79 protein-coding genes and 2 pseudogenes (1 of these 81 running past the window's edge) are annotated in these 88,828 nt (G+C 74.2%); 56 read left to right on the top strand and 25 right to left on the bottom strand.

Translation table 11 applies throughout. The features are described 5' to 3' along the window. A partial coding sequence (locus D5H75_RS05245) for a glycoside hydrolase family 18 protein (RefSeq protein WP_147425067.1) occupies positions 1-1,395 on the top strand: 1,395 nt, incomplete at its 5' end. A gap of 138 nt (positions 1,396-1,533) precedes the next feature. Here D5H75_RS05245 and D5H75_RS05240 read toward each other — a convergent pair. Further along, on the bottom strand, positions 1,534-2,175 hold the full coding sequence (locus D5H75_RS05240) for an MBL fold metallo-hydrolase (protein WP_119925124.1): 642 nt from the start codon (positions 2,173-2,175) through the stop codon (positions 1,534-1,536). Continuing rightward, the gene (locus D5H75_RS05235) at positions 2,172-2,999 is read right to left on the bottom strand and encodes a maleylpyruvate isomerase N-terminal domain-containing protein (RefSeq protein ID WP_202637813.1); all 828 of its coding nucleotides are present in this window, start codon (positions 2,997-2,999) and stop codon (positions 2,172-2,174) included. The genes D5H75_RS05240 and D5H75_RS05235 overlap by 4 nt, the downstream gene beginning before the upstream one ends. Positions 3,000-3,171: 172 nt before the next feature. Here D5H75_RS05235 and D5H75_RS05230 point away from each other — a divergent pair, with 172 nt between their 5' ends. From D5H75_RS05230 to whiA, 9 genes and pseudogenes are all read left to right on the top strand, one after another. Then, on the top strand, positions 3,172-4,455 hold the full coding sequence (locus D5H75_RS05230) for an alpha/beta hydrolase (RefSeq protein WP_202637812.1): 1,284 nt from the start codon (positions 3,172-3,174) through the stop codon (positions 4,453-4,455). Between the two features lie 200 nt (positions 4,456-4,655). Continuing rightward, positions 4,656-7,499, top strand: a complete 2,844-nt coding sequence (gene uvrA / locus D5H75_RS05225) for an excinuclease ABC subunit UvrA (RefSeq protein ID WP_119925122.1) — start codon at positions 4,656-4,658, stop codon at positions 7,497-7,499. A 277-nt stretch (positions 7,500-7,776) separates the two neighbouring features. Further along, positions 7,777-8,202: a Rieske (2Fe-2S) protein gene (locus D5H75_RS05220; RefSeq protein ID WP_119925121.1), complete on the top strand. Its 426-nt coding sequence runs from the start codon at positions 7,777-7,779 to the stop codon at positions 8,200-8,202. Between the two features lie 105 nt (positions 8,203-8,307). Next, positions 8,308-8,802, top strand: a complete 495-nt coding sequence (locus tag D5H75_RS05215) for a Rieske (2Fe-2S) protein (RefSeq protein ID WP_119925120.1) — start codon at positions 8,308-8,310, stop codon at positions 8,800-8,802. A 60-nt stretch (positions 8,803-8,862) separates the two neighbouring features. Beyond that, on the top strand, positions 8,863-10,425 hold the full coding sequence (locus D5H75_RS05210; RefSeq protein ID WP_119925119.1) for a hypothetical protein: 1,563 nt from the start codon (positions 8,863-8,865) through the stop codon (positions 10,423-10,425). A 4-nt stretch (positions 10,426-10,429) separates the two neighbouring features. Then, positions 10,430-12,337 (top strand): annotated as a pseudogene (gene uvrC / locus D5H75_RS05205) (excinuclease ABC subunit UvrC); the annotation flags it as partial. A 287-nt stretch (positions 12,338-12,624) separates the two neighbouring features. Beyond that, positions 12,625-13,503: an RNase adapter RapZ gene (rapZ, locus tag D5H75_RS05200; RefSeq protein WP_119925118.1), complete on the top strand. Its 879-nt coding sequence runs from the start codon at positions 12,625-12,627 to the stop codon at positions 13,501-13,503. Beyond that, a complete protein-coding gene (locus D5H75_RS05195) occupies positions 13,500-14,462 on the top strand; it encodes a gluconeogenesis factor YvcK family protein (protein ID WP_119925117.1) in 963 nt (320 codons plus the stop codon). The genes rapZ and D5H75_RS05195 overlap by 4 nt, the downstream gene beginning before the upstream one ends. Next, positions 14,463-15,443 carry a DNA-binding protein WhiA gene (whiA, locus tag D5H75_RS05190; protein WP_119925116.1) on the top strand — a complete coding sequence of 327 codons (981 nt, stop codon included), beginning with the start codon at positions 14,463-14,465 and terminating at the stop codon, positions 15,441-15,443. A gap of 147 nt (positions 15,444-15,590) precedes the next feature. Here whiA and D5H75_RS05185 read toward each other — a convergent pair whose 3' ends face one another. Then, positions 15,591-17,186 carry an alpha/beta hydrolase gene (locus D5H75_RS05185; RefSeq protein ID WP_202637811.1) on the bottom strand — a complete coding sequence of 532 codons (1,596 nt, stop codon included), beginning with the start codon at positions 17,184-17,186 and terminating at the stop codon, positions 15,591-15,593. 420 nt (positions 17,187-17,606) lie between these two features. Between D5H75_RS05185 and D5H75_RS05180 the strand changes: the two genes are divergently transcribed. The 7 genes from D5H75_RS05180 to D5H75_RS05150 all read left to right on the top strand — a co-directional run bounded on the left by D5H75_RS05180 (position 17,607) and on the right by D5H75_RS05150 (position 23,762). Then, positions 17,607-19,055, top strand: coding sequence for an MFS transporter (locus D5H75_RS05180; RefSeq protein ID WP_242453981.1), 1,449 nt, complete (start codon positions 17,607-17,609; stop codon positions 19,053-19,055). 192 nt (positions 19,056-19,247) lie between these two features. Then, positions 19,248-19,883 (top strand): LysE family translocator, encoded by a 636-nt coding sequence (locus tag D5H75_RS05175; RefSeq protein ID WP_202637810.1) that lies wholly within the window; start codon positions 19,248-19,250, stop codon positions 19,881-19,883. 152 nt (positions 19,884-20,035) lie between these two features. Next, a complete protein-coding gene (gene gap / locus D5H75_RS05170; protein ID WP_119925113.1) occupies positions 20,036-21,040 on the top strand; it encodes a type I glyceraldehyde-3-phosphate dehydrogenase in 1,005 nt (334 codons plus the stop codon). Beyond that, the gene (locus tag D5H75_RS05165) at positions 21,040-22,227 is read left to right on the top strand and encodes a phosphoglycerate kinase (RefSeq protein WP_119925112.1); all 1,188 of its coding nucleotides are present in this window, start codon (positions 21,040-21,042) and stop codon (positions 22,225-22,227) included. The genes gap and D5H75_RS05165 overlap by 1 nt, the downstream gene beginning before the upstream one ends. After that, the gene (tpiA, locus tag D5H75_RS05160) at positions 22,224-22,991 is read left to right on the top strand and encodes a triose-phosphate isomerase (protein ID WP_119925111.1); all 768 of its coding nucleotides are present in this window, start codon (positions 22,224-22,226) and stop codon (positions 22,989-22,991) included. Before D5H75_RS05165 ends, tpiA begins: the two co-directional genes overlap by 4 nt. Positions 22,992-23,095: 104 nt before the next feature. Next, on the top strand, positions 23,096-23,326 hold the full coding sequence (gene secG, locus D5H75_RS05155) for a preprotein translocase subunit SecG (RefSeq protein WP_119925110.1): 231 nt from the start codon (positions 23,096-23,098) through the stop codon (positions 23,324-23,326). Positions 23,327-23,417: 91 nt separating this feature from the next. Further along, positions 23,418-23,762 carry an RNA polymerase-binding protein RbpA gene (locus D5H75_RS05150; protein WP_119925109.1) on the top strand — a complete coding sequence of 115 codons (345 nt, stop codon included), beginning with the start codon at positions 23,418-23,420 and terminating at the stop codon, positions 23,760-23,762. A gap of 154 nt (positions 23,763-23,916) precedes the next feature. Here D5H75_RS05150 and D5H75_RS05145 read toward each other — a convergent pair whose 3' ends face one another. Next, a complete protein-coding gene (locus D5H75_RS05145; RefSeq protein WP_242453980.1) occupies positions 23,917-25,242 on the bottom strand; it encodes an aminotransferase-like domain-containing protein in 1,326 nt (441 codons plus the stop codon). Positions 25,243-25,351: 109 nt separating this feature from the next. On the opposite strand from D5H75_RS05145, the gene D5H75_RS05140 reads away from it, so the two are divergent. The 4 genes from D5H75_RS05140 to D5H75_RS05125 all read left to right on the top strand — a co-directional run bounded on the left by D5H75_RS05140 (position 25,352) and on the right by D5H75_RS05125 (position 29,809). Then, a complete protein-coding gene (locus tag D5H75_RS05140) occupies positions 25,352-26,251 on the top strand; it encodes a branched-chain amino acid transaminase (RefSeq protein ID WP_119925107.1) in 900 nt (299 codons plus the stop codon). Between the two features lie 290 nt (positions 26,252-26,541). Further along, positions 26,542-27,576 (top strand): L-threonine 3-dehydrogenase, encoded by a 1,035-nt coding sequence (gene tdh, locus D5H75_RS05135; RefSeq protein ID WP_119925106.1) that lies wholly within the window; start codon positions 26,542-26,544, stop codon positions 27,574-27,576. A gap of 125 nt (positions 27,577-27,701) precedes the next feature. Further along, positions 27,702-28,856 carry a glycine C-acetyltransferase gene (locus tag D5H75_RS05130; protein WP_119925105.1) on the top strand — a complete coding sequence of 385 codons (1,155 nt, stop codon included), beginning with the start codon at positions 27,702-27,704 and terminating at the stop codon, positions 28,854-28,856. Between the two features lie 47 nt (positions 28,857-28,903). Continuing rightward, positions 28,904-29,809, top strand: coding sequence for a LysR family transcriptional regulator (locus tag D5H75_RS05125; RefSeq protein ID WP_119925104.1), 906 nt, complete (start codon positions 28,904-28,906; stop codon positions 29,807-29,809). A gap of 157 nt (positions 29,810-29,966) precedes the next feature. Here the strand turns inward: D5H75_RS05125 and D5H75_RS44560 are convergent. From D5H75_RS44560 to D5H75_RS05110, 3 genes and pseudogenes are all read right to left on the bottom strand, one after another. Next, positions 29,967-30,398: pseudogene (locus D5H75_RS44560) on the bottom strand (CocE/NonD family hydrolase C-terminal non-catalytic domain-containing protein); the annotation flags it as partial. 104 nt (positions 30,399-30,502) lie between these two features. Then, entirely contained in the window at positions 30,503-32,167 is a 1,665-nt protein-coding gene (locus D5H75_RS05115; protein ID WP_422673227.1) for an amidohydrolase, read from the bottom strand. 74 nt (positions 32,168-32,241) lie between these two features. Continuing rightward, positions 32,242-33,657 (bottom strand): NAD(P)/FAD-dependent oxidoreductase, encoded by a 1,416-nt coding sequence (locus D5H75_RS05110; protein ID WP_119925238.1) that lies wholly within the window; start codon positions 33,655-33,657, stop codon positions 32,242-32,244. A 252-nt stretch (positions 33,658-33,909) separates the two neighbouring features. Between D5H75_RS05110 and D5H75_RS05105 the strand changes: the two genes are divergently transcribed. Continuing rightward, positions 33,910-34,947 carry a GNAT family N-acetyltransferase gene (locus tag D5H75_RS05105; protein WP_119925102.1) on the top strand — a complete coding sequence of 346 codons (1,038 nt, stop codon included), beginning with the start codon at positions 33,910-33,912 and terminating at the stop codon, positions 34,945-34,947. 261 nt (positions 34,948-35,208) lie between these two features. Here D5H75_RS05105 and D5H75_RS05100 read toward each other — a convergent pair whose 3' ends face one another. Further along, complete coding sequence (locus tag D5H75_RS05100; RefSeq protein WP_119925101.1) at positions 35,209-35,961, bottom strand: Clp protease N-terminal domain-containing protein; 753 nt, start codon at positions 35,959-35,961, stop codon at positions 35,209-35,211. Positions 35,962-36,046: 85 nt separating this feature from the next. Continuing rightward, the gene (locus D5H75_RS05095; RefSeq protein WP_119925100.1) at positions 36,047-36,607 is read right to left on the bottom strand and encodes a GNAT family N-acetyltransferase; all 561 of its coding nucleotides are present in this window, start codon (positions 36,605-36,607) and stop codon (positions 36,047-36,049) included. Between the two features lie 62 nt (positions 36,608-36,669). Between D5H75_RS05095 and D5H75_RS05090 the strand changes: the two genes are divergently transcribed. From D5H75_RS05090 to D5H75_RS05080, 3 genes are all read left to right on the top strand, one after another. Then, positions 36,670-36,933, top strand: coding sequence for a helix-turn-helix domain-containing protein (locus D5H75_RS05090; protein WP_202637809.1), 264 nt, complete (start codon positions 36,670-36,672; stop codon positions 36,931-36,933). Between the two features lie 136 nt (positions 36,934-37,069). Next, positions 37,070-37,798, top strand: coding sequence for an ATP-dependent Clp protease proteolytic subunit (locus D5H75_RS05085; protein ID WP_119925099.1), 729 nt, complete (start codon positions 37,070-37,072; stop codon positions 37,796-37,798). 1,038 nt (positions 37,799-38,836) lie between these two features. Beyond that, the gene (locus tag D5H75_RS05080) at positions 38,837-39,796 is read left to right on the top strand and encodes a hypothetical protein (RefSeq protein WP_119925098.1); all 960 of its coding nucleotides are present in this window, start codon (positions 38,837-38,839) and stop codon (positions 39,794-39,796) included. 106 nt (positions 39,797-39,902) lie between these two features. Here the strand turns inward: D5H75_RS05080 and D5H75_RS05075 are convergent, their stop codons facing one another. The 7 genes from D5H75_RS05075 to tkt all read right to left on the bottom strand — a co-directional run bounded on the left by D5H75_RS05075 (position 39,903) and on the right by tkt (position 49,248). Then, positions 39,903-40,664, bottom strand: a complete 762-nt coding sequence (locus tag D5H75_RS05075) for an aminoglycoside adenylyltransferase domain-containing protein (RefSeq protein WP_119925097.1) — start codon at positions 40,662-40,664, stop codon at positions 39,903-39,905. A gap of 144 nt (positions 40,665-40,808) precedes the next feature. Then, entirely contained in the window at positions 40,809-41,555 is a 747-nt protein-coding gene (gene pgl / locus D5H75_RS05070) for a 6-phosphogluconolactonase (RefSeq protein ID WP_119925096.1), read from the bottom strand. 325 nt (positions 41,556-41,880) lie between these two features. After that, a complete protein-coding gene (locus D5H75_RS05065; RefSeq protein ID WP_119925095.1) occupies positions 41,881-42,828 on the bottom strand; it encodes a glucose-6-phosphate dehydrogenase assembly protein OpcA in 948 nt (315 codons plus the stop codon). Continuing rightward, a complete protein-coding gene (gene zwf, locus D5H75_RS05060) occupies positions 42,825-44,363 on the bottom strand; it encodes a glucose-6-phosphate dehydrogenase (RefSeq protein ID WP_202637855.1) in 1,539 nt (512 codons plus the stop codon). The genes D5H75_RS05065 and zwf overlap by 4 nt, the downstream gene beginning before the upstream one ends. Before the next feature lie 109 nt (positions 44,364-44,472). Beyond that, positions 44,473-46,056, bottom strand: coding sequence for a glucose-6-phosphate isomerase (locus D5H75_RS05055; protein ID WP_119925094.1), 1,584 nt, complete (start codon positions 46,054-46,056; stop codon positions 44,473-44,475). A gap of 31 nt (positions 46,057-46,087) precedes the next feature. After that, the gene (gene tal, locus D5H75_RS05050; RefSeq protein WP_119925093.1) at positions 46,088-47,191 is read right to left on the bottom strand and encodes a transaldolase; all 1,104 of its coding nucleotides are present in this window, start codon (positions 47,189-47,191) and stop codon (positions 46,088-46,090) included. 17 nt (positions 47,192-47,208) lie between these two features. Beyond that, positions 47,209-49,248 carry a transketolase gene (tkt, locus tag D5H75_RS05045; RefSeq protein ID WP_242453997.1) on the bottom strand — a complete coding sequence of 680 codons (2,040 nt, stop codon included), beginning with the start codon at positions 49,246-49,248 and terminating at the stop codon, positions 47,209-47,211. A 451-nt stretch (positions 49,249-49,699) separates the two neighbouring features. Between tkt and D5H75_RS05040 the strand changes: the two genes are divergently transcribed. Both D5H75_RS05040 and D5H75_RS05035 read left to right on the top strand, forming a co-directional pair. Beyond that, the gene (locus D5H75_RS05040; RefSeq protein WP_202637808.1) at positions 49,700-50,653 is read left to right on the top strand and encodes a heme o synthase; all 954 of its coding nucleotides are present in this window, start codon (positions 49,700-49,702) and stop codon (positions 50,651-50,653) included. A 44-nt stretch (positions 50,654-50,697) separates the two neighbouring features. After that, on the top strand, positions 50,698-51,852 hold the full coding sequence (locus tag D5H75_RS05035; RefSeq protein ID WP_119925090.1) for a PrsW family intramembrane metalloprotease: 1,155 nt from the start codon (positions 50,698-50,700) through the stop codon (positions 51,850-51,852). Between the two features lie 162 nt (positions 51,853-52,014). Here D5H75_RS05035 and D5H75_RS05030 read toward each other — a convergent pair whose 3' ends face one another. Continuing rightward, a complete protein-coding gene (locus D5H75_RS05030) occupies positions 52,015-52,704 on the bottom strand; it encodes a SanA/YdcF family protein (RefSeq protein WP_242453978.1) in 690 nt (229 codons plus the stop codon). 147 nt (positions 52,705-52,851) lie between these two features. Then, entirely contained in the window at positions 52,852-53,943 is a 1,092-nt protein-coding gene (locus D5H75_RS05025) for a COX15/CtaA family protein (protein WP_422673220.1), read from the bottom strand. Positions 53,944-54,181: 238 nt separating this feature from the next. On the opposite strand from D5H75_RS05025, the gene D5H75_RS05020 reads away from it, so the two are divergent. The 12 genes from D5H75_RS05020 to D5H75_RS04965 all read left to right on the top strand — a co-directional run bounded on the left by D5H75_RS05020 (position 54,182) and on the right by D5H75_RS04965 (position 65,764). Further along, positions 54,182-55,321, top strand: a complete 1,140-nt coding sequence (locus D5H75_RS05020; RefSeq protein ID WP_242453977.1) for an NAD(P)/FAD-dependent oxidoreductase — start codon at positions 54,182-54,184, stop codon at positions 55,319-55,321. After that, a complete protein-coding gene (locus D5H75_RS05015) occupies positions 55,318-55,593 on the top strand; it encodes a (2Fe-2S)-binding protein (RefSeq protein ID WP_119925087.1) in 276 nt (91 codons plus the stop codon). The genes D5H75_RS05020 and D5H75_RS05015 overlap by 4 nt, the downstream gene beginning before the upstream one ends. Further along, positions 55,583-57,007, top strand: a complete 1,425-nt coding sequence (locus D5H75_RS05010) for an NAD(P)/FAD-dependent oxidoreductase (RefSeq protein WP_119925086.1) — start codon at positions 55,583-55,585, stop codon at positions 57,005-57,007. The genes D5H75_RS05015 and D5H75_RS05010 overlap by 11 nt, the downstream gene beginning before the upstream one ends. Positions 57,008-57,084: 77 nt before the next feature. Continuing rightward, positions 57,085-57,978, top strand: a complete 894-nt coding sequence (locus D5H75_RS05005) for a dihydrodipicolinate synthase family protein (protein WP_242453976.1) — start codon at positions 57,085-57,087, stop codon at positions 57,976-57,978. A 105-nt stretch (positions 57,979-58,083) separates the two neighbouring features. Continuing rightward, positions 58,084-59,085 carry a proline racemase family protein gene (locus tag D5H75_RS05000; protein WP_119925084.1) on the top strand — a complete coding sequence of 334 codons (1,002 nt, stop codon included), beginning with the start codon at positions 58,084-58,086 and terminating at the stop codon, positions 59,083-59,085. A gap of 42 nt (positions 59,086-59,127) precedes the next feature. Then, entirely contained in the window at positions 59,128-60,369 is a 1,242-nt protein-coding gene (locus tag D5H75_RS04995; protein WP_119925083.1) for a branched-chain amino acid ABC transporter substrate-binding protein, read from the top strand. Positions 60,370-60,376: 7 nt separating this feature from the next. Next, positions 60,377-61,270 carry a branched-chain amino acid ABC transporter permease gene (locus tag D5H75_RS04990; RefSeq protein ID WP_119925082.1) on the top strand — a complete coding sequence of 298 codons (894 nt, stop codon included), beginning with the start codon at positions 60,377-60,379 and terminating at the stop codon, positions 61,268-61,270. Next, positions 61,267-62,277, top strand: a complete 1,011-nt coding sequence (locus tag D5H75_RS04985) for a branched-chain amino acid ABC transporter permease (protein ID WP_119925081.1) — start codon at positions 61,267-61,269, stop codon at positions 62,275-62,277. Before D5H75_RS04990 ends, D5H75_RS04985 begins: the two co-directional genes overlap by 4 nt. Next, positions 62,274-63,074 (top strand): ABC transporter ATP-binding protein, encoded by an 801-nt coding sequence (locus tag D5H75_RS04980; RefSeq protein ID WP_119925080.1) that lies wholly within the window; start codon positions 62,274-62,276, stop codon positions 63,072-63,074. The genes D5H75_RS04985 and D5H75_RS04980 overlap by 4 nt, the downstream gene beginning before the upstream one ends. Before the next feature lie 38 nt (positions 63,075-63,112). After that, the gene (locus D5H75_RS04975; RefSeq protein WP_242453975.1) at positions 63,113-63,814 is read left to right on the top strand and encodes an ABC transporter ATP-binding protein; all 702 of its coding nucleotides are present in this window, start codon (positions 63,113-63,115) and stop codon (positions 63,812-63,814) included. Beyond that, entirely contained in the window at positions 63,811-64,797 is a 987-nt protein-coding gene (locus D5H75_RS04970; RefSeq protein WP_119925079.1) for a proline racemase family protein, read from the top strand. Before D5H75_RS04975 ends, D5H75_RS04970 begins: the two co-directional genes overlap by 4 nt. A gap of 307 nt (positions 64,798-65,104) precedes the next feature. Next, a complete protein-coding gene (locus D5H75_RS04965; RefSeq protein ID WP_119925078.1) occupies positions 65,105-65,764 on the top strand; it encodes a GntR family transcriptional regulator in 660 nt (219 codons plus the stop codon). Between the two features lie 201 nt (positions 65,765-65,965). Here the strand turns inward: D5H75_RS04965 and D5H75_RS04960 are convergent, their stop codons facing one another. From D5H75_RS04960 to D5H75_RS04945, 4 genes are read right to left on the bottom strand one after another with little or no spacing between them, the layout of a single operon-like run. Continuing rightward, a complete protein-coding gene (locus tag D5H75_RS04960; RefSeq protein WP_422673213.1) occupies positions 65,966-66,904 on the bottom strand; it encodes an EamA family transporter in 939 nt (312 codons plus the stop codon). Beyond that, positions 66,895-67,611, bottom strand: coding sequence for an ABC transporter permease (locus tag D5H75_RS04955; protein ID WP_119925232.1), 717 nt, complete (start codon positions 67,609-67,611; stop codon positions 66,895-66,897). The genes D5H75_RS04960 and D5H75_RS04955 overlap by 10 nt, the downstream gene beginning before the upstream one ends. 47 nt (positions 67,612-67,658) lie before the next feature. Further along, on the bottom strand, positions 67,659-68,573 hold the full coding sequence (locus D5H75_RS04950) for an ABC transporter ATP-binding protein (RefSeq protein ID WP_119925077.1): 915 nt from the start codon (positions 68,571-68,573) through the stop codon (positions 67,659-67,661). Positions 68,574-68,604: 31 nt separating this feature from the next. Then, on the bottom strand, positions 68,605-69,648 hold the full coding sequence (locus tag D5H75_RS04945) for a YeiH family protein (protein ID WP_119925076.1): 1,044 nt from the start codon (positions 69,646-69,648) through the stop codon (positions 68,605-68,607). 202 nt (positions 69,649-69,850) lie between these two features. Here D5H75_RS04945 and D5H75_RS04940 point away from each other — a divergent pair, with 202 nt between their 5' ends. The 15 genes from D5H75_RS04940 (at position 69,851) to D5H75_RS04870 (ending at position 84,274) form a co-directional block, all read left to right on the top strand. Beyond that, the gene (locus D5H75_RS04940; RefSeq protein WP_119925075.1) at positions 69,851-70,744 is read left to right on the top strand and encodes a LysR family transcriptional regulator; all 894 of its coding nucleotides are present in this window, start codon (positions 69,851-69,853) and stop codon (positions 70,742-70,744) included. A gap of 619 nt (positions 70,745-71,363) precedes the next feature. After that, on the top strand, positions 71,364-72,248 hold the full coding sequence (gene mca, locus D5H75_RS04935) for a mycothiol conjugate amidase Mca (protein WP_119925074.1): 885 nt from the start codon (positions 71,364-71,366) through the stop codon (positions 72,246-72,248). An 82-nt stretch (positions 72,249-72,330) separates the two neighbouring features. After that, complete coding sequence (locus D5H75_RS04930) at positions 72,331-73,119, top strand: helix-turn-helix transcriptional regulator (RefSeq protein WP_422673209.1); 789 nt, start codon at positions 72,331-72,333, stop codon at positions 73,117-73,119. Further along, entirely contained in the window at positions 73,116-74,528 is a 1,413-nt protein-coding gene (gene sufB, locus D5H75_RS04925; RefSeq protein ID WP_119925072.1) for a Fe-S cluster assembly protein SufB, read from the top strand. The genes D5H75_RS04930 and sufB overlap by 4 nt, the downstream gene beginning before the upstream one ends. Before the next feature lie 2 nt (positions 74,529-74,530). Continuing rightward, entirely contained in the window at positions 74,531-75,664 is a 1,134-nt protein-coding gene (sufD, locus tag D5H75_RS04920; protein WP_119925071.1) for a Fe-S cluster assembly protein SufD, read from the top strand. Next, positions 75,661-75,978 carry a non-heme iron oxygenase ferredoxin subunit gene (locus D5H75_RS04915; protein ID WP_119925070.1) on the top strand — a complete coding sequence of 106 codons (318 nt, stop codon included), beginning with the start codon at positions 75,661-75,663 and terminating at the stop codon, positions 75,976-75,978. The genes sufD and D5H75_RS04915 overlap by 4 nt, the downstream gene beginning before the upstream one ends. Positions 75,979-75,983: 5 nt before the next feature. After that, the gene (gene sufC / locus D5H75_RS04910; RefSeq protein WP_119925069.1) at positions 75,984-76,748 is read left to right on the top strand and encodes a Fe-S cluster assembly ATPase SufC; all 765 of its coding nucleotides are present in this window, start codon (positions 75,984-75,986) and stop codon (positions 76,746-76,748) included. After that, the gene (locus tag D5H75_RS04905) at positions 76,745-78,007 is read left to right on the top strand and encodes a cysteine desulfurase (RefSeq protein WP_119925068.1); all 1,263 of its coding nucleotides are present in this window, start codon (positions 76,745-76,747) and stop codon (positions 78,005-78,007) included. Before sufC ends, D5H75_RS04905 begins: the two co-directional genes overlap by 4 nt. Further along, the gene (sufU, locus tag D5H75_RS04900) at positions 78,004-78,438 is read left to right on the top strand and encodes a Fe-S cluster assembly sulfur transfer protein SufU (RefSeq protein ID WP_119925067.1); all 435 of its coding nucleotides are present in this window, start codon (positions 78,004-78,006) and stop codon (positions 78,436-78,438) included. Before D5H75_RS04905 ends, sufU begins: the two co-directional genes overlap by 4 nt. Beyond that, positions 78,435-78,806 (top strand): metal-sulfur cluster assembly factor, encoded by a 372-nt coding sequence (locus tag D5H75_RS04895; RefSeq protein WP_119925066.1) that lies wholly within the window; start codon positions 78,435-78,437, stop codon positions 78,804-78,806. Before sufU ends, D5H75_RS04895 begins: the two co-directional genes overlap by 4 nt. Before the next feature lie 581 nt (positions 78,807-79,387). After that, positions 79,388-81,196 (top strand): DEAD/DEAH box helicase, encoded by a 1,809-nt coding sequence (locus D5H75_RS04890; protein ID WP_119925231.1) that lies wholly within the window; start codon positions 79,388-79,390, stop codon positions 81,194-81,196. Positions 81,197-81,505: 309 nt separating this feature from the next. Next, a complete protein-coding gene (locus D5H75_RS04885; protein WP_119925065.1) occupies positions 81,506-81,769 on the top strand; it encodes a phosphoribosyl-ATP diphosphatase in 264 nt (87 codons plus the stop codon). A 13-nt stretch (positions 81,770-81,782) separates the two neighbouring features. After that, positions 81,783-82,628, top strand: coding sequence for an ATP phosphoribosyltransferase (hisG, locus tag D5H75_RS04880; protein ID WP_119925064.1), 846 nt, complete (start codon positions 81,783-81,785; stop codon positions 82,626-82,628). 174 nt (positions 82,629-82,802) lie between these two features. Next, positions 82,803-83,612, top strand: a complete 810-nt coding sequence (locus D5H75_RS04875) for an SDR family oxidoreductase (protein WP_119925230.1) — start codon at positions 82,803-82,805, stop codon at positions 83,610-83,612. Further along, positions 83,600-84,274, top strand: a complete 675-nt coding sequence (locus tag D5H75_RS04870) for a GNAT family N-acetyltransferase (RefSeq protein WP_242453974.1) — start codon at positions 83,600-83,602, stop codon at positions 84,272-84,274. The genes D5H75_RS04875 and D5H75_RS04870 overlap by 13 nt, the downstream gene beginning before the upstream one ends. Positions 84,275-84,311: 37 nt before the next feature. Here D5H75_RS04870 and D5H75_RS04865 read toward each other — a convergent pair whose 3' ends face one another. Continuing rightward, positions 84,312-85,595 carry an aminotransferase class V-fold PLP-dependent enzyme gene (locus tag D5H75_RS04865; protein ID WP_119925062.1) on the bottom strand — a complete coding sequence of 428 codons (1,284 nt, stop codon included), beginning with the start codon at positions 85,593-85,595 and terminating at the stop codon, positions 84,312-84,314. Positions 85,596-85,815: 220 nt separating this feature from the next. Beyond that, the gene (locus D5H75_RS04860) at positions 85,816-86,424 is read right to left on the bottom strand and encodes an NADPH-dependent FMN reductase (RefSeq protein ID WP_119925061.1); all 609 of its coding nucleotides are present in this window, start codon (positions 86,422-86,424) and stop codon (positions 85,816-85,818) included. Positions 86,425-86,610: 186 nt separating this feature from the next. On the opposite strand from D5H75_RS04860, the gene D5H75_RS04855 reads away from it, so the two are divergent. Continuing rightward, a complete protein-coding gene (locus tag D5H75_RS04855) occupies positions 86,611-87,456 on the top strand; it encodes a helix-turn-helix domain-containing protein (protein WP_119925060.1) in 846 nt (281 codons plus the stop codon). A 151-nt stretch (positions 87,457-87,607) separates the two neighbouring features. Here D5H75_RS04855 and D5H75_RS04850 read toward each other — a convergent pair whose 3' ends face one another. After that, positions 87,608-87,973: a hypothetical protein gene (locus D5H75_RS04850; RefSeq protein WP_119925059.1), complete on the bottom strand. Its 366-nt coding sequence runs from the start codon at positions 87,971-87,973 to the stop codon at positions 87,608-87,610. Positions 87,974-88,543: 570 nt separating this feature from the next. Here D5H75_RS04850 and D5H75_RS04845 point away from each other — a divergent pair. Then, positions 88,544-88,828: the 5' portion of an acVLRF1 family peptidyl-tRNA hydrolase gene (locus tag D5H75_RS04845; protein WP_119925058.1), read on the top strand. It continues 354 nt past the right edge of the window; only the first 285 of its 639 coding nucleotides appear in the window; it begins with the start codon at positions 88,544-88,546; the stop codon falls past the right edge of the window.

The following is an 88,828-nucleotide window of genomic DNA, read 5'->3' as shown; positions in this document are numbered from 1 at the left end:
AGCACGTCGCACACCTACACCGTGACCGCGCGCGACGCCCGCGACAACGAGTCCGCCCGCAGCGCCCCCGTCACCGCCACCACCCAGCCAGGCGGAGGCGACCCCGGCGGGTACGCCAAGGTGGGGTACTTCGTGCAGTGGGGCATCTACGGGCGCGGGTACCTGGTCAAGCACCTGGACACCAGCGGGGCGGCCGCGAAGCTGACCCACATCAACTACGCGTTCTCCAACATCCACCCGACCCAGCACACCTGCATGAACGGGGTCAACAAGGCCACCACCCCCAACCCGCAGGACCCGAACCAGGGTGACGGCGCGGGCGACGCCTGGGCCGACTACGAGAAGGGCTTCTCGGCCGCCGAGTCGGTGGACGGCGTCGCCGACACCTGGGACCAGAAGCTCGCCGGCAACTACAACCAGCTCAAGAAGCTCAAGGCCAAGCACCCGCACCTGAAGACGCTGATCTCGCTCGGCGGCTGGACGTACTCCAAGTACTTCTCCGACGCCGCCTCGACGCCCGCCAAGCGGCAGGCGTTCGTCAAGTCCTGCATCGACATGTACATCAAGGGCGACCTGCCCGCGACCGGCGGACGGGGCGGTCCCGGCGCGGCGGCGGGCGTGTTCGACGGCATCGACATCGACTGGGAGTGGCCGGGCGCCGAGGGGCACCCGGGCAACCACGTCAGCCCGCAGGACAAGAACAACCTGACCCTGCTGCTCCAGGAGTTCCGCACCCAGCTCGACGCGCTGTCGGCCACCACCGGCAAGAAGTACCTGCTCACCGCGTTCACCCCGGCCGACCCCGTCAAGATCGACGCCGGGTGGGACCTGTCGAAGATCTTCAACTACCTCGACTTCGCCAACGTGCAGGGCTACGACTTCCACGGCGCCGGCAGCGACAACAGCTGGGAGCCCAACCGCACCGGCCACCAGGGCAACCTGCACCTGGACGCCGACAGCCCGTACAACCCGGACTTCAGCGTGGACAAGGCCGTGCGGCACTACCTGGACCGGGGCGTGGACCCGCGCAAGCTGACCATCGGCCTGGCCTACTACGGCCGGGGCTGGCAGCAGGTCACCGACGGCGGCAAGCGCGGCGAGTGGCAGGACGCCAAGGGGGCCGCCCCCGGCGACTTCCCCGAGGAGGCGGGCACCCGCGGCTACAAGAACATCGCGAGCCGCGTGCCCGGCTGCACGGTGCACCACGACGAGCAGTCCGTGGCCACCTACTGCTACACCGGGAACAACGGCCAGTGGTGGAGCTTCGACGACCCCTGGTCCATCGGAAAGAAGACCGACTACATCAAGGCCAACCGCCTGCTGGGCGCGATGGTCTGGGAGATGTCCGGAGACGACGGCAGCCTCACCACGGCCATGCACAACGGCCTGCGGTGACCCCCACGTGAGGGGCGGGGCGGGGCCGCCGCCCATCCTCGCCCGCTGGATCCGGGCCCGCCCGCCCCTCACGCCGCCCCGGACCCCGTACGGCACGGCCGAGCGCTCCCGGCCGTGCCGTACGGCATGAGCGGGGGCTCACCAGCCGCGTTCCCACCAGGAGGGCAGGGCGGGACGCTCGGCGCCCAGCGTGGTGTCCTTGCCGTGGCCGGGGTAGACCCAGGTCTCGTCGGGAAGGGGCTCGAAGACCCGCTCGACCACGTCGGTCATCAGGCTCTTGAAGAGCTCGGCGTCGCCCCAGGTGTTGCCGACGCCGCCGGGGAAGAGGCTGTCGCCGGTGAACAGGTGCGCGCCGTGCCGCAGCGCGATCGAGCCGGGGGTGTGGCCGCGCAGGTGGATGACCTCCAGCTCCACGTCGCCCACGGTGACCGTGTCGCCGTGCTCCAGCGGCTCGGCGACCGGGACGGGCAGCTCGGGCGCGTCGAGCGGGTGGGCCGCGACGGGCGCGCCGGTGGCCCGGACCACCTCGGCCAGGGCCTGCCAGTGGTCGCCGTGCCTGTGGGTCGTCACGATCCGCGCGAGCGGGGCGTCGCCGAGCAGGTCCAGCAGCCGGGCCGCCTCGTTGGCGGCGTCGATCAGCAGCACCTGCCCGGTGCGGGCGCAGCGCAGGAAGTAGGCGTTGTTGTCGTACGGCCCGACGGCCACCTTCGTGATCGTCAGGCCGGGCAGCTCGCGCACGTCGGCGGGGCCGCCCACGGTCACGTCGCCGGTGTAGGTCATCGGTCCTCTCCTCGGTCGGGCGCGGGGCCGTCCAGCCCCGCGACGCTGATCGGCCAGCTCGCCGGGGGCGCCGCGGGCATCGCGGACGGGGCGGGCAGGGGCGGCCACGGGGGAGGGGTGGGCAGCGGGCCGCGCGGCCGCGAGCGCAGCCCCTCGCCCCCGCCCCGGCCGGTGAGCCAGCCCAGCAGGTCGCGTTCGGTCCCGCTGATCACCGGCCCGTCGCCCAGGCCCCGCCAGGAGCGGCCGGTGTCGTCGGCGTCGATGCCGCCCAGCGGCGAGTCCCCCAGGTCGGCCAGGATCAGCGCGGTGTCGGTGAGCTCGCGGTGCACGAAGGTGTCCGCCCAGTCGGCGCAGTCGTAGCCGGCGTCCAGGTCCACGTGGTGCACCTCCAGCTCGCGCAGCCGCCGGACCAGGCAGTACCACGCCGGGTGGCGCGGGGGGCGGCGGCCGCTCACGGTGGCCGACCAGGCCTCGCGCGGCATGACCCGCACCGCCTCGGCGAGGCGGGCGGCGGAGTCCTCCAGGTCGGCGATCTGGAGGGCCAGCGGGCGGCCCGCCCCCGCCTCGATCCCCGCGGCGCGGGCCTCGGCGCTGGGGTACTGCGGCGTCTCGACGCCGGTGCGCGCCCAGGTGAGCAGGTTGATCTGGCCGTCGGCGTTGCGCGCGAGGTGGGTGAGGACGTGGCCGCGTGTCCAGCCGGGCAGGCGCGACGGCTTGGCCACGTCGGCGTCGCTGAGTCCCGCCGCCGTGGCCAGCAGCCGGTTGGTGGAGGCCGCGATCTCCGCGCTGACGGTGTCGATGACCGTGGTGGAGGACTTGCCCACGAGTGCGCTCCTTGCCCGTTGGTGCCGTGGCGTGGTGTGGCCACTGGTGCCGTGGCCACATCCTCTCGCAAAGCCCCCGGAGCGGGGCAGTGACGGGGGTCACCTTGCCTCGTTCGCCCTCTTGGTCCACCCTGAAGGGCAAAGTGATTGCTTACGCAAGGGCTGGAGCGCCATGGCCTCGATCACGCTGCTCGTGCTCGGTGTCCTCTCCCTGCTCGCGGTGGCCAACGCCCTCCACGCCCGCCGGCAGTGGACCGTCCTCATGGCGAGCTGGGCGGCCTCCATGCTCGCGCTGGAGTTCGCGCCGCTGTTCCTGGTCCTCGCCGCGGCCCTGACCGCCTGGTGCGTGGCGGCGGGCGCGCTCGCCGGCGCCGCCGGCTGGGCCGGTCTGGTGATCATGGCGGTGAGCTGGATCGGCTGGATCGAGCTGATCCGGCGCTCGCTGCGCTGCCGGGGCGTGCTGGAGGCCGCGGGGGCGGACGTGCGCCTCGACCCCGAGCAGGCGCCCGGCGAGCAGCTCGACCCGCGGCCCGCTCCCGCGCCGTTCCCGCTCTCGCACGTGCTGCTGCCGTTCCTGATGTTCCGGCGGCGCGGCGTGACCCGCACGGGCGGGATCGTCTACCACGAGCCCCCGGGGCGGTGGCGGCTCAAGCTGGACGTCTACCGGCCCGCCGGGCCCGCGCCCGCCCCGCGCCCGGGCATCCTGCAGATCCACGGCGGCGCCTGGGTCATGGGCAGCCGCCGGGAGCAGGGCATCCCCCTGTGCAACCACCTGGCCGCCAACGGCTGGGTCGTGCTCAACGCCGACTACGGCCTGTCGCCCAAGGTCACCTGGCCCGAGCACCTCATCGACCTCAAGCGCGCCGTCGCGTGGTACCGCGAGCACGCCGCGGAGTACGGCGCCGACCCCGGCTTCCTGTGCGTGACCGGCGGGTCCGCCGGGGGCCACCTGGCCTCGATGCTCGCGCTCACCCCCAACCGGCCCGAGTACCAGCCCGGCTTCGAGGACGTGGACACCACGATCCACGCCGCCGTCCCCTTCTACGGCGTGTACGACTGGCTCGGCGACATGACCCGGATGCCCGCCTCGCGCCGGCTGCTGGAGCGCCTGGTCGTCAAGCGCCGCCTCGCCGACGACCGCGAGGCGTACGAGAAGGGCTCGCCGGTGCACTGGATCGGCCCGGACGCGCCGCCGTTCTTCGTGATCAACGGGGACGTGGACACGCTCACCCCGGTCGAGGAGGCCGACCGGTTCGTCGAACGGCTGCGCGCGGTCTCGCCCCGCCCGGTCGTGCTCGCCCGGCTCCCCGGCGCGCAGCACGCGTTCGACCTGCTCCCGTCCTACCGGGTGGCACGGACCTTGGAAGCGGTGGAGCGTTTCCTCTCCGCGGTGCACCGCCACCACCTCGCCGGGCGCGACCGCGGACCCGGGCGGGACGCCGTACGGCAGTATTGAGGGGGACGAGGGGTTCGTACGGCGGGAGCCGCCGCGGACCTCGCGATCCCCGGCGGGCACGGGCTTTCCGGGCGCCGCCCGCCCGCCGGCCAGGGCGAGGGTGACCCGGGCGAAAATCGAACACGGAAGAAACTGTCGGTGGCCGTCGTTACCATCGCGACGACATATCTCTGCCCACCCGACTGACGAGAGACCCGACTGTGGCCGACCGCCTCATCGTTCGCGGAGCGCGCGAACATAACCTCAAGGACGTCTCGCTCGACCTGCCGCGAGACGCTCTAGTCGTCTTCACCGGACTGTCCGGCTCCGGCAAGTCCAGCCTGGCGTTCGACACGATCTTCGCCGAGGGGCAGCGGCGCTACGTCGAGTCCCTGTCGGCGTACGCCCGCCAGTTCCTCGGGCAGATGGACAAGCCCGACGTGGACTTCATCGAGGGCCTTTCCCCGGCGGTCTCGATCGACCAGAAGTCCACCTCGCGCAACCCGCGCTCCACGGTGGGCACGATCACCGAGGTCTACGACTACCTGCGCCTGCTGTGGGCGCGCGTCGGCAAGCCGCACTGTCCCGAGTGCGGGCGGCCCATCGCGCGCCAGCAGCCCCAGCAGATCGTGGACCGGGTGATGGAGCTGGAGGAGGGCACCCGCTTCCAGGTGCTCGCGCCCGTCGTCCGCGGCCGCAAGGGCGAATACGTCGAGCTGTTCCGCGAGCTGCAGACCAAGGGCTTCAGCCGCGCCCGCGTCGACGGCCGGATGATCCGCCTGGACGAGCCGCCGACGCTGAAGAAGTACGAGAAGCACGACATCGAGGTCATCGTCGACCGCCTCGCGGTCAAGGAGAGCGCCCGGCGGCGGCTCACCGACTCGGTCGAGACCGCCCTGCAGCTCTCCGGCGGCACGATCACGCTCGACTTCGTGGACCTGCCCGAGGACGACCCGCACCGCGAGCGGTTCTACTCCGAGCACCTCTACTGCCCCTACGACGACCTGTCGTTCGAGGAGCTGGAGCCGCGCTCGTTCTCGTTCAACAGCCCCTACGGCGCCTGCCCCGACTGCACCGGCCTGGGCACCCGGATGGAGGTCGACCCCGACCTCGTCGTGCCGGACCCGGAGAAGACCCTCGGCGAGGGGGCGCTGTCGCCGTGGTCCAACGGGCACGTCAGCGACTACTTCCTGCGGCTGATCGAGGCGCTCGGCGACGCGATGGGCTTCGACCTGGACACGCCGTGGGAGCGGCTGCCCAAGAAGGTCCAGAAGGCCCTGCTGCACGGCGCCGACGAGCAGGTCCACGTCCGCTACAAGAACCGCTACGGCAGGCAGCGGTCCTACTACACCAACTTCGAGGGCGTGATCTCCTACGTCCAGCGGCGGCACGCCGAGTCCGAGAGCGACGCCAGCCGGGAGAAGTTCGAGGGCTTCATGCGGGAGATCCCGTGCCCGTCGTGCAAGGGGGCGCGGCTCAAGCCGGTCATCCTCGCGGTGACGGTCGCGGACAAGTCGATCGCCGAGGTGGCCTCGCTGTCCATCGGCGAGTGCGCCAAGTTCCTGGCCGGGCTGTCGCTGTCCGACCGCGACATGCAGATCGCCGAGCGCGTGGTCAAGGAGATCAACGCCCGGCTCGGGTTCCTGCTCGACGTCGGCCTGGACTACCTCACGCTCGACCGCGCGGCCGGCACCCTGGCCGGCGGCGAGGCGCAGCGCATCCGGCTGGCCACCCAGATCGGCTCCGGCCTGGTCGGCGTGCTGTACGTCCTGGACGAGCCCAGCATCGGGCTGCACCAGCGCGACAACCAGCGGCTGCTGGAGACCCTGATCCGGCTGCGCGACCTGGGCAACACGCTGATCGTCGTCGAGCACGACGAGGACACCATCGCCGCGGCCGACTGGGTCGTGGACATCGGCCCGGGCGCGGGCGAGCACGGCGGCCAGGTCGTCGTGTCCGGCACGGTCGAGGAGCTCCTGGCGTCCGAGACGTCGCTGACCGGCGCCTACCTGTCCGGCCGCAAGAAGATCGCGGTCCCGGCCGAGCGGCGCAAGCCCGTCAAGGGCCGCTCGCTCGTGGTCAAGGGCGCGCGCGAGCACAACCTCAAGGGCACCGACGTCGAGTTCCCGCTCGGCGTGTTCACGGCGGTCACCGGCGTATCGGGGTCGGGCAAGTCCACGCTGGTCAACGACATCCTCTACGCCTCGCTCGCCAAGCAGCTCCACGGCGCGCGCACGGTCCCCGGCCGCCACTCGCGGGTCAACGGCGTCGACAACGTCGACAAGGTCGTCCACGTGGACCAGTCGCCGATCGGCCGCACCCCGCGGTCCAACCCGGCGACCTACACCGGCGTCTTCGACCACGTGCGCAAGCTGTTCGCGGCCACCACCGAGGCCAAGATCCGCGGCTACCAGCCGGGGCGGTTCAGCTTCAACGTCAAGGGCGGCCGCTGCGAGGCGTGCGCCGGCGACGGCACGATCAAGATCGAGATGAACTTCCTGCCGGACGTCTACGTCCCGTGCGAGGTGTGCCACGGCGCCCGCTACAACCGCGAGACGCTGGAGGTCCACTACAAGGGCAAGACGATCGCCGAGGTCCTCGACATGCCGATCGAGGAGGCGCTGGAGTTCTTCGAGGCGATCCCCGCGATCCGCCGCCACCTCCAGACCCTCAACGACGTCGGCCTGGGCTACGTCCGCCTCGGCCAGCCCGCCCCGACGCTGTCCGGCGGCGAGGCGCAGCGCGTCAAGCTGGCCGCCGAGCTGCAGAAGCGTTCCACCGGGCGCACGGTCTACGTCCTGGACGAGCCGACGACCGGCCTGCACTTCGAGGACATCCGCAAGCTGCTGGGCGTGCTCGGCCGGCTCGTGGACGCCGGGAACTCGGTCATCGTCATCGAGCACAACCTCGACGTGATCAAGACCGCCGACTGGATCATCGACATGGGCCCCGAGGGCGGCTCCGGCGGCGGCACCGTCGTCGCCACCGGCACCCCGGAGCAGGTCGCCGAGGTCGAGGCCAGCCACACCGGCCGCTTCCTCCGCCCCCTCCTGGCCCGGGGCTGACCCTCATCGCGTGGCGGGCGCACGCGCCCGCCACGCGCCGCCGTGCTCCGGGGGCGTTCCGGGGCGCGTTCCGCCGTACGGCGTCCGCGGGGCGCGGCGCCGTACGGACCGGCGCGGGAGCCGGGGGAGGGGACCCGGATTCGGGACCGGGCGATATCGTTCCTAGGCTTGTGCCAAGGGTCCGCCAAGGGGCCGTGAACAGGGCCCCGGCCGTCACCGCCGGCGCGGGCCTTCGTCAGGGGAGACCCGAGGGGTCTCGGTCGAGGGGGAGATCGTCATGTCGGGTCGTTCCGAGCTGCCCGCGCCCAGCCGCCGGACCGTCCTGGGCGTCGCGGGCGTGGCCTGCGGGGCCGTGCTCACCGGCTGCTCGCAGGGTGAGCCGGGCGGCGGCGGGGAGGTGCCCGCGGCCATCAAGGGCAAGGTCATCGCGCAGAAGGGCGACATCCCCGTCGGCGGCGGCAAGGTGATCACCAAGTACAAGGTCGTCATCACCCAGCCCACCCAGGGCGTCTTCAAGGCCTTCTCGGCGCGCTGCCCGCACAAGGGCTGCAACGTGGGCCGCGTCACCGACGGCGTGATCATCTGCCCGTGCCACGGCAGCGAGTTCGCGGTGGACTCCGGCGCGGCCAAGAAGGGTCCCGCCGAGGGACCGCTGCGGGAGTACAAGGTCGAGCTGCAGGGCGACGGGATCGCGGTCGTCTGACGACCCGCGTCTGACGATCCGCGAAACGGCGGCTCCCGGTGAACCGGGCGCCGCCGTTTCGCGTGTACCCGGCAGGGAGAGGTTCCCGAGCCGAGGGGAGACACCATGCGGGCGGATGACGCGGATCGGACGGAGGAGGTCCCGGCGGCGGGCCGCAGGGCGATCGTCCTCGGGATCGGGGCGGCGGGCGCGACGGCCCTGACCGCCTGCGCCGGGTACGGCACGCCGCCGGGCGACCAGGCCGGGCGCAGCCCCGCGCCGCCCCAGGCGTCCCCGCCCGCGACCGGCGGCGGGGACGGCGCGGGCGCCGGCGGCGATGCGCTGGCCAGGGCCGAGGAGATCCCGGTCGGCGGCGGCAAGGTCTTCCAGGCCGAGAAGGTCGTGGTGACCCAGCCCGCGGCCGGGGACTTCAAGGCGTTCAGCGCCGTCTGCACCCACCGGGGCTGCACGGTCGGCTCCGTCGAGGGCGGCACCATCAACTGCCCCTGCCACGGCAGCAAATACAAGATCGCCGACGGGTCGGTCGCCGGCGGACCGGCCCCCGACCCCCTTCCCGAGAAGCGGATCACCGTCCAGGACGGCCGGATCACCCTCGCCTGACCACCCCCCGCCGGCCGCCGGCGCGCCCCGCGGGGGCGGGCGTGCGGTGAGAATGGAGGCGTGGTCGGGACGGAGGAGGGGACGCGCGGCCGGGAGGGCCTGGGCGTCCGGCGGGGGGCGCCGCCGCCGCGCGGGTTCCCGTTCGGGGGCGGGTTCGGGGAACTGGCGTACTGGGCGCTCGGGGCGGGGGTCCTCGCGTGGGGCGCCCTCGTCGTGTCGCGCCACGAGTGGGTGGGCGACTGGGCGCTGCACCTGGCGACGGTGCGCGCGATGGCCGCCGACCCGTGGGACCCGGCCGACCCGATGGTGGGCGGGCGCGTCGCCTCGCCGTACCTCTCGCCGTGGGCGCTGGCGCTCGGGCTGCTCACCCGGCTCACCGGGCTCGCGCCGGAGACCGTGCTGGAGGCCGGCGCGCTGCTGAACCTGCTGCTGCTCGTGGCGGGCCTGCGGGTGTTCTGCCGCCGGCTGAGCCCGCGGCCCGCGGTCGCGGCGCTCGCCCTGGTCTTCACGCTCGTGCTGTGGGGCCTGCCGGAGACGCCGTGGAGCGGCTTTCCCGGGCTGGGGTCGCTGTCGTACGTGATGCCCTATCCCGGGACCTTCGCGCTCGCGCTGACGCTGTTCCTGTGGGCCGCGCTGGCGCGGTTCCTCGCGACCGGGTCGGGCCGGGCGCTGGCGGCCGTGCCGCCGCTCGCGGCCGTGGTGCTGCTCGTCCACCCGTTCACCGCGCTGGCCGCCGCGGCCGGCGCGGCCGCCTTCGCCGCCGCCCGCCCGCCCTCGCGGCGGCGGCTCGCGGCGCTGGTCCCGGCCTCCGCCGCCGCGCTCGGGGCCGCCGCGCTGTGGCCGCACTCCTCCCTGGCCACCCTGGCCGCCGCCGGGGACGACTTCTCCGAGATCCACCGCCCGCTGGCCGTCCACGCCCTCGGGTACGGCGGGCTCGCCCTGGCCGGCCTGCCCGCGCTCGTGTACGGCGTGCGGCGGCCGTTCGGCCGTGAGACGGCCGTCCTCGCCGGGCTCGTGGCGGCGGCACTGGGGGCCGCGGCGGTCCTCGGCGCCTACGAGTACTTCCGGCTGCTGCCGGTGCTCGTGCTCGCCCTCCACCTCGCGCTGGCGCGGCACCTGGGCGACGGCCTGCCGTGGCGGGCGCCGTACGCCGTCGTGACCGCGCTGGCCTGCCTGGCCGGGCTGTACGGCGCCTGGCCCGGGCTCGTCCGCGCGCTCCCGGCCGACGCCCAGCGGGGGCCGGGCGTGCTGCGGACCGACCACCGGTACGACTTCGCGCGGCCGCACCTGCGGGAGGGGGACGTGGTGATCGCCGACCGGGCGGCCGCGGGGCGGTCCCTCGTGCGGTGGGGGGCGCGGGTCGTGGCGCCGCCGTACCCCTATCCGTTCCTGCGCGACGAGCGGCGGCGGCACGAGGACGCGGCCCGGTTCTTCGCGGCCGGCACGCCGGCGGGGGAGCGGGCGGCGATCGCGCGGCGGTACGGCGTGCGCTGCCTGCTGGACACGCGGGGCAGGGCGCCGGAGGCGCCGGGGTTCACGCGCGCGGCGGACGGGCCGGGCGGCGCGGAGCTGTGGTGCGCGGCCGGAGCCGTCCGCGTTGTCGGTGGCAGCCACTACCCTTGATGTCGTGGCGGATCCGGCGAATTACAGACCAGCTCCCGGATCGATCCCCGAGTCCCCGGGTGTCTATCGTTTCTCCGATGAGCATGGCCGCGTGGTCTACGTGGGCAAGGCCAAGAGCCTGCGCCAGCGGCTGAACTCCTATTTCGCCGACTTCGCGAGCCTTCACCAGCGCACGCAGACGATGCTGACGACCGCGTGCAAGGTCGAGTGGACCGTGGTCGGCACCGAGGTGGAGGCGCTCCAGCTCGAATACTCCTGGATCAAGGAGTTCGACCCGCGCTTCAACGTCAAGTACCGCGACGACAAGTCCTACCCCTACCTCGCGGTGACGCTCGACGAGGACTTCCCGCGCGTGATGGTCATGCGGGGGGCCAAGCGCAAGGGCACCCGCTACTTCGGCCCCTACTCCCACGCGTGGGCCATCCGCGAGACCGTGGACCTGCTGCTGCGGGTGTTCCCGATCCGCACCTGCTCGGCCGGGGTGTTCAAGCGCGCGAGCCAGACCGGCCGCCCGTGCCTGCTCGGTTACATCGACAAGTGCTCGGCCCCCTGTGTGGGCAACGTCAGTCCCGAGGGCCACCGGGAGCTCGTCGAGGACTTCTGCGACTTCATGGCGGGCAACACCGGCCGCTTCATCAAGCGCCTGCAGCAGGAGATGCGCGAGGCGTCGGCCGAGATGGAGTACGAACGCGCCGCCCGCCTGCGCGACGACATCAAGGCCCTCGAACGCGCCCTGGAGAAGCAGTCGGTCGTGCTCGGCGACAACACCGACGCCGACGTGATCGCCCTGGCCGAGGACGCCCTGGAGGCGGCCGTCCAGGTCTTCTACGTGCGCGGCGGGCGCATCAGGGGCCAGCGCGGCTGGGTCGTGGACAAGGTCGAGGACGTCACGCCCGGGCAGCTCGTCGAGCAGTTCCTGCTGCAGATGTACGGCGAGGCGCCCCCCGAGGCCGTGCCGCGCGAGGTGCTGGTGGCCGCCGAGCCGCCGGACCGCGAGGCGATCACCGACCTGCTCGCCGAGCACCGGGGCGGCCGCGTGGACGTCCGCGTGCCCCAGCGCGGCGACAAGCGGACGCTGCTGGAGACCGTCGAGCGCAACGCCAAGGAGGCGCTGGCCCAGCACAAGCTGCGCCGCGCGAGTGACCTGACCACCCGCAGCCGGGCCCTGCAGGAGATCGCCGACGCGCTCGACCTGGAGCAGGCGCCGCTGCGCATCGAGTGCTACGACGTGTCCAACCTGCAGGGCACCAACGTGGTCGCCTCGATGGTGGTGTTCGAGGACGGCCTGGCCCGCAAGAGCGAATACCGCCGCTTCTCGGTGCGCGGCCACGAGGGGCTGGACGACGTCTCCGCGATCCGCGAGGTGATCACCCGCCGGTTCAAGCGCTACCTGGAGGAGCGCACGGCCACGGGCGAGCTCGACGCCGAGCCCGACACCGCGGCCGGGCAGCCGATCGACCCCGACACGGGCCGGCCGCGCAAGTTCGCCTACCCGCCCAACCTGCTCATCGTGGACGGCGGGCAGCCGCAGGTCGCGGCGGCGCAGCGGGCGCTGGACGAGCTGGGCGTGGACGACGTGGCCGTCTGCGGCATCGCCAAGCGCATGGAAGAGGTCTGGCTGCCCGGCGAGGACGACCCGGTCATCCTCCCGCGCGCCAGCGAGGGGCTCTACCTCGTGCAGCGGGTCCGCGACGAGGCCCACCGCTTCGCGATCACCTACCACCGGCAGAAGCGCTCCACCAGCATGCGCGCCAGCGAGCTGGACGACGTGCCGGGTCTCGGCCCGGCGCGGCGCCGCGCGCTGCTCAAGCACTTCGGCTCGGTCAAGCGGCTGCGCGCGGCGACGGCCGAGGAGATCCAGGAGATCCCCGGCATCGGCCGCGCGACCGCCGAGGCGATCCTGGCCGCCCTGAACGGCCCCGCGGACGCGGGCGGCGCTGGGGGCACGGCCGGGGACGCGGTGGCGGGCACGGCCGGGGAGGCGGCGGGCACGGCCGGGGAGAGCGCCGGCGCCGCCGCGGCCGAGCCCGCCGGGAACCCGGGCACGGGCCCGGGAACAGGCACGACGCCGGCGGCGGTTTCACCTACGACGGGTCAGGAAACAGCGACATCGCGATCGGCGCCCGGATCGGCGGCCCGATCGGCGGCCACAGGCACGGCGACAACGGAGACGGCGTCTCCGGAGACAGGGGGGCGGAGATGACCGGGGGCGAGGTGACCACGCCGGAGTTCGTCATCGTGACGGGGATGTCCGGCGCGGGCCGCAGCACGGCGGCCAAGTCGCTGGAGGACCTCGACTGGTTCGTGGTGGACAACCTGCCGCCGGGGCTGCTGGCCACCATGGCCGACCTCGCCGGCCGCACGCGGGGCGCCGCCGCCAAGATCGCGGCCGTGGTCGACGTGCGCAGCCTGGCGTTCACCACCGACCTGCGCACGGCCGTCAAGGAGCTGCAGTCGCGCGGCATCGGCGTGCGCGTGGTCTACCTGGAGGCCAGCGACGAGGAGCTGGTGCGCCGCTTCGAGAGCGTGCGCCGCCCCCACCCGCTGCAGAACGACGGCCGCCTGGTGGACGGCATCGCCCGCGAGCGCGAGGTGCTCCGCGAGGTCCGCGCCCACGCCGACCTGGTGATCGACACGACCGGGCTCAACGTCCACGCGCTCCGCGCCAAGATCATCGCGTTCTTCGGCGGCGAGGGCCGCGCCGGGCTGCGCGTCGCCGTCGTCTCCTTCGGCTACAAGTACGGCCTGCCGGTGGACGCCGACCTGGTCGTGGACTGCCGCTTCCTGCCCAACCCGCACTGGGTGCCGGACCTGCGCCCGATGACGGGGATGGACGCCCCCGTGCGCGAATACGTCCTCGGCCAGGCCGGGGCCAAGGAGTTCCTCGACTCCTACGAGGAGGTGCTGCGCGTGGTCACCGCGGGATACGGCCGCGAGGGCAAGTCCTACGTCACGCTGGCCGTCGGCTGCACGGGCGGCAAGCACCGCAGCGTCACCATGGCGGAGCAGCTCGGGACGCGCCTGCGCGACCGCGGCGTCGAGGTCCAGGTGTCCCACCGCGATCTGGGACGCGAGTGAGCAGCGGCGAACCGCCCGCCGTCGTCGCCCTGGGCGGCGGGCACGGGCTGCACGCGTCCCTGTCGGCGTTACGGCGGGTCACCGACCGGTTGACGGCCGTGGTGACCGTGGCCGACGACGGCGGCTCCAGCGGCCGGTTACGGCGTGAGCTGGGCGTGCTGCCGCCGGGCGACCTGCGCATGGCGCTGGCGGCGCTGTGCGGCGACGACGAGTGGGGGCAGACCTGGAGCCGGGTCGTGCAGCACCGGTTCCAGAGCGAGGGCGAGCTCCACGGGCACGCCGTCGGCAACCTGCTGATCGTCGCGCTGTGGGAGCTGCTGGGCGACCCCATCGCCGGGCTCGACTGGGTGGGCCGGCTGCTGGGCGCCCAGGGCCGCGTGCTGCCCATGGCCTCGGTGCCGCTGGACATCGCCGCCGAGGTGGAGGGGGCCGACCCGGCGCGGCCGTACGACGTCTCGGTGGTGCGCGGCCAGGTGGCGTGCGCGCTCACCCCGGGGCGCGTGCGCGCGATCTCGCTGCTGCCGCCCGACCCGCCGGCCTCGCCCGAGGCGGTGCGCGCCGTCTGGGAGGCCGACTGGATCGTGTTCGGGCCCGGATCGTGGTTCACGAGCGTTCTGCCGCACCTGAAAGTCCCCGAACTGGCAGACGCGCTGCTGAATACGTCGGCCAACCGGCTCGTTGCCCTTAACCTGGCACCTCAGCCTGGGGAGACCGACGGGTTCTCGCCGCAGGCCCACCTGGACGTGCTCCAGGCGCACGCCCCGTCCCTGACGGTGGACGTGGTGCTGGCCGACCGGGGGGTCGTGGCCGATCCCGCCGATCTGGAGAAGGCTGTGGAGGCGATGGGGGGCAGGCTGGTGCTCGCCGACGTGGCCGCCGCGGACGGTTCACCGCGGCACGACCCCGAGCGGCTGGCCGCCGTGCTGGGCGAGATATTCCTTAGGGGGAGGACTTCTTAGATGGCGATGACCGGAGTGGTCAAGGACGAGCTGAGCCGCTTGTCCATCCTGAAGCCGTGCTGCCGCAAGGCGGAGGTGTCGACCTTGCTGCGCTTCGCGGGCGGGCTGCACCTCGTCGGCGGGCGCATCGTGATCGAGGCCGAGCTCGACACGAGCGCGGCGATGAGAAGACTGCGCAAGGACATCGCGGAGGTGTTCGGGCACCAGTCCGAGATGCTCGTGCTGGCCCCGTCCGGGCTGCGCAAGGGCAACCGGTACGTCGTGCGCGTCTACCGCGACGGGGAGACCCTGGCCCGGCAGACCGGGCTGATCGACAACAACGGGCGGCCCGTGCGCGGGCTGCCCCGGCAGGTCGTCGCGGGCGCCACCTGCGACGCCGAGGCTGCCTGGCGCGGGGCGTTCCTGGCCCACGGCTCGCTGACCGAGCCGGGCCGGTCGATGTCGCTGGAGGTCACCTGCCCGGGGCCGGAGGCGGCGCTGGCGCTGGTCGGCTCCGCCCGGCGGCTGAAGATCCACGCCAAGGCGCGCGAGGTGCGCGGCGTGGACCGGGTCGTCGTCCGCGACGGCGACTCCATCGGCGCGCTGCTCACCCGCCTGGGCGCGCACGACAGCGTGCTCGCCTGGGAGGAGCGCCGCATGCGCCGCGAGGTGCGCGCGACCGCCAACCGCCTGGCCAACTTCGACGACGCCAACCTGCGCCGCTCGGCCCGCGCGGCGGTGGCCGCCGGCGCCCGGGTGGCCCGCGCCCTGGAGATCCTGGGCGACGAGGCCCCCGAGCATCTGGTCGTCGCCGGCCGGCTGCGCCTGGAGCACCGCCAGGCGTCCCTGGAGGAGCTGGGCCAGCTCGCCGACCCGCCGCTCACCAAGGACGCCATCGCCGGGCGCATCCGCCGCCTGCTGGCCATGGCCGACAAGCGCGCCGCCGAGCTGGGCGTGGACGGCACCGAGGCCAACCTCACCCCGGAGATGCTCGCCCCCTGACCCGCCCCCGCCTCCCGCCGTACGGCCTGAGCCGTACGGCGGGCGCGGGCGGGACGGCGGCCGGCGGCGTGCCGCGCGGGGCGCGCGCCACGCCGCCGGGTCAGGCGGTCAGACGGTCAGGCGTCTGGCGCTCTGGTGGTCCGGCGGTCAGGACCAGCCGGGCACACCGGGCAGGCCGGGCACCGGGCTCACCGGGAGCGGCGGCCGGACGCCGGTCGCGCGCCGGGTCTCCGGCGGCACGGCGGGGCAGCGCGCGCCGGGGCGGGGGACCGCGCCGGAGAGCAGGTAGGCGTCGAAGACGGCGCGGCACTCGCCCTGCCAGTAGACGCCGTGGCCCCAGCCCTCGTAGGTGAGCAGGCGGGCCTCACGGCCGATCTGGCGGGCCGAGCTCACCGCCCACGGGTAGGCGGTCGCGGGGTCGTGCAGGGAGTTGGCCAGCAGCAGCGGCGGCGTGCCGTCGACCCGGAGCCGGTGCTGCGGGTTGGGGATGGGCGCGGGGCGGCCCAGGCACATGGCCGTCAGCGAGAGAGCCAGCGGGCTGAACCGCATGTCAGGGGCGATCCGCTCGCTCAGCCGCACGTGGGCGGCGTACTCCCGGTAGTTCCGCAGCGGGAGCCGGAAGTCCTGGCAGAACACCTCGACGGGGAAGGGAGTCACCTCCTGGCTCCGCTGGGCGCTCCCGGCCGGCGACGCGGCCGCCGGCGCGCCCGTGGGGGTGCCCGCGTCGGCGGCGGCCAGCCACCGGGCGAGAACGGACCAGTCCGGGCCGTAGAAGTCGCGGAAGGCGCGCGCGATGACGTCCAGCTTGGTCAGGACCACGTCCGGGTGCTCCGGGTCGCGCAGTTCGCCGCGCTCGGCCCGCGCGAGCAGACCGGCGAACACGGCGCGGACGTCGCGGCCGTGCAGCGCGCAGGACGCGTCGCGGCGGCACCAGGCCGCGAACTCGTCGAAGGAGTCCTGGACCGTGGCGGACTCGGTCGCGATGAAGCCCGTCGTGCCCAGGCTGTGGTCCATGTTGCTGTCCAGGGCCAGCGCGCGGAACCGGTGCGGGAACGTCTCGGCGTACATCTGGCCGATCAGCGTGCCGTACGAGATGCCGTAGTAGGTGAGCTTCTCGTCGCCGACGGCGGCGCGGATGTCGTCCATGTCCCTGGCCACGCTGACGGAGTCCACGTGGTCGAAGACCGGGCCGGTGCGCGCCCGGCAGTCCTCGCGGAGCCGCCGGTTGTAGTCGAGCCACCGGTCGAAGTCGGCCTGGCTCCTCATCAGGGGGTCGGGCATCCGCGCGAGCAGCTCGGTGGAGCAGACGACCGGGTCGCTGGCGCCGACGCCGCGCGGGTCGAACCCGATCACGTCGAAGCGCCGCAGGATCTCGGGGCTGAAGAACCGGCGGGCCTCGGCCAGGGCGAACAGCACGCCGGACCCGCCGGGGCCGCCGGGGTTGATCAGCAGGGAGCCGATCCTGGCGTTCTGGTCGGTGGCCTTGATCCGGGCCAGCGCCAGGTCGGTCGTCGGCCCGCCGGGCCTGCTCCGGTCCACGGGCACGGTGAGCGTGCCGCAGTCGGCGCTCGGGTCCTGCGGGCAGGGGGCCCAGGCGATGGCGGGCGCCTTGCCGGGGGTGGTGGCCTGGGCGGCCTGGGCCCGCCCGGGGGCGGGGTCGCGCGCGGCGGCCGCGGCGGGCGGCGTCAGCAGGGCCGCGGCGACGGCGGGGACGAGGAGGGCGATCATGAGGGGTCTTCGCACGCGCGAACTCCAATCTCCGGGACTTGCCGCGGGGGAGGGGCCGGGCCGCGTCCCGCGCGGCGGCGCCCCGGTCCCCGGCCGGTCGTGGGGCGGGCGGTCTGCGATCACGTGCGTCTCGATTGTCGGTTCGATCAGGGAAACCGCCCATCCGCCGGGAGGATGAACTCCGCCTCCTCCCCGGCTCGGAGACGGCCGCCTCACATGCGCCCGTGGTCGCAGGCCGGCCGCCGTCGCCGTACGGCCGCCGCGAGGCCGCGCCGACGGGCACGCGGACGGGCACGCCGACGGCACGCGGACGGCACGCGGGCGGGCAAGGGGGCGGTGCACGCGGCGGGAACCCGGGGGGCCGGAGCGGGCCGCGCGGGGCTACGCTCGGATTACGGATGGGGCGGGAGTGCCGGGCGTGGCGGGAGGCCGGGTGTGACGGGCGGGGGCGAACGCGCGGTGGAGCGCGGAGACGGGCGCGACGCGGGGCTGAGCGCCGCCCGGGGACGGTGGCTGCTGGTCGCGACCATCCTCGGATCCGGCATGGCCTTCCTGGACTCCTCGGCCGTCAACGTGGCGCTGCCCAGGCTCGGCGAGGAGATGGACGCCTCGGTGTCGGGGCTCCAGTGGACGGTCAACGCCTACATGCTCACGCTGTCGGCGCTGGTGCTGCTGGGCGGGGCGCTGGGGGACAGGTTCGGGCGGCGGCGGGTGTTCGTGCTCGGCGTGGTCTGGTTCGCCGCCGCGTCCCTGGCCTGCGGCCTGGCCCCGAACATCGGCGTGCTGGCGGTCGCCCGCGCCGTCCAGGGCGTCGGGGCCGCGCTGCTGACCCCCGGCTCGCTCGCGCTGCTCCAGGCGCTGTTCCCGGCCGACCGGCGGGCCTGGGCGATCGGCGTGTGGTCGGGCCTGTCGGGGCTCGCGGGCGTCGCCGGGCCGCTGCTGGGCGGGTGGCTGGTGCAGACGCTGGGCTGGCGCTGGGTGTTCTTCATCAACCTGCCGCTGGCGGTGGCCGTGGTGCTGATCACCCTGTGGCAGGTGCCCGAGAGCAGCAGCCCCGGGCACGGCCGCTTCGACGTGCCCGGCGCCGTGCTGGGCGCGCTCACGCTGGCCGGGCTCACCGTGTGCCTGATCGAGGCCCCCTCCACCGGGTGGGGCTCCCCGCTGGGGGCGGGCTCGCTGGCGGTCGGCCTGGCCTCGGCCGTGGCCTTCGTGCTCGTCGAGCGGCGCGTCTCCGCGCCGATGCTGCCGCCGGGGATCTTCCGGTCCCGCCGGTTCACCGGGGCCAACCTCGCCACCCTGGCGATCTACGCCGCGCTGAGCGGGGTCGGGTTCTTCCTGGTCATCGAGTTGCAGATCACCTCCGGGTACGGCGCGCTCGCCGCCGGGTCGGCGATGCTGCCGGTGACGCTGCTGCTGATGCTGCTCTCGGGCCGGGCGGGCTCGCTGTCCCAGCGGATCGGGCCGCGCGTCCCGATGACCCTGGGCCCCCTGCTGGCAGCGGCCGGGACGCTGCTCATGCTCCGCGTCGGCCCGCGCGCGTCGTACGTCTGGGACGTGCTCCCCGGCCAGGTCGTCTTCGGCCTGGGCCTCGCGCTGACGGTCGCCCCGCTGACCGCCACCGTCCTGGCCGCCGCCGAGGACCGCTACGCCGGGCTCGCCAGCGGGGTCAACAACGCCGCCGCGCGCATCGCCGGCCTGCTCGCCGTCGCGGGGCTGCCCACCGTGGTCGGCCTCACGGGCGAGGCGTACAAGAACCCGCCGCTGCTCGACGCCACCTACCACCGCGCCCTGTGGATCTGCGCCGGGCTGCTCGCCCTCGGCGGCCTGATCTCCTGGCTCACCATCGGCCCGAGGCCGGAGAACGTCCAGGACCCCCGGTCCTGACGCCGGGAGCCCCGCCGTTCGGCGCGCGGGGCCGTACGGAGGTCCGGGCTCCGCCGTACGGAGGTCCGGGGCTCCGCCGTGCGCCGGGCCGGGGAGCACCGCCGTACGGCGTGGGCCGGGCGGGAAGTGGTCCGGGAACGCGGGGCCGGATCGGTCCGGACCGGGGCGCGGGGCCGGGGCTAGGGTCGCCGTGTGATCGAGACGCAGACGTATGTCGTGTTCGTGGTGGCCGCGGCGGCGCTGGTGATGGTGCCGGGGCCGAACCACCTGTACATCATGGCCCGCAGCGCCGCGGAGGGGTCGCGGTCGGGGGTGGCGTCCTCGCTGGGGGTGGAGACCGGGACGCTCGTGCACATCGCCGCGGCGGCGGCCGGGCTGTCGTACGTGATCGCCCGGTCCGCGGTCGCGTTCGACGTGATCCGGTACTGCGGCGCCGCCTACCTGGTGTACCTCGGCGTGCGGGCCCTCCTCGACCGGGGCGGGGAGACCGGGCCGCGGGAGCTCCCGCCGCGGCGGATGCGGCGGGTGTACGCCGAGGGCGTCGTGGTCAACGTGTTCAACCCCAAGGTCATCCTGTTCTTCCTGGCGTTCCTCCCGCAGTTCGTGGACCGCTCGGCGGGCTCGGTCCCGGCCCAGGTCGTCGTGCTCGGCCTGACCCTGAGCGTCCTTGGCCTGCTCTCCAACCTGGGGTACGCCTTCGCCGCCGGCCTCCTGGTCACCCGCCTGCGCGCCCGGCCCCGCGCCCTCCTCTACCAGCGCCGGGGCAGCGGCGTCGTCTACCTCGCCCTGGGCGCGTGGGCGGCGGTGTCGGGGGCCCGGCCGGCCTGACCGCGGGCCCGGTCCCGGGACCGCCGTGACACCCGCGTCGCCGGAGCGGCCGCGAAAGGTCTAAACCAATCGGCGTCCGATAGGGTTGATCGGACCAGGAAACCCTCCGCCGCGCCGGCGCGCGGTGGCAGACGCACGAGGAGATCGTTGTCGTGACCATCCGGGTAGGGGTCAACGGCTTCGGCCGTATCGGCCGTAACTTCTGGCGGGCCGTGCAGGCCAGCGGATCCGACGTCGAGATCGTGGCGGTCAACGACCTGACCGACAACGCCACGCTCGCCCACCTGCTGAAGTACGACAGCGTGCTCGGCACCCTCGACGGCGACGTGGAGACCACCGGCGACTCCATCCGGGTCGGCGGCACCACGATCAAGGCCATCGAGGAGCGCGACCCGGCCGCCCTGCCGTGGGGCGACCTCGGGGTGGACGTGGTCATCGAGTCCACCGGCCGCTTCACCAAGGCCGAGGACGCCAAGAAGCACCTCGACGCGGGCGCCAAGAAGGTCATCATCTCCGCCCCGGCCAAGGGCGAGGACATCACGATCGTGATGGGCGTCAACGACGACAAGTACGACGCCGCCAGTCACCACATCATCTCCAACGCCTCCTGCACGACCAACTGCGTCGCGCCGATGGCCAAGGTGCTGCTGGAGAACTTCGGGATCGTCAAGGGCCTGATGACGACGATCCACGCCTACACCAACGACCAGGTCATCCTGGACTTCCCGCACAAGGACCTGCGCCGGGCCCGCGCCGCCGCGCAGAACATCATCCCGACCACCACCGGCGCCGCCAAGGCGACGAGCCTGGTCATCCCCGAGCTCAAGGGCAAGCTGGACGGCCTGGCCATGCGCGTCCCGGTGCCGGACGGCTCCATCACCGACCTGGTGGTCGAGGTCGAGCGCGAGGTCACCAAGGACGAGGTCAACGCCGCGTTCAAGGCCGCCGCCGAGGGCCCGCTCAAGGGCATCCTCCACTACACCGAGGACCAGATCGTCTCCTCCGACATCGTGGGCTCCCCGGCGTCCTGCACGTTCGACTCCAGCATCACGATGACCTTCGGCAACCAGGTCAAGGTCCTCGGCTGGTACGACAACGAGTGGGGCTACTCCAGCCGCCTGGTCGACCTCGTCCGCCTGGTGGGTTCCCAGCTCTGATGCGCACGATCGACGATCTCGACGTGAAGGGCCGGCGCGTGCTCGTGCGCGCCGACCTCAACGTGCCGCTCGACGGCGGCGCGATCACCGACGACGGCCGCATCCGCGCCTCCGTCCCCACGATCCGGGCCCTCGCCGAGCGGGGCGCCCGGGTCGTGGTGTGCGCTCACCTGGGCCGCCCCAAGGGTGAGGTGAAGCCGGAGTTCTCGCTGGCCCCGGTGGCCGTGCGCCTGGCCGAGCTGCTCGGCCGCGAGGTGCGCTTCGCCACCGACGTGGCCGGCGAGGGGGCGCGCGAGACGGTGGACTCCCTGGGCGACGGCGACGTCGCGCTGCTGGAGAACCTCCGCTTCGAGCCGGGTGAGACCGCCAAGGACGACGCCGAGCGCGGCGCCTTCGCCGACCGGCTCGCCGCCCTGGCCGAGCTGTACGTCGGGGACGGCTTCGGCGCGGTCCACCGCAAGCACGCCAGCGTCTACGACGTGCCGCGGCGCCTGCCGCACGCGGCCGGCGGCCTGGTCGTGGCCGAGGTGGACGTGCTCCGCAAGCTCACGGAGGACCCGGCGCGGCCGTACGCCGTCGTGCTGGGCGGGGCCAAGGTCTCCGACAAGCTCGGCGTGATCGCCAACCTGCTCACCAAGGTGGACCGGCTGCTCATCGGCGGCGGCATGGCCTACACCTTCCTCGCGGCCCAGGGCCACGAGGTGGGCGGCTCGCTGCTCCAGGCCGACCAGCTCGACCAGGTGCGCGGCTTCATCGCCGAGGCGCGGGAGCGCGGCGTGGACCTGGTGCTCCCGGTGGACGTGGTGGCGGCGACCGAGTTCGCGCCCGACGCCGAGCACGAGGTGGTCGCCGCGGACGCGATCCCGGCCGACCGGCAGGGCCTGGACATCGGGCCCCGCACGCGCGAGCTGTTCGCGGCCAGGCTGGCCGACGCCCGGACGGTGTTCTGGAACGGCCCGATGGGCGTGTTCGAGTTCGAGGCGTTCTCCGGCGGCACCCGCGCGGTGGCCGAGGCGCTGATCGCGTCCCCGGCGTTCACCGTGGTCGGCGGGGGCGACTCGGCGGCCGCCGTACGCTCGCTCGGCCTGCGTGAGGACGGTTTCTCGCACATCTCGACCGGCGGCGGGGCCAGCCTCGAATATCTTGAGGGCAAGACCCTTCCCGGCTTGGAGGCCCTGGCCGAATGACCACCCGCAAACCCCTCATCGCGGGCAACTGGAAGATGAACCTCAACCACCTCGAGGCCATCGCTCTGGTCCAGAAGCTCGCGTTCACGCTCAACGACAAGGACCTGGCCCGGGTCGACGTCGCCGTGCTGCCGCCGTTCACCGACATCCGCAGCGTGCAGACGCTGGTGGACGGGGACAAGCTGCAGTTCCTGTACGGCGCGCAGGACGTCTCCCGGCACCCCAAGGGCGCCTACACCGGCGAGGTCTCGGCGGCCATGCTGGCCCGCCTCGGCTGCTCGTTCGTGGTCGTCGGCCACTCCGAGCGGCGGCAGTACCACAACGAGGACGACGCGCTCGTCAACGCCAAGGTGAAGGCGGTGTTCGGCGCGGACATGGCGCCGATCCTGTGCGTGGGCGAGGGGCTTGAGGTGCGCAAGGCCGGCGCCCACGTCGAGCACTGCCTCAAGCAGCTCGACGCGGGCCTGGCCGGCGTGCCGGCGGAACAGGCGGCGCGCGCGGTGATCGCCTACGAGCCGGTCTGGGCGATCGGCACCGGGGAGGTGGCCACCCCGGAGGACGCCCAGGAGGTCTGCGGCGCGATCCGGGCGCGCCTCGCCGAGCTCTACACGGACGAGGTGGCGGCGAAGAGCCGTATCCTTTACGGAGGATCGGTGAAGGGCGACAACATCGCCGGCATCATGGCGCAGGCCGACGTGGACGGCGCACTGGTGGGCGGGGCGAGCATCGATCCGGCGGAGTTTGTCAAGATATGCCGGTATTGAGGATTCGCCGACCTAACTGAGGCGTTCCATGGGTGTGGCTTGACAGGAAGCCGTACCCTCGTAAGCAAGTTCCTCTTGGTCACACGAGAAAGCACTGGTCAACCGTGATTGTCGGAATCTCCATCGCCCTCATCGTGTCGAGCGCGCTCATGATCCTCTTCGTGCTCCTGCACAAGGGCAAGGGCGGTGGCCTCTCCGACCTGTTCGGCGGCGGGTTCTCCTCGTCGTTCGGCGGGTCCTCGGTGGTGGAGCGCAACCTCGACCGCCTCACCATCATCACGGGCGTGGTGTGGTTCGTCTGCATCATCGCGCTCGGCCTGCTGCTGCGGCCCTGAGGTGCCCCGGGCCTCCCGAGGGCCCGGAAAGTCGGATCGGATCAGGACACTCGTCGATCCGTCATGCGTTAAGAAAGCGAGGAGTAGATCCGTGGGTAGTGGAAACGCGATCCGTGGGAGCCGTGTCGGAGCCGGCCCGATGGGGGAGGCCGAGCGCGGCGAGGCCGCTCCGCGGGTGCGGGTCTCGTTCTGGTGCGCCAACATGCACGAGACACGCCCCAGCTTCGCCAGTGACGCGGCCGTTCCCGAGCACTGGGACTGCCCCCGCTGCGGGTTCCCCGCCGGCCAGGACCAGGAGAACCCTCCCTCGCCGCCGCGCAACGAGCCGTACAAGACCCACCTGGCGTACGTCAAGGAGCGCCGCAGCGACGCGGACGGGCAGGCGATCCTCGCCGAGGCCCTGGAGCGGCTCCGCTCCAACCGCCCGCTCTACTGACGGCCCCGCCGGTCCCGACGGCGTGACCGGCGCGGTCCTCGCGCGAACTTCGAAAGGCGTCCTCCGCTCCGGAGGACGCCTTTCGCCGTCTCCCGGCACGGCCGCCGCCCGCCTCTGATCGCCGTACGGCTAGCGCGGGCGTACGCGGGTGGGGTCAGGGGCGGGTGCGCCAGGCCTCGGCGAGGGCGGCGACGGCCTGGTCGAGCAGGGCGGGCGGCGGGGCGAAGCTGAGGCGCAGCCGGTCGCGGTGCCGCCCGTCGGGGGAGAAGAGCGAGCCGGGGGCGACCCCGACGCCGTGTCGGCGGGCGTGCGCGGCGAACCGGTCGGTGTCCGCGCCGGGCAGGCGGACCCACAGCGACAGGCCGCCGCGCGGGACGTCGAAGGACCACTCGGGCAGGGCGGCGGCCAGGGCCCCGGCCAGGTGGTCGCGGCGGCGGGCCAGCTCGGCCCGCCAGGGGCCGGGGGAGTTGCGTTCGAGCAGTTCGGCGGCCATGCGCTGGGAGACCGCCCCGGTGGCCAGGTCCGCGTCCAGCTTGGCCTCGGCCAGCCGGGCGAGCAGCGGCTCGGAGGCGGCCAGCCAGCCCACGCGCAGCCCGCCCCACAGCACCTTGGACAGGGAGCCCACGGTGACCGTGCCGTGCGGGTGCGTCCGCGCGAGCGGGGCGGGCGGCTCGCCGTCGTACACCAGCTCGGCCAGGACCCGGTCCTCCAGGATCGGCAGGTCGGCGTCGCGGGCGATCTCGGCGACGTGCCGCAGGTCGGGCGCGGCCCCTGTGGGATTGCCGACGGCGAGCGTGTAGACCAGCGCGGGCCGGTGGAGCTCGACCGCGGCCCGCACCGCGCCGGGGTCGGTCAGATCCGCGGCGACCGCGTGCGCCCCCGCGCGCCGGAAGGCGGCCAGGGCCCCGCCGTACGTCGGGTCGCCGGTGAGCACCCGGTCGCCGGGCCGGAGCAGGACGCGGGCGGCCAGGTCGATGCCCTGCTGCCCGCCGCCGGTCACCAGGACGTCGCCGCCGAGCAGCGCGCGCAGCCGGGGCTCGCCCAGCGCGTCGTAGCCGTGGCCGCTGGGGGTGCGCAGCAGCGCGGCGGCGTCGATCCGGGGGAGGACCAGGTGAGAGGGGTCGGGCACGACGGAGGCCGACAGGTCGGCGAGCACGGCCCCGGCGCGCAGCAGCCCGGGCAGTGAGGCGGGGGGCGGGGCGGCGTCCTCACGCAGGTAGGTGCCGCTGCCCTGACGGCGTTCGCACAGGCCCTCGGCGCACAGGAGGTTGAGCGCGGAGGCGGCGGTGCCGCGGCTGAGCCCGGCGATCCGCGCGAGGTCGCGCTCGGACGGCAGCCGCGCCCCGGGGGCCAGCGCGCCCACCTCGGCCAGGTCGCGCAGCGCCCCGGCCAGGCGCCGGCCGGGCGTCTCCCCGTCGTCGCGCAGCCGCAGCCGTTCCCGGACGAGCACGGCGAACCCGCTCAGCTCCTCACTTCCCACGCGCCTATTCTGCCCCTCTCGGGTGGCTTGATAGGCATCGGCGGCTATGCCACTTCATTCGATATTGGCCCATAATGGTGCGATCTGCTGTGCCAGTCGAGGAGGGGTCATGGACGAGACGGGGAGCATCTGGATGGACGGCCAGCTCGTCCCGTGGGCCGAGGCGCGGGTGCACGTGCTGTCGCACGCCCTGCACTACGGGACCGCCGTGCTGGAGGGCACCAACGTGTACGAGACCGCGTCGGGCCCGGCCGTCTTCCGGCTGGACGATCACCTGGCGCGGCTGCGCGACAGCGCCCGGATCATCGGCCTGCCGCTGCCGTACACGGACGAGGAGCTGCGGCGGGCCACCCTGGAGACGGTCGCCGCGAACGGCCGCGCGTCCTGCTACATCCGCCACCTCGCGCACCGCGGATACGGGGAGATGGGCATCTCGGCGCGGAACTCCCCGGTCTCCGTCTCCATCGCCACCTGGACCTGGCCGGGGGCCTACCTGGCCGAGGGGGTGCGCCTGATGACCAGCTCGTGGCGGCGCAACGACCCGGCCGTCGTCCCCACGGTGGCCAAGGCCGCGGGGCCGTACCTCAACTCGGTGATCGCCAAGGCCGAGGCGCTGGACGCCGGGTTCGACGAGGCCGTGCTGCTCAACGCCGCCGGGCACGTCAGCGAGGCCACCGCCGCCAACCTCTTCGTCGTCACCGGCGGAGCCCTCGCGACCCCGCCCCCCGCGGCCGGCGCGCTCGGCGGCATCACCCAGGACACCGTCGAACGGCTCGCGGCCGGCCTGGGCATCCCCGTCAGCCGCCGCGACGTCCTCCGCGCCGAGCTCTACACCGCCGACGAGGTCTTCCTGTGCGGCACCGCCGCGGGGATCGTCCCGGTGGCCTCCGTGGACCGCCGCCCGCTGCCGGTCGTCAGCCCCGTCACCAAGCGCCTGCGCGACGCCTACGACGCCGCCGTCCACGGTCGGGACCCCCGCTACGCCTCCTGGCTCACCCCCGTCTCCTGACCTCCGGCACGGCTCGCGCCGCCGCTCACCCCAGGGCCGCCGCCTGCCCGTCGCCGTGACCTCGCGATCGTGCGCCGTCGCCCTGCGCCCGGGGACGGTACGCCGGGGGCGCGGGGAGGTCGCGGGCCGGGGGACCGGAGGCGGACCTCGCGGCCGGGAAGGGCGGGTGGGACGCGGGTGACGTGGATCGTGAACTGTTGCTGGAAAGGCTGTGCGCGAAGTCTTGATGGACACGGGACGGGGGGCGCTTCCACGATGGGCTGCGGAAAGACCCGTCGGGAGGAGGGCGCGTGCGCGCACTGGTCAAGGCCAAGGACGAACCTGGCGTGTGGCTCACGGAGGTGCCGGAGCCGGAGGTCGGGCCCGGTGACGTGCTGATCAGGGTGCTGCGGACGGGGATCTGCGGGACCGACCTGCACATCGCGGCGTGGGACGACTGGGCCAGGGCCAACGTGCCGGTGCCGCTGGTGATCGGGCACGAGTTCGTGGGCGAGGTGGCCGCGACGGGCTCGCAGGTGACCGGCATCCCCGAGGGCGCCCTGGTCAGCGGCGAGGGGCATCTGATCTGCGGGACCTGCCGGAACTGCCGCGCGGGCAAGCGGCACCTGTGCGCGCGGACCCAGGGGCTGGGCGTGAACCGCTCCGGGGCGTTCGCCGAATACGTCGCGCTGCCGGCCGAGAACGTGTGGGTGCACTCCGGGCCGATGGACCTGGACGTGGCCGCCGTGTTCGACCCCTTCGGGAACGCGGTGCACACGGCGACGGCGTTCCCGCTGGTCGGCGAGGACGTGCTGATCACCGGGGCGGGCCCGATCGGCGTCATGGCGACCGCCGTCGCCAGGCACTCCGGGGCGCGGACGATCGTGGTGAGCGACGTGTCGGAGTACCGCCTGGGGCTGGCCCGCCAGGCCGGGGCGACCGAGACCGTGGACGTGTCCGCGCGGCGGCTCGCCGACGTCCGGGCCGACCTGGGGCTGGACGAGGGCTTCGGAGTCGCGCTGGAGATGTCCGGGCAGGCCTCGGCCCTGCGGGAGCTGATCGCCAACATGCGGCACGGCGGGCGCGTGGCCATGCTCGGGCTGCCGGACCGGGAGATCGCCGTGGACTGGTCGGTGATCGTGCAGCGCATGCTCACCGTGCGCGGGATCTACGGGCGCGAGATGTTCGAGACCTGGTACGCCATGGCGGCGCTGCTGGAGCGCGGCCTCGACCTGAGCCCGGTGATCACGCACCGGTTCGGGTTCGAGGACTACGAGGAGGCCTTCGAGACGGCCCGCGCCGGCCGCTGTGGGAAGGTCGTGCTCGACTGGTCGGCCGCCGCGTGAGCGAGCGGCCCACGCCGTCAGCGCGGAGCACGCCGTCAGCGCGGAGCACGCCGTCAGCGCGGACCACGCTGCCCGGGCGGGGCGCGCCGTCCGCGACGTACGAGAGTGAGAAGAGGGAGCCGTCGGTGACGTACCAGGACGAGATCCGGGAGATCCGCGAGGCCGGTCTCTACAAGAACGAGCGGGTGATCACCACCCCGCAGCGCGCCCGGGTCGGGGTGGCCTCGGGCGAGGCGGTGCTGAACTTCTGCGCCAACAACTACCTCGGCCTGGCCGACCACCCCCAGGTGATCGCGGCGGCCAAGGAGGCGCTGGACGAGTGGGGCTTCGGCCTGGCGTCGGTGCGGTTCATCTGCGGCACGCAGGAGATCCACAAGCGGCTCGAACGGCGGCTCTCGGAGTTCCTGGGCACCGACGACACGATCCTGTACAGCTCGTGCTTCGACGCCAACGGCGGGCTGTTCGAGACGATCACCACGGCCGAGGACGCCATCATCTCGGACGAGCTCAACCACGCGAGCATCATCGACGGGATCCGGCTGTCCAAGGCGCGGCGGCTGCGCTACCGCAACCGCGACATGGAGGACCTGGAGCGCTGCCTGAAGGAGAGCGCCGACGCCCGCCGGCGGATCATCGCCACCGACGGCGTGTTCTCCATGGACGGCTACCTGGCGCCGCTCGACGAGATCCGCGCGCTGGCCGACCGCTACGACGCGCTGCTCATGGTGGACGACTCGCACGCCGTCGGGTTCGTCGGCGAGGGCGGGCGCGGCACGCCGGAGCTGTACGGCGTGCGGGCCGACATCCTCACCGGGACGCTCGGCAAGGCCCTCGGCGGCGCCAGCGGCGGCTACGTCTCCGGGCGCGGCGACATCGTGGAGCTGCTGCGGCAGCGCTCCCGGCCGTACCTGTTCTCCAACTCGCTGGCCCCGGCGGTCGTGGCGGCGTCGCTGACGGCGCTGGACCTGGTGTCGGGCTCGGCCGAGCTGCGGGCGCGGCTGCGGGAGAACACCGCGCTGTTCCGCGAGCGCATGGCCGAGGCCGGGTTCGACATCCTGCCCGGCGAGCACCCGATCGTGGCCGTCATGATCGGCGACGCGGCGGAGGCGGCCCGGCTCGCGGACGCGCTGCTGGAGCAGGGCGTGTACGTGGTCGGCTTCTCCTACCCGGTGGTTCCGCGCGGCAAGGCCCGCATCCGCGTCCAGCTCTCGGCCGCCCACTCCCGAGAGGACGTGCTGTACGCCGTGGACGCGTTCGCCAAGGCGCGGGCGGCCCTGTAGGCGCGGCCGGTCATCGGGCTCCGCGCGAGCCGTAGACTGATCCGACCATGCTGGATCCGCGCAGGCTGCGGGTGCTGCTCGCCCTCGCCGACCACGGCACCGTGACGGCGGCGGCTCGCGCCCTGCATTTCAGCCCCTCCGCGATCTCCCAGCACCTGGCCGCCCTGGAGGCGGAGGTCGGGCAGGCCCTGCTGGAACGCCGCGGGCGCCGCGTCACCCTCACCCCCACCGGCCGCATGCTGCTGGGGGTGAGCCATTCCATCCTCGCCGAGATCGAGCGGGCCGAGGCCCTGCTCGCCGAGCACCGCGCCGGGCTGGCCGGGGAGCTGGTGGTCGCCGGGTTCGCCACGGCCATCACCCACGTCATCGCCCCCGCCCTGGCCCGCCTGCGCGAGGAGCACCCCGCCGTACGGCTGCGCGTCGTGGACGCCGAGGGCCACCGCAGCCTGGCCATGCTGCTGGACGGCGAGGTGGACCTGGCCATCGCGGTGGAGCTGGGCGGCGCGTCCAGCGACGACCGCCGCGTGGTGCGGGTGCCGCTGTTCGCCGAGCCGTTCGAGGCCGTGCTCCCGGAGGGCCACGAGCTGGCCAAGGGCGACTGGGTGGCGCTGGACGGGCTGGCCGAGGAGGACTGGATCGCCCCCGAGGAGGGCAACCCGGTCACGGACGTCATCGGCTTCGCGTGCGAGCAGGCGGGCTTCCGGCCCCGCTACCGGCACGCCGTGGACGACTTCCGCACCACGGCGGCGCTCGTCGCGGCCGGCGCCGGGGTCGCGCTCGTCCCCAGCCTGGCCGTGCGCGACCTGGGCATGACCGGCGTGGCCGTCCGCCCGCTGGTGCCGCCGGTCCCGGTCCGCCGGGTCTTCGCCGCCTACCGCCGGGGCCGGGAGCAGCACGGCCTGACCGCGCTCGTCCTGGCCACCCTCGGCGCGGTCGCGGGCCCCATCCACTGACCCCGCGCCGCCGTACGGCCGGGCGGGGCCGTACGGCCGGGCAGGGCCGTACGGCAGGGCAGGGCGGCCGGGCGGGGCCGTGCGGTCCGGGCTGCGCGGACCCGCGGTCAGGGAGGCGGCCGGAGACGACCGGGAGCCGGACCGAGGTGCGCGCCGGATCGACGGTGACGACGGTGCCGGCAAGGTAGCGCAGGGTGTAGGCGTGGTCGGTGGACGAGATGACCAGGCCCAGCCGGTGGCCCTTCCGGACCAGGTGGTCCTGCGGCTCCAGGTCCCAGGAGACGGTGTACTCCCGGCCGGGCTCGATCGGCTCCGAGCGGTCCGCGCGGTGGCGGTTGATGATCTTGTCGTTGAACCGTTCGGCGGGACCGAGGTCCATGAGCGGCGCGGTCAGGTACGGCGGCGCGCCCCCGGCGAGGGAGGCCCGGACCGACACCGAGGCGGTCCCCGACAGCCGCACGTCCTCGCGCAGCGGCGGGGTCAGGTAGGCGAGCCGGTCCGGGTCCCGGGCCGGCAGGGTCTGCACGAGCTGCTCGGCCGTGCCGCGGCCGGCACGGCGATGAGGGAGGCGGCGATGACTCTCGCCCATACGCGCATGAAACCCCCAGATTCGTGGTCCCTACGCGCAATCTCCCTTATCGCCCCAGCACCCGCAAGATCTGGCGTCCCGGGCGGATCGTGTGTTCCCCCGGGTCAGTCCTTCCGCTCGTGGACGGGCTCGCCGGAGACGAACGTCGCCCGGACCCGGGTGGTCCAGATGTCGGCCGGGTCCAGCGTGAACGGGTCGCGGTCGAGGACGGCCAGGTCGGCGCGCTTGCCCGGGGTGATCGAGCCGCCGTCGGCGTCGCGGTTGATCCAGGCCGAGCCCGCGGTGTACGCCGTGAGGGCCGTCTCCAGCGAGATCCGCTGCTCGGGGAGCAGGGGCGTGGCCGCCGTGGGGTAGGACGCGTGCACCGAGCCGCCCGGCTCCGTGCGGTTGACGGCGACGTGGATCGCCTGGATCGGGTCGGCGCTGGACACCGGCCAGTCGCTGCCCGCGCACAGCCGCGTCCCGGCGGCGACCAGGTCGGCGAAGGGGTACTGCCAGGCCGCCCGCTCGTCGCCGAGGAACGGGATGCACAGCTCGTCCATCTGGGCGTGGTGGGTGGCCCACAGCATCTGGAGGTTGGCGGCGACGCCGAGGGCGGCGAAGCGCGGGACGTCGTCGGGGTGCACCACCTGGACGTGCGCGATGTGGTGCCGCAGGTCGCCGCTGGAGGGGCCCATGGCCTCGAAGGCGTCCAGCGCCTCGCGCACCGCGCGGTCGCCGATCGCGTGGAAGTGCACCTGGAACCCGGCCCGGTCCAGGGCCGCGACGTACCCGCGCAGGTCCGCGGGATCCACGTAGGAGAGCCCGCGGCGGTCGGTGAGGCAGCCGCAGCCGTCCAGGTAGGGGTCGATCATGGCGGCGGTGAAGTTCTCCGGGATGCCGTCCTGCATGATCTTGACCGAGGTCGGGTGGAAGCGGCCGCCGGGCACCGCCCGCGAGCGCTTGTCCGCCAGCTCCTCGATCTGCTCCCGCCCTCGGGCCCGGTCCCACCACAGCGCGCCCACGACCCGCGCCCGCAGCAGCCCGGCCGCGTCGGCCTCCAGGTAGACCGGGAGCTGGTCGTCGGAGCCGGCGTACGCGCCCACGATCGCGTCCTGCCAGCCCGTGACGCCCTGCGAGAAGAGGTACGCCTGGGCGTCGAGCAGCGCCGCGCGCAGGTCCTCCCCGGTGGGCCGGGGGGCGAGCGGGCCGACCAGCTCCATCGCGCCCTCGTGCAGCACCCCCGACGGCGTCCCGTCCTCGTCGCGCTCGATGCGGCCGTCCACGGGGTCGGGCGTGTCCCGGCCGATCCCCGCCAGCTCCAGCGCCCGGGTGTTCACCCACGCCGCGTGGTGGTCGCGCTGGATCAGGTACGCGGGCCGGTCCGGCACCACCGAGTCCAGCGCGCGCCGGTGCGGCAGCCCGCCGGGGAACGCCGACATGTCCCAGCCGCCGCCGTCCACCCACTCCTTGCCGGGGTTGGCCGCGGCGTACTCGGCGATCCGCCGCAGGTAGGCGTCCTCGCCGTACAGCTCGGCCAGGTCGCAGCGCGCGCGTTCGAGCCCGGCCTGCACCGGGTGCGCGTGCGCGTCCACGAACCCGGGCGTGAGCAGCCCGCCGGCCAGGTCCACCGGCTCGGCCCCGGGCCCGGCCAGGCGCTCCACCTCGCGCGCGGCCCCCACCGCCGCGATCACGCCGTCCCTGACGAGCACGGCCTCGGCCCAGGGCATCGCCGAGTCGGCGGTGAAGACGCGTCCTCCCCGGAAGAGAAACTCGCTCAAGTCGCCCACATCCATTCATCGGACCGGCGCGGGTGCCGGTGTGCAGCAGAAATCGTGACAGACCGAAGGGCTCCAGGGGAGTCTCAGTGACCCGTGATCAGATCGGCCAGGCGCGCCAGGGGCGAGGTGCGGCCGGAGCCCGCCGCCTCCTGGGCGTCGGCGCGGCGGTACAGCGTGTACATCGAGTGGACGCCGAGCCAGCGCAGCGGCTCCGGCTCCCAGCGGCGGACGCGCCGGCCGGTCCACGGCAGCGCGGTCAGCTCGGTGTCGCGGCCGAGGACGAGGTCGCGCAGGGTGCGGGCGGCCAGGTTCGTGGTGCTGACGCCGTTGCCGGTGTAGCCGCCCGCCCAGCCCAGGCCGGTCGCGCGGTCGAGGCCGACGGTCGCGCACCAGTCCCGGGGCACGCCGAGCACCCCCGACCAGGCGTGGTCGGCCCGGTACGCGGCGACCGCCGGGAACATGCCGGTCAGCAGCGACCACAGCGCGTCGACCGTCCAGGCGGCCGTGCGGCCGCGGTCGTCCACGCGCGAGCCGTACAGGTACGGCCTGCCGCGCCCGCCGAACGCGATCCGGTCGTCGGCGGTGCGCTGGGCGTACATGTAGTAGTGCGCGGCGTCGCCCAGCAGCTCGCGCCCCGCCCAGCCGATCTCGTCCCAGACCTCGGCCGGCAGCGGCTCGGTGACGATCATCGAGCTGTTCATCGGCAGCCACTCGCGGCGCAGCCCCGGCAGCCGCGCGGTGAACCCCTCGGTCGTACGCAGCACCGCGTCTCCCCAGGCCGTGCCGTACGGCGTGAGCGCGGCGGCGGCCGTGCGGCCCCGGGAGGGGCGGATCGCGGTGACCGGGGTGCGCTCGTAGACCTCGACGCCGAGGCGGCGCACGGCCCCGGCCAGGCCCCGGGCGAGCTTGGCGGGCTGCACGCGGGCGCAGTGGGGCGTCCAGGCGGCGGCGACGGCCCCGGCCACGCGCAGGCGGCCCTCGCGCTCGGCCGGGTCGAGCAGCCGCAGGTCGGACTCGCCCCAGCCCCAGGCGCGGCTCTCCTCGACGAAGCGGGCCAGCCGTGCGGCCTGGGCGGGGTTACGGGCTACGCCGAGCTGCCCGCCCTTGACCGCGTCGGCGTCGATCCCCTCGGCGTCCAGCGTGGCCAGCACCTCGTCCACCGTGGCGAACATCGCCCGCTGGAACGCGACGGCGGCCTCGCGCCCGTGGGTGCGGGCGTAGCGCTCCGGGGAGCCGGGCAGCTCGCCGGAGAGCCAGCCGCCGTTGCGCCCGGACGCGCCGAAGCCCGCGAACTCGCTCTCCAGCACGACCACGCGCAGCGCCGGGTCGGCGCGCTTGAGGTGGTAGGCGGTCCACAGGCCGGTGTAGCCCGCGCCGACGATCACCACGTCGGCGCGCACGTCGCCGTCCAGCCGGGGCCCGGGCTCGGGCAGGCCGGGCTCGCGGTACCAGAACGAGACGCCGCCGTTGACGAAACCGGGGGTGCGGGGAGCGGGCATCAGGCGCACCGCCGTCCGGAGTGCAGTCCGGCGCGCGGTCGTCCGGCACGCGGCCGTCCTGAGGGGTGCCGTCCGGCGCGTTCCGAACGGGCCTCGCCGGTGAACCTGTGGGACATCTCGGGCATTCGTCGGCCTTCCTCGCTGCCTCATCGCGCGTCCCGCGTCGGCCCGGCGGAAACCCGGGCCTCATTCCGCCGAAACGGTCCCGACACACGCCTCGGGCAGGGTGGTCGGCGATGAGAGGAGTGTTACATGGGGTTCCTGCGTATTCGTACCACCGTTGACGAGCGTCCCGGGAGGCTCGCCGCCCTGGCCTCGGCGCTCGCCGGGAACGGCGGCAACATCCTGGCGCTCAGCGTGCAGCCGGACGCGGACGGGACCGTGGACGAGTTCATCGCGGACATCCCCGCCGAGCCCGGGCGCGTGCGCGCCGCGCTGGAGGCCGCGGGGGGCCGCCGCGTCCGCGTCGTGCCCGCCACGCCGCACGAGCTGACCGACGAGCCCACCCGGGTCCTGCTGATCGCCGCGCGGCTTGCCGCGGCCCCCTGGCGGCTGCCCGAGGCCCTGGCCGACCTGCTGCGCGCCGACGACGCCCGGTGGGTCTACGGTGCCGATATGAGCGAGTTGCCCGACCCCACCCTGCTGACCGTCCCCGCGGGCGACCGCCGCGCCGTCCGGCTCCGCCGCGCCGGGCTGCCCTTCACCCTGACCGAGGCCGCCCGCGCCGCCGCGCTCGTACGGCTGGCGCGGCCCGCCGCCGAGCCCTCGGCCGGCCTCTCCGGGGGCCGGGACCTGCGGCTGCCCGACGGCGCCGAGGTGCGGGTGGCGACGTTGACCCCGCTCTACCGCGAGGCCGTCCGTGACCTGCACCAGCGCTGCTCCCTGGCGACCCAGCGCCTGCGGTACTTCAGCGCCATGCCCGCCCTGCCCCCGCGCGTCTTCGACCGGCTGTGCGACCGGGGCAACGGCCTCTCGGTCGTCGCCTGCCACGACGGGCAGGTGATCGCCATGGCCAATCTCATGTTCACCCCCGAGCCCGGCGTCGGAGAGCTGGCCTTCCTGGTGGAGGACCGCTGGCAGGGCCGCGGCCTGGGCACCGCCCTCGCCCGGCTCCTGGTGACCGCCGCGCGCGACCACGGGCTCGCCGAGGTGCGCGCCACCCTCCTGCCCGAGAACACCCGCATGCGCCGCATCCTCCAGCGGCTCGGCGCGACCCTGGCCCGCACCTCCGACCCCGCCCTCCGGGAGGCCCGCCTCCCGCTCGGCGTCGCCGTACCCCGGCCGTCCTGACCCGCCGCCCGCCGGCGGGCCGTACGGCGGGCGCGGGATCGACTCGCTGACCGGGCAGGGCGGGGAGACGGGGGTGCGGCGCGCTCGGGGCGCCGCACCCCCCGGGACGGCGTGTCGCTCGGGAGAGGCGTCGCTCGGGGACGCCGGCACGGGCGGCGCGTGCGCTGCGGGGCGCGTGTGCTCCCGGAGAGTGGACGCCCCGGGGCGTGGGCGTGAGCGGGACGACGGCGTCCGGAGCGCGCCGTCCCGGGCGTGCCAGGGTCAGCGCGAGGTCGCGGACTCCGGCGGATCCTCCGGGCGGCGGCGCTCCCCGGGCCCGAGGCCGCTTTCCCCGGGCCCGAGGCCGCTTTCCCCGGGCTGGGCTCCGGGTTCCGCGCGGGCGGGGCCCTGGCCGGTCGGCGCGGGGGAGTCCGCGGGCCGGGCTTCGAGGGCGTCGAGGCGGGCCTCGATGCGGGCGAGCCGGGCCTCGATGCGGACCAGGAGGTCGCGGACGGCGTTGAGGGGCTCCGTACGGCGTGAGCGGCGCTCGCGGGCGGCCTCGTAGGCGAGGCCGGGAGAGTGCAGGCTCTCGGTGGTCTCCGGGTCGGCGGTGCGCAGGGCCTCCAGGACCTGGGCGCGCACCTCGGCGAGGCCGGGGGAGAGGCGTTCGAGCAGCCGGGCGCCGTGGCTGTCCTCGGCCCTGATCACGCCGAGGAGGATGTGCTCGGTGCCGATGTGGTTGTGCCCGAGATGCAGGGCCTCGCGCAGCCCCAGCTCCAGCGTCTTCTTGGCCTCGGGCGCGAACGGGGTGTGGACGTCCTCGCGCGCGGGGCCGCCGCCGGGCTCCATCTCCGCCCGCGCGCCGTCCAGGGTCACGCCGGATCTCTCCAGGGCCTGCGCGGCCGCCCCCTGATCCTCCCGCAGCAGCCCGAGCAGCAGGTGCCGGGTGTCGATGCGCTCGTGGCCGAACCGCCGGGCCTCCTCCTGCGCGTGCACGACCACGCGCCGCGCCCGGTCCGTGAAGCGTTCGAACATACGGGGGCCTCCCGCCTCAAGAGGGCGTTCCCTCCATCATCCTCCCATCATCGCGGCCCGCGCGCCCGGGCGCGCGCGTCCCGCCTCACGCTCCCGGCGCTTCCAGGACGAAGCGCAGGTACGGCCCGGGGGCGTCCGGCACGGGAGCCATGCCGAGCCGGACGGCCAGCGCCGCCGAAGGGGCGTTCCCCGGGTCGACCTCCGCCACGACGCGCTTCAGGCCCGCCGACCCGAAGGCGTGGCCGAGGACCGCCCGCGTCGCCTCGGCGGCCAGCCCGCGCCCCCGGGACCGGGGAGCCAGGCTGTAGACCAGTTCGGCCTCGCCCCCGTCGTCCGCCCGCAGCCCGCACACGCCCACCAGGCCGCCGTCCTCGCCGGCAGGCCCGGCCTCGCCGGCAGGCCCGTCCCAGCCCGGAGGCCCGCCGCTTCCGGGCTCGGGCGCGCCGAACACCGCCCACAGGCCGTACCCCGCCTCGCGGAAGTCCCGCTCGCTCGCCGCGACCAGCTCCGCCGCCAGCGCCTCCGTGACCGGCTCGCCGTCGAACAGGTGCTCGCGCACCGCCGGATCGCCCCAGTGCTCCCGCAGTGCGCCCGCGTCCCCCGGGGTGACCGGGCGCAGCGAGAGCCGTTCCGTCCGCAGCCTCATCCCGCGATTGTCCGCCGGGGGAGCCGTGGACGATATCTCACAAACGAGATACCGTATGAGGTATGGAGCGATCACGGCTGCCCGGATTCGACGAGATGGCCGAGCGCCGCCGCCGTGAGATGGAGGCCGAGCGCCGCGAGCTGATCGTCGAACTCGCCCGCCGCCGCACCGCAGCCGGCCTGTCCCAGACCGACGTCGCCGCGCGCATGGGCACGTCCCAGTCGGCGGTCGCCCGCCTGGAGTCCGGCGAGTCCGACGTGCGCGCCACCACCCTCGAACGCTACGCCGCCGCCATCGGCGCCCAGATCACCTGGCGCGCCCTCTGACGACACCCCTCGGCCCCGGTACGGCGTCGCGCCCGCCGCGCGAGCCCCGCGCGACGGTGGCGTCCCGGGGCGGGAGCCGTACGGCACGGGCGGCGCGGGGGCGCGCGGACGGATCGATTCGGCAACGAAGGAGATCATGAACGTGAACAGGAACGTGAACGGCGCCCTGAACGGGATCTCGGGAACGGGCCCCAGGGCCGGGTTCGGATCGAGGCTGCCGGAGTGGGGGCCGTTCCCGCCCGAGCTGCCCGGGCCGGGGCGGACCGAGCCCCAGCGCCCGGAGGAGAGGCGGCCCGACCGGCTGCCGTCGTACTTCGTGCCGCTGGGACCGGATCCGATCACGGACCGGCTCTTCGAGCGGCGCATCGTCATGGTGCACGGCCGGCTCGACGACGAGCGCGTCACCGCCGTGTCCGCGCAGCTCCTCACGCTGGACGCCCTGGGCGAGGACCCGATCCGCCTGCACCTCAACACCCCGGACGCCGACCTCGGCGCGGCCGTGACCCTGATCGACACCCTCGACGCGCTCAACGTGCCGCTGCACGCCCAGGTCATCGGCGAGGTCGGCGGCCCGGCCGTGGGCGTGCTCGCCGCCGCCCACCGCCGCCAGGCGAGCCCCAACGCCGTGATCCGCCTGTCCGAGCCCCGCCTCCGCCTGGAGGGCAACGCCGCGGAACTCGCCGCGGCCACCGCCCAGATGCGGCACATGCTCGACACCGTCTACTTCCGCATCGCCGACATCACCGGCCGCGAGGTGGACGAGATCCGCGACGACGCCCTCCAGGGCCGTCGCCTGACCTCCTCCGAGGCCCTCGACTACGGCCTGATCCACGAGATCACCACCCGCCCTCCGGCCGCCCCCTGACCCCCGGCGACAGGGAACCGCAAGATCACGACGGAGACCGCGTGTCCCGGCCCCGTTCCGCCCGCCCACCGGCCTAGACCCCGCGACACGTCCCCATAGCGCCGCCGCGTGCGCGGACCACCCCGTCGTGATCCTGCGATCCTGCTCCGCGGGCGGTTCCCAATCGCGGCGCGGGGTGGACGTTCGCGGTCCCGGGCAGCGGTGAACGCCTGCCCCTGTCGCCGGCGAGCCCTCCGTCGTGCGGGGCGCGCCGTCGCGTGAGTGCGGTGGTTTCCGAGCATCCACGCCGGGGCGGACGGTGAACGCCTGCCCCTGCGGCCGACCGCTCTCTCTGACCTGTGGTCCGTCATCGCAAGGATGCGGCGGGTGCGGGTCGGCGTCGTCGTGATTTTGCGATCCTGCTCCGCGGGCGGTTCACGATCGCGTGATCACGGCGCGGGGTGGACGTTCGCGGTCCCGGGCAGCGGTGAACGCCTGCCCCTTTCGCCGGCGAGCCCTCCGTCGTGGAGGGCGTCGCCGTCGCGTGAACGCGGCGGGTTCCGATCACCCACGCCGGGGCGGACGGTGAACGCTTGCCCCCCTGCGGCCGACCGCTCTCTCTGACCTGTGGTCCGTCATCGCAAGGATGCGGCGGGCCCGGATCGCCCCCGCCGTGATCTTGCGGTCCTGCTTCAGCGGCGGCTCATGGTCGCGAGATCACGGCAAGGGGTCGCGCTCGCGATGCCGGGGCGGATGGTGGGCCGCTCCTCATATCGCGAGCGCTCTCTCATAGGTGGGGGTCGCCGTCGCGTGGGTGCGACGGGTGCGGGTCGCCGTCGTCGTGATCTTGCGATCCTGCTTCGGCGGCGTTTCACGATTGCGTGATCACGGCAAGAGACGGTGGCCATGATCCCGGGGTGGATGGCGCACGGCTCATCCTTCGGGTGTGGGGTCGCGGGTCATGGTGGGAGATGGGGGTTTGGGTGGGTTGCGGGGGTGGGGTGGGCGGGTAACTGTGGTGGGGTGGGTCTGGGTGAAGTAGCGGATCGGCTCTATCGGGTGACGCCGGAGGAGTTCACGGGGGAGCGGGAGCGGGCCGTGCGGGAGGCGCGGGACGCGGGGGACGCGCGGCTGGCCAAGGAGGTCGCGAAGCTGCGGCGGCCCCGGCTCTCCGCGTGGGCGGTGAACCTGCTGGCCCATGAGGCGCCGGATCGCCTGGGCGGCCTGGTGGAGCTGGGTGCCGAGCTGCAGCGGGCCTGGGCGGAGCAGGACCGCGACGCCCTGGCCGAGGTCACGCAGCGGCGGGGGCCGCTGATCCAGGAGCTCGTACGGCTGGCGCGGGAGCTGGCCGAGCGCGGCGGGCATCCACTCGCGCCCTCGGCCGTGCTGGAGGTCGAACGGACGCTCGACGCGGCGACGGTGGACGCCGACGCGGCGGAGCGGGTCGCCGCCGGGCACCTCGTGCAGCCGCTCGCCTACACCGGGTTCGCCCCGACGCCCGTCCCGAAGGCCCCGGCCAGGAAGCCCGGGCCGTCCGAGAAGACGCCCGACAAGGCCGCCGCACCGGGGAAGACGGAGAAGACGGGGAAGACGGGGAAGACGGAGGAGACCGCCGCGCGGGCGGGGCGGGGGAAGAAGGCGGCGCCGGTACGCGATCTGGAGGGCGCGCGGCGCAGGCGGGAGGAGGAGCGGCGGGAGCGCGAGCGGGAGCGCCGCCGCGCCGAGGAGGAACGCCGCGAGCGGGCCCGCGCCGAGGCCGCGGCGGCCGCCGTGCGCGCCGCCGAGGAGGCCGAGCGCCACCACGCCGAGTGGGCCGCGGAACTGGCCCAGGCCGTCCGCGACCACGAGGAGCTGACCGGCCGCATCGCCGACCTCACCGCGCGGCTGGAGGAGGCCCGTACGGCGCTGGCCGCCGCCGACCGCCGCCGCCAGGTCGCCGAACGCGAGGAGTCCCGGGCCCGCCGCCTGGCCTCCACCGCCCGCTCCCGCGCCCGCACCGCCACCCGCGACACCCCCTGAGCCCCCGCGACACCCCCTGAGCCCCCGCGGCACCTCCGGCCGGAGGGCCGCACAGCCGGGACGCGGGACGCCGGGGTCTGGCCCGCGCGAGCCGTACGGCGAGGCGCTAGAGCCGGTCCGCGTCGGTGATGACCATGGTCACGAAGGCGGCGGCGTCGGGGCGGCGGTGGAAGGGGGTGGGGTAGAGGGAGCGGGAGCCGGCCCGGGTGTGGAGGCGCAGGGCCTCGCGGACCACGCGGTGCCAGCGCTCGGGGAAGGTGGCCAGGGCGTACTCCCCGGCGGCGGCCTTGGACACGAAGCCGCCGGTGGCGAGGGTGGCGTGGAGGCGGGGCACACCGAGGACGGCCCACACGGTGGACCAGGGGTGGAGGGAGAGGAGGCCCGCGGGCGTGCACACGGGACGGGAGAACCTGGCCGCCCACCGGCGCCAGTACGTCCGCAGGTTGCCGCGCGTCCACTCGGCGAGTTCGGCGGGGTCGGCGTGCACCCGCGGGATCACCCCGCGCACGGGCACGCCGTGCCGGGCGAGGACGTGCCAGGTGACGGGCGTGTGCGGCTCCCGCATCGCGGCCGAGAAGCGCCCGTCGAGGACGTACGGCCCGCGCGGGGCCAGGCTCGCCGGGCCGGCCAGGTCCCGCGCGGTCACGTAGAAGCCGTCGAGCCGGGGCAGGCCCCGCCGGCGGAGCCCCGCGTGGACGCGGCGCAGGGCGGCGACCTCGGCGGGGCCGGGAGGGGCCGGCACGACCGCGACGAAGTCCACGTCGCTCGACCCCTCCCGGAACGCGCCCAGGGCCACCGATCCGACCAGGTGGAACCCCTCGACCAGCCCCGGCGCCTCCCGGTCCGCCGCCGCCAGGTACCGCCCCACGGCTCGTCCACGGTCCCTGGAAGATCCATGGGCCCGACTCTATCGACGGGAAACCGGGAGAACCGGGATGACCGGGATGACCGGGATGACCGGAAACCAGGGAGCGGCGAAGCCGGAGAACCCCCGGTTAGTCCGGGATATCGGTCAGCGCGTCGGCAGCCGCCCCGCCGCCGCCTCGTCGAGCAGGAACACCGTGCGCTCCCGGCCCCGCGCGCCCGCGCCCGGGTGCCGCGCCGGGTCGTCCCCGGTGAACGCGTCCCTGACCGCCGCCGACTTCGACTCGCCGGAGGCGACGATCCACACCTCGCGCGCCGCCCGGATGGTCGGGAACGTCAGCGAGATCCGCGTCGGCGGGGGCTTGGGCGAGTCGTGCACCGCGATCACCGACAGCGCCTCCTCGCGCGGCCCCGGCAGCCCCGGGAACAGCGACGCGACGTGGCAGTCCGGCCCGAGCCCGAGCAGCAGCACGTCGAAGTCGGGCCCCGGCCCGCCCTCGGCGGCCTCGCGCAGCAGCAGGGCGTACTCCGCCGCCGCCTGCTCGGCCGTCTTCCCCGCGTCCGAGGGCGCCATCACGCGCACCCGCTCGGGGACCACCGGCACGTGGTCGAGCAGCGCGGTCCGCGCCCCCGTCTCGTTGCGCTCGGGGTCGCCCGCGGGCAGGAACCGCTCGTCACCCCACCACACGTCCACCAGCGACCAGTCCACCATGTCGCGGTTGTCCGCCTTCGCCACCTCGGCGAGCGTCTGGATGCCGATCGTGCCGCCGGTGAGCACCACCGACGCCGACCCGCGCTCCGCCTGCGCCGCCGCGAGCCGCGCGACCAGCCGCATGGCCGTCACCTTCGCCAGCTCGTCGCCGTCCCGATAGACGATCACATCAGGATCGCTCACACCGTCACCTTCCTCACGTACGCGGCCCGCCCGACCCGGGCGCGCCGCCGGCCTGTCTCACGTCTCGGCCTTCGCGGCCATCTCCGCCTGCCCGCCGCCGCCCCGCCGTACCGCCCCTTCCCGGACGCGATCGCGGAGCCCGCGTCCGCGCACGAGCGGCGCCACCCCGCCGCCCCGGCCCCGCCCGGCGTCCCGTTCGCCCCGGGCCGACCGCTGGCGTCCCGTACGGCCTGAGCCCGCCGCCCCGCCGTACCCCGGAACAGGAAGGAAGGGCGGACGCGCCGCGAGCCGTCCGCCCTTCCCCGTGAGCCGGTGTCCCGGGCGCCTACAGGAAGGCGTCCCGGGTGCGGGCCTCGGCCGCCACGTGCCGGAGGGTCTCCTCGTAGACCTCGTCCGGGTCCAGGTGGCGCAGTTCCTCCTTGAGCAGCTCCGAGGTGGCCCGCCGCGCCAGCGCCACGCGCCGGTCCGGCTGGCCGGTGCGGGAGAGCTGGGCCATGCGGGAGTCCACCCGCGTGATCGCGACCTCCTCGCCCGCCGCCTCCAGCCGCACCCCGGTGATCCCCGGGCCCTGCGACGGCAGCACCCGCACGTCCGCGCCGAGCCGCTGCGACAGCCACGCCGCCAGCAGTTCCGCGCTCGGGTTGCCGGGCTTGGCCTCGACCACGCCGCGCTGCACCGGGGGCACCGGCGTGTCGAACGCCGAACCGATCATCGTGCGCCAGTTGGTGAGGCGGGTCCAGGCCAGGTCGCCGTCGCCGGGGCGGTACCCGTTCGCCCGCGACGCCAGCATGCGCAGCGTCTCGGTCGGGCCGGGCCGGAAGTGCCCGGCGACGATGTCGGTGATCCGGCGCTGGGCCAGCCGGCCCACCGGGTCCTCGGCGGGGACGGGCGGCGCCTCGCTCGCCCACCACACCACCACGGGCGTGTCGGGCAGCACCAGCGGGCTCACCACCGAGTCCTGGTGCTCGATGAGCTCGCCGTACAGCCGCAGCAGCACGACCTCGCCGGGCGTGGACTCGCTGACCCGCACCTCGGCGTCGAGGCGGGTCTCCTCCTCCTCGGCGCCGCGGGGGATCACCACCACGATGCGGCTGGGGTGCTCGCGCCCGGCCTCCACGGCCGCGCGCATGGCGTCGTAGTGGTCGCGCTCCTCGGTCACCACGACCAGCGTCAGCACCATGCCGAGCGCCGGCGCGCCCATGCGGTGGCGCAGCTCGGTCAGGGTGCCGACGATGGCCGAGGAGGTCGTGTCGGTCAGCGTGAACTGGGTCATAGCCGTCTCCAGGCGCGCCCGTCACGGGCCATCAGCTCGTCGGCGGAGGGCGGGCCCCACGAGCCCGCCGGGTAGTCCTCGGGCGCGCCGTGCTCGGCCCAGTGGCGCTCGATCGGGTCCAGGATCTCCCAGGACAGCTCGACCTCCCGCTGGTGCGGGAACAGCGGCGGGTCGCCGATGAGCACGTCCAGCAGCAGCCGTTCGTACGCCTCGGGGGAGGACTCGATGAAGGACTCGCCGTAGGCGAAGTCCATCAGCACGTCCCTGACCTCCATCGCCGTGCCCGGGACCTTCGAGCCGAAGCGCACGGTCACGCCCTCGTCCGGCTGGACGCGGATGACCAGGGCGTTCTGCCCGAGGATCTCGGTCTGGGTCTCGGAGAACGGCAGGTGCGGCGCCCGCTGGAAGATCAGCGCCACCTCGGTGACGCGGCGGCCCAGGCGCTTGCCGGCGCGCAGGTAGAACGGCACGCCCGCCCAGCGCCGGTTGGCCACCTCCAGCTTCATCGCCGCGTAGGTGTCGGTGCGGGAGTCGGCCGGGATGGCGTCCTCCTCCTTGTACCCCTTCACCTTCACGCCGCCCTGCCAGCCGGCGACGTACTGGCCCCGGGCGGTGCCGAGCTCCAGGTCGTCGGGCAGCTTGACGGCGCGCAGCACCTTCTCCTTCTCGCGCCGCAGCGACTCGGCGTCGAAGGACACCGGGTCCTCCATGGCCACGAGCGCCAGGAGCTGGAGCAGGTGGTTCTGGATGACGTCGCGGGCCGCGCCGATGCCGTCGTAGTACCCGGCCCGGCCGCCGATGCCGATGTCCTCGGCCATCGTGATCTGCACGTGGTCGACGAACTGCCGGTTCCACAGCGGTTCCCACATCGTGTTGGCGAAGCGGAGCGCCAGGATGTTCTGGACGGTCTCCTTGCCGAGGTAGTGGTCGATGCGGAAGACGCTGCTCTCGGGGAACACCGCGTTCGTGATCGCGTTCAGCTCACGGGCGGACTCCAGGTCGTGCCCGAACGGCTTCTCGATCACCACCCGCCGCCACGACCCCTCGGGCGCGTCGGCGAGCTTGGTGCGCTTGAGCTGCTGGACCACCAGCGGGAAGAACTTCGGCGGCACCGACAGGTAGAAGGCGTAGTTGCCGCCCGTGCCGCGGGTCTCGTCGATCTCGGCGAGCGCCATCGCCAGCGCGTCGAACGCGCCGTCGTCGTTGAACTCGCCGGGGACGAACACCATCCCCTCACGGAGCTGCTTCCACACCTCCTCCCGGAACGGCGTGCGCGCGTGCTCCTTCACCGCGTCATGGGTGAGCTGCGCGAAGTCCTGGTCCTCCCAGTCGCGCCGGGCGAAGCCGACCAGGGAGAAGCCCGGGGGCAGGAGCCCCCGGTTCGCCAGGTCGTAGATCGCCGGCAGCAGCTTGCGCTTGGCCAGGTCCCCGGTCACCCCGAACAGCACGAGCACGCACGGCCCGGCCACCCGCGGCAGCCGCTTGTCGCGCGGGTCGCGCAGCGGGTTGACCCAGGGCTCGGGCCCCGCGGCCACCCCCTCGGCGACCAGGTCGCTCACCTTCACCGGGACCGGATCGGTCACGACGCCCCCATCCCCCTCGACTTCTCGTCCGCGCTGCCGGCCGGAGCCGCCGGCGCGCCGGTCACGACGCTCCCGCCGACGCGAGGAGGTAGCCGATCCCTTCCTCCCGGTCGGTCAGGTGCAGCCGTACGGCGGGCCGCGAGCGCTTGCGGAGCGCGCCCAGGTCGCCCAGCGCCTGCGCCATCTGGAGCGTGCCGAGCGTGTACGGCTTGCCGGGCACCGGCAGGTCGTGCGCGGTCTCGCCGGTGATCTGGAGGAACACGCCGTTCTGCGGGCCGCCCTTGTGGTACTGGCCGGTGGAGTGCAGGAAGCGCGGCCCCCATCCGAAGGTCACGGCCTGCCGCGCCCGCCCGGAGAGCACGCCCCGGATGTCGGCCAGCCGCGACTCGGCGATCCGGTCGAGGTAGGCCATGACGGCGAGGTAGCCGTGGTCCGGGATGCTGCCGGTCAGCCAGTGGAACAGCCCGGCCAGGTCCTTGACGTCGGCCGGGATCTCGCCGTAGACCTCGACCGGCCCGTCCACGAGGACCGCGGAGGGCCGGGGCAGGCCCTCGGCCAGGATCGCCGCCGTGTTGTCCTTGGACTCGGTGACGTTGGGCTGGTTGAACGGGTCGATGCCGAGCAGCCGGCCCGCGACCGCCGTGGCGTACTCCCAGACGAGGAACTGGCCGCCGAGCGGGCCCTCGACGCTGGAGTGCTCGCTCGCCCCGATCGTCACGGGGAAGGCGTTCGGGACGTCGGCGATCATCGTCGGGCTCTCGACCACGACCGGCAGCACGCCCTTGCCGTCCTTGCCGGTCGACTCGGCCACGAGCTGCTCGATCCAGTCGCCCAGGCCCTTGATGGCGTGGTCACCGGAGTCGGCCAGCACGAGCTTGTCACGCCCGGCGAGGGCGGCGGCGCCGATCGCCGCGCCCAGCGCCAGGGCCGGGTTGCCCTGCCCGAGCGCGAGCGTGGAGCGGACCTCCCGGCCCTGGTCCAGCAGCGCCTCGACGTCCACCCCGGCCAGCGCGCTCGGCACCAGGCCGAAAGCGGTCAGCGCGCTGTAGCGGCCGCCCACGTTGGGGTCGGCCAGCACGACCTCGTACCCGGCCTCCTCGCCCGCCTTGTGCAGCGGCGAGCCCGGGTCGGTGACGATGACGATGCGCTCGCGCGGGTCGATCCCGGCCTCGCGGAACGCCTCCTCGTAGACCCGGCGGTGGCTGTCGGTCTCGATCGTGCCGCCGCTCTTGCTGGCCACGACCACGACCGTGCGGTCGAGGCGGTCGTTGACGGCGCGGCGCACCTGGCCGGGGTCGGTGGTGTCGAGCACGGTCAGCTCGACCCCGGCCGTCGCGGTGATGACCTCGGGCGCCAGCGACGAGCCGCCCATGCCGGCCAGCACGACGTGGTCGAGCCCGGCCATCTTCTCGCGCAGCTCGGCCAGCCGCGGCAGCAGCGCCCGCGAGGTCTCGGGCAGGTCGAGCCAGCCCAGGCGGATCGACGCCTCGGCCTGCGCGTCCGGCCCCCACAGGGTGGCGTCACCCGCCGCCAGGGCGGGCGCCACCCCCTCGTTCTCCAGTCGCTCCAGGGCCTGTGACTGGCCCCGGGCGATCCCGTCGTCGTTGATCGCGACGGTCACACCGCCACCGTTGACGGTCCCCATCTCCTCGAACTCCTTCCCCGCGTCCCCCGGGCTACGGGTGGTGGATTTCCAGTTGCTTGGTCACGGTGTCGAGGAGTTCCTTCCACGACGCCTCGAACTTGTCCACGCCCTCGTCCTCCAGGACGCGCACGACGTCGTCGTACTCCACGCCGATCCCGGCGAGCGCGCCCAGCAGGGCCCGGGCCTCGTCGTAGGTGCCGTGGACGGTGTCGCCGGTGATCTTGCCGTGGTCGGCGACGGCGTTGAGGGTCTTCTCGGGCATCGTGTTGACGACGCCCTCGACGACCAGCTCGTCCACGTAGAGCGTGTCGGGGAGGGAGGGGTCCTTGACGCCGGTGGAGGCCCACAGCGGCCGCTGCGGGTTGGCCCCGGCGGCCTGGAGCGCCTCCCAGCGCTCGCCGGCGAACTTCTGCTCGTAGAGCTCGTAGGCCAGGCGCGCGTTGGCGAGGGCCGCCTTGCCGCGCAGGTCGTCGTGGCCGCCGATGGCCGAAAGGCGCTTGTCCACCTCGGTGTCCACGCGGCTGACGAAGAACGACGCCACCGACTGGATCTTGGACAGGTCGTGGCCGTTGGCCTTGGCCTGCTCCAGGCCCGCGAAGTAGGCGTCGATCACGGCGCCGTAGCGCTCCAGCGAGAAGATCAGCGTGACGTTGACGCTGATGCCCTGGGCGAGCACCGCGGTGATCGCGGGCAGGCCCTCCAGGGTCGCCGGGATCTTGATGAAGAGGTTCTCGCGGCCCACCAGGTCCCACAGCGTGCGGGCCTCGTCGATCGTCTTCTGGGTGTCGCGGGCCAGGCGCGGGTCCACCTCGATGGACACGCGGCCGTCGCGCCCGCCGGAGGCGTCGAAGGCCGGGCGCATCACGTCGCAGGCGTCGCGCACGTCGTCGGTGGTGATCGACAGGATCGCCTCGTCGACGGTGACGCCCTCGCCGGACAGGCGCTTGATCTGCTCGTCGTAGGCGGTGCCCTTGCTCAGGGCCGTGGCGAAGATCGTCGGGTTGGTCGTGACGCCGACGACGTGCTTGTCGCGGACGAGCTCGGCCAGGTTGCCGGTGCGGATGCGGTCGCGGCTGAGGTCGTCCAGCCAGATGGCCACGCCCTCGTCTGAGAGCCGCTTCAAGATCTCACTCATGATCGGAATCCTCGTGTTCAGTTGCCGGTCGTGTGGCCCTTGTCGGCGCCCGCCTTGGCCAGGCTGGCCTTGGCGGCGGCGACCACCCGGTCCGGAGTGAAGCCGAACTGCTCGTACAGGGTCTTGTACGGCGCGGACGCCCCGAAGTGCTCCAGGCTCAGGCTCTCGCCCTTGTCTCCCACGAACTCCCGCCAGCCCAGCGCGATTCCCGCTTCGACGGAAACGCGCGCGTGGACGTTCGGCGGCAGCACGCTCTGCTGGTAGGCGAGGTCCTGCTCGCGGAACCACTCGACACACGGCATGGACACGACGCGGGTGGCGATGCCCTCGGCCTCCAGCGTCTCGCGGGCCTGGACGGCCAGGTCCACCTCGCTGCCGGTCGCGATGATGACGACCGTCGGCTGGCCGCCGGAGGCGTCGGCGAGGATGTAGCCGCCGCGGGCCACGCCCTCGGCCGAGCCCATCGTGGTGCGGTCGTAGGTCGGCAGGTTCTGCCGGGTCAGGCACAGTCCGGCCGGGCGGTCGGTGTGCTCCAGGATCGTGCGCCAGGCCACCGCCGTCTCGTTGGCGTCGGCCGGCCGTACGACGTCCAGGCCCGGGATGGCGCGCAGCGCCCACAGGTGCTCGACGGGCTGGTGCGTCGGGCCGTCCTCGCCCAGGCCGATCGAGTCGTGCGTCCAGACGTAGGTCACCGGCAGCTTCATGAGCGCGGCCAGGCGCACCGACGGGCGCATGTAGTCGCTGAAGACCAGGAACGTGCCGCCGTAGGGGCGGGTGCCGCCGTGCAGGGCGATGCCGTTGAGGATCGAGCCCATGCCGTGCTCGCGGATGCCGAAGTGCAGCGTCCGGCCGTACGGGTTACCCGGCCACTCCTTGGTCTGGTACTCCTCGGGGATGAAGGACGGCTCGCCCTTCATCGTGGTGTTGTTGCTCTCGGCCAGGTCGGCCGAGCCGCCCCACAGCTCGGGGAGCACGTCGGCGATGGCCGACAGCACCTCGCCGGAGGCCTTGCGGGTCGCGACGTCCTTGCCCGCGGGGAAGACCGGGAGCTTCTCGGTCCAGCCGGCCGGCAGGCGGCGCGCGGAGATGCGGTCGAACTCGGCCGCCCGCTGCGGGTCGGCCTCGCGCCACGCCTCGAACGCGCGGTCCCACTCGGCGCGGGCCGCGCGGCCGCGGGCCACGACCTCGCGGGCGTGCATGAGGACGGCCTCGGGCACGTCGAACGTCTGCTCCGGGTCCATGCCCATGATCCGCTTGGTGGCCGCGACCTCGTCGGCGCCCAGGGCCGACCCGTGGATCTTGCCGGTGTTCTGCTTGTTCGGGGCGGGCCAGCCGATGATGGTGCGCAGGCGGATGAGGGACGGCCTGTCGGTCTGGGCCTTGGCCTCGCGGAGCGCGGCGTAGAGCGCCGGCACGTCCTCGTTGTACTCCCCGCCGGACTTCCAGTCCACGGTCTGCACGTGCCAGCCGTACGCCTCGTAGCGCTTGGCGACGTCCTCCGAGAGGGCGATGTTGGTGTCGTCCTCGATGGAGATGTTGTTGTCGTCGTAGATGACGACGAGGTTGCCCAGCTTCTGGTGGCCCGCGATCGCGCTGACCTCGTGGCTGATGCCCTCCTCGATGTCGCCGTCGGAGGCGATGCACCAGATGGTGTGGTCGAAGACGCTCTCGCCGGGCGCGGCGTCGGGGTCGAACAGGCCCCGCTCGCGGCGGGCGGCCATCGCCATGCCGACCGCGTTGCCGATGCCCTGCCCCAGCGGGCCGGTGGTCGTCTCCACGCCGTTGGTGTGGCCGTGCTCGGGGTGCCCCGGCGTGAGGCTGCCCCACTGCCGCAGGGCCTTGAGGTCGTCGAGCGAGAGCCCGTACCCGGAGAGGTAGAGCTGGATGTACAACGTGAGGCTGGAGTGGCCGGCGGAGAGCACGAACCGGTCCCGGCCGGCCCACGTGGAGTCGGACGGGTCGTGGCGCATCATCCGCTGGAACAACAGGTACGCCGCGGGGGCGAGGCTCATCGCCGTGCCCGGGTGACCCGATCCCGCCTTCTCGACGGCGTCCATGGCGAGCGCCCGGACGACGTCGACGGCGCGCCGGTCCAGATCGCTCCATTCAAGGCTTGGCACGATATCGCTGCTCAACTGCTCTATCTCCGCATCTGAAAAGTTCGGTTCCTCGGCCCACACCGCCCGGCCCCGGGCGTGCCGGTCCAATCCCCCCTGGCCGGGGCCTATTGCATCGTCCCCGGCACCTCAGAACCCTAACGGGTCCTGCGGATCATCGCGGCGGCACGTCACCGCGCCGCCGCGCCCGGCGTCACCGCGACGCCGGGGCCCTTCCGCCGCGTCCGGCGGCGTGTGTCGTGACCACGCCGCTGGCGCGCCGAGGAGCCCCGATGCGGGATCCGCCGACCAGGCCGACTACAGTGATTCCCCGGGCTGAAGTCCCTATGTTCATATTCACGGATCCGTCTCTCAGAGGTTGAGCGTTGACCCCGCACCCGCTGGACGCACCTTGTCGGTGCTGACCAACAAGACACCCGCGCCCCCGCTCGGTACGGCCGGCGTCGCCGCGCACCGGTCGTTCGGGGACGTCGTGCGTGCATACGTCGCGCTCACCAAGCCGCGGATCATCGAGCTGCTGCTCATCACGACGCTGCCCGTCATGTTCCTGGCGGCGCGCGGCCTGCCCGAGCTGTGGCCGGCGCTGGCCACGCTCGTGTTCGGCACCCTGTCGGCCGCCGGCGCGAACGTCCTGAACTGCTACATCGACCGGGACATCGACGCCGAGATGCGGCGCACCCGGCGCAGGCCGCTGGCCCGCGCCCAGGTCACGCCGCGCGCCGCGCTGGTGTTCGGCGTCATCCTGGCCGCGCTGTCCACCGTCGGCTTCGGCCTGTCGGTGAACTGGTTCGCGGCGGGCATGTCGCTGGGCGCGATCCTGTTCTACGTCCTGGTGTACTCCCTGGTGCTCAAGCGGCGCACCACCCAGAACACCGTCTGGGGCGGCATCGCGGGCTGCATGCCGGTCCTGATCGGCTGGGCGGGCATCACCGGGCGGCTGGACTGGGCCCCGGTCGTGCTGTTCGGCGTGGTGTTCTTCTGGACGCCGCCGCACACCTGGACCCTGGCCATGCGCTACCGCGAGGACTACGCGGCGGCCAAGGTGCCGATGCTGCCGGTGGTGGCCACCGAGCGCCGGGTCGTGCTGGAGAGCATCGCCTACACCTGGGCCACCGTGCTCTGCTCGCTGCTGCTGTGGCCGGTGGCCGGGACGACCTTGCTCTACCCGATCGTGGCGGTCGTGCTCGGCGCGGTCTGCCTGTTCGAGGTCTACATGCTGCTCGCGCGCGTGCGCGCGGGCAAGAGCGGCGTGGCGCTGCGCCCGATGCGGTTCTTCCACTGGTCGAACGCCTACCTCGCGCTGCTGTTCCTGACGGTCGCCGTCGACGCTCTCCTGCAGCCGTAAGCGGGGGCGGGACAGCGCGTTCCCGATCAGTTACGCTCACGCACATGTCGAGTCATGACCCGCGCTGGGTGCTCCAGGGCGATCTGCCCGGGCGCCCGTCCAGGGGACTGATCGTCGGCCTCGTGGCCGCCGGGGTGTGCCTCCTCACCTCGTTCGGGTTCGTCGTGGTGCGGGGCGGGGTGGGCACCTTCGCCCTGGCGCTCGTGCTCGCCCTGGCCCCGGTGCCGGTGCTGCTCGCGGGGGTGCTGGCGCTGGACCGGCTGGAGCCCGAGCCGCGCCGGGACCTGGTCTTCGCGTTCGCCTGGGGCGCGGGGGTCGCGGTGCTGTTCGCGGGCCTGCTCAACTCCCTGGGGGTGCTCTACCTGACCCGGGTGGAGCACCTGGACATCGCCGGCGCCCAGAACATCGGCGCCACGCTCGGCGCGCCGCTGGTGGAGGAGACGCTGAAGGGCCTGGTGCTGCTGGGCCTGCTGCGGTTCCGCCGCCAGGAGCTCGACGGGCCCACCGACGGCATCATCTACGCGAGCATGGTCGGCCTCGGCTTCGCCATGAGCGAGAACGTCAGCTACTACGTCAAGGCCATCGTGGACGGCGGCGCGGGGGAGCTGGCCGCGACGGTGATCCTGCGCGGGGTGATCTCGCCGCTGGCCCATCCGCTGTTCACCTCGATGACCGGCATCGCCGTCGCCTACGCCGCGCAGCGCCGCACCGGCCGCGCCCCGATCATCCTGGCGGGCCTGGCCGCGGCCATGTTCCTGCACGGGCTGTGGAACGGCATGGCCAGCTACCTCGGCATCGTCGGGCTCGCGTTCGCCTACCTGGTGCTGGCGCTGATCCTGGGCGCGCTCATCTGGGTGGTCGTGGCCGAACGCCGGCGCGTGGTGCACCTGATCCTGGCCTACCTGCCCGGATACCGCGAGACCGGGCTGGTGAGCGAGGTGGACCTGGGCATGCTGTCCTCGATGCGCAACCGCCGCCAGGCCCGCCACTGGGCGCGCGTGAACGGCGGCGCGAACGCGGCCCGCGCGATGAGCGACTACCAGTTCGCGGCCACCGAGCTCGTGCTGCTGCACCAGCGCCTCGAACGCCAGATCATCGACGGGGAGGCCTTCACCCGCAGGCAGCACGCCCTGCTGCACCTGATGGACCTGGCCCGCCGCGCCTTCCCCCGCCCCGCCAAGGGCGGCGCCGGCTTCTGACCCGCCCCGGGGACCCCACGGCCGCACCTCGCGCGCCCGCGCCGTGCCGAAGGGTCCTGCGGCCGCACCTCCGGGCCCGTCACCCCGCACCTCGGGCCTCGTGGCCGTACCTCCGGGCCTCCGCCGGCCGTGCCCGAGGGTCGTGCGGCCGTGCGCGGGGCCTCAGCCGGCGCGGAGGGCGTCGGCCAGGCCGGGTTCGCGCGGGCCCAGGAACCTCGGCTCCGAGCGCAGCACGACCGCGTCCAGGAACGCCTTGCCCGTCGCGAAGAACTCCCGCGCCGCGTACACCCAGGTCTTCTCCGGCCACAGCCGCGCCGACCGGTCGTCGGCCACACCGTACGCCGTGAGGCCGGCCAGGCGGCACAGCGTGACGGCGCGCGGCAGGTGGAACCCCTGGGTCACCACGGTGAGCCGGGACGCCCCGAACACCCGTCGGGCGCGCACGCAGGAGTCCCAGGTGTCGAACCCGGCGTAGTCGCGGACGATCCGGTTCCCCGGCACCCCCTTGGCGACCAGGTAGTCCCGCATCACCGTGGGCTCGTCGTAGCCGGCGCGCCCGTTGTCCCCCGACAGCAGCAGCGCCCTGACCCGCCCCCGGGCGTACAGGTCGGCGGCCACGTCGAGCCGAAGCGCCAGCATCCCGGTCGGCCGCCCGCCTGCGACCCCCGCCCCCAGCACCAGCGCCACGGGCGTCTCCGGCGCGGACCCGGCGGGCATCCGGTACGGCTCGCTCGCCAGCCACGCCCACGTCATCGGGGCCACGGCGAGCACGCTCACCAGCACGCACACCTGGTAGGCCCGCCGCAGCCGCCGTCGATCGGGCCCGCCCGCCGTGCCTCGGCCATCCCGCACGCCATCGCCGCCTTCCTGGGACACCGGATACGTCACAGGCTCAGACGACGCGAGTGCCCGCTTTGTTCACCGTCCCGCCCCGCGGGGCGCGCTCGTTCCCGCGGGGCGCCGGTACGGCGGGCGCGGCGCGCGCGGCGGAGCCGGGTGTCAGGGGGTGGGCAGGTCGCCGCGGGCGTACTCGGCGGTGCCGTTCGCGCCCGCCCGGTCCGTGGCCGAGGCGATCACCGTGACCTCGGGGGCGGGGGCCGTCCCGGACGGGCCGGTCACGAGCTCGGCGGCCGGGGCCGGGGGCTGGAGGGGGGAGCGGCGGCGGAGGAGGAAGACGACGCGCAGGGCGGCGATCCAGACCAGCGTGGAGCCGAGCGCGTGCAGCGCCACCAGTAGCGGGGGGATCGCCAGGAAGTACTGGGCGTATCCGATCACGCCCTGGGCCAGCTCCACCGCGAGCAGCACCAGCGCGGCCCGGCGGGCCCGGCCGGGGGCGTCGGTGACGTGCAGGGCGAACAGCAGGGCGAACGTCAGGCCGACCACCAGGTAGGCGAGGTCGGCGTGGATCCGGGCCACGTCCTCGATGCTGAAGGCGAACCGGGGGGCCTTGTCGTCGCCCCCGTGCGGGCCGGACCCGGTGACCACGGTGCCCGCGGCGAGCAGCACGAACACCGCGCCGACCAGGACGAAGGCCAGGTTGCGGATGTCGCGGTGCACGATGCGGCGCGGCGGCCCGTCGCCCTCCATGCTGCGCATGTACAGCGCGACCGCGGCGGCCAGCAGCCCGCTCGACAGCAGGAAGTGCCCGGCGTTCATGGCCGGGTGCAGGTCGGACAGCACCAGCAGGCCGCCCCAGACGGCCTGGACGATCACCCATCCCGGCTGGACGGCCGCGATCCGCAGCAGCGCGCGCCGGCGCGGGACCAGGCGCAGCGCGGCGACGAAGCAGGCCGCGCCCAGCGCGAGCACGACGAAGGTGAGGAGCCGGTTGCCGAACTCGATGCCCTGGTTGAGCGGCGAGTGCTCGGGGTGGGCGATCGGCACCAGGCTGCCGCCGTTGCACTCGGGCCACTGGGAACAGCCCAGCCCCGAGTTGGTGACCCGGACGGTCACGCCGGTCACGACGATGCCCGCGTTGCCGATCACCGACGCGAGCGCCCACCGCCGCATCGAGGTGTCCGTCGGTCGCCAGACGGACATCAGCAGGCGCGTCAGGGGGTCGGTCACGAACCGGCGGAGGAAGTCAGGCACGTCATTCATGGTAGGGGCGGCGGGCCGCGCCCCCGCCCCCAACCCGTGCACCGAGTGCCCGCCCGGGAAGGCGGGCGAGGGACATCCCCTCCCAGGCTGTGACGAACCACTCACCCCCCGGCCCCTGGCCCCGCGGGCGCCGGGCCCGGCAAGGTACGACCGGGGTCTGGCGCGCGGGCCCCGGAGACGGGCAAAGTGGATCTTGCGCCCGAGACGGTTGATATGTGACATTGCACCGGTGAGAGTCGTCGTGGTCGGAGCCGGGATCGTCGGGGCCGCGTGCGCGTACTACCTGACGCGCGCCGGGATCGACGTGGTCGTGGTGGAACGGGGTGCCGTGGCCTCGGGCACGACCGGCGCCGGAGAGGGCAACGTCCTCGTCTCCGACAAGGGCCCGGGCCCGGAGCTGGACCTCGCGGCGCGGTCGGCCGGGCTGTGGCGGGAACTGGCGGAAGAGGTCGGCGGCTTCGAGTACGAGCCCAAGGGCGGCCTGGTCGTGGCCGGGGAGGACGGGGCCCGCGCGGCGCTCGAGGAGTTCGCGGCGGGCCAGCGCGCGGCCGGAGTCGAGGCGGACGTCGTGCCCGCCGGGGACCTGCGCGGGTACGAGCCGCACCTGTCGGACGGGCACGCGGGCGGCGTCTTCTACCCGGGCGACGCGCAGGTCCACCCGATGCTGGCGGCGGCCCGGCTGCTGCGCGCGTCGGGGGCCGCGACGCGCTTCGGGACGGCCGTGACCGGCCTGATCCGGCACGGCGACCGCGTGGCGGGCGTGCGCACCCCGGGCGGGGACATCGCCGCCGACGCCGTGGTCAACGCGGCCGGCACCTGGAGCGGCGACGTCGCGCGGCTGGCCGGGGTGGACCTGCCGGTGCTGCCCCGCCGCGGATTCGTCCTGGTGACCGAGCCCCTGCCGCCGCTCGTGCGGCACAAGGTCTACACCGCGGCGTACGTCACGGACGTGGCCAGCGACTCGGCGGACCTGGAGACCTCGGCCGTCGTCGAGGGCACCCCGTCCGGCACCGTCCTGATCGGCGCGAGCCGGGAACGCGTGGGCTTCGACCGGTCCATGCCCGTCGCCGTCCTCGAACGCCTCGCCGCCCAGGCCGTCGCCCTCTTCCCCGCGCTGGCCGACGCGCGGGTGATCCGCGCCTACCGGGGCTTCCGGCCGTACTGCCCGGACCACCTGCCCGTCATCGGCCCCGACCCGCGCGCCCCCGGCCTCTGGCACGCCGCGGGCCACGAGGGCGCCGGCATCGGGCTCGCCCCGGCCACGGCGGATCTGCTGACCGCCCTCCTCACCGGCCGGGACCCGGTTCCGGGCACCGGCCTCGACCCCGCCCCGTTCCGCCCCGAGCGCTTCGCCGAGGAGGCCGCGTGACGCCGTTCGAGATCACCTTCGAGGGGCGGCCCGTCCGCGCCCTCCCCGGCCAGAGCCTGGCCGCCGCGCTGCTGTCGGCCGGGATCCGCTCCTGGCGCGACACCCGGCGCGGCGGGCGGCCCCGCGGCCTCTTCTGCGGCATCGGCTCCTGCTTCGACTGCCTCGTCTCCGTCGGGGGCGCGCCCCCGGTGCGCGCCTGCCTGACCGAGGCCCGCCCCGGCGACGTCCTTACCCGCCCCACCGCGGCCCAGGGAGGCCCCGATGCGCGATGACCCGCCGTCCCGGGAGTTCGACGTCGTGGTGATCGGCGGCGGGCCCGCCGGGATGGCGGCGGCGGGGGCGGCCGCGCGCCGGGGCGCCCGCGTGGCGCTCGTGGACGCGGGCCCCGCGCCGGGCGGGCAGTACTTCCGCCGCCCGGCCGCGGCGCTCGCGCGCGCCGCCGGGCGCGCCGCGGGCCCCGCCGTCCACGACGCCGGTGCCTGGCGGGGGCTGGTGGCCGGGCTGGCCGGGGTGGAGTGGCTGGGCGGCCACCGCGTGTGGGCGGTGGAGGCCGGGTTCGCCGTGCACTGCCTGCGGGGCGAGCGGGAGCGCGTGACCGTCGCCGGGCGGCGGCTGGTGATCGCGTCCGGGGCGCACGAGCGGGTGGCGCCGTTCCCCGGCTGGGACCTGCCGGGCGTGATGACGGCGGGCGGGGCGCAGGCGCTGCTGAAGGGCCAGCTCGTGGTGCCGCCGGGGCCGGTGATCGTGGCCGGGACCGGGCCGTTCCTGCTGCCCGTGGGCGCGGGGCTGGCCGCCGCGGGGGCTGACGTGCGCGGGGTGTTCGAGGCGAACGCCCTGCACGCCCTGTCCCGGCACGCGACGGCGGTCCCGCCGGCCAAGGTCGCCGAGGCGGCGCGGTACGCGTACGCCCTGGCCCGGCGCGGCGTGCCGTACCGGGGGAGGACCGCGGTGATCGCGGCGCACGGGGACGGCGAGCTGAGCGCGGTGACCCTCGCCCGGGTGGACGCGGACTGGCGGGCCGTGCCCGGGACCGAGCGGCGGGTGCCCTGCGCCACGCTCGCGGTCGGGCACGGGTTCACGCCCCAGGCCGAACTCGCGCTCGCGCTGGGCTGCGCGACGCGGACGGACCCGGACGGCGCCGAGGTCGTGGCCGTGGACGCCGGGATGCGCACGAGCGTGCCGGGGGTCTTCGCGGCGGGCGAGGTGACCGGCATCGGCGGGGCGCGGCTCTCGATGACCGAGGGCGAGATCGCGGGCCTGGGCGCGGCGCACGCGTACATCCCGGACCGGTTCCTGCGGCGGCGCGCCCGGCTCGCCCGGTTCGCGGCGGCGCTGCGGATCGCCTACCCGGTGCGGGACGGCTGGCGCGAAGGGCTGCGGCCGGACACCGTCGTGTGCCGGTGCGAAGAGGTCACGGCCGCCGCGATCGGCGAGGCCGTGGAGCTGGGCGCCGGGGACGCCCGCTCGGCCAAGCTGCTCAGCCGCGCCGGGATGGGCTGGTGCCAGGGCCGCATGTGCGGATACGCGGTCGCCCGCCTGGCCGGTGGCCCGTCCCCGGCGGGGCGGCCCGTCGCGCACCCGATCCGGCTCGGCGACCTGGCCGCCGGGGCGTCCGCCGCGCCGGGCCCGGACCGGGCGGAGCGGGCGGCGAGCCGTACGGCTGAGGGGCCCGGCGCGGGCGCGTGAGAGACCAGGGAGCGCGGCGGCCCCGGAAGGGGTCCCGGGCGCCCGGAGATTGTCCAGAGATCGCCTAGGAGGCTGTTGTGAGCGTTCGTGAGAGGCCGTGGCGCGGTGTGATGGTGGCGACCGCGCTGCCGCTGCGGGACGACCTGTCGGTGGATTTCGACCGGTACGGCGAGCACGTGGAGTGGCTGGTCGCCGGCGGGTGCGACGGAGTGGTGCCGAACGGGTCGCTGGGGGAGTTCCAGACCCTCACGGCCGAGGAGCGGGCCAGGGTCGTGGAGACGGCGGTCGCGGCGATCGGCGGTGACCGGGTGATGCCGGGCGTGGCGGCGTACGGCGCGGCCGAGGCGCGGCGGTGGACCGAGCAGGCGGCCGAGGCGGGGGCGGCGGCCGTGATGCTGCTGCCGCCCACGGCGTACCGCGCCGACGAGCGCGCGGTGGTCGCGCACTACGCCGAGGTCGCCAAGGCCGGGCTGCCCATCGTGGCCTACAACAACCCGCACGACACGCGCGTGGACCTGACCCCGGCGCTGCTGGCGCGGCTGCACGGCGAAGGGCTGATCCACGCGGTCAAGGAGTTCTCCGGGGACGTGCGGCGGGCCTACGAGCTCGCCGAGCTGGCCCCCGGCCTCGACCTGCTGGCCGGGGCGGACGACGTGCTGCTGGAGCTGGCCGTGGCCGGGGCGCGCGGCTGGATCGCGGGTTACCCCAACGCGCTCCCGGAGGCGTGCGTGCGCCTCTACCGGGCGGCGAGCGAGGGCGACCTCGCGGCGGCGCTGCCGCTCTACCGGTCGCTGCACGCGCTGCTGCGCTGGGACTCCAAGACCGAGTTCGTGCAGGCCATCAAGCTCTCGATGGACATCGCCGGACGGTACGGCGGGCCGTGCCGTCCCCCGCGCCTGCCGCTGGACGCCGACCGGGAGGCCGCCGTGCGCGCGGCCACCGAGAAGGCGCTCGCGGAGGGGTTGCGCTGAGGCGCCCGAAGGCGTACCCGGAAGAGACCGACCAGCCGGCGCGCCCGGCCCGGGCCACGGCCCGGGCGGGTGCGCCGGGGCACGAAGATTGGAGAGGATCCGCCGATGCGGAGCAGGCACGTCTTCCACGCCGTGGACTCCCACACCGAGGGCATGCCCACCCGGGTGATCACCGGCGGGGTGGGGGTGATCCCCGGCGCGACCATGGCCGAGCGGCGTGAGCACTTCATCGCCCACATGGACCACCTGCGCACGCTCCTGATGTACGAGCCGCGCGGCCACGCGGCGATGAGCGGCGCGATCCTGCAGCCGCCCACGCGGCCCGACGCGGACTACGGCGTGCTGTACGTCGAGGTGTCCGGGTGCCTGCCGATGTGCGGCCACGGCACGATCGGGGTGGCCACCGTCCTGGTGGAGACGGGCATGGTGCCGGTGACCGAGCCGGTGACCACGATCCGGCTGGACACCCCGGCCGGGCTGGTCGTGGCCCGCGTGGAGGTCTCCGGCGGGGCGGCGCGGTCGGTGACGATCCGCAACGTGCCGTCGTTCACGGTCGCCCTGGACGCCCGGGTCGAGGTGCCCGGGATCGGCGAGGTGACCTACGACCTGGCCTACGGCGGCAACTTCTACGCGATCGTGCCGATCGAGGCGGTGGGCCTGCCGTACGACAGGTCCCGCAAGGACGACATCCTGCGGGCGGGGCTGGCGATCATGGCGGCGGTGAACGAGGCGGACCGTCCCGTGCACCCGCTCGACCCGGGCATCTCGGGCTGCCACCACGTCCAGTTCGTCGCGCCCGGATCGGACGCCAAGCTCTCCCGGCACGCGATGGTGATCCACCCGGGCTGGTTCGACCGGTCCCCGTGCGGCACCGGCACCAGCGCGCGGATGGCGCAACTGCACACCCGGGGTGAGCTGCCGCTCGACCGGGACTTCGTGAACGAGTCGTTCCTCGGAACCCGGTTCACCGGCCGCCTCCTGGAGGAGACGACGGTGGGAGATTTCTCCGCGGTCGTCCCGGATATTACCGGACGTGCCTGGGTGACGGGAACAGCCCAATACCTCCTTGACCCTGAGGACCCCTTCCCCTCAGGCTTCCTGCTGTAGATCATCCGTCGGAACGAACCGGCGTCAGAAGGTGGGTCGGGAATGAGCGAATTTCCCGCGAGCGCGAACCCCGCGAACGCGAACCCCGTCAACAGGAGTCCAGTGACCGGACCCGGGCGGCGACCACGCCGCCTGCTCCCCCTGGCGGCCCTCACGGTGGCCGCCGGGCTCGCCCTGTCCGGGTGCGGCCAGGGCCTGCTCGACAAGGGCGGGAAGGCCGAGGACAAGTCGTCCCCCATCGTGCTCGGCATGCTCGTGCCGCGCTCGGGGGGCGAGGCGGCCATCGGGCCGTACATGACCAACGCCGCGCAACTCGCGGTGGACGAGATCAACGCCAAGGGCGGCGTGCTGGGCCGCAAGCTCGAACTCCGGCCGGAGGACGACGCCTGCGACCCCAAGACCGCCACGGCGGCGGCGAACAAGCTGGTCAGCTCGGGCGTGCACGTGTCGGTCGGGGGCTACTGCTCCGGCGCGACCCTGCCCACGCTGCCGGTCTTCGGCAAGGCGAACGTTCCCATGATCATCCCTGCGGCCAACTCGCAGGAGCTCGTGGACCAGCGCCAGAAGCACGTCTTCCTGATCAACGGCACGGGCACGCAGCAGACCGACGCGGCCGTGGCGTTCATGACCAAGAAGGGCGCCAAGAACGTCGCGGTGATGCACGACAACACCAGCTACTCCAAGGACATCGCCGTCCAGACCGGCAAGGACCTCGCCGAGCCCGGCGGGCCCGAGCAGGCCATCCTGGAGGCGGTCACCGCCAAGGAGAGCGACTACGGCGCCAACGTCACGAACGTGATGGCCAAGAAGCCCGACTTCATCTACTGGACCGGCTACTTCCAGGAGGGCGGCCTGCTCATCCGGCAGTTCCGCCAGGCCGGGTACAAGGGCCCGATCATGGTCGCGGACGGCTCCGTCTCGCCCAAGCTGATCGAGATCGCCGGGAAGGCGGACGCCGAGGGCGTCTACGCCACGATGACCCAGACGCCCGACACGCTGCAGGGCGCGGACGCCTGGAAGACCGCCTACAAGTCCAAGTTCGGGTCCGACCCCGGCCCCTACTCCAACCAGTCCTACGACGCCGTACGGCTGGCCGCCGAGGCGATCGGCAAGGCCGGCGGGACGGACGGGGCCAAGGTGATCGCGGCCCTGGAGGCGATCGACGGGTTCCAGATGTTCTCCGGGCCGCTGAAGTTCACCCCGGAGCACACCCTGACCAAGGGCGGCTTCCAGATCCTGTCGGTCAAGGGCGGCGCGTTCGCCCTGGAAGACGCGCTGGCCTGAGCGCCCCATGTCGCAACTGATCTGGAACGGGCTGTTCGTCGGCGCGTTCTACTCGCTCGTGGCGCTCGGCTACAGCATGGTCTACGGGATCATCAAGCTGCTCAACTTCGCCCACGGCGACCTGTACATGCTCGGCGCGTTCGCCGGGTTCGCGATGCTCGGCGCGGCCGGCGGGGTGTTCGGGTCGATGACCCTGCTCCCGCTGCTGGTCGTGCTCGTGCTCACCATGGCCGCGACCGGCCTGGCCGGCGTCGCGCTGGAACGCGTGGCCTACCGCCCGCTGCGCGGCGCCCCGAGGCTGTCCCTGCTGATCACGGCGGTGGGCGCCTCGTTCGCCCTGGAGTACGGCATGCACCTGGTCGCCGGGGCGGACCCGCGGGTCTACCCGGTGCGGCTGGGCGGCACCACGCTGGACCTCCTCGGGGCCCGGGTCACCGTGCAGCAGCTCGTGCTGGTGCTGATCGCGGTGGCACTGATGATCGTGCTCAACGTGCTGGTCACCCGGAGCCGGGAGGGGCGGGCGATGCGCGCGATCGCGCTCGACCCCCGCGCCGCGCGGCTGATGGGCATCGACGTGGACGCGGTGATCTCCCGCGCCTTCTTCCTCGGCTCGGCGCTCGCGGGCGCCGCCGGCGTGATGGCCGGCGCCTACTACGGGAAGATCGACTTCCTGATGGGCTTCCTGATCGGGCTCAAGGCGTTCACCGCGGCCGTCATCGGCGGCATCGGCAACATACCCGGCACGATGCTGGGCGGCCTGCTGCTGGGGCTGCTGGAGTCGTTCGGCACGTACTGGCTCGGCGGGGAGTGGCGTGACGTGTTCGCCTTCGGGGTGCTGATCCTGTTCCTGACCGTGCGGCCGACGGGCCTGCTCGGCGAGCGCGTGACGGAGCGGGTGTGAGCGCCCCGGGGACCGGCGGCGCGAGCGGCCTCGACCGGGTGAGCGGGTTCGCCCGCGGCCTGTTCGACAGCCGCTGGCCCGGCCCGGTGCTGCTGCTCGCCGCCCTGCTCGGCCCGTTCGTCAACGCCACGCCGTACGCGCTGAACCTCATGACGACCACGGCGATCTCGGTGATGCTCGCGGTCGGCCTGAACATCGTCGTGGGGTACTGCGGCCTGCTCGACCTGGGATACGCCGCGTTCTTCGCGGTCGGCGCCTACACCAGCGGCGTGCTCGCGACCCGGTTCGACTGGCCGCTGCTGGCCACCGTGCCGGTGGTGCTGGTCGCCACCGTGATCGCCGGGATCGTGATCGGCGGGCCCACGCTGCGGCTGCGCAGCGACTACCTGGCGATCGTGACGCTGGGCTTCGGCGAGATCATCCGCATCACCGCCAACAACCTGGACGTCACCGGCGGGCCCTCGGGCATCCACGGGATCCCGGGCCTGTTCGGCGGCGAGGACAAGGTGGTCTTCTACTACGCCACCGTGGTCATCGTCGCCCTGGCCGTGATCGGGGCCGCGCGGCTGGGCCGGTCGCGGATCGGCCGGGCCTGGCGGTTCGTGCGCGAGGACGAGGACGCCGCGGCGGCCATGGGCGTCTCGCCGTACCGGGTCAAGCTCGCCGCCTACATCGCGGGCGCGGTCTGGGGCGGGCTCGCCGGGGTGCTGTTCGGCGCCCACCTGTCGGCGGTCTCGCCGGGCAGCTTCCGGTTCCTGGACTCGGCGCTGATCCTGATGGCGGTCGTGCTCGGCGGCATGGGCTCCAACCCCGGCGTGGTGCTGGGCGCGATCGTGCTCGCCGTGCTGCCCGAGGCCCTGCGCGACCTGGTGGACTGGCAGTACTTCGTCTTCGGCGTGCTGCTCATCCTCGTCATGCTGGTCCGCCCGCAGGGGCTGTGGCCGGCCCGTTCCCGGGAGACGCCGCAGGACGCGGCCCGAGCCGTGCGACCGGAGGTGCGCGCGTGAACCTTGAGGTGGCGGACCTGCGTCTGTCGTTCGGCGGGCTGCTGGCGATCGACGGCCTGAGCTTCGGGGTCGGCGAGAACGAGATCGTGTCGGTGATCGGGCCGAACGGCGCGGGCAAGACCTCGGCGTTCAACTGCGTCACCGGCTTCTACCGGCCCACGGCCGGGCGGATCCTGCTGGACGGCCAGGACGTCTCCGGGCGGCGGCCCGAGCAGATCGCGGCGATGGGCGTGGCGCGCACGTTCCAGAACCTGCGGCTGTTCGGCGAGCTGTCGGTGCTGGACAACGTGCGCGCCGGGACCCACCTGTGGTCCCGGCAGCGGGCGATCGACGCCCTGCTGCACACGCCCCGCTTCCGCCGTACCGAGAACGAGGTGACCGACGAGGCGCACCGCTGGCTCGACTTCGTCGGGCTGCGGGGCGACCGCGCCGGCCCCGCCCGCGCCCTGCCGTACGGCGAGCAGCGGCGCGTGGAGATCGCGCGGGCGCTGGCGCGCCGGCCGTCGCTGCTGCTGCTCGACGAGCCGGCCGCCGGGCTCAACCACTCGGAGAAGGCCGAGATGACGGACCTGATCCGGCGCATCCGGGAACTCGGGATCTCCATCGCGCTCATCGAGCACGACATGGGCCTGGTCATGGAGGTGTCCGAACGCGTGGTCGTGCTCAACTTCGGCCGCGAGATCGCCGACGGGCCCCCCGAGCAGGTGCGGCGGGACCCGCAGGTGATCGAGGCGTACCTCGGCCGCGACGCGGAGGACTCCGAGATCGCCGAGATCATCGGGGACGGCCATGGGTGAGCGCGGGAAAGGAGAGGCCATGGGCGAGGGGACGAGCCGTGCTTGAGGTCTCCGGGCTTGACGTGCACTACGGCGGGGTCCACGCGCTGCGCGGCATGTCCCTGACCGTCGGCGAGGGCGAGATCGTCGCGCTCCTCGGCAACAACGGCGCGGGCAAGACCACGACGCTGTCGGCGATCTCCGGGCTGGTCCGGCCGAGCGCCGGGACGATCCGGTTCGACGGGCGCGACATCACCCGGGCGAGCCCCCCGGACATCGTCGCGGCCGGGCTGGTCCACGTGCCCGAGGGGCGGCGGATCTTCAGCACGCTCACCGTGCACGAGAACCTGCAGCTCGGCGGGTACCTGGTCCGGGACCAGTCGGTGCTGCGGTCCCGGGTGGAGCGCGTCTACGAGCTGCTGCCCAGGCTCGCCGAGCGCCGCGACCAGCACGGCGGCACCCTGTCCGGCGGCGAGCAGCAGATGCTCGCCATCGGGCGGGGCCTCGTCGCCGGCCCCCGGCTGCTGCTGCTCGACGAGCCCTCGATGGGGCTGGCCCCGCTGGTGGTCGCCGCCGTGATGCGCCTGATCGCCGACATCAACGCCGAGGGCACCGCCGTCCTGCTCGTCGAGCAGAACGCGCGGGCGGCGCTGCGGATCGCGCACCGCGGCTACGTGATCGAGAGCGGGGAGGGATCCCTGGACGGCCCGGCCGGGGACCTTCGCGCGGACCCGCGCGTCGTGGAGGCGTACCTCGGATGAGCGTCCCTCCCGGCGCCGGGGGCGTCCCGGTGATCAGCACCGTGGACTACCACACCGGCGGCGAGCCGTTCCGGATCGTGGTCGCCGGGGCGCCGCCCATCCCCGGCGCCACGGTGGCCGAGCGCCGGCTCGCCGCCCGGGCCCCCGAGATCGATGTGATCCGCCGGCTCCTGTGCCACGAGCCGCGCGGGCACGCCGACATGTACGGGTGCTTCCTGGTGCCGCCGGACGACCCGGGCGCGCGGTTCGGGGCCGTCTTCTGGCACAAGGACGGGTACTCCACCGCCTGCGGCCACGGCACGATCGCGCTCGGCGCGTGGGCGGTGGACACCGGGCTGGCCGCGCCCGGGAGCGAGGTGCCGATCGACGTGCCCTCCGGGCGCGTGGTCGCGAAGGTGGAGCGGGACGCCGTGACGTTCCGCTCCGTCCCCTCCTACGTGCTCGCCCGCGGGATCGGGGTCCGGACCGCGTACGGCACGGCCGAGGCCGACCTGTCGTACGGCGGGGCGGTGTACGCCTCGGTCCCGGCGGCGGCGCTCGGGCTGGCGCTGCGGCCCGGCTCGCTCGGCGCCCTGATCGCCGCCGGGCGGGAGGTGAAAGCGGCGCTGTCGGGGCACCCGGCGGCCGAGCACCCCGCGGACCCGCGCCTGTCGGGGGTCTACGGGGTGGTCTTCCACGAGGAGCTCGGCCCCGGGCGGCAGCGCAACGTCACGGTGTTCGCCGACGGGGAGGTGGACCGGTCGCCCTGCGGCTCGGGCACCGCCGCCCGGCTCGCGCTGCTGCACGAGGACGGGTTCCGGGGCACGCTCACCCACGAGAGCCTCGTCGGCTCGGTCTTCACCGCGCGGGTGGCCGCCGAGACCGTGTCCGAGGGCCGCCCTGCGGTGATCCCCGAGGTCACCGGGATGGCCTACCGGACGGGGGAGCACCGCTTCACCCTGGATCCGCGTGATCCGCTCGGGCCGGGGTTCACCCTGCGATGAGCCCGCCCGCGCCGCCCCCCGCCGCCGCCCCGGCCCGGGCCCCGGCCCGGGCCCCGATCCGGGCCCCGTTTCCGGCTCCGTCTCGGGCCCCGTTTCCGGCTCCGTCTCGGGCTCCGTTTCGGGCACCGATTCCCGCCGGGAACGGCGTTCCCGGCGGCGGGGCGCGGTGCGTGCCGGGGCCCGGTTGACGCTATCGTCGTGTGCCGCGCGCCGCTTCGGCCGGTAATCCCTGCCAACCGTTCAGGAGGAGGGGTATGACCTGGCGAGAACTGTTCACCGCGATGTAGAACCCCCTGGAGGAGATGACATGGACCAGCTCGACCTGCCCGTGGTGGGAGGACGGCAGAGTCTGCGCGAGCAGGTGGCGCAGGCGTTGCGCGCGTCCCTCATCGCCGGGGAGATGAGGCCGGGCGTCGTCTACTCCGCCCCGGTGCTCGCCGCCCAGTTCGGCGTGTCGCCGACCCCGGTCCGCGAGGCCATGCTCGACCTGGCCAAGGAGGGCCTGGTCGAGGCCGTGCGCAACAAGGGCTTCCGCGTCATGGAGCTCTCCGACCGCGAGCTCGACGAGATCACCGAGCTGCGCGGCCTCATCGAGGTCCCGGTGGTCGCCCGCCTGGCCGAGACCGCCGACCCCGAGTCCCTGGAGCGGCTGCGGCCCGTCGCCGAGGAGATCGTCGCCGCCGCCGAGGCCCGCGACCTCCTGACGTACGTCAACGCCGACATCCGCTTCCACCTGGCGCTGCTGGGCCTGGCCGGCAACTCCCACCTCGTCGACGTGGTCCGCGACCTGCGCAACCGCGCCCGCCTCTACGGCCTGTCCGCCCTGGCCGAGCGCGGCGCCCTGGTCGACTCCGCCCGCGAGCACCTGCACCTCCTCGACCTGATGCTCCAGCGCGACGCCACCGCCGCCGCCACCCTGACCACCGGCCACATCCAGAAGACCCGCGGCATCTGGTCCCGCCCCTGACCCGGCCCCCGCCGGGCGCGGGGACTCAAGGGGTGTGGCGATGGGCGCGGCCCAGGCACCGGCGGTACCGGCGAGTCCCGCCCGGCCCCGCGATCTCGCGCCGCGAGGCGTCCGCGAGCGGGCGGTACGGCGTGCGCGGGGCCCTGTCCGGACCGTACGGCCCCGCCCGGCGCGGGGACGCCGTACGGTCCGGGGCCTGGGTCAGGGAGAAGCGGCGGACTTGGTGGCGCCGGCCGAGGCGATGACGACGCAGAGGATCGCGGCCCACTGGTGCGGGTCCAGGAACTCCTGGAGGACGACCAGGCCCAGGAGGGCGGCCACGGCGGGTTCGAGGCTCATCAGGATGCCGAACACCCGCGGGGGCATGCGGCGCAGGGCCTCCAGCTCGATGGAGTACGGGATCACCGAGGAGAGCAGGCCGACCGCGCAGCCGATGAGCAGGGTGTGCGGGTCGAGCAGCGCCTCGCCCGCGGTCGCCACGCCCGCCGGGGCGGCGGCGATCGCGGCGACGCCCATCGCCAGGGCGAGGCCGCTGGTGCCGCTGAACCGCTTGCCGGTGGCCGCCGACAGCAGGATGTAGGCGGCCCAGCCGAGGGCGGCCAGCAGGGCGAAGCCGATGCCCGCCCAGCTCAGCCCGCCCAGGTCCTGGTTCCACGGGCCGATCAGCAGCAGGACCCCGGCGCCGGCGAGCAGCACCCACAGGATGTCCAGCCTGCGGCGCGAGGCGGCGACCGCGAGGGCGAGGGGGCCGAGGAACTCGATCGCCACGGCGACGCCGAGCGGCAGGCGCGACATCGCCTCGTAGAACGACAGGTTCATGCCCGCGAGCGACAACCCGAACAGCGCCATCACGCCCAGGTCGCGCCAGGAGTGGCCGCGCAGGCGGGGCCGTACGACCACCAGCATGATCAGCGCGCCGGTCGCGATGCGGACGAGGGTGACGCCGCTGGGGGAGAGGGTGGCGAACAGCGTCTTGGCGAAGCTCGCGCCGAGCTGCACCGACAGGATCGCCATGAGCACCAGGCCCGACGGCGGGATCGCGTCGGAGGCCGCCCGCAGCAGCGCGCCGGGGCGCAGCGGCCGGCGGGGGGCGTTCTCGTAGGCGGCCGCGACGCCCACGGCCTGCGCGCTCACTCCCACCGGAACGTCCTCGCGGCCAGGGCCAGCGACGCGGCCGCCCAGACGAGCAGGATCGCCAGCGGCGCGAGCGGGAGCGCGGCGCCGTCGCGGAGCACGTCGCGCACGCCGTCGGTCAGCGCCGTGATCGGCAGCAGCTCCAGCACCGGGCGGGCGGCGGCCGGCAGCTTGTCGAGCGGGAAGACCACCCCGCCGACGCCCAGCAGCACCAGGTAGACCAGGTTGGCCGCGGCCAGCGTGGCCTCGGCGCGCAGCGTGCCGGCCATGAGCAGGCCCAGGCCGCTGAAGGCCGCCGTGCCGGCGAGCACCAGCGCCAGCACCGCCGCCGCCGACCCCTGCGGCCGCCAGCCCAGCCCGAGCGCGACGCCGCAGATCACCGCCGTCTGCACGACCTCCACGGCGATCACCGCGAGCGTCTTGGCGAGCAGCAGCCCCGGGCGGGTGAGCGGGGTCGCGCCGAGCCGCTTGAGCACGCCGTACCGCCGCTCGAAGCCGGTGGCGATCGCCTGCCCGGTGAACGCCGTGGACATCACCGCCAGCGCCAGCACGCCCGGCGCGACGAAGTCCACGCGCTCGCCGGGGCCCAGGTCCACGATCGGGGCCTTGGAGAAGCCCACGAGCAGCAGCACCGGAATGATCATGGTGAGGAGGAGCTGCTCCCCGTTCCGCAGCATGGCGCGCACCTCGGCGCCCGCCTGCGCGGCCACCATGGACGCGAACGGCGCCGCGCCCGGCCGCGGCGCGAAGTCCAGCGCGCTCACCGCAGCTCCCTGCCCGTGAGTTCCAAGAAGACGTCCTCCAGAGTGCGGCGCTCGATGCTGAGGTCCTCGGTCGTGACCCCCTCGGCCGCGCACCACGCGGTGACGGTGGCGAGCAGCTCGGGGTCCACCTGGCCCTCGATTATGTAGTGGCCGGAAGGGGACTCCTTGGCCGCGCTCCCCGCGGGCAGCGCGGACAGCAGCTCCTCCAGGCACAGCCCGGGCCGCGCGCGGAACCGGAGCTGCCGCTCGGCCCCGGTCAGCTCCGCCGGGGTGCCCTCGGCCACCACCCGGCCCCGGTCGATGATGACCACGTGGTCGGACAGCCGCTCGGCCTCGTCCATGTGGTGCGTGGTCAGGACGACCGACACCCCCGCGGCCCGCAGGTCCTCGACCAGCGCCCAGCAGGCGTGCCGCGCCTGCGGGTCCAGCCCCGCCGTGGGCTCGTCGAGGAACACCAGCTCCGGCCGCCCGATCACGGCCGCCGCCAGCGAGAGCCGCTGCTGCTGCCCGCCCGAGAGCCGCCGGTACGGTGTGCGCGCGTGCTCGGTCAGGCCGAGCCGCTCCAGCAGCGCCGCCGGGTCCAGCGGGTGGGCGTGGAACCGCGCCACCAGCCGGAGCCACTCCCCGGCGCGCATCGCCGGGGGCACCCCGCCCGCCTGGAGCATGACGCCGACGCGCGGCCGCAGGTCGCGGGCGTCGCGCACCGGGTCGAGGCCGAGGACGCGCACGCTCCCGCCGTCGGCCCGGCGGAAGCCCTCGCAGATCTCGATCGTGGAGGTCTTGCCCGCGCCGTTGGGGCCCAGGATCGCGGTGACGGCGCCCCGGGCGGCGGCCAGGGTCAACCCGTCCACGGCGGTGCGCGGGCCATAGCGCTTGACCAGCTCGGTCAGCTCGACGGCAGGGGAGGTCATGGGAAACGAGTCTAGGGAGAAACGGCCGTGCTCAACGAACCAGGACCAGCCCCGCGTACGTGAGGGTCATCAGCAGCGCCGTCGAGACGAGCCCCGCGCCGAGCGTCGGCAGCCCCCCGCGGACCAGGCGGCGCAGGTCCACCCCGGTCCCCAGCCCGAACAGCGCGGCCGTCAGCAGCAGCGTCGCCGCCGTGTTCGCCCCCGAGACCACCTCCGCGGGCAGGACGCCCAGGCTGCGCACCGCCATCGCGGCCAGGAACCCGGCGACGAACAGCGGCACCACGGGCGCGGCCGGGCCCCCGGCGCCGGCCGGGCCCGCGCCGCCGGCCGCCGCCCGCCTGCGGCCCAGGCTCACCAGGGCCACGAGCGGGGCCAGCAGCAGCACGCGGCTGAGCTTCACGAGTACCGCGGGGCCGGCCGCGACCGTTCCCGCGGCGGCGCCGATGGCGGCCACCTGCCCGACCTCGTGCACGCTCGCCCCCGCCCAGGCGCCGTACGCCGCGGGGTCGAGCCCGGCGCCCAGGAACGGGAACAGCACGATCGCCAGGCTGCCGAAGAGCGTCACCGCGGCCAGCGCGCTCGCCGCGTCGTCCTCCTCCGCGCCGGCCACCGTGTTCATCGCCGCGATCGCCGACGCCCCGCAGATCGACACGCCCGTGGCCAGCAGCAGCGCCCGCGCGGGGGAGAGGCCGAACCACCGCCCGATCCACCAGCGGGTGGCGGTGAACGTGACCGCCACGGAGCCGACGACGACCGCCAGCGTGCCCGCGCCCAGGCCCAGCACGTCGGGCAGCGCGAGCTGGAGCCCCAGCAGCACGATCCCGGCCCGCAGCAGCGGCTTGGAGGCGACCGCGATCCCCGGGCGGACCGTCTCCCGCAGCCCGCCGAGGTTGGTCAGCAGCGCCCCCAGCGCCACGGCCAGGACGGGCGCGCTGACGGCGGGCAGCAGCCGGTTGACGCCGTAGGCGAGCGCCGTCGCCGCCAGCACCACGGCCAGACCCGGTCCGGTGCGCGCGACGAGGCGCGCGGCGTCCCCCCGCTCCCGCGTCCGCACGTCCAGGTCCGCCGTCGCCATTCCCCGCCCCTCTCCCCGTCCCGCCCGGTTCCGCTCTGTCCCGGTGCCGCTCTGTCCCGGTTCCGCTCTGTCCCGGTTCCGCGTCGCGGTCCCGGGCCCCGGCTCCGCGGGTTCTCGGGACGCGGCGCGCCGTTCTCGAGGATGGGCGGTGGACGAAGGGACCGGTAGCGGGCATTTCGCTGGCAGCTCATAGGCTTGGGCTATGAGTGAGCCGCCCGATCTCGAATCCCTCCGCCTCCTCGTGTCGGTGGGGGAACTGGGCAGCCTGGGCCGCGCGGCGCGGGCGGCCGGCATCGCGCAGCCGTCCGCGAGCAAGCGCGTGGCCGTGCTCGAACGCCGGCTCGGCCTGCCGCTGCTCCAGCGCACCCCGCGCGGCTCCGCCCTCACGCCCGAGGGCAAGATGGTCGCCGACTGGGCCGTCCAGGTGCTCGACGCCGCCGACGAGCTGATGCGGGGCGTGACCGCCCTCCGTGAGCGCCGCCGCGCCGAGCTCCGCGTCGCCGCCAGCATGACCGTCGCCGAATACCTCGTGCCCCGCTGGCTCGGCGAGTTCCAGTCCCGCCAGCCCGAGGTGCAGGTGGGCCTCACCGTCGCCAACTCGGCCGAGGTCGCCCGCCTGGTCGGCGAGGGCGACCTGGAGCTCGGCTTCGTCGAGGGTCCGGGCGTCCCGCCGGGCCTGGAGAGCCGCGTCGTCGGCCAGGACCGCCTCGTCGTGGTCGTCGCCCCCGGCCACCCGTGGACCCGCCGCCGCCGCGCGCTCACCCCCGCCGAGCTGGCCGCCACCCCGCTGGCCGTACGCGAGGCGGGTTCCGGCACCCGCGAGACCCTCGCCCGCGCCCTGTACGGCCACCCCGCCGCGCCGCCCCGCCTGGAACTCGGCTCGAACGCCGCAGTCAAGGGCGCCGTGTCGGCCGGCGTCGCCCCCGCCGTCCTCAGCGCCTACGCCGTCGAGTCCGAGGTCGCCGCCGGCCGCCTCATCGAGATCCCCGTCGACGGCATCGGCCTCGGCCGCTGGCTCCGCGCCGTCTGGCGCCGCGGCCGACACCTCACCGGCCCCGCAGCCGACCTCCTGTCCATAGCCTCCCGCCCCGCCTGACCATCCCGGGGCCACCCCGAGCCCACCCCCGGAGACCTCCCGAAGCCCCGCTCCCACCACACGGCGACGCCCCCAACCCCCACCCCCGCCCGCATCCCCACGCGGCGACGCCCCCACCCACGCCCGCGCCCCCACGGGGCGACGTCCCGAAGCCCCCACCTCCGCCCGCGTCCACCACGTGGCGACGTCCCGCCGGGCTTCTCCCTCGCCGTGATCATGCGGTTTTGCGCACAGGGTGTGCTCAAAACCGCATGATCACGGCGAGGGGAGCGGTCGGGGCGGGTGGCGCGGGTGGGTGCCGCCTCGCGCCGGCGTGGCGTGCGCGTGAGGGCGGGGGCGGGGATGCCGGGGCTCCGGGCCTGCGAGGGGCGGGCCTCCCGCTCCGGGTGCCACCCGTGCCGCGACTCCGCCGTACGGCGGTGCCCCGCCGACGCCCGCCTTGGCGGTGATCACGCGGTGGTACGCACGGGGTGTGCTCAGAAGTGCGTGATCACGCGGTGGGGGGTGGGAAGCGGGGGTGGAAATTCGGGGCCGGAGTGGAATGCGGGAGGGAATGGGGGTGTTGGAGGTGGGTGTTTGGCCAGGATTGTCGAACCTCGGGAACTGGGGGTAACTCGCCGTGACGGAACCACTGCGGCTGCTGGCTGTGCACGCGCACCCGGACGACGAGTCCAGCAAGGGGGCGGCGACCATGGCGCGGTACGTCCGCGAGGGCGCTCGCGTGATGGTCGCGACGATGACGGGAGGGGAGCGCGGGGACATCCTCAACCCGAAGATGGAGAAGCCCGGCATCCGGGAGAACCTGGCCGAGGTGCGCCGCCAGGAGATGGAGCGGGCGCGCGAGATCCTCGGCGTGGAGCAGCGGTTCATGGGGTTCGTGGACTCCGGCCTGCCCGAGGGGGACCCGCCGCCGCCGCTGCCCGAGGGGTGCTTCGCCGTGCAGCCGCTGGAGGTCGCCGCGGCGCCGCTGGTCAAGCTCGTGCGGGAGTTCCGCCCGCACGTGATCCTGACGTACGACCCGAACGGCGGCTACCCGCACCCGGACCACATCATGACCCACCGGGTGTCGATGGAGGCGTTCGAGGCGGCGGCCGACCCCGACCGGTATCCGGACGCGGGCGAGCCCTGGCAGGCGCTGAAGCTCTACTACCACGTGTCGTTCACCAAGGAGTGGATGACCACGGTCTTCGGCGAGCTCGAGCGGCGCGGCATCGACTCGCCGCACCTGGCGACGCTGCGCGAGTGGTCCGAGCAGGAGTGGCCGGAGTCGTGGGAGGCGACGACGCGGGTGCCGTGCGGGGAGTACTTCGCGGTGCGGGACCAGGCGCTGTTCGCCCACGCGACCCAGATCGACCCCGACGGCCCGTTCTTCGCGGTGCCCGTGGAGATCGAGCGCGAGGTGTGGCCGACCGAGGACTACCATCTGGCGCGGTCCCTCGTGGACAGCGATCTGCCCGAGGACGACCTGTTCGCGGGCATTCGCAGCGACCTTCCGGTTAGGTAAGCCTAACCTGCGTGACGAATTCCATGTCGGGAAGCGACCCCCGGGTTTGTCTCGCGGGAAGGAATTACGCCACACTGATGTTGTGAAAAACGTGACCGGCAGGAATCGAGGCCCGCAGGCGGCCGGCGTGGAGCAGTCCGCGCCGCGGCCCGCCGGTCTCGGCCCTGCCGGGCTCGGCGGCGCCAGCGTCGCCGAGCGCGGCACGCGCGCGCGTGTGGCCAGGCTCATCCTGGAGCACGGGCCCGTCACCGCCGCCGCCCTGGGGGAGCGCCTCGGCCTGACCCCCGCCGCCGTGCGCCGTCACCTCGACGCGCTGCTCGCCGACGGGATGATCGAGCCGCGGCGCGCCGTACGCATGGGGCAGCGGGGACGGGGGCGCCCGGCCAAGCAGTTCGGCATCACCGACGCCGGCCGCAGCGCGTTCGAGCACACCTACGACGACCTGGCGACCAGCGCCCTGCGGTTCCTCGCGTCCCGCGCGGGGGAGCAGGCGGTCGCCGAGTTCGCCCGCGACCAGGTCGCCGACCTGGAGCGGCGATACCGCCCCGTGGTGGACGGCGCGCCCGCCGACCAGCGGGTGCGGGTGCTGGCCGAGGCCCTGTCCGCGGACGGCTACGCCGCCTCCGCGAGCCGGGCCCAGGTCGGCGGGGAGCAGCTCTGCCAGCACCACTGCCCCGTGGCGCACGTGGCGGCGGAGTTCCCGCAGCTCTGCGAGGCCGAGACCGAGGCGTTCGCCCGGCTGCTGGACACCCCCGTGCAGCGGCTGGCGACGATCGCCCACGGCGACGGCGTCTGCACCACGCACGTGAGCCCGAAGCGGCTGAACGAGACCGACGAAGAGAACAAGGAGTCCGGAGGGACCTCCGTATGACGATCACTGAACGCCCGGAGCTGGAAGGCCTCGGGAATTACAAGTTCGGATGGGCCGACCCCGACGTGGCCGGAGCCTCGGCTCGTCGTGGCCTGTCGGAGGAGGTCGTCCGTGACATCTCCCAGCTCAAGAACGAGCCGGAGTGGATGCTCGACCTGCGCCTCAAGGGCCTGAAGCTCTTCGAGAAGAAGCCCATGCCGACCTGGGGCTCCGACCTCACCGGCATCGACTTCGAGAACATCAAGTACTTCGTGCGCTCCACGGAGAAGCAGGCGGCGTCCTGGGACGACCTGCCCGCCGACATCAAGAACACCTACGACAAGCTGGGCATCCCCGAGGCGGAGAAGCAGCGGCTGATCGCGGGTGTGGCGGCGCAGTACGAATCCGAGGTCGTCTACCACAAGATCCGTGAGGACCTCGAGGAGAAGGGCGTCATCTTCCTCGACACCGACACGGCGCTCAAGGAGCACCCGGAGCTCTTCCAGGAGTACTTCGGCACCGTGATCCCGGTGGGCGACAACAAGTTCGCCGCGCTGAACACGGCCGTGTGGTCCGGCGGGTCGTTCATCTACGTGCCGCCGAACGTCGAGGTCGAGATCCCGCTCCAGGCCTACTTCCGGATCAACACCGAGAACATGGGCCAGTTCGAGCGGACCCTGATCATCGTGGACGAGAACTCCTACGTCCACTACGTCGAGGGCTGCACCGCGCCGATCTACTCGTCCGACTCGCTGCACAGCGCGGTCGTCGAGATCGTCGTGAAGAAGAACGCCCGCTGCCGTTACACGACCATCCAGAACTGGTCGAACAACGTCTACAACCTGGTCACCAAGCGCGCCGTCGCCTACGAGGGCGCGACCATGGAGTGGATCGACGGCAACATCGGCTCCAAGGTCACGATGAAGTACCCCGCCGTCTACCTCATGGGCGAGCACGCCAAGGGCGAGACCCTGAGCGTGGCGTTCGCGGGCGAGGGCCAGCACCAGGACGCCGGCGCCAAGATGGTGCACCTCGCGCCCAAGACCTCCTCGACCATCGTGTCGAAGTCGGTCGCGCGCGGCGGCGGCCGCACCTCCTACCGCGGCCTCATCCAGATCGAGGAGGGCGCGGCGGGATCGGCGTCCACGGTGAAGTGCGACGCGCTGCTGGTCGACCAGATCAGCCGCTCCGACACCTACCCGTACGTCGACGTCCGCGAGGACGACGTCTCCATGGGCCACGAGGCCACCGTCTCCAAGGTGTCCGAGGACCAGCTCTTCTACCTGATGAGCCGGGGCCTGGACGAGGACGAGGCGATGGCGATGATCGTGCGCGGCTTCGTCGAGCCGATCGCGCGCGAGCTGCCGATGGAGTACGCCCTGGAGCTCAACCGCCTGATCGAGCTCCAGATGGAAGGAGCGGTGGGCTGATCATGGGCCTCGAAACGACCAAGCCGCTGTCGACGCTGCACGAGCACACCTCGTACGACGTGAACGACTTCGCGGTCCCGGGCGGCCGGGAGGAGGCGTGGCGGTTCACCCCGCTGCGCCGCCTGCGCGGCCTGCACAACGGCACTGCCGAGGCCGGCGGCCGGGTGGCCGTCGAGGTGGACGCCGCGCCGGAGCTGCGCGTGGAGACCGTGGGCCGCGACGACGAGCGCGTCGGCAAGGCCTACGTGCCCGCCGACCGCGTGAGCGCCCAGGCCTACACCTCCTTCGAGAAGGCCACCGTCCTGACGGTGCCGCGCGAGACCGTCGCCTCCAAGCCGACCGTGGTCACGCTGACCGGCGAGGGCGGCGTGGCGTACGGCCACACCGTGGTCGTCGTCGAGCCGATGGCCGAGGCCGTGCTCGTGCTCGACCACAAGGGCAGCGCCACCTACGCCGACAACGTCGAGTTCGTCGTCGGCGAGGGCGCCAGCCTCAAGGTCGTGTCGCTGCAGGACTGGGCCGACGACGCCGTCCACGTGTCGCACCACCACGCCCAGCTCGCCAAGGACGCGGTGTTCCGCTCCTTCGTCGTCACCCTGGGCGGCGACCTCGTACGGCTGTCGCCGTCGGTCGCCTACACCGCGCCGGGCGGCGACGCCGAGCTGATCGGGCTCTACTTCGTGGACGCCGGCCAGCACCTGGAGCACCGCCTGCTGGTGGACCACACGGTCCCCAACTGCCGCAGCAACGTCGTCTACAAGGGCGCGCTGCAGGGCGAGGGCGCGCACGCCGTCTGGATCGGCGACGTGATCATCCGCGCCGAGGCCGAGGGCACCGACACCTACGAGCTCAACCGCAACCTCGTGCTCACCGACGGCGCCCGCGCCGACTCGGTGCCGAACCTGGAGATCCTCACCGGCGAGGTCGCCGGCGCGGGTCACGCCAGCGCCTCCGGCCGTCTCGACGACGAGCACCTGTTCTACCTCCAGGCCCGCGGCATCCCCTTCGAGGAGGCCCGCCGCCTGGTGATCCGGGGCTTCTTCGGCCAGCTCATCGAGCGCATCGCCGTACCCGAGGTGCGCGAGCGCGTGACCGCGGCCGTGGAGCGGGAGCTGGAGAGGGAGCTCACGAAGTGAGTTTCGAGAAGGTCTGCAAGGTCGAGGACATCCCCGAGGACGGCGCGCTGGGCGTCGAGGTCGGCGACACGCCGGTGTGCCTGGTGCGCACCGAGGGCGAGATCCACGCCGTCCACGACGTCTGCTCCCACGCCGAGGTCAACCTGTCCGAGGGCGAGGTCTACGACCACACCGTCGAATGCTGGCTGCACGGCTCGTGCTTCGACGTGCGGACCGGCAAGCCCACGGGGCCCCCGGCGGTCAAGCCGATCCCCGTTTACCGAGTAAAGATCGAGGGCGACGACGTGCTCGTCTCGCTCACTCAGGAGTCTTGATATCCATGGCCACGCTTGAGATTCGTGACCTGCACGTCACCGTCGACGCCGCGGCGAACGAGCCCCCCAAGGAGATCCTGCACGGGGTCGACCTGACCATCCGCGCCGGGGAGACCCACGCCATCATGGGGCCGAACGGCTCGGGCAAGTCCACCCTGGCCTACGCCCTGGCCGGGCACCCGAAGTACACCATCACCTCCGGCAGCGTCCTGCTCGACGGCGAGGACGTGCTGGAGATGTCGGTGGACGAGCGCGCCCGCGCCGGCCTGTTCCTGGCCATGCAGTACCCCGTCGAGGTCCCGGGCGTCTCGGTGTCGAACTTCCTGCGCAGCGCGGTCACCGCGGTGCGCGGCGAGGCGCCGAAGCTGCGCGAGTTCTCCAAGGACCTGAAGGCCGGCATGGACGCCCTGTCCATCGACCCGGCGTTCGCCCAGCGCAACCTGAACGAGGGCTTCTCCGGCGGCGAGAAGAAGCGCCACGAGATCCTGCAGCTCGAGCTGCTCAAGCCCAAGTTCGCGGTGCTCGACGAGACCGACTCCGGCCTCGACGTGGACGCGCTGCGCGTGGTGTCCGAGGGCATCAACCGCTTCCGCGAGCGCGGCGACACCGGCGTGCTGCTGATCACGCACTACACCCGCATCCTGCGCTACGTGAAGCCCGACTTCGTGCACGTCTTCGCCGCCGGCAAGATCGTCGAGGAGGGCGGCCCGGAGCTGGCCGACAAGCTGGAGGCCGAGGGCTACGAGAGCTACGTGAAGGCGTCCGCGTGACCGACCAGCCGTTCGACGTGGAGAGGATCCGGAAGGACTTCCCGATCCTCTCCCGCGAGCTGCCCGGCGGGCGCTCCCTGACGTACCTCGACTCGGGGAACTCCTCCCAGAAGCCGCGCCAGGTCGTCGAGGCCATGCGCGAGCACCTGGAGGCCCACTACGCCAACGTGGGCCGGGCGCTGCACACCCTGGGCTCGGAGGCCACCGAGGCCTACGAGGACGCGCGCGACAAGGTGGCGGCGTTCGTGTCGGCGCCGAGCCGCGACGAGATCGTGTTCACCAAGAACGCCTCCGAGGCGCTGAACCTCGTGGCCTACTCCTTCGGGAACCCGGTGAACACCGACGAGCGGTTCCGGCTGGGCCCGGGCGACCGCATCGTGATCTCCGAGATGGAGCACCACTCCAACATCGTGCCCTGGCAGCTCCTGGCCCAGCGCACGGGCGCGGAGCTGCGCTGGTTCGGCGTCACCGACGAGGGCCGGCTGGACATCTCCGGCCTGGAGGAGCTGATCGACGAGCGCACCAAGATCGTCTCGATCGCGCTCCAGTCGAACGTGCTCGGCACGATCAACTCCACCTCCCCGATCGTGGGCCGCGCCCGCGAGGTCGGCGCGCTGGTCGCGCTGGACGCCTCCCAGGCCGTCCCGCACATGCCGGTGGACGTCACCGAGACCGGCGCGGACTTCATCGCCTTCACCGGCCACAAGATGTGCGGCCCCACCGGCATCGGCGTGCTCTGGGCGCGCGCGGAGCTGCTGGAGGCCATGCCCCCCTTCCTGGGCGGCGGCGAGATGATCGAGCTGGTCACCATGGAGAGCTCGACCTACGCCCCGGCCCCGGCCAAGTTCGAGGCGGGCACGCCGCCGATCGTCGAGGCCGTCGGCCTGGGCGCGGCGTGCGACTACCTGTCCTCGATCGGGATGGCCGCGATCAAGCGGCACGAGCGGGAGCTGACCGCCTACGCGCTGGACGCGCTCGCCGAGGTGCCGGGACTGCGGCTCATCGGCCCGCGCATCCCCATCGCGCGCGGGGCGACCCTGTCGTTCACGCTCAAGGGGATTCACCCCCACGACGTCGGGCAGATCCTCGACGACGAGTTCGGCATCGCCGTCCGCGTCGGGCACCACTGCGCGCGGCCGCTGCACCTGCGGTTCGGCATCCCCGCGACCACGCGCGCCTCTCTGTACCTTTACAACACGACCGACGAGATCGACGCCCTGGTGCGCGGTCTCCACCACGTGCAGAAGGTCTTCGGATGATCGCCGAATCCATGTACCAGGAGCTGATCCTGGAGCATTACAAGAACCCGCAGGGCAAGGGCCTGCGCGAGCCGTACGACGTCGAGGTCCACCACGTGAACCCGACCTGCGGTGACGAGGTCACGCTGCGCGTGAGGCTCGCGGGGGACAAGGTCGAGGACGTCTCCTACGAGGGCCAGGGCTGTTCGATCAGCCAGGCCGCGGCGTCGGTGCTGCACGAGCTGGCCGCGGGGTCCGACGTGAGGGAATCCCTGGACCGGGTGGACGCGTTCACCGAGTTGATGCAGGGGCGGGGCAAGGTCGAGCCCGACGAGGACGTCCTCGGCGACGCCGTGGCCTTCGCCGGGGTCGCCAAGTTCCCGGCGCGGGTCAAGTGCGCGCTGCTGTCGTGGATGGCCTTCAAGGACGCTGTGGCGAGGAGTCAGGGATGAGCAAGCCGGTCGAGACCCCCACCGGGGCCGTCAGCACCGAGGCGACCGAGGTGACCGTGGACGACGTCACCGAGGCGCTGCGGGACGTGGTGGACCCCGAGCTGGGCATCAACGTCGTGGACCTGGGCCTGGTCTACGGGGTCAACCTGGACCCCGGCGAGGGCGGCCGCCCGACGGCGACCATCGACATGACGCTGACCAGCGCCGCGTGCCCGCTCACCGACGTGATCGAGGACCAGGCGAACACCGCGCTGGAGGGGCTCGTCTCCGGCGTGGTCATCAACTGGGTGTGGCTGCCGCCGTGGGGCCCGGACAAGATTACCGACGAGGGCCGCGAGCAGCTTCGCATGCTAGGGTTCAACGTCTGACAGTTCTGACAGCGCTGACCGGTGACGCCGGGGGATCCGCCCCCGGACGGGCCCGGCGTCCGTCGGCCGCTGTCGGCTGTGGGCCGGATCACGTTTCCGGCCCCGGCATCCGGTGCGGCTCCCGCCCGCGGGCCCGCCGTACCGGAGTGACCCGCTCCGCGCAGAACCCGGAATTCTTCGCGCCCGGGGTGTGTTACATCTGAGTCTGGATATAACGCCAGTTGGTTGTTGTGTCCGGAAATTTCCGGCCCGCGCTTTCGGCGGGCCCGGAGCCGGCACGGCGGCTCGCGCCCAGCGGGCCCGAACCCGGTTCCGACGCGGCCACGAGGGGCCGCCGGTGCGGCCACGAGGGGCCGCCGGTGCGGCCCGACGCCGTGCCGTAGCCCGGGGGACACGAACGTCACACGGTCCCACCGGCGTTCACACGGGGGCGCACCCGCACCCGTGACACCGACTGGCTCGTCCTTTCTTCAGAAGAGACGCGCTCAGTCTCCTGAGGAAAGGCTTCGCGCTTGACTACGCCCGCCATCGAAGCGGAATTCACCACCCCTGCCTTCCAGGCCCCGGAGACCCCGGAAGCCCTGGAGACGGCGACCACGGCGGACGCCGCCGAGGTCAACGGCTTCGCCGCCCTCGGGCTGCCCAAGCCCATCGTGCAGGCTCTGGCCCGGCAGGGGATCACCAGCCCCTTCCCGATCCAGACCGCGTGCGTCCCCGACGTCCTCGCGGGGATGGACGTGCTCGGCCGCGGCCAGACCGGCTCCGGCAAGACCCTGGCGTTCGGCCTGCCCACGCTGGCCCGCATCGCCGGCACCAAGGCCCGCCCGAAGCACCCGCTGGCCGTCATCATGGTCCCGACGCGTGAGCTCGCCATGCAGGTGAGCGACGCGCTCGAACCGCTCGGCCGCGGTCTCAACATCCGCATGAAGACCGTCGTGGGCGGCACCTCCATGGGCCGGCAGATCGACGCGCTGCGCCGCGGCGTCGAGCTCGTCGTGGCCACGCCCGGCCGCCTGACCGACCTCGTCCAGCAGGGCGTCTGCTCGCTGGAGGAAGTCGAGGTCACCGTCCTCGACGAGGCCGACCACATGTGCGACCTGGGCTTCTTCCCGGTCGTCACCGCCCTGCTGGAGCAGACCCCGGCCAACAGCCAGCGGCTGCTGTTCTCCGCCACCCTCGACGGTGACGTGGACAAGCTGGTCCGCCGGTTCATGCAGGACCCGGTCACCCACTCCATCGCCCCGGCGACCTCGCCGGTGGACACGATGGACCACCACGTGGTCCAGGTGGACCCGGCCGACAAGTTCGACGTGATCGCCGAGATCGCCAGCCGCGAGGGCAAGACGATCCTGTTCGTCCGCACCCAGCACGGGGTGGACAAGCTGGTCAAGCAGCTCGCCCGGGTCGGCGTCAGCGCCGGCGCCCTGCACGGCGGCAAGCGCCAGAACGTGCGCACGCGCACCCTGGCCGAGTTCCGCGAGGGCGGCGTGAACGTGCTGGTCGCCACCGACGTGGCCGCGCGCGGCATCCACGTGGACGACGTCAGCCTCGTCCTGCACGTGGACCCGCCGGCCGACCACAAGAGCTACCTGCACCGCGGCGGCCGTACGGCTCGCGCCGGCGAGCGCGGCACCGTCATGACGCTGGTGCTGCCGCACGAGCGCCGGTCCACGGACCAGCTCACCCGCCGCGCCGGGATCAAGCCGTTCCGCCTCAAGGCCGGCCCGGGCCACCCGCGCCTGGCCGAGGTGGCGGGCGCCCAGGCGCCCAGCGGCGAGGCCGTCCCGATCTTCGAGGCGCGCCCGCCGCAGCGCCCGGCCCGCCAGGGCCAGCGCCGCCCGGCCCGCTCCGGCGACCACCGTGGCCCGCGCCGTCCGCGCGAGGGCCACGAGTCCGGCGACCGGCCGTACGGCGAGCGCCGCGACTTCGGCGGCGACCGCCGTGAGTCGGGGGAGCGCCGTGACTTCGGCGGCCGTCGCGACGACCGCCGTGACTTCGGGGGCCGCCGCGAGTCCACCGGTGACCGCCGGGACGACCGGGCCCCCCGGTACGGCGACCGCCGCGAGTCCGGCGAGCGCCGTGACTTCGGCGGGGACCGCGGCCGCGACTTCGGCGCCGAGCGCCGCGACGACCGCTTCGGCGGCCGGCGTGAGTTCGGCGGCGAGCGCCGGGACCTCGGTGGGGACCGCGCCCGCGCGGACCGCGGCTTCGGCGACCGCCGTGGCGGTTACGCCGGGGGCGGCGAGCGCCGTGAGTTCGGCGGCGCCCCCCGCGGGGAGTACCGCCCCTCCCGCCAGGCCGACGCCGGCCGCGGCGCGGGCCCGCGCCGCACCGGCACCGGCACCGGCGGTCAGCGCCGCTTCGGCCGCCCCACCGGCGACCGCGGCTGACGCGTAGCCGAACAGCGAAGGGGGCACGTCCCGGGCATCGCGCCCAGGGCGTGCCCCTTCCGCATGCCCTCGCCCCATTCATCCCCTCCGCCCCCTCCATCCCCTCCGTCCCCGGTCGGCCCGGCGCCGCCCGCCGTACGGCGCACCGCGACGGGGACCGGCCCCCGGCGTACGGGGCGGGAAAGACGGGAGACGGCGGTCTCAAGGGATGGGCGTTCGCGGCGGAGCGGGCGGGCCTGCGAATATCCTTGGACGAGCACGGAGGGCACGAACCCGTGCCCACGTCCCGCCGAGTCACGAGAGCGACGCATGAAGACCTTCGACGAGCTGTACGCCGAGTTGTCCGAGAAGGCGCGGACCCGCCCCGAGGGGTCGGGGACCGTGGCCGCGCTGGACGCCGGCGTCCATGCCATCGGCAAGAAGGTCGTGGAGGAGGCGGCGGAGAGCTGGATGGCGGCCGAGCATGAGTCGGCCGAGCGGGCGGCCGAGGAGATCTCCCAGCTCCTCTACCACGTCCAGGTGCTGATGCTGGCCCGCGGCCTGAAGCTCGACGACGTCTACGCCCACCTGTAGGGAGTTCTCCGCAATGCTGCGTCTTGCCGTCCCCAACAAGGGGGCGCTGTCCGAGGCCGCCCAGCTCATGCTGAAGGAGGCCGGCTACCGCATCCGCTCCGACCGGCGCGAGCTGGTCATCACCGACCCGCTGAACGACTGCGAGCTGTTCTTCCTGCGCCCGCGTGACATCGCGGTGTACGTCGGGGAGGGCTCGCTCGACGCGGGCATCACCGGCCGCGACATGCTGATCGACTCCGGCGCGCCGGTCGAGGAGATCCTGCCGCTGGGGTTCGGCGCCTCCACGTTCAGGTTCGCCGCCAAGCCCGGCACGGCCGCCGAGGTCGGGGACCTGAACGGCCTGCGCATCGCCACGTCGTACGCCGGCCTGCTCGGGAAGTACCTCGCCGACCAGGGCGTGGACGCCCGCGTGATCAAGCTCGACGGCGCGGTGGAGACCGCGATCCGCCTCGGCGTCGCCGACGCCGTGGCCGACGTCGTCGAGACCGGCACCACCCTGCGCAACATGGGGCTGGAGATCTTCGGCGACCCGATCATGCACTCGGAGGGCGTGCTGATCCAGCGCTCCGGGGCGGACCAGGGCGGCGGTCTCGCCCAGCTCCTGCACCGCCTCAAGGGCGTCATGGTCGCGCGCGACTACGTGATGATGGACTACGACATCCGCGCCGAGCGGATCGAGGAGGCCATCGCGCTCACCCCTGGGATGGAGGGCCCGACCGTCTCGCCGCTCCATCGCGAGGGCTGGGTGGCCGTGCGCGCCATGGTCCCGCGCAAGGGCCACCAGCAGGTCATGGACGCCCTGTGGGACATCGGCGCCCGCGCCATCCTGGTCACCGACATCTACGCCGCCCGTCTCTGACGGCGCGACCCCGGCCCGAAGCCCCCGCCCCGCCGCGGGGGCTTCGGCGTTCCACGGGTACGGCGGGGCGGCGGCGGCCGCACGGCTCGCAGGGGCGGGCGAAGCCGTACGGAGGCCGGGGAGGCCGGTGAAAAGGAGTTGATCACGGGGGTGGGGGTTCCTAACGTGCTGCGGGTGGAATCGACGGCGGAGAACGGCGCGGGGCCCCTCGCGGGGCGGGTGGCGATCGTCACCGGGGTGAGCAGGCGGATCGGGATCGGCTTCGCGGTGACGCGGGCGCTGCTGGATGCGGGGGCGCGGGTCCTGGCGCACTCGTGGGCGCCCCACGACGCCGGGCAGCCCTGGGGGGCCGACCCGGCGGGGCCCGAGGGGGTCATGGCGGCGCTCGGCGGGGAGGGCCCGCGGCTGGCGCACATGAGCGAGGACTTCGCCGACCCCGAGGCGCCGCGCCGGGTGGTGCGGCGGGCGGTGGAGGAGTTCGGCGCGGTGGACGTGCTGGTCGCCAACCACGCGCGCAGCTCGCTCCAGTCCCTGGCCGAGCTGACGGCGGACGAGCTGGACCTGTCGTGGGCGGTGAACGCGCGGGCGAGCGCGCTGCTGACCAAGGAGTTCGCCGCCGCGCACGACGACTCGCGACCCGGTGGCCGGGTCATCCTCTTCACGTCCGGCCAGCACCTGGCGCCGATGAGCGCCGAGCTGCCGTACGCGATCAGCAAGGGCGCGATCCACCAGATGACGCTGAGCCTGGCGGACGCGCTCGCCGACCGGGGGATCACGGTGAACGCCGTCAACCCCGGCCCGGTGGACACCGGCTGGGCCGACGAGGAGCTGACGCGCCGCGTCGGCCGCGCCCTCCCGGCGGGCCGGTGGGGGAGCCCGGAGGACGTCGCCCGCCTGGTCCGCTGGCTCGCCTCCGACGAGTCCGCGTGGATCACCGGCCAGGTCGTCGACTCCGAGGGCGGCTTCCGCCGGTGGGCGATGTGACGGCCGCCCGGCGGCGGGGTGAGCGCGGGGACGCGGCCGGGCTGGGGGAGATCCTGGCCCGCGTGGCGGCGGGGGAGTACCCGCCCGCCGACGGGGCCGTCGAGGTCCTGCCGCCGCCGAGCGCGCGCGACTGGGGGGTCATCGCGTTCACGGCCCACCACGTCGTGTTCGCGGACGTCGACCCGGCCTGGGTGCGCGACCGCCTCCCCGAGGGGGACCTGTCCGCCCCGCTCAACCCGCCCTTCCTGACCGCCCTGTGCGCCGCCTCCGGCCGCCGGGTGAACAACGTGGACCTGCTCACGCTCGCCCCCGCGCTGCCCGGCCCCGCGCCCCTGGCCCTCCGCCCGGCCACCGGCGCCGACCACCCCCGGGTACGGCGGGCCGGGCACTACCGGGACGATGTGCGCGTGTGGACCTGCCCGGAGGGCGTCGTCATCCTCGGCCGGGGCGTGGCGGGGCGCTGGGAGGTCGCGGTCGAGGTGGCCGAGGGGCACCGGGGCAGGGGCGTGGGACGGGCCCTGGCGGCCGCGGCGCGCCACCTCCTCCCGGCGGGCACCCCGCTGTGGGCCCAAGTGGCCCCGGGGAACGCCGCGAGCGTCCGCGCCTTCCTGGCGGCGGGCTACACGCCCGTCGGCGCGGAGGCCCTGCTCGTCGCCCACTGAGCCCCGGCCCCTCCTGCGGCGCCCGCCCGCCTGTGGCTCACACGAGGGCGGCCATGGCCTTGACCACCTGGTCCACCTGCCGCGGGGTCGTCGGCAGGCCCGGGCCGAAGCGGACCAGCCGGCGGGCGTACGGCGTGACGCCCGCGACGATCCGGTGCTCGCGCCGCAGGAGCGAGACCACCGCGCCGGGGTCCCGGCCGGGGACCTCGCAGCACACGAGCCCGGCGGACAGGGCCGGGTCGCGCGGCGTCACCAGGCGCACGCCGCGCACCCCGGCCAGGCCCTCCTTCAGCCGGGTGGCCTGCTCGCCGACGCGGGCGGCGACCCGCTCCCGCCCGATCGCCCGGTGGAACTCGAACGCCTCCCGCAGCGCCCAGCGGTGCTCGAACGAGTGGTAGCCGCCCGGCGTGGCCAGCCGTCCGGGCGCCCCCTTCGGCTCGGTGCCGCCCAGCCAGCCGGCGAAGCCCGCGCCGGAGAAGCTCGGGATCACCGGCCGCACCGCGCTCCAGGCGGCCTCCCTGCCCCACAGCACGCCGGTGCCGCGCGGCCCGAACAGCCACTTGTGCGTGCCGGAGGAGAAGAAGTCGCAGCCCAGGGAGGCCACGGCCGCCGCCTCCGCGCCCAGCCCGTGCACCCCGTCCACGCACAGCAGCGCCCGGTCGGCCTCGTCCCGCCCCCGGTTCGCCTCGGCCAGCATGTCCGCGATCGCGCGCACCGGCAGCTTGACCCCCGTGCCCGAGTGCACCCAGGTGATCGCCACGACCCGCGTGGCCGGCCGTACGGCGGCGCGCAGCCGCGACACGATCTCGTCGGCGGAGGCGCGCGCGGGGTCGCCGTACAGCGCGACGCGGCGCACCGGGTGGCCGGTCAGCCGCAGCGACTCGTGGGTGGCGTAGAAGTCGTGCTCGGTGGTCAGCACCTCCTGCCCCGGGCGCAGCCGCAGCCCGCCGTACAGCAGGCCCAGGCCCATGGTGGTGCTGTCGGTCAGGGCGACCTCGCCGGGGCTCGCGCCGAGGTACTCCTCGGCGGCCTCGAACACCGGCCCCTCGTGGTCTTCCTCCAGGTATCCGGCGGTGTCCCGGTCCAGGCCGGCGCGGTGCCGCTCGACGGCCCGCCGGACCGGCTCCAGGTGGGGCGCCAGCGCGAACGCCGCGAAGTGCGCCAGCGACCGGTCCAGGGGGAACTGCGACCGCACCGACTCCCAGTCCCCGGGATCGAAGGACGGGCGCGGGGACCGGGCCGAGCACGCGGCGGCCGGGCCCGCCGCCACGGCGAGCAGGCCCCCGCCCAGGACGGCCCGCCGGTTCGGAGCGTTCTCCATGCCCCCTTGATAGCGCCCCGCCCCGGGCGGAGGCCACCGGTCGCGCCCGGTTCGAGCGCCGACGCCCGGAATGCGCCCGCCGCGAAGTTCGCCCCCGCCGGATGCTCCCCGGCTTCCACGGCCGCAACCGGTCGTCGTCCCCGGTCCGCCCCCCGCTCGCGGGCCGCGCCGCCGTACGGCATGGGCGCGGGGCGCGGGAGCCCGCCCTGCCCCCCGGCCGTCAGGGCAGGTCGGGGGCGTACGGCGTGGCCTCACGGGCGGTGCGCAGGGCGGTGGCCCACCAGGCGAGGTCGTCGAGCATGACCTTCGCCGCGCCCTCCGAGCCCGGCCGGTCCAGGGGGAGACCGTCGGGCCCGAAGCGGTTCCAGCACTCGGGGAAGCTGACGCTGTCGCGGACGGTGACGGCGCGCAGCTCGCCGAAGACGAGCCGGAGCTGCTCGACGGCGCGCAGGCCGCCGCTGATCGCCCCGTAGGAGACGAAGCCGACGGCCTTGGCCCGCCAGGGGGCGTAGTGCCAGTCCAGGAAGTGCTTGAGCGCCGCCGGGACGCCCCGGTTGTATTCGGGGGTGACGATGACGAACGCGTCCGCCGCCGCGAGTCGCTCGCCGACGGCCGCCAGCTCCGGGGGACGGTTCTCCAGCAGGGACAGGTGGCGGAGGTCCGCCGGAAGGGTGTGCGGCAGCGGCACGTCGGCCAGGTCGATGACGTCGAGCTCGAAGCCGTCGTGATGGCGCGCCCGGCCGAGGAACCAGTCGGCCACCACCGGGCCGAAGCGGCCCTCCCGGACGCTGGCCACGATCACCGCGAGCTTGAGCCTCTGCTCGGACATGGGGGTACTCCTCCTGGTGCGATTCCGGTACGGATCGTCGTGCGAACGGAGCCGCCGGGCCCGCGGCGCGGAACCGGGGCGGCCGATGACCACGGTGCCGGGCCGCGGGCGGCGGAGGGAGGCCACGACGAGGGTGTTAGCGGGAGGGCCACGATCGGCGGCGGGCCGCGCTCGTAGACTCGCGCCGTGAGCGACAACGAGCTGGGGAAGTTCCTGCGCGCGCGGCGCGAGGCCGTCACGCCCGCCGAGGCCGGGCTGCCGGTGGGCCCGCGGCGGCGCACGCCCGGGCTGCGCCGGTCCGAGCTGGCCACCCTGGCCGGGATCAGCGTGGAGTACCTGATCCGGCTGGAGCAGGGGCGCGACCGCAGCCCGTCCACGCACGTGCGGGCGGCGCTCGCCCAGGCCCTGCGCCTGTCCCCCGAGGAGCGCGAGCGCCTGTGGCGGCTGTCCGACGCCTCGGAGGCCGTCCCCCTGTGCCGCCTGGCCGCGCCCCCGGCGTCGGCCGCCCGGCCCACCGTCCTGGCCCTGCTGCGCGGGCTGGAGCCCGCCCCCGCCGTCGTGCTCAACCGGCTGGGCGACGTGCTGGCCGCCACGAGCGCCTGGGAGCGCCTGGCCGGGCCGCTGGGGATGCTGGAGGGCGAGCCACCCAACCTGGTCCGTTACGTCTTCACCGACCCGCGGGCCCGGGACGCCTTCCCCGACTGGGACCGCGTGGCCGACTCGCTCGCCGCCGGGTTCCGGGACGCCTGCGGCCCCGGCGACCCGTACTTCGAGGCCCTGGCGGCCGAGCTGACCGCCGCGGGCGGCGCGGAGTTCTCCGGCCGGCTGGCGGGCTCCGCCGCGCTCGCCCGTGGCTCCGGCGTCGAGCGCTGGTCCCACCCCGAGGCCGGGGACCTGCGCCTGGCCTACGAGAGCCTGGCCCTGCCCGACCCCGACGGGCAGCGCGTCCTCGCGTACCTCCCGGCCGACGAGGCCACGTCCGAGGCGCTCTCGCGCCTCACCCGCACCGGCCTGCGCGTCCTGACCGCCTGACCCGCTCCCGCCAGGCCGCGGACCGCGGCAGGCGCGGGGCCCTTTGTGGGTGAGGGGGCGCGGGGCACGTCGTGCGGGAGGGGGGCCCGTCGCGTGAGGGCGCGGCCCCCCGTGCGGGAGGCCGCGCCCGTCGCCGCGCGCCCGGAGGCGGCTAGGAGAGGTTCGCGCAGATGACGTAGACGCTGATCCCGACGTCGCCGGCCCCGATCTGGCGGCCGAGGCCGATCCAGCCGTTGTTCCCCGAGGGGAAGGAGCCGACCAGGACGGCGTTCGGGCCCTGCGCCTCCGCGCCGCCGCCGATGGCGACCTTGCCCGCCGGGCAGAAGACCGTGCGCCGCTGGAAGTTGGGCACGTTCAGGTTGGGGAGCGTCACGACCTGGTAGCCGGGGATCGCGGCCCGGGCGGTCATGGACTGCCGGGCCGGCGCGGGGGAGCCCTGGGCCTGGGCGGTGGCGGCGACGGCGCCGGTGCCGACCATGGCGAGCGCGAGAGCGAGCGCGACGCGGGGGGTGCGCATGTGACCTCCTGGGGGAAGGGGGGCGGATGCCGACACAAGGAGTAAACGAGCGGACACGATCGGTGTCGAGGGCGTCTTCTGTCACCCCGCGTCTCTTGCGTTCCGGCATCTCGGACTGTGCCCCCCGGTGACGGTTCCGTACGGCCCGCTCGTGCGCGAAACGGGGACGGGGGAGGCGAAAGGAGGCCCTCTCGTCACGCGCGAGTCCGCCGCCGATTTCGCGGAAAGAGGTATTCGCGTCGCCGGCTTGATTTCGGGCGTTCTTCCGCTCGCTTTTCGGGCTATCTACTTCTTTCTGTACGACCGTCGCGGAGATGTGGATACCGGAATCAACGGCATTCGCTTGGCTATATAGGGCGGTAGGTCCCGCGGAGAATGGCGTCCGGTTCCGTTCCCGATCGCCGTCGTGCCGGTCCCCGAGGGCGTCCCGCCCGGAGCCGGGAGCGTGTCCCGCCGGGAACTCCCGCCGGGGAACGGGGGCGCGTCCCGCCGGGGACCGGGAGCCCGGGCGCCGGCGGCGCGGGCCGAGGCGGGTTCGCGGGGACCGGGGCGGCTCGTTAGGGTCCTGGCATGACACGACGGCCCGCCGCGGGGGGCGGGTACTGGATCGACGTCGCGCCCGAGCGGCTGCGCCGCTGGCTGGACGGGTTCGCCGAGCGCCACGGGGCGGTGACCCGCGAGACCGGGCCGGACGTGGTCCGGCTGACCGCCGCCGACGGGGCGGTGGCCGAGTGCCACGTGCCGTTCCCGCCGCTGACCGGCGGCGATCTGGTCGCGCACGCGCTGGCCGACCGCCGCGCCGGCGTGCTGCTGGTACGGCTCGGCGGATACGCCGCCGGGGTCTTCGAGGGGACG

Origin of the sequence: Bailinhaonella thermotolerans, assembly GCF_003594875.1 — a bacterium.
In the GTDB taxonomy this organism is placed as follows: Bacteria; Actinomycetota; Actinomycetes; order Streptosporangiales; family Streptosporangiaceae; genus Bailinhaonella; species Bailinhaonella thermotolerans.
This window is presented reverse-complemented; position numbering and strand designations above follow the sequence as displayed.

Coding starts and splice junctions, on each gene's coding strand:
- D5H75_RS05240 (WP_119925124.1), bottom strand. CDS start 2,175: ATGACCTACACCGGCGACGTGACCGTGGGCGGCCCCGCCGACGTGCGC.
- D5H75_RS05230 (WP_202637812.1), top strand. CDS start 3,172: ATGGCCTCGATCACGCTGCTCGTGCTCGGTGTCCTCTCCCTGCTCGCG.
- D5H75_RS05220 (WP_119925121.1), top strand. CDS start 7,777: ATGTCGGGTCGTTCCGAGCTGCCCGCGCCCAGCCGCCGGACCGTCCTG.
- D5H75_RS05215 (WP_119925120.1), top strand. CDS start 8,308: ATGCGGGCGGATGACGCGGATCGGACGGAGGAGGTCCCGGCGGCGGGC.
- rapZ (WP_119925118.1), top strand. CDS start 12,625: ATGACCGGGGGCGAGGTGACCACGCCGGAGTTCGTCATCGTGACGGGG.
- whiA (WP_119925116.1), top strand. CDS start 14,463: ATGGCGATGACCGGAGTGGTCAAGGACGAGCTGAGCCGCTTGTCCATC.
- D5H75_RS05165 (WP_119925112.1), top strand. CDS start 21,040: ATGCGCACGATCGACGATCTCGACGTGAAGGGCCGGCGCGTGCTCGTG.
- tpiA (WP_119925111.1), top strand. CDS start 22,224: ATGACCACCCGCAAACCCCTCATCGCGGGCAACTGGAAGATGAACCTC.
- D5H75_RS05140 (WP_119925107.1), top strand. CDS start 25,352: ATGGACGAGACGGGGAGCATCTGGATGGACGGCCAGCTCGTCCCGTGG.
- D5H75_RS05125 (WP_119925104.1), top strand. CDS start 28,904: ATGCTGGATCCGCGCAGGCTGCGGGTGCTGCTCGCCCTCGCCGACCAC.
- D5H75_RS05110 (WP_119925238.1), bottom strand. CDS start 33,657: ATGCCCGCTCCCCGCACCCCCGGTTTCGTCAACGGCGGCGTCTCGTTC.
- D5H75_RS05105 (WP_119925102.1), top strand. CDS start 33,910: ATGGGGTTCCTGCGTATTCGTACCACCGTTGACGAGCGTCCCGGGAGG.
- D5H75_RS05100 (WP_119925101.1), bottom strand. CDS start 35,961: ATGTTCGAACGCTTCACGGACCGGGCGCGGCGCGTGGTCGTGCACGCG.
- D5H75_RS05095 (WP_119925100.1), bottom strand. CDS start 36,607: ATGAGGCTGCGGACGGAACGGCTCTCGCTGCGCCCGGTCACCCCGGGG.
- D5H75_RS05090 (WP_202637809.1), top strand. CDS start 36,670: ATGGAGCGATCACGGCTGCCCGGATTCGACGAGATGGCCGAGCGCCGC.
- D5H75_RS05085 (WP_119925099.1), top strand. CDS start 37,070: ATGAACGTGAACAGGAACGTGAACGGCGCCCTGAACGGGATCTCGGGA.
- D5H75_RS05065 (WP_119925095.1), bottom strand. CDS start 42,828: ATGACCCAGTTCACGCTGACCGACACGACCTCCTCGGCCATCGTCGGC.
- D5H75_RS05055 (WP_119925094.1), bottom strand. CDS start 46,056: ATGGGGACCGTCAACGGTGGCGGTGTGACCGTCGCGATCAACGACGAC.
- tal (WP_119925093.1), bottom strand. CDS start 47,191: ATGAGTGAGATCTTGAAGCGGCTCTCAGACGAGGGCGTGGCCATCTGG.
- tkt (WP_242453997.1), bottom strand. CDS start 49,248: ATGGACGCCGTCGAGAAGGCGGGATCGGGTCACCCGGGCACGGCGATG.
- D5H75_RS05035 (WP_119925090.1), top strand. CDS start 50,698: ATGTCGAGTCATGACCCGCGCTGGGTGCTCCAGGGCGATCTGCCCGGG.
- D5H75_RS05010 (WP_119925086.1), top strand. CDS start 55,583: ATGCGCGATGACCCGCCGTCCCGGGAGTTCGACGTCGTGGTGATCGGC.
- D5H75_RS05000 (WP_119925084.1), top strand. CDS start 58,084: ATGCGGAGCAGGCACGTCTTCCACGCCGTGGACTCCCACACCGAGGGC.
- D5H75_RS04995 (WP_119925083.1), top strand. CDS start 59,128: ATGAGCGAATTTCCCGCGAGCGCGAACCCCGCGAACGCGAACCCCGTC.
- D5H75_RS04990 (WP_119925082.1), top strand. CDS start 60,377: ATGTCGCAACTGATCTGGAACGGGCTGTTCGTCGGCGCGTTCTACTCG.
- D5H75_RS04970 (WP_119925079.1), top strand. CDS start 63,811: ATGAGCGTCCCTCCCGGCGCCGGGGGCGTCCCGGTGATCAGCACCGTG.
- D5H75_RS04965 (WP_119925078.1), top strand. CDS start 65,105: ATGGACCAGCTCGACCTGCCCGTGGTGGGAGGACGGCAGAGTCTGCGC.
- D5H75_RS04955 (WP_119925232.1), bottom strand. CDS start 67,611: ATGGTGGCCGCGCAGGCGGGCGCCGAGGTGCGCGCCATGCTGCGGAAC.
- D5H75_RS04950 (WP_119925077.1), bottom strand. CDS start 68,573: ATGACCTCCCCTGCCGTCGAGCTGACCGAGCTGGTCAAGCGCTATGGC.
- D5H75_RS04945 (WP_119925076.1), bottom strand. CDS start 69,648: ATGGCGACGGCGGACCTGGACGTGCGGACGCGGGAGCGGGGGGACGCC.
- D5H75_RS04940 (WP_119925075.1), top strand. CDS start 69,851: ATGAGTGAGCCGCCCGATCTCGAATCCCTCCGCCTCCTCGTGTCGGTG.
- sufB (WP_119925072.1), top strand. CDS start 73,116: ATGACGATCACTGAACGCCCGGAGCTGGAAGGCCTCGGGAATTACAAG.
- sufD (WP_119925071.1), top strand. CDS start 74,531: ATGGGCCTCGAAACGACCAAGCCGCTGTCGACGCTGCACGAGCACACC.
- sufC (WP_119925069.1), top strand. CDS start 75,984: ATGGCCACGCTTGAGATTCGTGACCTGCACGTCACCGTCGACGCCGCG.
- sufU (WP_119925067.1), top strand. CDS start 78,004: ATGATCGCCGAATCCATGTACCAGGAGCTGATCCTGGAGCATTACAAG.
- D5H75_RS04895 (WP_119925066.1), top strand. CDS start 78,435: ATGAGCAAGCCGGTCGAGACCCCCACCGGGGCCGTCAGCACCGAGGCG.
- D5H75_RS04885 (WP_119925065.1), top strand. CDS start 81,506: ATGAAGACCTTCGACGAGCTGTACGCCGAGTTGTCCGAGAAGGCGCGG.
- hisG (WP_119925064.1), top strand. CDS start 81,783: ATGCTGCGTCTTGCCGTCCCCAACAAGGGGGCGCTGTCCGAGGCCGCC.
- D5H75_RS04865 (WP_119925062.1), bottom strand. CDS start 85,595: ATGGAGAACGCTCCGAACCGGCGGGCCGTCCTGGGCGGGGGCCTGCTC.
- D5H75_RS04860 (WP_119925061.1), bottom strand. CDS start 86,424: ATGTCCGAGCAGAGGCTCAAGCTCGCGGTGATCGTGGCCAGCGTCCGG.
- D5H75_RS04850 (WP_119925059.1), bottom strand. CDS start 87,973: ATGCGCACCCCCCGCGTCGCGCTCGCTCTCGCGCTCGCCATGGTCGGC.